This window comes from Streptomyces sp. NPDC018263 (assembly GCF_055562575.1).
Window position 1 is genome coordinate 1 of sequence record NZ_JBVHFA010000004.1, and the last position, 112,314, is coordinate 112,314.

A 112,314-nucleotide genomic window follows, 5' to 3' on the forward strand; every position below is an offset into this window, starting at 1 on the left:
GGCGATGGTGGCCAGCGCGTCCGCGTCGTCCTGCGTCGGACAGGCCACCCGCACGATCTGGCAGCCCGACGCCGTCAGCTCCGCGATCTGCTGCAACGTCGACCCGATGTCCGAGGTACGGGTCGTGGTCATCGACTGCACCGACACGGGCGCCCCGCCCCCGACGGCCACCGGCCCCACCTGGATCTGCCGTGACACCCTGCGGGTGGCGACAGGGCGGGCCGGTACCTCGGGGACGCCCAGGGAGACGGCGCTCACGGCCTCACTCCCGATTTCCGGAGACGGTCTCGCGCATGGCCCGCAGCGACTCCTTCAGGGAGCCCATGGTGGCGAGGACCGCGGTCGGCTCGTAGCCGCAGTGCGCCATGCAGTTGGCGCAGCGCGGGTCCTTGCCCCGGCCGTACTTGTCCCAGTCGGTGTCCTCGACCAGCTCGCGATAGGTCGGCACATACCCGTCGCTCATCAGGTAGCAGGGGCGCTGCCAGCCGAACAGGGAGTAGTTCGGGATGGCCCAGGCGGTGCAGGGGAAGTCGACCTTGCCCTCGAGGAAGTCCAGGAACAGCGGCGAGTGGTTGAGCCGCCACCGCCTGCGGTTGCCGCCGGAGAACGCCTTCTTGAACAGCTCGCGGGTCTGCTCGACACCGAGGAAGTGCTCCTGGTCGGGGGCCTTCTCGTAGGCGTAGGCGGGCGAGATCATCATCTCGTCCACCTCCAGGTCGTCGTTGAGGAAGTTCAGCACCTCGACGATGGTCTGCGGGGTGTCGGTGTTGAAGAAGGTCGAGTTGGTGGTGACCCGGAAGCCGCGCTGCTTGGCCTCCTTGATCGCCGCCACCGCCTCGTCGAACACGCCCTCCTTGGCCACGGACTCGTCGTGCCGCTCGCGCAGCCCGTCGATGTGCACCGCGAACGCGAAGTACGGGGACGGGGTGAACTTGTCCATCTTCTTGCGCAGCAGCATGGCGTTGGTGCACAGGAAGACGTATTTGCGCCTGGCGACGAGCTGACGCACGATCTCGTCGATCTGCGGGTGCATCAGCGGCTCACCGCCGGCGATGGACACCATCGGCGCACCGGACTCCAGCACCGCGCCGACCGCCTGGGCGACCGGCATGCGCTGCTTGAGCACGCCGGCCGGGTGCTGGATCTTCCCGCAGCCCTCGCACTTCAGATTGCAGGCGAACAGCGGTTCCAGCTCGACGATCAGCGGGAACTTGTCCCGCCTGCGGAGCTTCTGTTCGGCCAGGTATGTAGCGACCTTGATGGACTGACGCAACGGCATGGCCATCTGGCTCACCTCCGGGGGAGCGGCAAGGAACGGTGCCATTCGAAAAACGCGGGAAGGACGGAACGAAGGACGCGGAAGGCCGATATTCCACCGCGTACCGTTCCGATCCGGACAAGTTCATGTTCAGGAGCGTCCACGACCACCCGTACGGCCGCAACCGGGCGGTCGCCCGTGCCGACGGCGGTGCGCAGGGTGGCCGCCGATTCCATGTCGACCGCGATCGCGCCGGTCGCCAGCAGATCCGAGCGCTCCGGACCCCGCACCACGTGGTCGGAGCCGGTCAGGGGGCCGGTGTGGACGGCGCGGCCGGGTGCGGCGCGCCTCAGCTCCTTCACCAGCAGGTCGGTGCCCACGCAGGGGACGGTCCCCCGGTGGTCACGGGTCTCCTCGGCGACCACCAGGTCGCCGGGGTGCATGCCCGGTGCCAGCCCGGCGCAGAAGCCGGTGGCCAGCACGGCGGTGCCCGCCGTCCCCGGCCCGGCGAGCCATTCGGCGACGGACCGTTCCGCCGCCCTGGGGCCCATGCCGGTACGCAGGACGGTGAACCGCCCCCCGGCCCCGCCGCGGTCGCCGGTGCGCAGGGCGAGGTGCTCGATGCCGAGCGCGCAGACGATCAGCAGCGGTGCCGGGGCGGGCCGGGATCTCATTCAGCTCCCTCCGGCCACGGCGCGGACGCCTCTGCGGGCGGCCAGGGGCGCCTTGTCGAAGGGGTCGCCGTGCAGGTACCGGCCGAGCGCGGTGAGCGGGAACACCTGCCGGTAGAGGTGGTAGTTGATGGAGAAGTCCCAGGGGAAGCCGGTGCCGGTGAAGTACGGCTCGTCCCAGGAGCCGTCGTCCCGCTGGGTGTCGGCCAGCCAGCGCACCCCGCGCCGGACGGCCTCGGAGTCCCGCTCCCCCGCCGCGAGCAGCGCCATCAGCGCCCAGGCGGTCTGGGAGGCGGTGGAGGTGCCGCGGCCGCTCCACTCCTTGACGTACTTGTAGGAGCGCAGGTCCTCGCCCCAGCCGCCGTCGTCGTTCTGCGCCCGCTGGAGCCAGTGCACGGCACGGCGGATCGCCGGGTGGGAGGCGGGCATTCCGGCCGCGGTCAGGGCGGGCACCACCGAGCCGGTGCCGTACACGTAGTTGACGCCCCAGCGGCCGAACCAGGAGCCGTCCGCCTCCTGTTCGGCGAGCAGCCAGGCGATGCCGCGCCGGGTGCGCGGATCGTGGGCGAGCCCCTCGGCCGCCATCATCTCCACGACGTGCGCGGTGACATCGGCGGACGGCGGGTCGATGACCTCGCCGAAGTCGCAGAACGGCAGCCGGTTGGGGAACGGGCTGGTGTTGTCGACGTCGAAGGCGCCCCAGGCGCCGTTCTTCGACTGCATCCCGAAGTTCCAGCGCACCGCGCGCGCGATCGCGCCGTCCACCCGGTCGGGTTCGGGGTGGCGGACCCGGCGCAGCGCGAGGGCGACCTCGGCGGTGTCGTCGATGTCGGGGTAGTTGTCGTTGTGGAACTCGAACGCCCAGCCGCCCGGCGGGAGTTGGGGGCGTTTGACGGACCAGTCGCCGGGGCGGCGGATCTCCTCGGCCAGCATCCAGTCGGCCGCCTTGAGCAACTGCGGGTGATCGGCGGGGACTCCGGCGTCGGCCAGCGCGATGACGGCGAGGCAGGTGTCCCACACCGGGGACTGGCATGCCTCGATCATCCGGGACCCGTCCTCGCGCCAGACGGCGAACCGGTCCAGCGACTCCAACCCCGCCCGCATCACCGGGTGTTCGAGGTCGTAGCCGAGCAGGTGCAGTGCGATGACCGAGTACACGGCCGGCGGCTGGATGCCGCCCCAGCAGCCGTCGTTCTCCTGGCGTTCGACGATCCAGCGGGCGGCGGCGTTCATCGCGGCCCGGCGCACCCGGCGCGGCACCGCCCCGCGCAGCCGGTGCACCACCCGGTCGAGCCGCTCGAAGGCGCCGTCCCAACTGGCCAGCGGAGCCAGGGGCTTGGGCGGATTGGGCTGGGCCGGGTCGGTGTGCAGCTCGTCGAGCGGGAAGGGCGCGGGACGCACCGGGCGCTTGGCCGAGACGATGGTCAACGGCACGATGGTCTGCCGGGCCCAGCAGCCGAAGTCGTAGATGTTGAGCGGCAGCCAGGTGGGGAACCAGATGAGTTCCGGGGGGAGTTCGGGCAGGTCCTCCCACTTCCACCAGCCGAACAGGGCGAGCCAGATCCGGGTGAAGACGCGGGCGGCGGCGATACCGCCCCGCTCGCGCACCCAGGCCGAGGCACGCGCCATGTGCGGGGCGTCCGGCGCGTCACCGGCCAGCCGCAGCGCGACGTACGCCTCGACGGTGGCGGACAGGTCGCCGGGACCGCCGTAGAAGGTGGCCCAGGCGCCGTCCTCGCGCTGCTCGCCCCGGATGAACAGGGCGGCGGCGCGGGTGGTCGCCTCGTCGCGGATGCCGAGGAACTGGCGCAGCAGGAGGTCCTCGGCGTCCATGGTGACGTTGGTCTCCAGGTCGCCCTTCCACCAGCCCTCGGGGTCCTGCCGGGCCAGCAGGAACTCGGTGGCGCGCGCGGCGGCGCGTTCGGCGGCCTCGGGTACCCCGGCCGCCAGGGGGTCGGTGCTGTCGGTGTCGCTGGCCGCGGCAGCGCGGGGCGGGATGGTGGCCCCGGTGCTTCCGTCGGTCGTCGCTGTCATGGCTTCCCCTTTGTGCAGTCGTTCGAGTCGTGCTGCTGTGGGTCCGCCGTCGGCCGGTGTGCCGCTGATCGCGTCGCACCGGCCGGCGACTACGCGAGGGTTATTCGGCCGATAGTGATCATCTCTTCCTGACGACGACGAAGTCGGCGAGCGCCGTGAAGGCGTCCCGCACCCGGTCGGGCATGTCGACGGCGTGCAGGGCCTCGATGGCGACGGTGTGCTGGCGCCGCGCCTCGTCCGCCGTCCACTCACGGCCGCCCGCCTCCTCGATGAGGGCGGCGCGGGCCGCGAACTCCTCCTCGGAGAACGCGGCGAAGTCGCTGCTCTTGGCGTCGGCGGCGAGGATCTCGCCGAGCCGCTCGGAGGCGGGGCCCCCGGCGGCCAGGGCCGCCACCACGGGCAGGGACTTCTTGCGCTGGCGCAGGTCGCTCCAGGTCTGCTTGCCGGTGGACTCCGGGTCGCCCCAGATCCCGAGGAGGTCGTCGACGGCCTGGAAGGCCAGGCCGAGGTGGTAGCCGTAGCGCTCCAGCGCGTCGGCGGTGCGGTCGTCGGCGCCGCCGAGGACCGCACCGATGGAGGAGGCGCAGGCCAGCAGGGCGCCGGTCTTGTTGCCCTCCATCTCCAGGCACTCCTCGACGCTGACGCGGTCGCGGTGCTCGTAGGAGATGTCCTGGGCCTGGCCGTCGATCAGGGCGCGGGTGGCGGTGGTGAGCCGGCGGGTGGCGCGGCCGGCCTCGACGGTGCCCAGCTCCAGCAGGACCTCGTTGCCGAGGGCGAACAGGGCGTCGCCGACGAGGATGGCCTGGGCGGGGCCGTGCACCTTCCAGACGGTGTCGCGGTGGCGGCGCTGCTCGTCGCCGTCCATCAGGTCGTCGTGCAGCAGCGAAAAGTTGTGCACCAGCTCGACGGCGACCGCGCCCGGCACGCCCACCTCGGGGGCGGCGCCGGTGACCTCGGCGGAGAGCACGGCGAGGGCGGGGCGCACGGCCTTGCCGCCGTCACCGGCGGCCGGCTTCCCGGCGGCGTCGATCCAGCCGAAGTGGTAGGCGGCGACGGTGTCCATGGGGGGCGCCAGCCGGTCGACGGCGGCGCGCAGCACCGGGGTGGCCAGGGTCCGGCCGCGCTCCAGCAGTGCGGTCACGTCCACGGCGTCGGCGGCTGTCGAGGCCGGGGGCGGCACAGTGGGCACAGTCTCTCCTCTTGTTGCGGTACCGGGGGTGCGGGGCCCCTCCGGGCTGTGCTGATCGAGCATCAGGCCGCCTCCTCGAACTGGAAGAGGTGACGGGGGCGGGGCCGGCCCAGGGCGCCCAGCGCGGCGTCGGCCGCGCTCACGCCGCTGCGGACCGCGCTCTCCATGGTCGCGGGCCAGCCGGTGGCGGTCCACGCGCCGGCCAGGTACAGGCCGGGAGCCTTGGTGCGGGCGCCGGGGCGCAGCCGCCCGACGCCGGGGGTGGGGGCGAACGTCGCGGTGCGCTCGCGGGTGACGAAGAAGTCCCGTACCCGCGCGGTGCGGGCGCCGGGGATCAGCCGTTCGAGCTCGGGCAGGTAGCGCTCGCGCAGGTCGGCGACGGGGGCGTCGATGTCGTCGTGGGCGGCCGACTGGGACAGCGCCAGGTACTGGCCCTCGCGCAGCCCGGAGGCGGCGGTGCGGTCGAACACCCACTGCACGGGCGTGCCGAGCGCGGTGAGGAAGGGCCGGGCGAGCACCGGACGGTCGTACACCACGTGCACGTTGAGGATCGGCGCGGTGCCGATGCGCAGCAGCCGGCCGGGGTCGTCGAGCGCGCCGTCGGGGAGCAGGCCGTGGGTCTCGCGCTGGGGTACGGCGAGGACGACGGCGTCGGTGTCGATCGTCTCGCCGGGGAGCGAGACGTTCCAGCGTCCGTCCGTGTTCTGCGAGAGGGAGGTGACGCGTGCGCGGAGTTCGGTACGGACGCCCGCGGAGTCGAGCGCCTTGCGGGCCAGCCGGTCGTGCAGGTCGCCCAGCGGAACGTGCGCCCAGCCGATGTCGGCCGCGCCGGGCTCGGACAGCAGACCGGTCTTGAACACCATCGCGGCGAGTCCGAGCGAGGCGTCGCCCGCGACCGCGTTGAGCGTGGCGACCCCGACGAGGTCCCACAGCGCCTCGACGGCGCGCGGCGACTGGCCGTGCCGGGCCAGCCAGGAGCCGAAGTCCTGGTCGTCCAGCGCCGGGTCGGTGGGGTCGAGCCCCTTGAGCGCGAGCGCGGCCCGCCCCACGGACGCGCGCTCGGCGAGCGAGAGGTGCGGGTACGCGGCCAGGCTCCGCCCCAGGTGCAGCGGTACGGGCAGCGGGTCGCGCCGCAGCCGGCCGAGCCGCCGCCCCTCGGGCTTGTCGACGTCGACCACGGGTACGTCGAGCCGGTTCTGCAGCGGGGCCAGCGCGGTGCCCTCGATCCGGTCGAGGAACCAGCGGTAGGCGGTGCAGCAGCGCAGGTAGACGTGCTGGCCGTTGTCCACGGTCAGGTCGCCGCGCTGGAAGGAGAAGGCGAGCCCGCCGAGCCGGGGCCTGCCTTCGAGCAGGGTGACGCGTACGCCCGCGTCGGCGAGCGCGAGGGCCGCGGTGACGCCGGCGAGTCCGCCGCCGACCACGACGGCGTCCCGGCCGGTGGAGCCGGTGTGCGCCCGTGCCGGGCGTGGGGCCTCACTCATTTACGCGTCCTTCCGTGCGTGCCGCGCGTGCTGGTCGAACCGTGCACGTACGGCCGTCGCAGTCAGGGACGCCACGCCGCGGGCGGGGGTTGCCCGCGGCGCCCGGGCCGCCGGAGCCGCCTCCTGGGCCTCCGCCGTCATCAGGCGCGCCCCCTGAGCGTGTGCCGCGAGACGTGCCTGGTGTCGAAGCCGGACAGGCCGCGCACGGCGACGTACGCCTTCTCGCGGCCGGGCAGCGAGACGCGGCCGCGCAGCACGGCCTCCGGGTCGCGCTCGATGCGCTCGAGCAGGCGGCGGTAGATCCCGGCCATGGCGGCGACACAGGCGCCGCTGCGGCGGTCCAGCATGGGCAGCAGCCGGTAGCCCTCGGCGAACAGGGCGCGGGCGCGGCGGACCTCGAAGTGGACGAGGCCCGCGAAGTCGGAGCCCTCGGGCGGGGTGGGCCCGGCGAACCCGGCCGAGCAGCCGAACTTGGCCAGGTCGTCGGCGGGCAGGTAGATCCGGCCACCCTCGGCGTCCTCGCGCACGTCGCGCAGGATGTTGGTGAGCTGGAGGGCGAGCCCCAGCGTGTCGGCGTACTCGGGGGCGCGCTCGACGCCGCGTGCGCCGGGTTCGGTGCCGAAGATGCCCAGGGAGAGGCGTCCGATGGCGCCGGCCACGCAGCGGCAGTAGACCTTGAGGTCGTCCCAGGTCTCGTAGGTCGCGCCGCGCAGGTCCATCTGGACGCCGTCGATCAGCTCGTCCAGGCCGCCGAGCGGGATCGGGAAGACCCCGGCGGCGTGGGCGAGGGCGACGGCCACCGGGTCGGTGTCGTCCTCCTGGACCGCGCCCGCCTGGACCCGGCCGAGCAGCGCCCGGGTGTCCTCCAGGCGCTCCACCTTCACCGCGGCCGGCAGCTCGCCGTCGCCGATGTCGTCCACGCGCCGCGAGAAGGCGTAGAGCGCCGACATGGCGCGGCGCTCGGGCGTCGGCAGCAGCCGGATGCCGTAGGCGAAGTTGCGGGCCTGCTGGCCGGTGACCGTCTCGCAGTAGCGATAGGCGGCGAGTACCGGTGCGGACACGGCTTGCGAAGCCTCCACTGCCCGGATCACCCCTCTCCTCGCAGGGTCGTGCCCGCCTCACGCAGCAACTGGAGCTTGCCGGGCTTGGGCGGGCCGGGAAGTACGTCGAAATCGGCGGCGGCGATCGCCCGGACCGCCGCCTTTCCTCCCGCCACGAACCCCGCGAGCAGCAGCTTCAGCCTGCCGTGGACGCTACCCACGAGGGGGGCGCCTTCACTCAGCAGATCGTGTGCGCGTCGGGCTTCGAACGCGACCAGGGCGCGTACGGACGCGCCGGCGCTCGGGACGGCGAGGTCGCTCTCCTGGACATGGAAACGCTTCATGTCCTGGGCGGGCAGGTAGATGCGGTCGCGGCCGAGGTCCTCGGCGACGTCCTGGAGGTGCTCGACGATCTGGAGCCCGGTGCACACCGCGTCGGAGCGGCGGATGCGCTCGGGGGTCGCGGTGCCGGTGACGGCGAGCACCAGGCGGCCGATCGGGTTGGCGGAGAGTTCGCAGTAGGCGCGCAGGTCGTCGTAGGTCTCGTAGCGGGTGACGAGCTGGTCCTGGCGGTTGGCGGCGATCAGGCCGAGGAAGGGCTCGGGGGTGAGGCCGCGGCGGCGCACGGTGGGCTGGAGGCGGCGCAGCAGGGGGTGGTGCGGGGTGCCGTCGAAGACGCGGCGGAGGTCGGCCTCGAAGGCGTCGAGCAGGGTGAGCCGGTCGCCGGCCCGCTCCGGGGGGACGCCGAGGGCGCGGGCGTCGGCGCCGCCGGGGGCCAGGTCGCCGTCACCGATGTCGTCGACCAGGCGGGCGAAGCCGTAGACGGCCATGAGGTCGGTGCGCCAGGCACGGGGCAGGAAGAAGGGGGCCACGGGGAAGTTCTCGCGCGCGGCCTTGTCCAGCGTGGCGCGTTCCAGTGCCGTCGCCGTGTCGGTTCCCGTCACTGCGCGCTGCCCGGTGCAAGGACGGCGCGGCTCGCGGTGAGCTGGGGAGTTTCCGTAGCCATTGCCGTCACATCTCCCGTTCTACACTGCCGACCCGATACACACTATTTCGGACACGCCGCCGACCCTCCGGGGGGCGTCCCGGCGGAGGGTGTCGCGCATTATCGCCCCGATTGCCGGTTTCCGGCACCGGTACAGCTTACGTTGTACAACGCGACAGGGTCCCCCGGGGTGTCCGGCGCATCACAACAACACACCGATGGACGCCAAGATTCCTACGCACCACCGGAGTTGACGCATCCTTTGCAGACGCCGGGCCCCGCCGGAGGAACGTCCGGCAGGGCCCTGACGGGATGCGGGCTACTTGCCCGTGAACTTCTCGTACTCCTTGAGGACCTCTTCGGTGGGCCCGTCCATACGGAGTTCGCCGCGTTCCAGCCACAGCACGCGGTCGCAGGTGTCGCGGATGGACTTGTTGTTGTGGCTCACCAGGAAGACCGTGCCGGCCTCCTTGCGCAGTTCCCGGATGCGCTCCTCGGAGCGCTTCTGGAAGGCGCGGTCGCCGGTGGCCAGCGCCTCGTCGATCATGAGGACGTCGTGGTCCTTGGCTGCGGCGATGGAGAACCGCAGCCGGGCCGCCATGCCCGAGGAGTATGTGCGCATCGGCAGGGTGATGAAGTCGCCCTTCTCGTTGATCCCGGAGAAGTCGACGATGCCCTGGTAGCGCTCCTTGATCTGCTCGCGGGACATCCCCATGGCGAGACCGCCCAGGATGACGTTGCGCTCGCCGGTCAGGTCGCTCATCAGCGCCGCGTTGACGCCCAGCAGCGAGGGCTGGCCGTCGGTGTAGACCTTGCCCTTCTCCGCCGGGAGCAGGCCGGCGATGGCCCGCAGCAGGGTGGACTTGCCGGAGCCGTTGGAGCCGATCAGGCCGATGGCCTCGCCCCGGTAGGCGGTGAAGGACACCCCGCGCACGGCGTGCACCTTGCGCACCCCGCGCTGCTCGCCGCGCTTGATGATGCGGCTCAGGGCGGCGGTGGCGCTGCCCTTGCCGGTCTTGGCGCCGTTGACCCGGTAGACGATGTGCAGCTCGTCCGCGATGACGGTGGGCCGGCGGTCGCCGGTGTTCTGCTCAGCCACGGCCGTACCGCTCCTCAGCCTTCCAGAAGTACACGAAGCCGCCGCAGAAGACGACCACGGCCCAGCCCAGGGCGAGGGCCCACACGTGCGGGGGCAGGTTGGAGGCGCCGTAGTCGTCGATCAGGGCGTAGCGCATCAGGTCCATGTAGACGGCCGCCGGGTTGGCCTGGAGCACCCGGACGATCCACTCGGGCTCGCCCGCCAGCATGTTGTTGATGGAGAACATCACGCCGGACGCGTACATCCACGTCCGCAGCACGAACGGCATCAACTGGGCGAGGTCCGGCGTCTTGGCTCCCATGCGGGCCACGATCATCGCGAGCCCGGTGTTGAAGAAGAACTGGAGCACCAGCACCGGGAGGATCAGCAGCCAGGACAGCCGCGGATAGTTGCCGAACCCGATCGTCACCAGGAACACGACGATCATCGAGAACAGCAGTTGCTGGAGCTGCTGGAGGGAGAACGAGATCGGCAGCGCGGCGCGCGGGAAGTGCAGGGCGCGCACCAGGCCGAGGTTGCCGGAGATCGCGCGGACGCCCGACATCAGCGAGCTCTGCGTGAAGGTGAACACGAACACGCCGGTGACCAGGAACGGCACGTAGGTGTCGTGCGACATGCCCCGGCTGGCCTTGAGGATCAGGCCGAAGATCGCGTAGTACACGGCCGCGTTCAGCAGCGGGGTGGCCACCTGCCAGAGCTGGCCCAGCTTGGCCTGGCTGTACTGGGCCGTCAGCTTCGCCTGGGAGAAGGCGAGGATGAAGTGGCGGCGGCTCCAGAGCTGCCGGACGTACTCGACGAGCGAGGGGCGGGCACCGCTCACCGCGAGCCCGTACTTGGCGGCGAGGTCTGCCGCCGGCAGGCTCTCGTCGGGCGACGGGGCCGCGGTCACCGCGACACCGCCGTCATGGGTTCTCTCACTCACAGGGGAAACTTTCGTCTTCGAGTACGTCGTCTGCTGCGCCTGCGCGGGGCCGCCTGCCCGCCCCACCCGAGCTTCTCAGATCACCGGGGGACGGCCCAGCCGGGTCAGCCGCCACACCGTACGCCAGCGCATCGGGCGGCGGGGGCCGCAGGGGGTGGACCAGCCCTCCTTGAAGCCGCCGAACCACGCCTTGAGCGCCGGTCCGGAGGGGCGGCGGGCCAGCGTGAGCAGCAGCCAGACGCCAAGGTAGACCGGGACGAGCGGCAGCGGAAGGTTGCGCCGGGCCAGCCAGACGCGGTTCCGGGCCACCATGCGGTGGTACACCGCGTGCCGCGAGGGGGCGGTCGTCGGGTGGTACAGCACCATGTCCGACCGGTAGTCGATCATCCAGCCGGCGTCCAGCGCACGCCAGGCGAGGTCGGTCTCCTCGTGGGCGTAGAAGAACTCGTCCGGCAGCCCGCCGACCTCGCCGAGCACCTTGGTGCGCACCGCGTTGGCGCCGCCGAGGAAGGTGGTCACGCGGGAGGAGCGCATCGGGTCCGAGGCGCGCAGCCGGGGCACGTGCCGGCGCTGGGTCTCGCCGGTCTCCGGGTCCGCGATGCGGAAGCTGATGATGCCCAGCTCCGGGTCCGCGGCGAACGCGGCCCGGCACAGCTCGGCGGTGTCCTGCCGGGCGAGCAGGCCGTCGTCGTCCAGGAACAGCAGGATGTCGACGTCGCTGCCGCCGGGGCCGAACGCCTCGATGCCGACGTTGCGGCCGCCGGGGATGCCGAGGTTCTCCGGCAGCTCGACGGTGCGTACGCCCTCGGGCACGTCGGGCACGGGCGAGCCGTTGCCGACGACGACCACCGAGACCCTGTCGCCGTCCTGCTTGGCGACGGAGTCGATGAGCGCCCGCAGCTCCTCGGGGCGGTTGCCCATGGTGATGATGACCGCGCCGACCTTCATGCCGTTCACCTCAGCCTGCTCGACGCGAGAATGGACACCAGGTGCAGCAGGGTCTGGAGCAGCGCGATGCCCGCCAGCACGGCGGTGCCGAGCCGGGTGAAGAACAGGTCGCCGCGCACCTGGTCCACGATGGCCAGCACCAGGATCAGCAGCGACGCCTCGATACCGAGGATCAGCCGGTGGAACTTGAGCGCGGCGGCGGCACGCCGGGCGAGCGCCATACCGGAGGAACGCGGCTCGGCGGCCGACTCCTGCACCGGAGGCAGCCCGGTCTGGTGCCGGGCGACCCCGACGAGGTCGGTCTCCGCCTTGATCAGGATCGCGCCGAGCGCGGCCAGCGTGCCGAGGAACGCCCACAGCCAGTCGATACGGCCGCTGCCGAACAGGTCGGCGGCGCGCAGCCCGAGGCCGACCAGCACGGCCGCGTCGGTCAGATAGGCGCCGACCCGGTCGAGGTAGACCCCGCCCAGCGAGTACTGCTTGCGCCAGCGGGCGATCTCGCCGTCGACGCAGTCCAGCAGCAGATAGAGCTGGGTGGCGACGATGCCGAGCACGGCGCCCGTGATCCCCGGCACCAGCAGGGCCGGGGCCGCGAGCACACCGCAGACGGTCATCAGGTACGTGAGCTGGTTGGGCGTGATCCTGGTGTTCACCAGGTAGCGGTCGATGCGCAGGGACACCTCGCGCATGTAGAGGCGTCCCGCCCAGTGCTCACCGCTGCGCCGGTCCTTCACCCCCGCGGGGTGGACGACCGGACGGAGTTCAGCTACCGATGGCCTTGACATAGTCGGCGTAGATGTCCTTGATCTGGTCAGTCTTGAGGTCGAGGTGTTCGAGGATCGTGTAGCGGCCGGGCCGGGTCTCCGGGGCGAACTCCACGACGCGGACGAATTCGTCCGCGGTGAAGCCGATGTCCTCGGCCCGCACTGGCAGCCCGTGGCGGCGCAGTACGCCGGCCATGTGCACCGACTCGTCGTGCGCCCCGCGCAGGTACATGGCGAAGGCGGCGCCGAGGCCGCACTGCTCGCCGTGGCTGGCGGCGCGCTGCGGGAAGAGCAGGTCGAAGGCGTGGTTGATCTCGTGGCAGGCGCCCGAGCACGGCCGCGAGTCGCCGGAGACCGACATGGCGATGCCGGACAGCACCAGCGCCTCGGCGAGGACCTGGAGGAAGTCGTTGTCCTCGATCCCGCCGGGGTGCCGGAGCACCGCCTCGCCCGCCTGGCGGGCCATGGCGGCGGCGAGACCGTCGATCTTCTCGCCGTTGACCCGGTTGGCCAGCTCCCAGTCCGCGATGGCGGACACGTTGGACACCGCGTCGCCGATGCCCGCGCGCACGAAGCGCGCCGGGGCGGCCCGGACGACGTCCAGGTCGATCAGGACGGCGATCGGGTTGGGCACCCCGTAGGAGCCCCGGCCCGCGTCGTTGTCCAGAGTGGCGACCGGCGAGCACAGGCCGTCGTGCGCGAGGTTCGTCGGCACGGCGACCAGCGGCAGGCCGACCCGCGCGGCGGCGTACTTGGCACAGTCGATGATCTTGCCGCCGCCGAGGCCGACCAGCGCGTCGAAGTGCCCGGCGCGGATGTCGTCCGCGAGGCGCACGGCGTCGTCGAGCGTGCCGCCGCCGACCTCGTACCAGGTCGCGCCCGGCAACTGGGGGGCGACCCGCTCGCGCAGCCGGGCGCCGGAGCCGCCGCTGACGGCGACGGCGAGGCGGCCGGAGTGCGAGATGCGCTCGTCGGCGAGCACGGTGGCCAGGTCGGCGAGGGCACCCGGGCGGATGTCCACGACGACCGGCGAGGGGATGAGCCTCGTCAGTACTGGCACGCGATCTTCCGTCCCTTGGCGAGGTCGTCGTGGTTGTCGATCTCGACCCAGGAGACGTCACCGATGGGCTGGACGTCGATCTTGAAGCCGCGGTTGACCAGCTCCTGGTAGCCGTCCTCGTAGTAGAGCTGCGGGTCGCGCTCGAAGGTCGCCTTGAGAGCGTCCGCGAGGTCGGCGGCGGCGTCGCCCTCGATGAGGGTCACGCCGATGTACTCACCCGTGGCCTCGGCGGGGTCCATCAGCTTGGTGATCCGCTGGACGCCCTTGTCGGGGTCCACGACGACCTTCATCTCCTCGTCCGCCAGGGACTTCACGGTGTCCAGCGCGAGGATGATCTTCTTGCCGTCGCCGCGGGCGGCCAGCAGGGTCTTCTCGACCGAGACCGGGTGCACGGTGTCGCCGTTGGCGAGGATCACGCCGTCCTTCAGCGCGTCCCGGCCGCACCACAGGGAGTAGGCGTTGTTCCACTCCTCGGCCTTGTCGTTGTCGATCAGCGTGATCTTCAGGCCGTACTTCGCCTCAAGAGCCGCCTGGCGCTCGTACACGGCCTCCTTGCGGTAGCCGACGATGACACCGACCTCGGTGAGACCCACCTCGGCGAAGTTGCCGAGGGTGAGGTCGAGAACGGTGAGCGACTCTTCGTCGCCCTCCGGGCCGACCGGCACCAGGGCCTTGGGCAGGGTGTCGGTGTAGGGGCGCAGACGCCGTCCGGCGCCGGCCGCCAGCACGAGGCCGATCATGCGGTTTCTCCTTCGTCGTGGACGGCGGGCGCCCCAGCGGACACCCAGAAGCGGATGCTCTCCACGAGCACCAGCAGAGCGACGCACACGGCGATGACCGTGAGCGCGACGGTGAACTGGGAGGCGGTCAGCAGCGCGGCAAGCACGGTGACGAGCAGCGTGCGCCCCTCCTGCCCCCCGATGGCGCGCACCAGCCAGGCCGGCGGCGCTCCGGCGTCGCCGCGGATGCGGTACACCGTGTCGTAGTGATGGTAGGCGACCGCCGCGACCAGCCCGAACGCCGCCGGGAGGGCGCTGTGGACATCGGCGCGGGCGGCCAGCGCGAGCACCGTGCCGTACTCGGCGGCGCGGAAGAACGGCGGGACGAGCCAGTCCAGCGAGCCCTTGAGCGGGCGGGCGGTGGCGAGCGCCGAGGTGAGGACGTAGACGAGCGCGCCCACGACCGGCAGCCAGCTTCCGAAGCCGGTCAGCGCCGAGCAGGCGACCACGGCGGCGCCGCCGAGAAGGGCGGCGGCCGGGACGGCGAGGCCGGGCAGGCCGCGCTTGAGCACGCGCGCCAGGGCCCCGGCGAGCGGCCCGGTGTCCGCGAGGTCGGCGAGCGCCCGGGCGGCCCGGTCCGTGCGCTTGGCCTTGCGGGTCAGCGAGCGCAGCACCCGCCCGGCCGTCGTGTACGTCGCGGCGAGGGCGCAGCCGATCAGCAGCACGTAGAAGGTGATGCGCGGGGTGGTGACCGCGGTGAGGACCGCGATCATGGCCCAGCGTTCGCCGATGGGCAGGACGATCATCCGGCGGACCCAGACCGTCCAGCCGACGCTGTCCAGCTTGTCGGAGAGGGCGGCGGTGGGGCTGGTGTTGGCGGTGGCGTCGTGGTTGGCCTCGTTGAAGGAGAAGTCCACGACGTGCCGGCAGGTCTGGAGGATCATCGCGCCGAGCGCGAGGGCCCATACGTCGTCGCCGCCCCGGGCCGCGCCGAGCGCGAGTCCCGCGTAGTAGGCGTACTCCTTGGCCCGGTCGAAGGTGGCGTCGAGCCAGGCGCCGAGGGTGGAGTACTGGAGCGAGTAGCGGGCGAGCTGGCCGTCGGTGCAGTCCAGTACGAAGGAGGCGATGAGCAGCACGCCGGCCGCGACGAAGCCGGGGCGGGTGCCGGTGGCCGCGCAGCCCGCCGCTATCAGCGCGGTGAGCAGGGAGGCGGTGGTGACCTGGTTCGGGGTGAGGCCCCGGCGGGCGCACCAGCGCGCGAGGTAGCGCGAGTAGGGGCTGATGCAGAAGGTGGTGAAGAAGCCGTCGCGGGACTTCACCGCCGACTTCAGGCGTACGTCCTCCTCGTCGACGGCGAGGACGGCCTGCCGGGCCTCGTTGCGGGCCTGCGGGTCGGCGGGGACGGCGGCGACCAGGCTGCCCAGCTCGGGGCGGTGCACCGGGGTGCCGTCGGCGTCCAGGGCGGTGACCAGGCGGTCGGGCAGGCTGTCGAGGGCGACGGCGGTGCCGCCGCCGGTCTCGTCCGGCGTCTGGTCCTGACCCTCCAGGGCCCGGCTCAGCGTCTGCCGGGCGGCGCCCTGGGCGGTGACGGCGCCGGGGACGGCGGCGAGCGGGAAGCGGGGGTCGGTCAGGCCCAGGCGCAGGGCGTGCGGGTGGCCGACGAAGCGGGCGTCGACCAGGGCCACGCGCCCGTCGGCGGGGGCGGCCGCGATCAGCGTCCGGGCCTCGGCGGTGTCCGCGGCCATGCGCACGTCGAAGCCGAGGGACCGCAGATCGCCTTCGAGGGACGATCCGGGGACCGGCTGACCGGTGACGATGGCGGTCGGCAACCGAATTCACTCCCTGGGTCCGGCACGTCGGCGCCGGTCTGCTGCGTGATTGGGGGCGCCCCTCGCCTGCGGCTCGCCGGGGCGGCATGTCGGCAGAGGCTATCGGATGGTCCGGTGCGCCCGTTCACCGGGCGTTCAGGCCCGGTCCACCGGGGCCGCGCCCGCCTGTGCCGCGATCATCATCGGGGATCGGGGGGCCGCCCCACAAACCGCGCCCCGGCGGGCGGCACACGATCCGGACATCGGGGACGCCGGGCGGGGCGCCGCGTAGGGTCTGCGGGCATGACGTGGTTGATCACCGGCGGAGCCGGATACATCGGGGCCCACGTGGCGCGGGCCATGCACGGCGCGGGGGAGAACGTGGTCGTCCTGGACGACCTGTCGGCGGCGGTGCCCGAGCGCCTGCCGGGGGGCGTGCCGCTGGTCGAGGGCTCGACGCTGGACGGGGATCTGCTGAAGCGGGTGTTCGCCGAGCACGGGGTGACCGGTGTGGTGCATCTCGCGGCGCGCAAGCAGGTCGGGGAGTCGGTGGCGGAGCCCGTCCGCTACTACCGGGAGAACATCGGCGGCCTGGCGACCCTGCTGGACACCGTCGCGGACGCGGGCGTACGGCGGCTGGTCTTCTCCTCCTCGGCGGCCGTGTACGGCAACCCGGACGTGGACCTGATCACCGAGGACACCCCGTGCGCCCCGGTGAACCCCTACGGCGAGACCAAGCTGGCCGGTGAGTGGCTGGTCCGCGCGGCCGGGCAGGCCCACGGCATCTCCACGGTGTGCCTGCGCTACTTCAACGTGGCGGGCGCGGCCGCGCCGGAGCTGGCGGACACCGGGGTGTTCAACATCGTCCCGATGGTCTTCGACCGGCTGACCCGTGACGAGGCGCCCCGGATCTTCGGCGCCGACTACCCGACGCCGGACGGCACCTGTGTCCGTGACTACATCCATGTGTCCGACCTCGCCGAGGCGCACCTCGCGGCGGCCAGGCGGCTCTCCGAGGGCTCGCCGGCCGGTGATCTGACGCTGAACGTCGGCCGGGGCGAGGGGGTGTCGGTGCGCGAGCTGATCACGCTGATCGGCGAGGTCACCGGGGACCGGCGGGAGCCGGTGATCGAGGACCGGCGTCCGGGTGACGCGCCCCGCGCGGTCGCCTCCGCCGAGCGGGCGGCGGCCGAACTGGGCTGGCGGGCCCGGCTCGGCGTGCCGGAGATGGTCGCCTCGGCGTGGGCGGGCTGGCAGCGCCACCACGGCCTGTGAGGGCTGCCGTACGGCTCTGACCTGCGCATCGTTTACGCAGGTCAGAGCATATGACAACGGTGTTCAGTGCCGCGTTGCCCAGGGCCCGCGAGGCGTAGTTCACTGTGAGCCGGTGCGTTCGTTTCGCGAGCCGGCGCGCGGCGCTGAAGGGCGGTCTTCTCATGGGGGCAGGGCACGACCACGGGCACGCGCACAGCCATGTGCCGTCCACGGGTACGGCCGCGGCCGCGTACCGGGGCAGGCTGCGCGCGGCGCTGGGCATCACGCTCACCATCATGGTGGTCGAGATCGTCGGCGGTCTGGTCGCGGACTCCCTGGCGCTGATCGCGGACGCCGCCCACATGGCCACCGACGCGGTGGGCCTGGTCATGGCGCTGCTGGCGATCCACTTCGCGTCCCGGCCGCCGAGCACCAACCGCACCTTCGGCTTCGCCCGCGCCGAGATCCTGGCCGCCCTCGCGAACTGTGTGCTGCTGCTCGGGGTGGGCGGCTATGTACTGATCGAGGCGGTGGAGCGGTTCCTGCGGCCGGCCGAGACCCACGGCGGGCTGATGGTGGTGTTCGGCGCGATCGGCCTGGTGGCGAACTCCGTCTCGCTCCTGCTGCTGATGCGCGGGCAGAAGGAGAGCCTCAATGTGCGGGGCGCCTTCCTGGAGGTCGCCGCGGACGCGCTGGGCTCGGTCGCGGTGATCATCTCGGCCGCGGTGATCCTGGCCACCGGCTGGCAGACCGCCGACCCGATCGCCTCGCTGCTCATCGGTCTGATGATCGTGCCGCGGACGCTGCGGCTGCTGCGCGAGACGCTGGACGTGCTGCTGGAGGCGGCGCCCAAGGACGTCGACATGACCGAGGTACGGGCACACATCCTGGCGCTGGACGGTGTGGAGGACGTACATGACCTCCACGCCTGGACGATCACCTCGGGCATGCCTGTGCTCTCCGCACATGTGGTGGTGAGCACGGATGTGCTGAACGCCATCGGCCACGAGAAGATGCTGCACGAGCTGCAGGGCTGTCTGGGCGACCACTTCGACGTGGAGCACTGCACCTTCCAGTTGGAGCCCGGCGGCCACGCGGAGCACGAGGCCCGGCTCTGTCACTGAGGGACTCGTACGGGTTACGGACATGCGGACGTGCCGGGAAGTGCCGGGAGTGCCGGTTTCGTACGGCAGACTTGGACCTGCGAAGACCGACGCGAAGGATGGGTATGCCGATCACACCAGCCACCGAGACGCACAGCTCGTCGAACGGCACCGCGGAGCCGATCTTGCTGGAACTCGTGGACGAGAACGGCGTGACGACCGGCACCGCGGAGAAGCTGGCCGCCCACCAGCCGCCGGGGCAGCTCCACCGGGCGTTCTCGGTGTTCCTCTTCGACGAGCGGGGCCGGCTGCTGCTCCAGCAGCGGGCGCTCGGCAAGTACCACTCCCCCGGTGTCTGGTCCAACACGTGCTGCGGTCACCCCTACCCCGGTGAGGCGCCGTTCGCGGCGGCGGCCCGGCGTACGCACGAGGAGCTGGGGGTCTCGCCCTCGCTGCTGGCCCAGGCGGGCACCGTGCGCTACAACCACCCGGACCCGGCGTCGGGCCTGGTGGAGCAGGAGTACAACCACCTCTTCGTCGGCCTGGTGCAGCAGACCCTGGCGCCGGACCCGGAGGAGGTCGGCGGGACCGCCTTCGTGACGGCGGCCGAGCTGGCGGAGCGGCACGCGCGCGAGCCGTTCTCCGCGTGGTTCATGACGGTGCTGGACGCGGCGCGTCCGGCGATCAAGGAGCTGACGGGGTCGTCCGCGGGCTGGTAGGCCCGCGGACCCTCATCTGTACAGCGCGGGTTTGAGCGGCAGGGCGGCCCAGATCACCTTGCCGCCGCTCGCCGTGTGCTCCACGTCGACCGCGCCGCCCGCCTCGCGCGCCACCTCGCGCACCAGCAGCAGGCCCCGGCCGCCGGTCTGGCCGTGGTCGGCCTCCAGCGCGGTCGGCCGGTAGGGGTGGTTGTCCTCCACCGAGACCCGGACCCACTCGGCGCCGACGGCCACCTCGACCCCGAGCATCGGGGAGAGCAGCGCGGCGTGCTTGACCGCGTTCGTGACCAGCTCGGAGACGATCAGCAGCAGTCCGTCCACCACTTCGTCCGCGACCGGTACGCCCTGGCGCGTCAGCAGATCCCGTACGGCGTGCCGCGCCTGCGGGACCGAGGCGTCCACGGCGGGGGCGGTGAACCGCCACACTCCTTCGTACGGCAGGGTTTCGGGCGGGCGCTCGGCGCCCTCCGCGGGGCGCGGCACACCCCCGCGCCCGTGGTTGTCCATCGTCCGGTCGCCACCCTCGCGCTCGATTGTCACCACACGTCGAGTGTTGGTAACAACGAGGTCCACCCCGGAGGACTGAACACAAGTCAGCGAGTATCGAACGATTCCGACCGCTTCCGTACGGTGCGGTCGCGCGGATGACGGTATCTGTCGCCCCGACGTCCGGTACGAGAACTATTCAGGTTGTACGGACCCGTCGCCCATCATGCCGACCACGCGGCGACCCCCGTAGCCTGCGGCGATCAGGCCGCCGCCGTGTAGACCAGGCCGACGATCCCGGCGACCACCAGGACCACCCCGAGCACCGCGAGCCAACTGAAGCCCCGGCCCAGGCCCTTCCCGGTGGTGCGAGCCAACTCACCGGGCCGTCCCCGGCACCCGCCCGGTCGGCGTCGATAGCATCCGCCGCATGGAGCCCGAGCTGTCGCACGCCGTCGCCGACCGCGTAGCCACCGTCGTCATCCGCCACCCGGCCAAGCGCAACGCCATGACGGCCGCGATGTGGCGCGCGCTGCCCCCGCTGCTGGCCGGGCTGGCCGCCGACCCCGAGGTGCGCGCGCTGGTGCTCACCGGGGAAGGCGGGACCTTCTGCGCGGGCGCGGACATCTCCACGCTGCGGGGTTCGCCCGCCGAGGCGCAGGGTCTCGCGGTGGCCGCCGAGGAGGCGCTGGCGGCGTTCCCCAAGCCGACGCTCGCCGCGATCCGGGGTCACTGCGTCGGCGGCGGGTCCCAGCTCGCGGCCGCCTGCGACCTCCGGCTGGCGGAGGAGGGCGCGCTGTTCGGGGTGACCCCGGCGCGGCTCGGCATCGTCTACCCCGCCTCCTCCACCCGCCGTCTGGTGTCCCTGGTCGGCCCGGCCACCGCCAAGTACCTGCTCTTCTCGGCCGAGCTGATCGGCACCGACCGCGCGCTGCGCACCGGCCTGGTGGACGAGGTGCTCCCGGAGGGCGAGCTGGACAAGCGCGTCGCCGCCCTCACCGCCACCCTGGCCACCCGCTCCCTCCTCACCCAGGCCGCCGCCAAGGAGTACGCCGACGGCCGCACCGACCGCGACCCCCACTGGACCGCCCAGGCCCTCGCCTGCCCCGACACGGAAGAGGGCGTGACCGCCTTCCTGGAGCGCCGGGAACCCCGGTTCACCTGGAGCGTGCCCACAACCGGGTGAACCGGCCGGGGCGTGTTGGGCCGCGCATGGGGTACCCGGTGCGGACCGGGCAAACCGCCGGGTGGATTGGAGTTCTCTCATGTTCCGTGCCATCGCCGATGTGCTGCGCCAGATAGGCGGGGCGATCGCCACCGTCGTCACCCTGCCGTTCCGGGCGCTCGCCCGGCTGTTCGGCGGAGCGTCCAGCGGGCGGGCCTGACGCGGGGCGCCCGGTGCGCCCTGTCGTCCGCATCCCGGTGCCACCTGCCACAATTGCCGCGCAACGTCAGGCGTCAGAAGGCGGTACGGGATCGTGACGACACCCCTCACAGGGTCCATCGAAGGCAGGATCGCCGGGGAACTCGGCGTACGGGAGCGGCAGGTGAAGGCCGCGGTGGAACTGCTGGACGGCGGTTCCACGGTGCCCTTCATCGCCCGCTACCGCAAGGAGGCGACGGAGCTCCTGGACGACGCGCAGCTTCGCAGTATCGAGGAGAGGCTGCGGTATCTGCGCGAGCTGGAGGACCGCCGGAGCGCGATCCTGGAGTCGGTGCGCGAGCAGGGCAAGCTCACTCCCGAGCTGGAGGAGCGCATCCGGGGCGCCGAGACCAAGGCGCGCCTGGAGGACATCTACCTGCCGTACAAGCCGAAGCGGCGCACCAAGGCGCAGATCGCGCGGGAGGCCGGTCTGGAGCCGCTGGCCGAGGGGCTGTTGAGCGATCCGTCGGTGGAACCGGCGGCCGCCGCGGCCGCGTTCGTGGACGCGGACAAGGGTGTCGCGGACACGCAGGCAGCCCTGGACGGCGCGCGGGCGATCCTGACGGAGCGGTTCTCCGAGGACGCCGACCTGATCGGCGAGCTGCGCGAACGGATGTGGACGCGCGGCCGGCTGGCCGCCAAGGTGCGGGAGGGCAAGGAGGAGGCGGGCGCCAAGTTCGCCGACTACTTCGACTTCACCGAGCCGTTCACCGCGCTCCCCTCGCACCGGATTCTGGCGATGCTGCGCGGCGAGAAGGAGGAGGTCCTCGATCTCGTCCTGGAGCCGGAGGAGCCCACGGAGGCCGGCCGGTCTTCCTACGAGGGCATCATCGCGAACAGGTTCGGCATCGCGGACCGGGGCCGTCCCGGTGACAAGTGGCTCGCCGACACGGTCCGCTGGGCCTGGCGCACCCGCGTCCTGGTCCACCTCGGCATCGACCTGAGGCTGCGGCTGCGTACGGCCGCCGAGGACGAGGCGGTCGACGTGTTCGCCGCCAACCTGCGCGACCTGCTGCTGGCCGCCCCGGCCGGCACCCGTGCCACGCTGGGCCTGGACCCCGGTTTCCGCACCGGGGTGAAGGTGGCCGTGGTCGACGCGACCGGCAAGGCCGTCGCCACCGATGTGATCTACCCGCACGTGCCCGCCAACAAGTGGGACGAGGCGATCGCCAGGCTGGCCCGGCTGGCCAAGGAGCACGCGGTCGACCTGGTCGCCATCGGCAACGGCACCGCCTCCCGCGAGACGGACAAGCTGGCGACCGAACTCATCGCCAAACACCCGGAGTTGAACCTCACCAAGGTGATGGTGTCCGAGGCGGGCGCTTCGGTGTACTCGGCGTCGGAGTACGCCTCCCGTGAACTGCCCGGCATGGACGTGTCGTTGCGCGGCGCCGTCTCCATCGCCCGGCGGCTCCAGGACCCGCTGGCCGAGCTGGTGAAGATCGACCCCAAGTCGATCGGCGTCGGCCAGTACCAGCACGACCTCTCCGAGGTGAAGCTGTCCCGCTCGCTGGACGCGGTGGTCGAGGACTGTGTGAACGGCGTCGGTGTGGACGTCAACACCGCGTCCGTGCCGCTGCTTTCGCGGGTGTCCGGCATCTCCGCGACGCTGGCCGAGAACATCGTGACGCACCGCGACGAGAACGGCCCGTTCACCTCGCGCACGGAACTGAAGAAGGTGCCCCGGCTGGGCCCGAAGGCGTACGAGCAGTGTGCGGGCTTCCTGCGCATCCGGGGCGGCAGCGACCCGCTGGACTCCTCCAGCGTGCACCCGGAGTCGTACCCGGTGGTGCGGCGGATGGTGAAGACGACGGGGCAGGAGGTGGCCTCGCTGGTCGGCAACACCGGGGTGCTGCGCTCGCTGCGGGCCGCCGACTTCGTGGACGACACCTTCGGTCTGCCGACGGTGTCCGACATCCTGAAGGAGCTGGAGAAGCCGGGCCGCGACCCGCGTCCGGCGTTCAGGACGGCCACCTTCAAGGAGGGCGTGGAGAAGCTCTCCGACCTCTCCGCGGGGATGGTGCTGGAGGGCGTGGTGACGAACGTGGCCGCCTTCGGCGCGTTCGTGGACATCGGCGTGCACCAGGACGGTCTGGTGCACGTGTCCGCGATGTCGAAGACGTTCGTCAAGGACCCTCGGGACGTCACCAAGCCGGGTGACATCGTCAAGGTGAAGGTCCTGGACGTGGACATCCCGCGCAAGCGGATCGCGCTGACGCTGCGGCTGGACGACGAGGCGGCCCCGCAGGAGCGCGGCCCCCGGCAGCAGCGGGGCGGCGGCGCGCGTCCGCCCCAGCAGCGGCAGGGCCAGGGCGGTCAAGGCCAGGGCCAGGGCCAGGGCCAGCGTCAGGGCGGTGGCGGTCAGGGCCGTGGGAACGGCGGCGGCAAGGACCGGGGCGGCCGTCCCGCCCCCGCCCCGGCCAACAGCGCCATGGCGGACGCGCTGCGCCGCGCCGGTCTGGTCGACCCGAAGAAGGGCCGCCGCTGACCTCTGCCCCGCCCCCGGCCCGGCCTCGACGCCGGGCCAGGGGCGGGGTTCAGCGTTCGGTCACGTGGCCGTCCGCGACCTCCAGGCGGCGGGTCACCTTGATGGCGTCCAGCATGCGGCGGTCGTGGGTGACCAGCAGGAGCGTGCCCTCGTAGGCGTCGAGCGCCGACTCCAACTGCTCGATGGCGGGCAGGTCGAGGTGGTTGGTCGGCTCGTCCAGCACCAGCAGGTTGACGCCCCGTCCCTGGAGCAGGGCGAGGGCGGCGCGGGTGCGCTCGCCGGGCGAGAGGGACGCGGCCGGACGCAGTACGTGGTCGGACTTGAGGCCGAACTTGGCCAGCAGGGTGCGTACCTCGACCGGCTCGGTGTCGGGCACGGCCGCCTGGAAGGCGTCGAGCAGTGACTCGGAGCCGTGGAACAGCTTGCGGGCCTGGTCGACCTCGCCGACCAGCACCCCGGAGCCCAGCGTGGCGTCGCCGGAGTCCAGCGGGACCCGGCCGAGCAGCGCGCCGAGCAGGGTGGACTTGCCCGCGCCGTTGGCCCCGGTGACCGCGATCCGGTCGGCCCAGTCGATCTGGAGCGAGACCGGCCCGAAGGTGAAGTCACCGCGCCGGACCTCGGCGTCCCGGAGCGTGGCCACCACGGCGCCGGAGCGCGGGGCGGCGGCGATCTCCATGCGCAGCTCCCACTCCTTGCGCGGCTCCTCCACCACGTCCAGGCGCTCGATCATCCGCTGGGTCTGCCGGGCCTTGGCGGCCTGCTTCTCGCTGGCCTCGCTGCGGAACTTGCGGCCGATCTTGTCGTTGTCGTTGCCCGCCTTGCGCCGGGCGTTCTTCACGCCCTTGTCCATCCAGGAGCGCTGCGTCTGCGCCCGGTCCTGGAGGGCGGCGCGCTTGTCGGCGTACTCCTCGTAGTCGTCGCGGGCGTGCCTGCGGGCCACGTCCCGCTCCTCCAGGTAGGCCGCGTAGCCGCCGCCGTAGAGGTTGATCTGCTGCTGGGCCAGGTCGAGTTCGAGGACCTTGGTGACGGTGCGGGTGAGGAACTCGCGGTCGTGGCTGACGACGACGGTGCCCGCGCGCAGCCCTGCGACGAAGCGTTCCAGCCGCTCCAGGCCGTCGAGGTCGAGGTCGTTGGTGGGCTCGTCCAGCAGGAAGACGTCGTAGCGGGACAGCAGCAGGGAGGCGAGTCCGGCGCGGGCCGCCTGGCCGCCGGACAGGGAGGTCATGGGCCGGTCCAGGCCGACGGCGAGGCCGAGGGTGCCGGTCACGTCCTGGGCGCGTTCCTCCAGGTCGGCGCCGCCCAGGTTCAGCCAGCGGTCCAGCGCGGTGGCGTACGCGTCGTCGGCGCCGGGCAAGCCGTCGACCAGGGCCTGGGTGGCCTCGTCCATGGTGCGCTGGGCCTCGGCGACGCCGGTGCGGCGGGCCAGGAACTCGCCCACGGTCTCGCCCTCCTTACGCTCGGGCTCCTGCGGGAGGTGGCCGACGGTCGCGGTCGGCGGGGAGAGCCGCAGCTCGCCCTCCTCGGGCGGGGTGAGCCCGGCGAGGATCTTGAGGAGGGTGGACTTGCCCGCGCCGTTGGCACCGACCAGCCCGATCACGTCTCCGGGCGCGACGACGAGGTCGAGCCCGGTGAAGAGGGAGCGGTCGCCGTGGCCGGCGGCGAGGTTCTTGGCGACGAGGGTGGCAGTCATCAGGACGCCGATTTTAGTCGCGGGCCGACGCGCCCCGGACCGCTGCCACCAGCACCTCGCCCGAGGTGCGGGCCACGAGGTACGCCTCGCCCCGGACCGTCCTCGGGTCCAGCGGCAGCCGGTGGCGGCCGGGGCCGAGGGCGGCGTCCAGCACGGTACGGACGTGGGTGCGGCGGAGCCGGTCGAGGCGGTACGCGGTGAGCTGCACGCGGCCCGGCGCGGTCACGTCGATCTCGGCGGCGTACGGGGTCGCGGTCAGCGCGGCGAGGCGGCGGCGCTCGTCCGGGGCCCGGTCGAGGGCCTGCTGGAGCTGGGCGACGAGGATCGGGACGACCGGGGCCGGGTCGTCCACGAGGACGGTGCCGGTGCGCTCGAACACCTCGCGCAGGGCGGCGCGTTGGGTCTCGGAGAGGACCAAAGCGGCTCCGTAGGAGCTGAGTTCCCCGGCGGGGACGTCGGTGGCGTCCGGGGTGATGTCGGCGCCGATGCCGATCCCGCGCAGGGCGGCCGCGAGCTTGGCGAGGAGGCCGGCGCGGGGGCCGATGAGCAGTACCCGGCACGGCGGGGCGGCGGTGGTGCCGTCCAACAGGGCGGTGAGGGCGGCGCGGTAGGCGGGGCCGTGGAAGTGGAAGGGGCCGGTGCCGTGGTAGCCGTCGCGGTCGAGGTCGACGTGCTCGCCGGTCTGCCAGGCGAAGTCCCGCCAGCGGTAGTCGTCGCCGTCCCGCTCGATGACGACGGTGACGGCGCCGCACCCGAGGTCGGCGCACTCCGGGCAGCCGTAGAGCACGAACCGGCCGCCGGGCAGCGGGGGTTCGTCCTCCAGCAGCAGGGCGCGCACCTGGGCGTCGAGGACGGCGGGCGGGAGGTCGGAGGCGAGCGGCGACACGGCGTCGAGGTCGGCGAGCCGGAAGAGCAGCGGGCTGCCGTCGACGACGAAGTCCACGAAGTCGCGGTGGACCTGGTGGCCGCCGTCGGCGAGCACGGCGCCGACGCGGGTCGCCGGTTCCAGACCGAAGGTGGCGTAGACGGGTGACATGAGATGAGTATTCCCACGTACGGCCCGGGCAGCGGTCCGCACAGGCGCTCGCTTCCCGGCCGCCGCCTGCGGGAGCGGCCCCGGCCGGCGGCGGACGAACGCACGGCCGAGGGCGTACGGGCCGTACGGCGGCTTACCTCTCCGACTCGCCCCACTCCCCGACGGCCACCTCGTCCCCCACCGACACCTTGCCGGGGCGCAGTACGGCGAACTTCGCCCCGAAGACGACCCCACCACGGGCGGCGCGCCGGTATACGGCGAGGGTGCGCAGGGGCTCGGGGCCCGAGCGGGCGGCGGTCTCCTGGTCGACCATGGTGACGGCGCAGCGGACGGCGAGCTTGGTGTAGCCGAGTTCGGCCGAGCCGAGGGCGAGGTGGTGGGCGCGGTCCTCGGTGTGGGGCTCGGGCCAGCCGTCGACGACGATGTTGGGGCGGAAGCGGTTCATCGGCAGCGGGCCCTCACCGCGTTCGGCGAGCTTCTCGTTCAGCAGGTCGAGCGTGGCGCGGGACAGGATGTGCACGGCGGAACTGTCGGCGTACCCGGAGGTGCCCGGTGTCCTGCCGTCGGTCACCCGGTCGTGGTCGGGCGGTACGCGGACCAGCCGGCTGGGCGCGCCGAGCACGGAGGACAGCCAGTCGGCCACCGTGTCGCCCTGGTCGATCCCCCGGTAGGCGCCGCCGAACAGTTCGACGGGCCGGGCGGGGCCGGACGCGTCCACGTCGATGGCCAGCGTCCCGAAGTCCGGTGCTTCCAGGGTGAGTCGGGTGCCGTCGTGTGTGACTCCGGGCTGGATCAGGATCAGCCGTGGGTCGCGCCGCTGGGTACGGAAGACCCCCTCCTCGCTCACGACCATGAAGCTGCGGTCGTGCGCGAGTCCGGCGGGCGTCAGCCGCGCCTGGTCGACGGGGACGCCGGCGCAGCCCTTGACGGGGTAGTACGTCAGCTCGGTGACGACTGGCATGAGCACTCCGACCGACCGGCGACCTGGGCGAGGGTGCCATCGTCGCACCCCCGCCCGGGCCGGTGTCTACCCGGCGCGGCAGCCGTCGCCGTGGCCCGTGAGGCAGCGCGGGGTGCCGACGACGGTGAGAGCGCGCTCGGTGAGCGGTGCGGTGGTGGCGCGGTCCAGGGCGGCCGGGCCGCCGGTGAGCGGGAGCCGGGCGGTGGTGCGGGCCAGGTCGAGGGTGAGGGCGGGGCGGCCGGCGGGCGGTTCGATGAGGTCCTTGTCGGTGCCCGCCACGACCAGCGCCAGCCGGTGGCCCTCGGGCACGACATGGTCGGTGGCGGCGAGGTCGAGCGTCATCGTGTAGGCGCGGCCGGGGGTCAGCGGGACGCCCTTGGTGAGCGAGGCGTGGTGGCCGAGGTCGGCCCAGCCCCGGCTGACGACGGTGGCTCCCACGTCGGCCGTCTTGGCCGCGGTGGCCTTGAAGCAGGCGCTGTCCCCGGCCGTGCTCGCGCCGTAGCAGGTGCGCCCGGTGAGGGTGGTGATGCCCTCGCCGCCGTCGGCGTAGTCGCGGATGGTGTCCGGGCCCAGGTCGACCAGGACGGCGGAGAGGTGGGCGCTGCTGGTGCTCGGGGTGGCGGTGACGGTCACGCGGGAGGAGCCGGAGATGCGCAGCGGGCCGGTGAGGGCCGGGGTGAGGAAGGCCGCCTTGTCGGGCGTGGACCTGGTGAGGTCGGCCGCCCAGTCGGTCTCGCTCCGGCTCGGGTCGTCGGTGAACGTCTCGGTGCCGGTGGCGCGGCGCAGGCCCAGGGTGCCGACGCCGGGGGTGGTGCCACGGGCCGGGTGGAGCGTGGTGGTCCGGGTGCCGCGCGGGGGCCAGACGGCGGAGGTGGTCCACTGGTCGGGGTGGCGCTCGATGTCGGCCATGGGCTCGCGGTCGATGCCGTTGTCGTAGCCGAGGAGTTCGTGGTCGAACCAGCGGTGCAGGGTGTCGACCCAGGCGCCGCGCCGGAAGTCGAAGGGGTCGACGTGGCCGGTCTGGGAGAGCCAGATCTTGCGCTCGACGCCGTGCTTCGCCAGCGCGTCCCACCACTGGCCGACGTGCTTGGTGCGGACGTTGAGGTCCTGCATGCCGTGCACCAGGAACACGCTGGCGCGGACCTTGCCCGCGTCCTTCACGTAGTCCCGCTCGGTCCACAGCCGGGTCCAGTCGCCGGAGTCGGGGCTGCCGTCGGCGAGTTCCTTCTGCACGGCGGCGCAGTGGGCCTGTGCGTCGTCGCTCTGCACGTACCCCGCGAGTTCGTCGGGGCCCCCGTCGTAGAGCTGGGCGCCCTGGGCGAAGTAGTAGTCGTACCAGGAGGAGATGCCGCTGATCGGGACGATGGTCTTCAGGTTCCTGACGCCGGTGGCGGCGACGCCGTTGGCGATGGTGGCGTCCCAGCTCTTGCCGATCATGCCGGTGGCGCCGTCGGTCCAGCTCGCCTTGACCTGCGTACCGCCGGTGCGGCTGGTGTAGGCGCGGGCCCGGCCGCCGAGCCAGTCCACGACGGCCTTGGCGGAGCCGATGTCGGAGCGGCCGCCGACGTCCACGCAGCCGTCGCTGCGGTTGGTGCCGGCGAGGTCGACGCCGACGAAGGCGTAGCCGCGAGGAACGAAGAAATTGTCGTAGAAAAGAGGCATTTGCACGACGTGACCCTGCGCGTCGTACGTCTTGCGCTGGCTCTCGTTGCCTCGGCCGCAGCAGGAGTAGTAGGGGCTGGCGTCCATGATGACGGGCACCTTGCGGCCCTGCCGGGCGGGTTCGGACGGGCGGACGATGTCGGCGGCGACGCGGTCGGTGCGCCCGTCGCCGTCCTCGTCCAGGCCGGTGTCCACCCAGACGGACTCGCGGACGGCGTCGGCGTACGAGTAGACGGGCCTGCTCTCGCGCGGTGCCGCCCGGGCGGCGGTCGGGGCGAGGAGGACGGCCGTCAGCGCACCGACGGCCAGGACCGCGAGCGTTCTCCAGAGCGAGCGAATCGGCATGGGCGGACGCTACTCCCGTCAACACCCGTACAGAAGAGGGCCTTTCGGCGGTCACCGGGACGCGTGACGGCTGAATGGCGATCGTGTGACAGCAGAGGTCGTGGACACGCCAGAAGCGTCCGGGACTGAATAGGCTCCGAACAGACTTCCTGTCCAGAAGACTTGGAGCTGACGTGCACCGCAGAATCATCGCGCCGGGCGCCCTGGCCGCGGCCTCCCTCCTGCTGGCGATCCCGGCGTCGGCCGCGTCGTCCGCACCCGGCGCGCCGGGCATCGGCGACCCCTACTACCCGCAGTACGGCAACGGCGGCTACGACGTCTCGCACTACGACCTGAGGCTCCAGTACCAGCCGAGGACGGACGAGCTCCAGGGCACGGCGACCATCCTGGCGAAGACCACGCAGGACCTGTCCAGCTTCGACCTGGACTTCCTGCTGGACGTCAGCGAGGTGCGGGTCAACGGCACCAGGGCCGCCTTCACCACGTCCGGCGAGCACGAGCTGGTGGTCGTCCCCAAGACCCCGCTGACCAAGGGCACGCAGGTCACCGTGGTCGTCCGCTACAGCGGGGTGCCCTCCACGAAGAGCGCGTACGGCTTCTCCACCTGGCACCGCACGCCGGACGGTGCCGTCGCGGCGGACGAGCCCGAGGCGGCCTGGTGGTGGTTCCCGAGCAACGACCATCCCAGCGACAAGGCCACCTACGACGTGTCGGTGGCGGTGCCGGACGGTACCCAGGCGATCTCCAACGGCACGCTGGCGTCGACCAGTTCGAAGCTGGGCTGGACGCGTTACAACTGGCGTCAGGACAAGCCGCAGGCGACCTATCTGGCCACTCTCGCGCTCGGCCGGTTCGACATCACCACCTCCACCTCCGAGGGCGGGGTGCCGGTGATCAACGCGTACAGCAAGGACCTCGGCGCGAACGACGGCGCGGCGCGGGCGAGCGTGGAGCGCACCGGTGAGCTGGTGGACTGGCTGAGCGGCTATTTCGGGCCGTATCCGTTCTCCTCGGCGGGCGGTTACGTCCCCAACACCACCACCGGGTACGCGCTGGAGACGCAGACCCGCGTCTTCTACAGCCCCAAGCAGTTCGCGGCCGGCTCCAACACCTCGCTGGTCGTGCACGAGCTGGCCCACCAGTGGTACGGCGACGATGTCTCGCTCAAGGGCTGGAAGGACATCTGGATCAACGAGGGCTTCGCCCGGTACGCGCAGTGGCTCTGGTCCGAGCACGAGGGCGAGGGCACCACGCGCGAGCTGGCGGACTACGTGTACGCCTCGCACCCGGCCGACGACCCGTTCTGGACCGTCAGGCCCGGTGACCCCGGCCCGGAGGCGCAGTTCGACCTCGCGGTCTACGACCGGGGCGCGCTGGCCGTGCAGGCGCTGCGCGAGGAGATCGGCGACGACGCGTTCTTCGCCGTGCTGAAGGGCTGGCCGCAGAAGCACGCCTACGGCAACGCCTCGGTGGCCGACTTCCAGAAGTACGCCGAGCAGGTGTCCGGCGAGCCGCTGGCCGCGCTCTTCGACACCTGGCTGTTCCAGCCGTCGAAGCCGGACGCACGGGACTCGGCCTCTTCTGCCCGGTCGCTGACGGCGAAGGCCGCGCAGCCGAAGTCGTGGAAGAAGATCGAGGCGACGAACGAGGTGCACGCGCACTGAGTCCCGCTGTGTCTAGGCCGTGACGGTCTCCTCCCCGAGGAGGCCGTCACGGCCTATCGCGTCCGTGCGGGTGGCGGGGACGGTGCAGGCGTAGGCGCCCGCGAGCGCGCCGTAGCGGGCGCAGCGCTCGGGCGGCTGCCCGGCGAGGCGGCCGTAGAGGAACGCGGCGGCGAAGGCGTCGCCCGCGCCGTTGGAGTCGACCACCGGGGCGGGCGGGGTCGCGGGCGGGACGTGGGTCAGTTCGCCGTCGGCCAGCAGATGGGCGCCCTCGGCGCCCGCCGTGGCGACGACCACCTGGGCCCGGCCGCGCTCGGTTATCCGGCGCATGGTGCGCTCGGGGTCGGTGAGGGCGGTGGCGGAGAGGAAGACCAGGTCGGCGGCGAGGGCGTACGGCTCGTGGTACGGGTTCTCGCCGTCCCAGTCGTGCAGGTCGGTGGAGAGCGGTACGCCGGTCTCCCTCAGCAGGGGCAGGGCCTCGGCGCAGGGCTGGGTGATGGTCACGTGGACGTGCCGGGCGGCCGTCGCGAGGGGGCGCAGCACGTCGTCCGGGAAGCGGTCGCCGGGGCGGGCGCGGCTGGTGTCGTACAGGGAGAGGCGGCGGCCGTCGGGGCCGACCAGGTTGACGGCGCGCTTGGTGCCGGAGGGCTGGGGCAGCGCGGTCAGGGCGATGCCGCGGTCCCGGTGGAGGGCCCGGACGAGGTCGCCCTCGGGGTCGTCGCCGATCAGGTCGAGGTGGTGGACGTCGAGGCCCAGCGCGGCCAGGCCCAGCGCGACGAAGTCGCCGGTCTGCCCGGCGCGGGTGTGCACGCCGGTGTCCACGGGATAGCTGTCGGCGAAGGGCAGCGGCAGCTCGGGCACGCGGACGATGGTGTCCACCCCGGCACCGCCCAGCACCAGCACGTCCGTCATGCGCCCTCCCCCAGGTCGTACACGGTCACGGGAATGCCCCGCCCCGCCAGCCGCCCGGCGACGAGCGGCTCCACAAGCGCCCACTCACCGCCCGCCAGCCCGCAGCCTATCCGGGGCATGTGCACGGAGACACCGACTCCGGCCACTCGCTCCGCGAGCCGCCCGAGCGCGGTGTCGATCGCGTCGTACCGCACCGGGACGCCCTTGCCTCGGCCCTTGATCCCGTGCTGGCCGATCATGTTGGCCACCCACAGGCGCGGGCCGACCTCCACGAGCTGGACGGCGCCCAGGCCGAAGTCGTTCGCCGCCCGCCCCCGGTACCAGGCGCGGTAGGCCGCCTCCGGCTCCGGCCAGCGCTTGGACAGCGCGGAGACGAAGCCCCTCCCCCAGCCGCCGATGTCGTTGCAGACATGGGCGATCACGCGGGCGCCCTCCGCACATGGCGCGGTGGCGTCACCCCGGATGTAGACGATCTCCTCCGACATGACGCCACCGTAAGGGCTGCCGCTGACAGTGGCTGTGACCTGCTACTTCGTGAGGTCGGTCAGCTCTCGCTCGGCGTTGGCGGTGACGCGGCGGCGGACGCCGAACCAGCCGGCGACCAGCAGGACCGCGATCAGCGGGATCAGGTACAGGGTGCGGCGGCCCACCTCGGGGTCGTTCCACATCATGCCGAGACAGACCAGCAGGAAGGCGATGGTGACGATCTCGGTGACCGGGCTGAACTTGAGCTGGAAGCGCGGCCGGGTGACCAGGCCCGCGCGGGCGCGGCGGACGAAGACCATGTGGCAGACCATGATGATCACCCAGGTGCTGATGATGCCGAGGGAGGCCACGTTCAGCACGATCTCGAACGCCTGGCTGGGCACGAGGTAGTTCAGGCCGACGCCGAGCACGCAGACCGCGCAGGTCAGCAGGATGCCGCCGTAGGGAACCTGGCTGCGGTTCATCCGGCTGGTGAACTTCGGCGCGGAACCGGCCATGGCCATCGAGCGCAGGATGCGGCCGGTGGAGTACAGGCCCGAGTTCAGCGAGGACATGGCGGCGGTCAGCACCACCAGGTTCATCACGTCGCCGGCCGCCGGGATGCCGATCTTGGACAGGACGGTCACGAACGGGCTCTGGTCGGCGGAGTACACCGAGCCGGGCAGCAGGAGGGCGAGCAGCACCACGGAGCCGACGTAGAACACGCCGACGCGCCACATGATCGAGTTCACCGCGCGCGGCACGACCTTCTCGGGCTCCGCGGTCTCACCGGCGGCGACGCCGACCAGTTCGAGGGCGGCGTACGCGAAGATCACGCCCTGCATCACGAGGACGACGGGCATCATGCCGTGCGGGAAGATCCCGCCGTGATCGGTGATGAGGCTGACGCCGGGCTGGTGACCGCCCACGTCGTGCTGGGTGGCCAGCAGGAAGATACCGATGAGCATGAAGCCCACCAGGGTGGCGACCTTGATGATCGCGAACCAGAACTCCATCTCGCCGAAGATCTTCACCGAGATCAGGTTCACGGCGAGCACCACGGCCAGCGCGACGAGTGCCAGCACCCACTGCGGTATGGACGTGAACATGCTCCAGTAATGCGTGTAGAGCGCGATCGCGGTGATGTCGGCGATGCCGGTGGTCGACCAGTTCAGGAAGTACATCCAGCCGGCGACATAGGCGCCCTTCTCACCGAGGAACTCACGCGCGTACGACACGAAGGACCCGGAGGACGGGCGGTACAGGACCAGCTCGCCCAGCGCGCGGACCACGAAGAAGGCGAAGACTCCGCAGACCAGGTAGGCCAGGGCGAGCGCGGGGCCCGCGTTGTGCAGGCGGCCGCCCGCTCCGAGGAACAGGCCGGTGCCGATGGCGCCGCCGATGGCGATCATGTTGACGTGGCGGGCCTTGAGGTCCTTGCTGTAACCGGCGTCGCCCGCGTCCGCGGGCGTCTGGGCCGCTTGCCTGGTGGCAGCGGCCGGGGCCGAGTCAACGGCGTCCTTGCTCACGGGTCGTTCCACTCTCTGGTACTCCCGGACCACGAGGGACCGGTTCCTTACAGGGCGGCCCGCCCGCACGATCGTGTCGCGGTACAGACCAAGGCAGCAGTTTCCCAGAGAGATCACCCGATATGCGGTGTTCCACGTCACAGAGCGGCACTTCTCACATGACCTTCGCGGGTTTCACACTCCTGCTGCGACAGCGATACTGCTGCGATGACGACCGAGGCCGAGGACCCCACCCTCACCATCGACGAGCTGGCCGCGCGGTCCGGCGTCACCGTGCGCACGGTGCGTTTCTACGGCACCCGCGGTCTGCTGCCGCCGCCCGAGATAGGCCCCCGCCGGGTCGGCCGGTACGGCCGTGAGCACCTGGCCCGCCTCGCGCTCATCGAGGAGCTGCGGCTCCAGGGGATGACGCTGGCGGCGATCGAGCGGTACATCAGCCGGCTCCCGGCCGACCTCACCGCCCAGGACCTCGCGGTGCACCGGGCGGTCGTCTCCTCCTGGGCCCCCGAGGCGGTGGAGACGGTCGGCCGCGCCGAGCTGGACCGCCGCGCAGGGCGCCGGCTCACCGAGGACGACGTACGGCGTCTCGCGGCCATGGACGTCCTGGTCCCCGAGGGGGACGGCTGGCGTGTGGACACCGGCATGCTGCGCCTCGCCGTCCAGCTCCTTGACCTCCCCTTCTCCCAGGAGGTCATCCTCGCCGCCCGCACCACCCTCCTCGACCACTCCCGCGCGGCGGCCCGCGAACTCTCCTCCCTCCTCCGCGACGCGGTCCCCGAACACACCCCCCAGGACGTCCGCACCCTCTCCGCCCACATGCAGCCCCTCGTCGTCCAGGCCCTCCTGACCACGTTCCAGCGGTCCTTGCGGCAGGAGGTCAGGGAGTGGCTGGGGGACGACGAGGGGCGCGGCCGGGAGGACTAGAGGGTCGTGCACGGCCGGGTGCGGATCACGCGCCCGTGGTGGAGCCGGGGCGGACGATCATCAGCACGGTGACCGTGGCCCACAGCAGGTTGAAGACGCCGGTGAGCATGGCGAGGCGGCCGGGTGCCACGGGGCTCGGCAGCGGGACGGGACCGGTCATCGAGGCCAGCGCACGGTCCTGGGCGGGCAGGATCAGCAGGGCCAGGATCGCCGCGGCCGCCGCGGTCAGCACGATCGAGGCGATCAGCCAGCCGTCGCCGAGGACACCGAGACTGCCGGCGGTGGCGAAGCCGAAGAGCGGGACGGCGACGCCGATGCCGGCGTAGACGCGGCAGATGCGGTGCAGGGTCCGCAGGGTCGTCCGGGCGGCGCCCTCGCCGTCGGCGGGGCCACCGAGGGCGCCGCGCAGCGTTGCGGGAAACATGCTCGCGGCCACGGCGACCGGCCCCACCGCGAGGAGGGCGGCCAGGACGTGCAGGGAGAGGAGCACCTTGGTCATGCCGCCTGCTCCCCGTCCGGCCGGCGCTCGCCGGTGACCTTCGAGGAGGGGAGGCGGCCGGCCCGGGAGGTCCCCCGGAGGGTGTCACCGTCGACCGTGACGTCGAACGCCAGGTTCAGCCGCAGGGGCTGGGTGACGGCCTGCTTCCAGGTGAGCCGGTCGCCGTCGAGGACGACATCGCTGAGCGGCACCTCCTCACCGGCTCCGCGGGCGACGCCCGTCAGGAGTCCGTTCCGCTCGCGGAGTTCCACCACGGCCCTGATCCGGCCGACGGGTGTGGAGACGGACAGGTGCCAGGTGCCTTCTACGGACATGCCGATGTTCCTTCTGACGGTGCGAGAGGGGGAGCGGGCGGGCCGCGTGTTCAGAGGGCGGCGGGCGCCGGCCCCTGGGCGCGCCAGACGGTGCCGCGCCGCTCGTGGGAGAACAGCTCTTCGACGGCGTGCGCGACCCGGGGACCCACCTCGCGCTCCAGCAGATACAGGCCCAGGTCGAGCCCGGAGGTGACTCCGGCGCCGGTGACCAGGTCGCCGTCGTCCACGACGCGGGCGCGGACCGCGTGGGCGCCGGTGGCGTCCAGCAGGTCGAGGCCCAGGTGATGGGTGGTCGCGTGACGCCCGTCCAGCAGACCCGCCAGGGCCAGGACGAGCGAGCCGCCGCAGACGGCGGCGACCGTGATGCCCGGATCGTCCATGGCCTGCTTGAGGAGTGCGGGGAGCCCGGTCGTCAGCGTGCGGGCCAGCACCACCGGAATCAGCTCGTCCTGCGCCCGCCCGCCGCCGCCCGCCTCGTCGTCCGGCACCTCGCCGGGTTCGCCCACGCGCCCGGAGGCGCCGGGCACCAGGAGCAGGTCCGTGCGGGCCAGGTCGACGGCGCCGGTGGCGCGCAGGGTCAGCCCTCCGGTGCCGCTGACCACCTCACGCGGCCCCTCCGCGGAGACCAGCTCGACGCTCACCGCGCCGTCCGACGCCGAGCCGCCGGCGTACAGCACCTCGTAGGGGGCGATGACGTCGAGCGGGTCGAAGCCGTCGAACAGGACGATCTGGGCGTGCATGGGGGTTCCCTCGGGTCGTTCTCCTTCGGACACCCGAAGTCAACCGGTTGCCGTCGTGATCGCCCAGTGGCACTAATGACAAGGTGCGACGGGAAAGCGCCAAGGAGAGGTACATTCCTGCCATGCACACCGTCGCCGTCCTCGCCCTGGACCGGGTGATCCCGTTCGACCTGTCGACCCCGATCGAGGTGTTCTCCCGCACCCGCCTGCCGGACGGGCGGCCCGGCTACCAGGTCCGGGTGTGCGCCGAGCGCGACGAGATCGACGCCGGAGCCTTCACCGTGCGCGCCCCCTGGGGGCTGGAGGGTCTCGACGGCGCGGACACGATCATCGTGCCGGGTGTCGCGGAACCCACCGCCCCGCTCTCCCCCGCCGTGCGGGACGCGCTGCGGTCGGCCGCGGCCGCGGGCACGCGGATCGCCTCCGTCTGCGTGGGCACCTTCCCGCTGGCCGCCACCGGTCTGCTGGACGGCCTGCGCGCCACGACCCACTGGCGTGCGGCCGCTCTCCTGGCCGCCACCCACCCGGCCGTCGACGTCGACCCGGACGTCCTGTACGTCGACAACGGCCAGTTCCTCACCTCGGCGGGCGCGGCCGCCGGCCTGGACCTGTGCCTGCACATGATCCGTCGTGACTACGGCTCGGCGGTCGCCGCCGACGCGGCCCGCCTGTCGGTGATGCCGCTGGAACGCGCGGGCGGGCAGGCCCAGTTCATCGTCCACGACCACGCACCGACCCCGCAGGGCTCCGAGTGGGAGACGCTGCTCGCCTGGCTGCGGGAGAACCTGGCCCGCGATCTCACCCTCGCCGACATCGCGGAGCGCGCGGGAACCAGCAAGCGCACCTTGATCCGCCGCTTCCGCGACCAGACCGGCACCACCCCGCTGCAATGGCTGCACCGCGCCCGCGTCCGCCAGGCGCAGCACCTGCTGGAGACCACGGCCCACTCCGTCGAACGCATCGGCCATCAGGTCGGCTTCGCCTCCGCCACCACCTTCCGCGACCGTTTCAAGCGCACCACCGGCGTCAGCCCGCAGACCTACCGGCGCACGTTCGCCTGAACGACGAGGGGCGCCCTCCGGAGGACCGGGCCCCCGGAAAGCGCCCCGCGCGGAAGACGTCAGCGCGCGTCGGTGAAGGTCTCGCCCTTCTCCGCCTTCTCCACCAGCAGCGCGGGCGGGGTGAACCGCTCCCCGTACCGCTCCGCCAGCTCGCGCGAGCGGGCCACGAAGCCCGGCAGGCCGCCTTCGTAGCCGTTGATGTACTGGAGGACGCCGCCGGTCCAGCCGGGGAAGCCGATGCCGAGGATGGAGCCGATGTTGGCGTCGGCGACGGAGGTGAGGACGCCTTCCTCCAGGAGACGGACGGTGTCGAGGGCCTCGGCGAAGAGCATGCGTTCCTGCATGTCCTCGAAGGGGATCTCGTGGCCCGGCTTGGTGAAGTGCTCGCGCAGGCCCGGCCAGAGGGCGGTGCGCCTGCCGTCCTCGTAGTCGTAGAAACCGGCGCCGCCGCTGCGGCCGGGGCGGTCGAACTGGTCGACCAGGCGGTCCACGACCTCGTCGGCCGGGTGCGGGGTCCAGGTGCCGCCCGCCTCCTCCACGGCACGGCGGGTCTCCGCGCGGATCTTGCGCGGGAGGGTCAGGGTCAGCTCGTCCATGAGGGAGAGGACCTTGGCCGGGTAGCCCGCCTGGGCCGCGGCCTGCTCCACCGACGCGGGTTCGATGCCCTCGCCGACCATCGCGACGCCCTCGTTGATGAAGTGGCCGATCACCCGCGAGGTGAAGAAGCCGCGCGAGTCGTTGACCACGATCGGCGTCTTGTTGATCTGCCGGACCAGGTCGAAGGCGCGGGCCAGCGCCTCGTCCCCGGTGCGCTCGCCCTTGATGATCTCGACCAGCGGCATCTTGTCGACCGGCGAGAAGAAGTGCAGCCCGATGAAGTCGCCCTGCCGCTCGACCCCCTCGGCCAGCGCGGTGATGGGCAGCGTGGAGGTGTTGGAGCAGAGCAGCGCGTCGGGCTCCACGACGGACTGGATCTCCTGGAACACCTTGTGCTTGAGCGCGGTGTCCTCGAAGACCGCCTCGATCACCGCGTCGCAGCCCGCGAGGTCGGCCGCGTCGGCGGTCGGGGTGATCCGGGCCAGCAGGGCGTCGGCCTTCTCCTGGGAGGTGCGGCCCTTGGCGACGGCCTTGGCGCAGAGCTTCTCGGAGTAGCCCTTGCCCTTGGCGGCCGCCGCCGGCGAGATGTCCTTCAGGACGACCTCGATGCCGGCGCGGGCGCAGGAGTAGGCGATGCCCGCGCCCATCATGCCCGCGCCGAGCACGGCCACCTTGCGGACCTTGCGCGGCTCGATGCCCTTCGGGCGGCTGACGCCGGAGTTGACGGCCTGGAGGTCGAAGAAGAACGCCTGGATCATGTTCTTCGCGGTCTGCCCGGCGGCCAGCTCCACGAAGTAGCGGGCCTCGATGACCTGCGCGGTCTCGAAGTCGACCTGGGCGCCCTCGACCGCGGCGGCGAGGATGTTGCGCGGCGCCGGGTAGGGCGCGCCGTTGGTCTGCTTGCGCAGCGAGGCCGGGAAGGCGGGCAGGTTGGCGGCGAACTTCGGGTTGGCCGGGGTCCCGCCGGGGATCTTGTAGCCGGGCTTGTCCCAGGGCTGCCGGGACTCGGGGTTGGCGTCGATGAAGGCGCGGGCCCGCGCGGTCAGCTCCTCCGGCGTCTGGACCACCTCGTGCACGAGCCCGTTGTCCAGCGCGCGGCGCGGGTTGTACTGGGTGCCCTGGAGCAGCACCTTGAGCAGCGCGTCGGTGATGCCGAGCAGCCGGACGGTACGGGCGACGCCGCCCCCGCCGGGGAGCAGGCCGAGGGTGACCTCGGGGCAGCCGATCTTGGAGCCGGGGGCGTCCAGGGCGATCCGGTGGTGGCAGGCGAGGGCGATCTCGAAGCCGCCGCCGAGGGCCGCGCCGTTGATGGCGGCGACCACGGGCACGCCGAGGGTCTCGATGCGGCGCAGGTTCCGCTTGATGGCGAGGCCGCCGTCGAAGAGGTCCTGGGCGGTGTCGGGGGTGACCCGGATCAGGTCGCGCAGGTCGCCGCCCGCGAAGAAGGTCTTCTTGGCGGAGGTGAGGATGACGCCCCGGATCGAGTCCTTCTCGGCCTCCAGCCGGTCGGTGATCACAGCGAGGGACTCGCGGAACGCCTGGTTCATGGTGTTCGCGGACTGGCCGGGGTCGTCGAGGACGAGGGTGACGACACCGGTGTCGTCCTGTTCCCAGCGGATGGTGGTGCTCTCGGTCATGGCAGTCGTCTTTCGTAGAAGTCGCTTGGTTCCGCTGGCAGTTCAGACGCGTTCGATGATCGTGGCGATGCCCATGCCGCCGCCGACGCACAGGGTGGCCAGGCCGTACCGCTTGTCCTGGCGCTCCAGTTCGTCCACGAGGGTGCCGAGGATCATCGCGCCGGTGGCGCCGAGGGGGTGGCCGAGCGCGATGGCGCCGCCGTTGACGTTGACCTTGTCCAGGGACAGGCCCATGTCCTTGACGAAGCGCAGGACGACGGCGGCGAACGCCTCGTTGATCTCGACCAGGTCGATGTCGTCGATGGTCAGCCCGGCCTTGGCGAGCGCCTTGCGGGTGGCGGGGGCGGGGCCGGTGAGCATGATGGTCGGCTCGGAGCCGGAGACGGCGGCGGAGACGATCCGGGCGCGGGGAGTGAGGCCGTACCGCTCCCCCACCTCGCGGGAGCCGATGGCGACCAGGGAGGCGCCGTCCACGATGCCGGAGGAGTTGCCCGCGTGGTGGACGTGGTCGATCTTCTCCACCCAGTGGTACTTCTGCAGCGCGACCGCGTCGAAGCCGCCGAGTTCGCCGATGTCGGCGAAGGACGGCTTGAGACCGGCGAGGGAGTCGGCGGTGGTGCCGGGGCGAGGGTGCTCGTCGTGGTCGAGGACGGTCAGGCCCGCGCGGTCCTTGACCGGGACGACCGAGCGCTCGAAGCGGCCCTCCTTCCAAGCGTTGGCGGCGCGCTCCTGGGACAGGGCCGCGTACTCGTCGACGTCGCGGCGGCTGAAGCCCTCGATGGTGGCGATGAGGTCGGCGCCGATGCCCTGCGGGACGAAGTTGGTGGCGAGGTTGGTCATCGGGTCGTTGAACCAGGCGCCGCCGTCCGAGGCCATCGGCACCCGCGACATCGACTCGACACCGCCCGCCAGCACCAGGTCCTCCCAGCCGGAACGGACCTTGGCGGCGGCCGTGTTGACGGCCTCCAGACCCGAGGCGCAGAAGCGGTTCTCCTGTACGCCGGCCACGGTGTCCGGGAGACCGGCGGCGACGGCGGCGATGCGGGCGATGTCGGAGCCCTGGTCGCCGACGGGGCCGACGACGCCGAGCACGATGTCGTCGATGGCGGCCGGGTCCAGACCGGGGAAGCGGGCGCGGATCTCGTGGATCAGGCCGACGACCAGGTCGATCGGCTTGGTGCCGTGCAGCGCGCCGTTGGCCTTGCCTCGGCCGCGCGGGGTGCGGATCGCGTCGTACACAAACGCTTCGGTGGTCACTGGTGTGCCTTTCGGGAGGGTGTCAGGCGGTGGCTTCGGGGAGGTCCCAGTCGCGGGCCACGTCCTCGGCGCCGGTGCCGGGCAGGGCGGGGCCGGTGCGGACGCGGGTGGGGGTGGCGGAGAAACGTGGGGCGGGGGCGGGCTGGACCAGCCCGTCGTGCTCGGTGAAGGTGGCGCGGGCGGCCAGGTGGGGATGGTGCGGGGCCTCGCGCAGGGTCAGTACGGGGGCCACGCAGGCGTCGGTGCCCTCGAAGCGGGACGTCCACTCGGCGCGGGTGCCGGACTTGAAGCGGGCGGCGACCCGTTCGCGCAGCTCGGGCCAGCGAGCCGGGTCGTGGTGGGCGCCGGCCAGGCCGTCGAGGTCGAGGAGGCGGAGGAACTCGGCGTAGAACCGGGGTTCCAGGGCGCCGACCGCCATATACGTGCCGTCGGCGGTCTCGTAGGTGCCGTAGTAGGGGCAGCCGCCGTCGAGGAGGTTCGCGGCGCGGCGGTCCTGCCAGGCGCCCGCGGCGAGCATGCCGTGGATCATGGCGGAGAGGTGGGCGGTGCCGTCCACGATGGCGGCGTCCACCACCTGGCCGGTGCCGGTGGCGCGGGCGTGGTGCAGGGCGGCGAGGACACCGACGACGAGGTAGAGGGAGCCGCCCGCGTAGTCCCCGAGGAGGTTGGCGGGCAGGGCCGGGGGTTCGCCGGGGCGGCCGATCATGCCGAGGGTGCCGGTGACGGCGATGTAGGAGGCGTCGTGCCCGGCGCGGTCGGCGAGCGGGCCGTCCTGGCCCCAGCCGGTCATCCGGCCGTAGACCAGGCGGGGGTTGCGGGCGTGGCAGTCGGCGGGGCCGACACCGAGGCGCTCGGCGACGCCGGGGCGGAAGCCCTCGATCAGCACGTCGGCGCGCTCGGCGAGGTCGAGCACGCGCGCGGCGCCGTCCGGGGCCTTGAGGTCGACCACGACGGAGCGCTTGTTGCGGTTGGTGACGTCGCGCGCGGGGTCGATGCCGAGGCCGGGGCCGTCGGGGCGGTCCACCCGGACCACGTCGGCGCCGAGGTCGGCCAGGAGCATCGCGGCGAAGGGGCCGGGCCCGATCCCGGCCAGCTCGACCACCCGCACCCCGCTGAGCGGTCCCTGCCCCGGCGTCGTTGCCGTCGTCATGCCGTCATGCCCCCAAGCGCGTATGACACAAACGATGTAACACCGGTGATGCTAGGAACACCGTCGACCCGGCACAAGACCTGAACGAGCGGGCGCTTAGCGAAGTGCCCCGGTGCGCCCCGATTCCCCGGGCACACCGCACGGGGCGCCCGCCGGGCCCCGCACCGCTCACGCTAGCCTCGGCCCCCGACAGTCGCGCGGGCTGCACGGCAAGGAGTGTCATGAGCAGGCTGAAATCGACGGAACGTCCCTCCGGCACGGACCGCCCCTACGACATCGTGCTGTTCGGCGCCACCGGCTTCGTCGGCACGCTGACGGCGGAGTATCTCGCCGCCCACGCTCCGAAGGGCCTGCGCTGGGCCGTCGCGGGCCGGGACCCGGGCAGGCTTGAGGCGCTGCGCGAGCGGCTGCCCGGCGGCTCGGCCATCGGAGTGCTCCGGGCCGACGTGAGCGAGCCCACCACCCTGCGGGCGCTCGCGGAACAGGCCCGCGTGGTCGCCTCGACCGTCGGCCCGTACATCACCTACGGCGAGGAACTGGTCGCCGCCTGCGCGGACAGCGGGACGGACTACCTCGACCTCACCGGCGAGCCCGAGTTCGTGGACCTGATGTTCATCCGCCACGACGCCCGCGCCCGCGAGACCGGCGCCCGGCTGGTGCACGCCTGCGGTTTCGACTCCGTACCGCACGACCTGGGCGCGTACTTCACGGTGCGGCAGTTGCCCGAGGGGGTGCCGCTGCGGGTGGACGGGTTCGTCACGGTGAACGCCGCCTTCTCCGGGGGCACGCTCGCCTCGGCGCTCAACCAGTTCGCGCGGGCCGGGAGCATGTGGGCCGCAGCCCGCGACCGGGCCCGGCACGAGCCGCGCCTGATGGGCCGCCGGGTCTCGGCCCCCACGGGCGCGCCCCGGTTCGCCGGGGAGGTCGGCGCCTGGGCGCTGCCGCTGCCCACCATCGACCCGCAGATCGTGGGCCGCTCCGCCAGGTCCCTCGACCGCTACGGCCCCGACTTCCGCTACCGGCACTACGCGGCGGTCGAGCACCTCCCGGTCGCGGCGGCGGGGCTCGCGGGTGTGGGCGTCCTCGCGGTGGCGGCCCAGCTCGCCCCCGTCCGCTCCTGGCTCTCCGGCCGGCTCCAGCCCGGCGAGGGCCCGGACGCCGAGAAGCGCGCCCGGAGCTGGTTCCGCGTCCGCTTCGTCGGCGAGGGCGGCGGACGGCGCGTGTTCACCGAGGTCACGGGCGGCGACCCGGGTTACGGGGAGACGGCGAAGATGTTCGCGGAGGCGGCCCTGTCGCTGGCGACGGACGACCTCCCGGACCGCTCCGGTCAGCTCACCCCGGCGACCGCGATGGGCGACGCGCTGCTGGAACGGCTGCGGGCGGCCGGGATCGGCTTCCGGGTGGTGGCCGAGCGGAGCGCGTGAGGGAAGTTCGGTTCTCCCGCCCGGCTTCCGCTTCCGGCGGAGCTACGGGCTGGGGCTGCGCGAGCTGTCCCGCGACGCGCCGCTGATCAAGTCGGCGTGCCGAGAGTCCGCAGCGCCCTTCGGCACAGGGAGTCCGCCCTGCGGGTCGTCTCCGGGAGGCGGTACCGCGGGGTGAGCGCGAGGGTGTGGGCGACGGCGTTCTCCAGGGACACCCGGTGCCCCACCGAGACGTACACCGGCTTGACCTCGCTCCGGGTGCGCAGGGCCGCGCCCACCTCCTCCCCGTCCTCCCCGTCCTCCGCGAGCAGCGAAGCGGTGCTCCCCCGCGCCGGGGCGAGGGCGGGGTGGGTGAAGGTGAACGGGTTCTTCGCCACGCCCATCGTGGGCAGTCCGGTCAGGACGCCCAGGTGGCTGGCGAGGCCGAAGCGGCGGGGATGGGCGAGGCCGTAGCCGTCGCAGACGACGAGACCGGGCGGACAGGGCAGCGCGTCCAGGGCCGCGAGTACGGCGGGCAGCTCGCGGAAGGCGAGCAGGCCGGGGACGTACGGAAAGGCGACCCGGCCCACGGCGGTCGACTCGGCGACGACGGCGAGGGTGGCCGCGTCCAGGACCACGGCCGCCGCCGCGACCAGGTCGCGCGCGTCGTCGTAGGCCACGTCCACGCCGGTGACATGGCCGGTGCCGGGCGGCGGGCCGGGCTCGTCGCGGACGACACGGCCGCGCAGCGCGTCCTGGACGGCGTGGGCCTCTTCCCCGGTGGCGGGCCAGTCGGCGGGAACCTGTGCGGTGATCATGGTGGCCACGAGCCTATCGGGGCGCGGGGGTAGGCTCGCGATCATGTTCGTACTGGAGCTGACGTACACCGCCCCGCTCGACGCCGTCGACGCCGCCCTGAGTGCTCATGTGTCGTGGCTGGACGAGCAGTACGACAAGGGGCTCTTCCTCGCCTCCGGCCGGAAGAACCCGCGCGACGGCGGGGTGATCCTGGCCGTCGGGGACAGCCGGGCGGAGATCGAGGCGGTCGTCGCACAGGACCCGTTCGTCACGGCCGGGGTGTGCGAGTACCGCGTCACCGAGTTCACCGCCACGAAGACGGCGCCCGAACTGACGCGGTACCGGCAGAGCGCGAGCTGACCCGGCCGCGGCTCACTTCTTCTTGTCCAGCGCGCTCCGGAGCTGCTCCTTGTTCATGTCGGAGCGGCCGTGGATGTTGCGCTGCTTGGCCTCGTTGTAGAGCTGGTCGTACGTCGGGCCCTGCGAGCCCTTCCCGGAGCGCCGGCCGCCGCGCTCCCCGGAGGACATGTCCTGCGTGGAGGTACGGCTGGCGGTCCTGGACTCACCGGTGCGGGCGCGCTCCTTGTTGACCGTGCGCGCGGCGATCTCCTCGGCGCGGTCCTGGCTCGCCCCCCGGTCCAGCTCGCTCTCCTTGATGTGCTCGTACTGCCGCTCACGCTTGGGGCTGGAACCGGCTGGCATGGTCGCTCCCTTCGTCGCCCTGCGGGCCTGCGCAGGCTGTCCGGTAGGGAAGCGAGTACCCGGATTCGGACCCGTTTCGCACCCCGGAACCGTGACCGAGGTCACTCCGCAGGGGTGTGCACGGAACGGAGGCTTCCGTCGTCTCTCCCGGTGTCGGGCCGCGCCCCGCCGAGGAGCAGTGTCCAGCCGTCCGAGGGAGCACACGCTTTGTCCACCGTGATCGAGGCAATCGTGGAGGCGCGTCTGGTCGCCGCCGCGCCCCGCATGCCGAGCATTCCCGCCGCCCTGCACTACGACCGGCGCGACCCCTACGCCGTCCGGATGACCTTCCCCGCCCCGGCCACCCTGGCGGGCGTGGAGGTGTGCTGGACCTTCTCCCGCGAGCTGCTCGCCACCGGGCTGCACGAGCCGCAGGGCCAGGGGGACGTGCGGGTGCGGCCGTACGGCTACGACCGGACCGTGCTGGAGTTCCACGCGCCGGAGGGCACGGCCGTGGTGCATGTGCGCTCCGGGGAGATCCGGCGCTTTCTGCGGGCGGCCGGTGAGCTGGTCCCGGTGGGCCTGGAGCACCTTCAGCTCGACCTGGACCAAGGGCTGGCCGAGCTGATGCGGGACTCCGGCTGACCGGCTCCCGCGTTAATCGCGTTGACAGGCTTCGAGGCCGTTCGTAGCGTGTACAGCAGTTCTGTTGCCGTCGATAGGAGAAGGACGTTGCTCGTCTGAGGTCATGAGACATCGCGTTCACACCGGTGAGGTGTGCGTGGCGTTCGACCTCGGCGTACGAGCCGTCCCTCAGGCACAGGGCCCCTTTTTCTCGGCCCTCCGGGCCCAGTGTTCCCAGGTCCAGTGCCTCAAGGCTTCCGGTTTCCGCCCCGCGGTGTCTCGTCAGCTCCCCCGACCAGACCGCACCCGGCACCCGTGAGGCCCGTATGTCATCACCCGCGTCTTCTCTCTCCGCCACCTCCCTGACCTTCGCCTGGCCGGACGGCACCCCCGTCCTGGACGGCCTCGACATCTCCTTCGGCCCCGGCCGCACCGGGCTGGTCGGCGCCAACGGCTCGGGCAAGTCCACCCTGCTGAAGCTGCTCTCCGGCGCGCTCGTCCCGGCCGACGGCACGATCAGGGTGTCCGGCGAGATCGGCCTGCTCCCGCAGAACGTCACCCTGGACACCGCCCTCCGCGTCGACGAGGCCCTCGGTATCGCCGCCAAGCGGGCCGCGCTGCACGCCATCGAGGCGGGCGACGCCGCCGAGGAACACTTCGAGACTCTCGACGAGGACTGGGACGTGGAGGAACGCGCCCTGGTCACCCTCGGCGAACTCGGCCTCGGCCACATCGGCCTGGACCGCACGGTCGGCGAGGTCTCCGGCGGCGAGTCGGTGCTGCTCCGGCTGGCCGCGCTGCTGCTGCGCCGCCCCGACGTGCTGCTGCTGGACGAGCCCACCAACAACCTCGACCTGTACGCCCGCCGCCGCCTGTACGCGGCCGTGGCCTCCTGGCCCGGCGTCCTCGTCGTGGTCAGCCACGACCGTGAACTCCTGGACCTGGTCGACCAGATCGCCGACCTCCGCGCGGGCGAGGTCGCCTGGTACGGCGGCAACTACTCCGCCTACGAGGAGGCCCTCGCCGTCGAGCAGGAGGCCGCCGAGCGCACGGTGCGCGCGGCGGAGGCCGACGTCCGCAAACAGCGCCGGGAACTCACCGACGCCCATATGAAGCTGGCCCGCCGCAAGCGGTACGGCCAGAAGATGTACGACTCCAAGCGCGAGCCGAAGATCGTCATGGGCGCCCGCAAACGCGCCGCCCAGGAGTCCGCGGGCAAGCACCGCATCATGCACGAGGAACGGCTCGCGGAGGCCAGGGAGCGGCTGGACGAGGCGGTGGAGGCGGTCCGGGACGACGACGAGATCCGCGTCGACCTGCCGTACACCGCCGTGCCGCCGGGCCGGCAGGTGCTTACGCTGGAGAAGCTGGAGACGGTCCACGGGCCGCGCGTGCCCGGCCTGTTGGACCTGCGGGGGCCGGAGCGGATCGCGCTCGTCGGGCGCAACGGGGCCGGGAAGACGACCCTGTTGCGGACCATCGCCGGTGAGCTGTCCCCGGTCACCGGTCTTGCCGAGGCCCATGTGCCCCTGCGTTTCCTGCCCCAGCGGCTGGACGTGCTGGACGAGGGGGCGACGGTCGCGGAGAACGTGGCCCGGTTCGCGCCGGGCGCCACCCCCAACCGGGTCCGCGCCCGTCTGGCCCGCTTCCTGTTCCGGGGCAAGCGGGCCGACCAGTTGGCCGGCACCCTCTCCGGCGGCGAACGCTTCCGGGCCGCGCTGGCCGCGCTCCTGCTGGCCGAGCCGGCCCCGCAGTTGCTGCTGCTGGACGAGCCGACCAACAACCTGGACATGGCGAGCGTGCGCCAGTTGACCTCGGCGCTGGAGTCGTACGAGGGCGCGCTGATCGTCGCCGGGCACGACTTGCCGTTCCTGGACTCGATCGGCATCACCCGCTGGCTGCTGGTGGCCGACGGGGAGTTGCGGGACGCGACGCGGGAGGAGATCGGTTAGGCGAGGCGCCTGACCTGGCCGGGTTCCTTACGCCAGCCTTAACCTACGGCTTCGTAACCTACGGACACGTAGGCTACGAAGCCGTAGGTTCATGGCGCCGCCCGGATGGGTGGTATGTCCCTGAACCTCCCTTTTTCTGCTCGGCCGTTTTTTGGAGTACCCCCGTGACGATCACCTCCCCTCACCTCGGCAGCCCGTCCGCCTGGACCGACGCGCGGCTGCTGTTCGCACTGGAAGAAGTGGTCGAGAACGAGCTGAACCGGCACCTGAAGGTCGCCAAGGACTGGATGCCGCACGAGTACGTGCCGTGGAGCGACGGCCGCAACTTCCCCGGTCTCTTCGAGGACGGCGAGGCGTGGGGCAAGGAGCAGTCGAAGGTCACCGAGATCGGCCGGGTCGCGCTGGTCGTCAACCTGCTGACCGAGGACAACCTGCCGAGCTACCACCACGAGATCGCCTCGCTCTTCGGGCGGGACGGCGCGTGGGGCACGTGGGTGCACCGCTGGACCGCCGAGGAGGGCCGGCACGGCATCGTCATGCGCGACTACCTGCTCGCCTCGCGCGCGGTCGACCCGGACGCGCTGGAGCGGTTCCGGATGTCGCACATGAGCGAGGGCTTCGAGTCCGACAACCGGCACTCGATGCTGCACTCGGTCGCCTACGTGGCCTTCCAGGAGCTGGCCACCCGGATCTCGCACCGCAACACCGGCCACCAGTCGGGCGACCCGGTCTGCGACCGCATGCTGGCCCGCATCGCCACCGACGAGAACCTGCACATGGTCTTCTACCGGAACCTGCTGAAGGCCGCGTTCGAGCTCGCGCCCGACCTGACCATGCAGGCCGTCCGGGACGTCGTGGTGGACTTCCGCATGCCTGGCCACGGCATCCCCGGCTTCGAGCGCGCGGCCGCGCAGATGGCCATAGGGGAGGTCTACAACCTCCGTATCCACCACGACGACGTGCTCCAGCCGGTGCTGCGCTTCCTGAAGGTCATGGAGATCGACGGCCTCGGCCCGGAGGGCCTCAAGGCCCAGGAGGAGCTGGGCGTGTACATGGGCGGACTGGACTCCGAGGCGGCCAAGTTCGACGAGCGGCTCGCCGCCCGCAAGGCGCGCATGGCGGCGCGGGCGGCCGGCTGACCGCAGGCTCTACGGGCCGTGTCTCAGCGGTCCGTGTCTCAGCGGGCCGTGCGCCGCAGGGCGAGCCGCTCCCGTTCGGAGAGGCCGCCCCAGACGCCGAAGCGTTCGTCGTGGGCGAGGGCGTAGTCGAGGCAGGCGGGGCGGATCTCGCACAGGGCGCAGATCCGTTTGGCCTCGCGCACCGAACTGCCGGGCTCGGGGAAGAAGAAGTCCGCCCCCGTCTGCGCGCACAGGGCCTGGCCCTGCCAGGCGGAATCGGCCGGTGTGATCGTCTCGATGTGCATGGCCAGAATCGTGCCGGGCGGCGAAAAACGTTTGATCAACGCCGTGTCAACAAGCGTCGCGTGGGCCGTCCCGATGATCCTCCGGGCGGACACGCCCGCGCACGGCGGCGCGCGGGGCGATCCTGTCCGCCCGGTGCCAGACTCGTCGGTGCCAAGGACGGCCGGTACCCGAGGAGGGCGCGCATGCTCACCACCCGTTTCCCCGACGGCGCTCCGAACTGGATCGACCTGGGCTCCCCCGATCTGGAGGCGAGCCTCGCCTTCTACGGCGGCCTCTTCGGCTGGCAGCCCGCGCCCGCGGGGCCGGAGACGGGCGGCTACGTCCTCCTCCAGCTCGACGGCAGGACGGTCGCCGGGGCGATGGCCCTGGACCCGGAGCGCGGCCGGGCGGGCTGGACGGTGTACTTCCGCTGCGCGGACGCCCTGGGCACCGCCGAGGCCGCCGGGGTGGCCCACGGCACGGTGGTGTTCTGGCCGACGGAGCTGCTGGGACTCGGCCGGGTGGCGGGCCTGAAGGACCGGGCCGGGGCCGCGTTCCGCGTCTGGCAGCCGGACCCGGTCGAGGGCCTGGACGCGGCGACCGAGCCGGGCGCGCTCTGCTGGGTCGAGCTGCACACCCCCGACGTGGCGGCCGCCGCCGCCTTCTACCACCGGGTCCTCGGCGTGGAGACCTTCGGCGTCGACTTCCCCGGCGGTGGCTACACCTCGCTCTACCCCGGCGGCGCCGACGAGAACGCCATGTTCGGCGGCATCGTCCCCACCTTCGAGGGCCCCGCCGGCACCGCCCCCGCCTGGCTCCCCTACTTCGGCACGGCCGACACCGACGCCGTGGTGGCCCGCGCGGAGGAACTGGGCGGCTCGGTCCGCCTGCCCGCGACCAGCGTCCCGGGCGTGGGCCGTCTGGCCCGCCTCGCCGACCCGCACGGGTACGAGTTCGCGGTGATCAAGGGCGACCCGGCGCAGGAAGCCTAGGCGGACGCCCGGCGGACGATCGTGGTCGGCAGGATGACGCCCCCGGCCTGTCCGCCGCCCAGCAGGAGGCGGGCCATGATGCGCCCCATCTCCTCTATGTCCTGGCGGACCGTGGTGAGCGGGGGGTCGGTCTGTTCGGCCACCGGGGCCATGTCGTCGAAGCCGATCACCGCGACGTCCTCGGGGACGCGGCGGCCGTGTGCGCGCAGGACGCGCAGCGCGCCGAGGGCGGTGAGGTCGTTGGCGGCGAAGACGGCGTCGACGTCGGGGCGGCGGGCGAGGAGTTCGCGCATGGCGTGTTCGCCGCCGGCCGGGGTGAAGTCGCTCTCCACGACCAGCTCGGGGTCCGCGTCGCCCATCACGTCCCGGTAGCCCTCCAGCCGGTCCACGGCGGAGGTCTGATCCAGGGCGCCGGTGATGTGCGCGATCCGGGTCCGGCCGAGGCCGGCCAGGTGCCGTACCGCGTCGCGGGCGCCGCCCCGGTTGTCGCTGTCGACGTACACCGCGCCGCCGGTCTCCCCGTCGTCCCAGTCGGGGCGGCCGCCGAAGACCGTGCGGACGCCCGCGTCGCGGATCAGGCCCGGCAGCGGGTCGTCGAGGTGGAGGGAGAAGACCAGGGCGCCGTCGACATGGCCGCCGGCGAGGTAGCGGGCGACGCGGGCGTGGTCGTCGCGGCCCTCGGTGAGCAGCAGGACCAACTGGTTGTCGTGGGCGGTGAGTTCCTTGCTGATGCCGCGCAACTGGGCGGCGAAGAAGGGGTCGGCGAAGACGCGGGTGCCGGGTTCGGCGATGACGACCGCGACGGCGTCGTGCCGCTTGGTGACCAGGCTGCGGGCGGCCTGGTTGGGGACGTAACCGAGTTCGTCGACCGCTTGGCGGACGCGGGTGACGAGCGAGTCGCGTACGCCGTCGCCGCCGTTGACGACCCGCGAGACGGTGGCGCGGGACACCCCCGCCCGCGCGGCCACTGCCTCCAGCGTGGGACGCGACACTGCCTCGGTCACTCGGTGCTCCTCATCGGCGGCTGCGATCAGGATAGCCGCGGGGCCCGGCGCCCTTGGGGGCTCAGGACGGGGCCTGGTCCTTGCGGGCCCGGCTCGGCTGCACCCGCTTGGGTTCGCCCGGCATCTTCGGATACTCCGGCGGGTACGGCAGGTCGCCCAGGCCGTGGTCGGCCTCGTCGCGGCGGGCCAGGTCGAGGAGGCTGTCGAGGGAGTAGCGGTGATCGTCCATGTCGGCGTGCACGTCGCCGAGTTCGGCGAACCGGCGTGGCATGGTGACGATGTCGAAGTCCCGCGGCCGGGCGTCGGCGACCTCGTCCCAGCGCAGCGGCGCGGAGACGGTGGCGTCGGGCAGCGGGCGCACGGAGTAGGCGGAGGCGATGGTGCGGTCTCTCGCGGTCTGGTTGTAGTCCAGGAAAATACGCTCGCCCCGCTCCTCCTTCCACCACTTCACCGTCACGTGCTCCGGCATCCGGCGGGCCAGTTCCCGGCCGACGGCGATGGCCGCGCGCCGCACCTGGGTGAAGGTCCAGCGGGGCTCAATGGGCACGAAGACGTGCAGGCCGCGCCCGCCGGAGGTCTTGGGCCAGCCGCGCAGTCCGCCGAACTCCTCCAGGATCGCCCGGAGTTCGAAGGCGGCACGGACCGCGTCCTCATAACCGGTGCCGGGCTGCGGGTCGAGGTCGAGGCGGAGTTCGTCGGGGTGGTCGACGTCGTCGCGGCGGACCGGCCAGGGGTGGAAGGTGAGCGTGCCGTACTGGGCGGCCCACACCGCGGCCGCCTCCTCGGTGGGGCACATCTCGTCGGCGCTGCGGCCGCTGGGGAAGGTGATGTGGGCGGTGGGAATCCAGGACGGCATGTTCTTCGGCGCGCGCTTCTGGTAGAACCACTCCCCCTCAAGACCCTCCGGGTAGCGCTGGAGGGTGGTGGGGCGGTCCCGCAGGGCACGCAGCACGCCGGGGCCGACCGCCGCGTAGTACTGGGCGATGTCGAGCTTGGTGTAGCCGTGCGCGGGGAAGAACACCCGCTCCGGGTGGGTCAGCCGTACGGTCCGGCCGCCCACCTGAAGTTCCACCGCATCGCCCATGCGGCCACCGTAGGCGTACCCCGCGCGGCCCGCACACCGGGCGGCGGCGGGTGGGGGCGCGCAGAATCGGCGTATGGACCTGCCGGTGATGCCGCCCGTGAAGCCGATGCTCGCCAAGGCGGTGGCGAAGATCCCGCCGGGCATGCACTACGAGGCGAAGTGGGACGGCTTCCGGGCGATCGTGTTCCGCGACGGCGACGAGGTCGAGCTGGGCAGCCGTACCGGCAAGCCGCTGACCAGGTACTTCCCCGAACTGGTGGCGGCGCTGAAGGAACGGTTGCCGGCGCGGTGCGTGGTGGACGGGGAGATCGTGATCGCGCGGGACGGCCATCTGGACTTCGACGCGCTGACCGAGCGCATCCATCCGGCGGACTCGCGGGTACGGACGCTGGCCGAGCGGACCCCGGCGTCCTTCGTCGCCTTCGACCTGCTGGCGCTGGACGACCACTCCCTGCTGGACGTCCCCCTGACCGACCGGCGGGCGCTGCTGGACCGGGCGCTGGCCGGGGTGAGCCCGCCGGTGCATCTGGCGCCCGCGACGACGGACGTGGAGGAGGCGCGCCGCTGGTTCGAGCAGTACGAGGGCGCCGGTCTGGACGGGGTGGTGGCCAAGCCGCTGACGGTGCCGTACCTCCAGGACGAGCGGGCCATGTTCAAGGTCAAGCACGAGCGGACGGCGGACGTGGTGGTCGCCGGGTACCGCCTGCACAAGAGCGGCCCGGTGGTGGGCTCGCTGCTGCTCGGGCTGTACGACGCCGAGGGCGCGCTCCAGCACGTGGGCGTCGCGGCGGCGTTCACGATGAAGCGGCGCGCGGAGCTGGTGGAGGAGCTGGCGCCGCTCAGGATGGACGACGTCGGCGGGCATCCGTGGGCGCGCTGGGCGGAGGAGGCGGCACACGAGACGGCCCGGCTGCCGGGGGCGCCGAGCCGCTGGTCGGGCAAGAAGGACCTGTCCTGGGTGCCGCTGCGCCCGGAGAAGGTCGCGGAGGTGGCGTACGACCACATGGAGAACGGCCGCCGCTTCCGGCACACCGCCCGCTTCCGCCGCTGGCGCCCGGACCGCACCCCGGAGAGCTGTACGTTCGCCCAGTTGGAGGAGCCGGTGCGCTACGACCTGGCGGAGATCCTGGGGGGTGCGCCGGAGGCGTGAGCCGGGTTCAGCCGCCGAGGTGCTCCAGCGCTCCGCTCGCGCGGGCCACGAGTCCGTCGGCGCCGCACGCCTGGGCCAGGTCGAGACCTCGGGTGAGCTCGGTACGGGAGCGGGCGAGGATGCCGTGTTCGACGCGGGCGGCGGCGTGCTCGTACTGGCAGGGCGACGCCTCCAGATAGGCGACGGCCTTGGCGGCGAGGCGTTCCGCGCGGGGGCCGGTCTCCAGGGCGGCGGCGCAGCGCAGGGCTTCTCCTATGGCGGTGTCGGTGCCGAACCGCTCGGCCTGGCGGCGGGCGTCGGTCAGGAGCGCGCGGGCCCGTTCCGGGTCGTGCGGGGCGAGGGCGCGGGCCAGGTCGACGGCCCAGGGCGCGAGCACCGGGTTGTGGCCGCCCCGCGAGGCGGCGGCCTTCTCGGCGGCCTCCAGTTCGTTGATGCCCTCCTCGGTGCGGCCCACGGCGAGCAGCAGCCGTCCGCGTACGGAACGGATGTCGGGCAGCACGATGGTGGACGGGTAGGGCGGGGCGAAGCCGTACTGCTCGGCGACGCTCCACGCCTGGGCGACATGGCCGCGGGCGAGCAGGATGTCGACGAGTCCGCAGGTCGCCGACCAGTACAGCGGCAGGCCCCGGCCGACCCGCTCGGCCAGCCGGAGCGCCTCGCGCAGCGCGGTCTCGGCGTCCTGGAGCTTGCCCTGCCTGCGGTAGGCGAGGCCGAGGTAGGCGTTGGCCAGGGAGAGGTGGCCGCCGTGCCAGCCGGCCCGGGTGTAGGCGCGCAGGGCCTCGGAGAAGAGGCTCTCGGCGCGGTCGAGCCGGTCGGTGTGGGCGTAGGCGCTGCCGAGCATCATGAGCAGCTCGACGCCCCACTCGTCGTCGGTCCAGCCGAGGCCGGGTGCGAGGCGGCCGTTGACCAGGGCGCGGTCGCACAGCTCGACCACCTGCTCGGCGTTCTCGCCGTGGGTCATGGCGTCGAAGCCGCGCAGGATCAGCAGGGCGCGCTCGGAGTTGTCGCGCCCGGTGCAGGTGGCGGCGAGTTCGGCCAGGCGCCGGGAGCGTTCCGGGGAGACGGTCTCGCCGTGCACGGCCTCCCAGGTGAACTGCACGGCCTGGAGCCGCATCCGCACCGGGCCCGGCGCGTGCCGGTTGGCCTCGGCCTCCACGGTGCGGACGGCCTCCTCCAACTGGTCGTTGTGCAGCAGGGCTTGGGAGAGCCGGATGGAGGCGTCCACGCGCTGGGCGCTGTCGAGTCCGGGGACGGCCAGCGCGTCCCGCAGGTGCTCGATGGTGAGCGCGGGTGCCGACAGCAGCCGGGCGCGGCCGAGTTCGTACAGCACCTGGGCCCGCACCTCGGGCAACGGGGGTTCTTTCAGGGCGCGTTCGAGGCAGGCGCAGGCGGCGTCGGGGGCGCCGACGGCGAGGTGTTCGCGGGCGGCCTCGCGCAGTTGCTCGACCAGGCTCTCGTCGCCCTCGGGGTGCACCTTGAGCAGATGCCGGGCGGCCTCGGCGGCGCTGCGGCCGGTCTCGGTGACGATGTTCGCGGCGATGCCGTGCATGGCGGTGCGCATCGCGTCCGTGATGGAGTCGTAGACGGCGGAGGCGATCAGCGGGTGCACGAACTCCAGCGTGACGTCCTGGGGTTGGGGTGCGCCCGGGTCGGGGGCGACCTCGGCGAGGATACGGGCGCCGCAGAGCAGTTCGGCGCAGCGGGCGGCGGTGCCGGCGTCCAGCATGGCGAGCCGGGCGACGAGGCCGACCGGGCTGCCGGTGCCGAGGATGGCGGCCGCCCAGGCGAACTTGGTGGGCTCGACGCCGAGTTCCCGCAGCCGGCTGACGAGGCCGCCGCCGCGCGCGGAGCGGTTGAGGTCGCGCAGTTCGGCGGCGCGGTCCTCGCTGGGCTGGAGTTCGCGGTCGCGGACCTTGGCGAGGAGTTCCACGGTGTCGTAGGCGTTGCCGCCGGTGACGGCCCAGACCTCGCGGCAGAACGGGTCGTCAGCCTGCGGGCCGACGGTGGCGCGGGTGAGTCCGGCCGTGGCCTGCGGGGTGAGCGCGCTGAGGTTGCTGACCGGACGGCCCGCGGCGGCGATCTCGTCCAGCAGGCGGGCGCTCTCGCCGTGGGCCTCGCCGGGCCTGCGGGCGACCACCACGAGGACGGGCAGGTCGGCCAGGCGCTGGGCGAACGCGGCGAGCCAGCGCAGCGTCTCCAGGTCGGCCCAGTGGGCGTCGTCGACCAGGAGGACCAGCGGATAGGTCTGGGAGGCGAGGCGGCTCACCGCGTACACGAGTCCGTCGCACACGTAGCTCGGGTCGGGGCTGCCCTCGCCGGGCTCCAGGATGCCGAGGGCGGGGCCGGAGATGTCGTACCAGGAGCCGAGGTGGTCGCGGGCCTCGTCCGGGGTGAGGGTGGCGAGCGCGGGCTGGAGGAGCTGGCGCAGGACGTGGAACGGGACGGACTTGAGGGTCTCGCCCGCACGGGCCGACCAGACCACGCAGCCCCGGCGTTCGGCGATGCGGCGTATCTCGGCGAGCAGGGCGGTCTTGCCGAGTCCGGCCTCGCCGCGGAAGAGGAGGAGGCTGCCGGCGGACGTCCGGTCGGCGCACAGCAGCTCGATCGCCTCGGTGACGGTGGCGATCTCCGCTTCCCGCTCCCACAGGTAGCCCGAGGCGACCGCCTGTGGCCGCTCCTCCGTCATCCCGTTACCTCCCCAGGTAGTCCGAACGGCGTACGAAGAACGAGCGTAGCCGCCCGAACGGGCCATTGGCGCCTGCTCCGGGCAGGTCTTGCCCCGCCGGGTGAGCCGGGCCCCGGCCCGGCTGACGAACACCCCTCCCGACCGGCCGGTTTGTGCCCCGGAGTGCGTCAACTCTGTTTTGCGCAGCACTTATTGACCGGGAATCGGATAAACCTGTGAATCGGTACGGGTCTTCGGGGCGGCCCGTCGGCGGGTGCTCTCATCCGGCTTTCACCGACTCCTCATACGGTATGCCCATGACGCAGGTGACTCCTCCCGGCTGGTATCCCGACCCCGGACAGACGCACGACGCACCGCCCACCGAGCGCTGGTGGGACGGCAACGCCTGGACGGCCCAGGTCCGTCCGGCCGGGACGGCCCAGGCCGCTCCGCCGCCCGCTTATCCGCTGCCCGCCCATCCCCCGTACGCCCACGCCGGGTACTCCGCGCACCCCCCGGCCGGGAACCGGCGCGGGGTGCGCACCGGCATAGCCGTCGCGGCGGCGGCCGCGGTGCTGGCGTGCGTCGGGGTCGGGGTGTACGCGCTGGCCAAGGACCCCGGCGGGGGCGACCGCGCCGACTCGCGCCCCCGGCAGGGGCAGGAGCGCCGCCAGGAGGGGCCGGGCGACCCGCGGGAGTCGCCGTCCCCCGACCGGTCGGCCGCGCCGAAGGTGCGCGGCGGCGGGACGCTGCCGGACCCGGTGAACGGGATCAGCCTGCCGGTGCCCGAGGGCTGGACCGGCCAGGCGTTCGCCATCGGCGCGCAGGTGACCTCGGACAAGTCCTACAAGTGTCCCGGCGACACCTCCAAGAACTGCACGGCGGGCGGCGCGTACTCGGCGCCGGCCCGCGCGCTGGGCACGCGCGGTGACACCGCCGAGGCGGTCGCCAAGGCCGATGTCGCGGCCAACGCCGAGGAGTCGTACGGCGGGAACTCCTACGGCGGCATCACCTCGCACCAGGTGCTGGCGTCGCGGGCGGTGACGGTGGCCGGGCAGAAGGGGTACCTGGTGCGCTGGAAGGCGGTCACCAAGGAGGGCGCCGACGGTTATGTGGAGTCGGCCGCGTTCCCCGCGCCCGCCGATCCGAGCCGCATGCTGGTGGTGCGCTTCGGGCTGGACGTGGGGCAGTCCACGGGGGTGATGGACGAGATACTCAAGGGCATCAAGGTGTCGTCCGGCGGGGGCCCCGGCCAGGACATCTGAGCCCGGCCCCCTTCAGCAGTCCGCAGAAGTCCGCAGAAGAAGTCCGGGCCGGGCGGAATCCCCCTCCGCTCAAGGGGAACCCCGCCCGGCCTGGGCGTGCGCCGCCCCCGTCCCCACGGTGCGGCGCGTCCAGGTCACCGTTCAGTCATCCCGTGAACGGCGGCCTGGGGTCTGTACCGGCCTGGCCGGCCGGGTTCTTCGTCAAGCCGAGCGCGGGAAGCACGACGGCCTCCACCAACCCGACCAGGTAGTCGGCGTCGGCATACTGCCCGCACAGCACGGGGCGCACGCGCAGGACGCCGAACATCATCGCCGGTACGTACTCCAGCGCGGGGTGGCCCGCCGGGACCTCACCCCGCGCCACGCCCCGCTCCAGCATCTCCTGGAGCGCGGCGATCTCCGGGTGCACCAGCGCCTCGCGCAGCGCGTCGGCCAGTTCCCGGTCGTCGGTGACGGCGTGCCCCAGGGCCTGGAGCAGCCGGGTGTCCTTGCCCGACCAGTCCCCCGCGGCCCGCGCGGCCTGCAGCAGGTCCTGGGCGAGCGAGCCGGTGTCGACCCCGGCGAACCGCACCCGCCGGTTGGCGCGCAGCGCGGCCGCCACGAACTGGGGCTTGGTCTTCCACTGCCGGTAGAGCGTGGATTTGCTGCACCGGGTGGTGGCGGCGACGCCCTCCATCGTGACGGACTCGTAGCCGCAGCGGCGGATCTGGTCGAGTACGGCGTCGAAGAACTCCTGCTCGCGCTCGGGCGTGAGCTTGGAGCGGCGCGAGGCGACGACCGTCTCCGGTTCGTCCGCGGCCTGCGACGACGTCATACCTGGCTTCCCCTCACTCGTCCCCGGCGTGTGCTGCCCGATCCCAGTGTGTCGCACTGTACCGATACGCCAGTGTACCGGTACTCGACCGTATCGGTACACTGGCGTATCGGTACGGAAACGTATCGCTGAGTTCGGAAGCCGTCCGGACCCAGCACGCACCACCGTCAGTGAAGGGGGCCGGGGGATGAACGCCCGATCCGAGCCCGCCGGGGCGGAACCGGCCTCAACGGTCCGGCCACCGCTTCTGCGGGAGTTCCTGCTCGTCGCGGGGCTCTTCTTGGTCTACAAGCTCGGACGGCGAATCGCCGTCGGCCACACCTCGGACGCCTTCCGCGACGCCCACCGGGTCTGGCACCTGGAGCGCGCCGTCCATCTGCCGTCCGAGGCGGACGTCCAGTCGGCGCTGCTGCACGGCGACACCCTGGTCCACCTGGCGAACACCTACTACGCCACCGTCCACTTCCCGGCCACCGTCGCCTTCCTGGTCTGGCTGTATCTGCGCCGCCCCGCCCACTACGTCTGGGCCCGCCGGGTCCTGGCGCTGGTGACGAGCGCGGCGCTGGTGCTGACCTTCACCTTCCCGCTGGCCCCGCCCAGAATGCTGAGCGGCACCGGTCTGCTGGACACGGCCCGGATATACGGGCCCTCGGTGTACGGGCCGCCCGCCAGCGACCACCTCTCCAACCAGTTCGCCGCGATGCCCTCGCTGCACTTCGGCTGGGCGCTGATGGTGGCCGTCGGCCTGATCGCCGCCACCCGGTCCCGCTGGCGCTGGCTGTGGCTGCTGCACCCGCTGGTCACCCTGACGGTGATCGTGGGCACCGCGAACCACTACTGGCTGGACTCGATCGTGGCGACGGCCCTGCTGGTCACCGCGCTGGCCCTGATCCCCTCCCCGCACCGCACGGCGGGACCGGGGAGCGCGGGTCCCGCCCGGTTCCGGCTCCTCCCGCAGGACACCGCGCTCGCGGGGCCGGCCCGATGAGCGGCGCGCTGCTGGTCGCCGTCGGCCTGTCCCTGATCTCGGCGGTCGCCTACGCCTCCGCGGCCGTCGCGCAGGAGCGCCTCGCCTCCCGGAACCTGGGCGCGGGCCTGCTGCGGATGCTGAGCACCGGCGCCTGGTGGTCGGCGGTCGGCCTGAACGCGGGCGCCGCCCTGCTGCACGTCGTCGCCCTGCGGTACGGCCCGCTCACCGTGGTCCAGCCGCTCGGCGCCCTGACCCTGGTCGCGGCGGTGCCGCTCGGCGCGCGGGCGGCCGGACGCCGGGTCACCGCCCTGGAGTGGCGCGGTACGGCGCTGACGCTGCTCGGTCTCGGCGCGCTGCTGATGGCGGCCTCCGGTCCGGCGCCCGAGCGGGCGCTGAGCCTGCCCTCGGCGCTGGCGGTCGCCGCGACGACCATCGCCGTGATCGGCACCCTGAGCCGTCCCGGCACCCGGCCGGGCCTGAGGCACGCGACCGCGTCCGGGTTCGCCTCGGGTGTCGCCTCCGCGCTCACCCAGACCGCGACGGTGGCGGCCACCGACGGCACCGGACCGGCGCTGAGCCCGCTGGTGATCGTGGTCGCGGTGCTCGTGGCCGCGTTCGCCACCGGCGGGCTGCTGCTGTCGCAGACGGCCTATCGGGGCGGCCTCGGCGCCCCGCTCGCGGTGGTCACCCTGGCCAACCCGCTGGCGGCCTCGGTCATCGGCCTGACCCTGCTCGGCCAGGGCCTCAACGGCGGTGCCGTCGGCATCCTGCTGGCCCTCGCCGGGGCGGGCCTGGCGGCCCGGGGCGTGGTCCTGCTGGCCCGCGCGACCCCGGCCACCGCACCCGTACCGCCGCCCGCGCCGGGACCGGACGACGAGGAGCACCCGGTGGCGGCGGTGCTGGCACTGGAACCGGGCACGGCGACCCGGGAGCCGAGGCTGACCCGGCGGCGGTCGAGGCCACGGCGGCTGACACGGCTGTAGACGTGACGAAAGGGCGGCCGGCGCGTGACGCGCCGGCCGCCCTCTTCGCTCATGTACGGTCCCGTCAGCCCAGGCCGCGCGAGTCCTGCTTCAGCGCGGTGTCCACGGTGAGCGCCGTCGCCACGACGAGGCTCCGCAGCGGCTCGGACAGCGGGCGGTGGATCTGGAGGACGTAGTTGTCCGCCGTGGTGAACAGCGTCTTGGCCAGACCTTCCCAGGTCTTGGTGATCCGGGCGATCTCGGTGCCCTCGTGGTCCACGATGGCGAAGTTCCAGGCCCGCCAGTTCTCCGCCTTGATCGCGCCGACCTGACGGCCGTCCACGTTCATGGCGAAGTTGATCTTCCCGATCATGTTCTGCTGGGCGATCTCACCGACCGGCGAGCCGTCCGGACGGGCCACCAGGACCCGCGACTTGAAGATCTTCGCGGGGCGGGTGAGCAGCAACTGCGGCTGCCCCTGGGTGTCCCGGATCTCCAGGCGGTGCGTGAGGAACTGGTCCCAGCTCGATACGAAGCGCAGGATCTTGCGGAGCACGCCCTGCCCGACCTCGACCACCGCACCGAGGTCACGGCCGTTCTGGTCCATGACCTTGTACTCGTTGGTCAGCTCGATGAGCTTGGCCTTCTGGTTCACCACGAGCACGGGCTCGGTGAACAGGGTCCCGCTGGAAGAAACGTTCGATTGCGTGGTCACCGGGGCACCTTATCGTGGCTTGAACCGTACCTGACCAACTTTTTCGCGTCAGGGCGTCTGGTACGCCTCCACCTCGCTGAACTGGCCCGCAGGCCAGCCGGTGTTGGCGGTGACGGTCAGGCGGAGGTGGCGGAGGGTGGTGCCGGTGGGGAGGGAGACGGTGACGGTGTTGCCGGTGGCCGGATCGAAGCGGTAGCCCTGGGCGGCGGACAGGGTGGTGAAGGCCGAGCCGTCGGTGCTGCCCTGGACGGCGATGGTCTGGGTGCGGGCGCCCCAGGCCGAGGACGGGGGCAGTTTGAGGACGACGCGGCGGACCGGGTAGGCGGAGCCGAGGTCGGAGGTCCAGGACTGCGGGAAGGCGTTGTTGGCCGACTCCCAGTAGGTGTTGGCGTCGCCGTCGGCCGCCTTGCCGGGGGTGTAGACGTCCTGGGAGCCGGTCGCGGTGGCCGGGCGGCCCTTGACCAGGTTGCGGCCCGGGTCCGGCTCGGGGTTGCCCTGGCCGGGCTGGGGCCAGGTCGAGCAGTCCGCCCAGGTACTGCTCCAGCCGGAGTTGCCCCCGCCGTCGGTGAGCGCGAAGGAGCCGGAGTTCGCCGGGTAGGGGCAGTTGTAGATCCCGGCGACGCCCACCTGGGTGGCGGTGACGTTCCTGAGGGTGGCCGCGCCCTGCGCCTCGGCCTGCACGACCACGGTCCCGGTGTTCTTCACCGTCGCGCCGGTCACGTTGACGTTGCGTACCGGGTAGCCCTGGCCGCCGCCGGAGACGAACTCGAAGGCGGAGTAGGGGCTGTCGGTGATCGTGGTGTCGGTGATGTTGACCGTGGCGTTGATGGCGCTGTCGTAGGAGTCGACGCGCAGCGCGCCCATCGGGTGGTTCCAGTTGGGGTTCAGGGCGCCGGTGCGGACCAGGGTGTTCCCCGAGACCGTGATGGTGCCGGCCAGCGGGGAGAAGGGGTCGAGGAACTTCTGGTTGGAGATGGCGATACCGCTGCCGAGGGCGTTGGTGTCGGACACCAGGTTGTTCTTCACCGAGATGTCGGTGCCGCCGTAGATGGCGATGCCGTTGGCGAGGTTGGGCTGCGAGATGGTGTTGTTCTCGAAGCTGGAATTGCTGTCCGGGGCGTAAAGGGACCACATGGCGAGGGAGTCGTCACCCTGGTTGCGCAGGAAGTTGTTGCTGACGCGCACCCCTCGGGCGTTGCCGTTGAGGTTGAGGCCGTCCGCGGTGGTGTCGAGGATGCGGTTGTTCTCCACGACCAGGTTGTCGTTGTTCCCCAACAGCCACAGGCCGACCTTCATGTGCTGGACCCACATGCCGGACACCGACGAGTTGGGGCCGAGCGAGCCGTTGACGAAGTTGTCCGGGCTGGAGTCGACGCGCTCGGTGACCTCGCCGACGACCGCGAAGTCCCGCAGGTGGACGTTGCCGGAGGAGCTGGACTGGTCGATGAAGCGGGAGGTGTGCACGACCGAGTACCAGTGGCCGGCGCCGCGCAGCGTCACGTTCTGCACCCCGCTGAGCGAGGACGTGATCCGGTAGTCGCCCGGCGGAATCCACACCGTGCCGCCCTGCGCGGCCGCGATGGCGTCGCGGAACGCCTGGGTGGAGTCCCCGCCGCCGCTCGGGTCGGCGCCCTTGGAGACGACGGACACCGAACCCGCGGGCTGGGTGGCGGCGGCCGCGGCCTGCTCGAAGTCGGCCACGTCGAGAGTGACTTGGGTGCCGGTGGACTCGAAGGCGACCTTGTCGCCCGCCTGGACGTTCTGGCCGAGCAGCAGGCGGGCGTTGTCGAAGAAGTGGTGGTTCTTCGAGCCCGGTATCCAACTGGTGTCGATGTAGCTGTACTTGGAGGTGACGGGAAGCGTCTTGGCGATCCGGGTGCCGTTGACGTAGACGGCGAGCGAGCCGGACTGGCCGTCCGGGACGCTGTAGGCGACGTTCACGGCGTTGGCCGCGCGCGGCACGGTGAACTCCACGCGCTGACCGGAGTTGAGGCGTACGGCCTGTCGTCCGGACGCCTCGGAGGCGAGGCTGCCCTGGGTGTAGTCGGGGCCGACCTTGGTGCCCGTGGTGGTGGCGGACTCGGCCTCGACGGAGGTGAACGGCAGGGTGGCGCCGGAGGCGGCCTGCGCGGCCGGGGCCACGGCGACCGTCATGCCCGCGGCGAGGGCGACGACGGCGCCCAGGGCCGGCAGGCTCCGGAGGTGTCTGGCGGTGCTGCTGCGATGCATGTGCTGATCCCTTCAGGGTGGGGGTGCCGGGGATAGCAGGTGCGCGGGCGGTTCAGGCGCGCAGCCAGACCGCCGTGTCCTGCGGCAGTCGGCCGGACTCGTCCAGGGGGCCGCTGCTGAGCAGGAGTTCGGAGTGCGCGGGGAGATCGGCGGGCGCGGCGGCGAGGTTCACCACGCACAGGGCGCCGTCCGCACGGGCGAAGGCGAGGACGCCCTCGGGGGCGGGGAGCCAGGTCAGCGGGCCCTCGCCGAACGCCGGCCGGGCGGCGATGGCCTCGCGGTACAGGGTGAGCATGGAGTCCGGGTCGCCTTCCTGCCGGTCGGCCGCGTACGCCGCCCAGCCCGCCGGCAGCGGCAGCCACGGCTCCTCGCGCGAGCCGAAGCCCGCGTAGGGGGCGTCGGCGGACCAGGGCAGCGGGACCCGGCAGCCGTCGCGGCCGGGGTCGGTGCCGCCGGAGCGGTGGTGCATCGGGTCCTCGATCCGGTCCACCGGGATGTCCGCCTCGGGCAGGCCCAGCTCCTCCCCCTGGTAGAGGTAGACCGAGCCGGGCAGGGCGAGGGAGAGCAGGGCGGCGGCGCGGGCGCGGCGGGTGCCGAGCGCGAGGTCGGTGGGGGTGCCGAACGCCTTGGCGGCGAAGTCGAAGCCGGTGTCGGCGCGGCCGTAGCGGGTGACGGTGCGGGTGATGTCGTGGTTGCACAGCACCCAGGTGGCGGGGGCGCCCACGGGCGCGTGCTCGGCGAGGGTGGAGTCGATGGCGGCGCGCAGCCGGTCCGCGTTCCAGGGGCAGGACAGGAAGGCGAAGTTGAAGGCGGTGTGCAGTTCGTCGGGGCGCAGGTAGCGGGCGAAGCGCTCGGCGTCGGGGAGCCAGACCTCGCCGACGAACACCCCGTCGTACTCGTCGGCGACCGCGCGCCAGGAGCGGTAGACGTCGTGGAGTTCGTCGCGGTCGACGAAGGGGTGCGGGTCGGGGGCGCCGGCGAGGTCGGGCAGGCCGGGGTCCTTGGCGAGCAGGGCGGCGGAGTCGATGCGGACGCCCGCGACCCCGCGTTCGAACCAGAAGCGCAGGATGTCCTCGTGCTCGCGGCGCACGGCCGGGTGGGCCCAGTTGAGGTCGGGCTGCTCGGGGGTGAACAGGTGCAGGTACCAGTCGCCGTCCGGCAGCCGGGTCCACACCGGTTCGGTGGAGCCGACGAACTGCGACGGCCAGTCGTTGGGCGGGAGTTCGCCGTGCGCCCCGCGTCCGGGGCGGAAGTGGAACAGCTCGCGCTCGGGGCTGCCGGGGCCGGCGGCGAGCGCGGCCCGGAACCAGGGGTGCTGGTCGGAGACGTGGTTGGGCACGATGTCGACGATGGTGCGGATGCCCAGCTCACGCGCCTCGGCGATGAGCTTCTCGGCCTCGGCGAGGGTGCCGAAGGCGGGGTCGACGGTGCGGTAGTCGGCGACGTCGTAGCCGCCGTCCTTCATCGGGGACAGGTACCAGGGGTTGAACCACAGGGCGTCCACGCCGAGTTCGGCGAGGTAGGGCAGTCGGGCGCGGACCCCGGCGAGGTCTCCGGTGCCGTCGCCGTCGCCGTCCGCGAAGCTGCGTACGTACACCTGGTAGATGACGGCCGAGCGCCACCAGTCGGCCTGCCTGCGGGCATGGGTGGGCTGTGCCACGGTGCGTGCCCTTTCTGTCGAGGTGTGTCGAGGGGGCCGGGTCAGCCCTTGGTGCTGCCCGCGCTGATGCCGGCGATGATGTGCCGCTGGAACACGAGGAAGAGCGCCACCATGGGGATGCTGGCGATCACCATGGCCGCGACGAGCACGGTGAGCTGGATGTTCTGCGACAACTGGACGAGTGCCACACTGATCGGCTGCTTGTCGGTGTCGGAGAAGACCATCAGCGGCCAGAGGAAGTCCTGCCAGACGGCGACCAGCGCGAAGATGGAGACCACGCCGAGCACCGGCCGGGACATGGGCAGTACGACCGACCACAGGGTGCGCAGCTTCCCCGCGCCGTCGATCTCGGCCGCCTCCAGCACGTCGCGGGGCAACTGGTCGAAGAACCGCTTGAGCAGGTACAGGTTGAAGGCGTTGGCGACGGCCGGCAGCCAGATGCCCAGCGGGTCGTTGAGCAGACTGGTGTGGATCAGCGGCAGGTCGGCCGCGGTCAGGTACTTCGGTACGACGAGCGCCTGCGCCGGGACCATCAGGGTGGCGAGGATGCCGCCGAGGACCACGCCTTTGAAGGCGGGCTTCAGCTTGGACAGCGCGTAGGCGGCGGCCGTGCAGAACACGAGCTGGAAGGCCCAGGCACCGGCCGCCTGCACCACGGTGTTCCAGAGGTGCCGCGGGAGCTGCATCAGGTCCCAGGCGTCGGTGTATCCGTCCAGGTGCCAGTGCTCGGGGACCAGGGTGGGCGGGGTACGGGCGATCTCGTCCGGGGACTTCATCGCGCCGGACGCCATCCAGTACACGGGGAACAGGAAGGCGACCGTGAAGAGGACGACGACGCCCCCGAACACCGTCCAGTACAGGGCCTTTCCGCGCGGGCGGGCGAGGGTGGCCGGGGAGACGAGGGTACGCGTGCTCATGCGCCCTCCTCGGTACGGGTGTTCATGCGTCCCCCTCGCTGCGGGTGAGCCGGAGGTAGAGGGCGGAGAAGGCGCCGAGCAGCACCAGCAGCATGACGCTGAGGGCGCAGGCCCCGCCGAAGTCGTTGTAGAGGAAGGCGTACTTGTAGATCAGGTAGAGCACAGTCACGGTCGCGCTCTCCGGGCCGCCGCCGGTGATCACGAAGGGTTCGGTGAACACCTGCATGGTGGCGATGATCTGAAGGAGCATCAGCATGAGGATCACGAACCGGGTCTGCGGGATCGTGACGTGCCGTATGCGCTGGAGCAGACTCGCGCCGTCGAGTTCGGCGGCCTCGTACAGCTCGCCGGGGATGGACTGGAGGGCGGCGAGGTAGATGAGGACGGTACCGCCGAGGTTGGCCCACGTGGCCACGACGACCAGGGAGATCAGTGCGGTGTCGGTGCCGTTGGACCAGTTCGAGGTGGGCAGGTGCAGCGCGCGCAGGGTCTCGTTGGCGAGACCGGCGCCGGGGTCGTAGAACCACTTCCACAGCAGGGCGCTGACCACCGGCGGGATCATCACCGGGAGGTAGACCACGACCCGGAAGAACGCCTTGGCGTGCCGGAGTTCGTTGAGGACGAGGGCGAGCACGAAGGGCACGGCGAAGCCCAGGAGGAGGGCGAGCAGGGTGAAGGTGAGGGTGTTGCGCCAGGCCGCGCCGAACTCCGGATCGTGCAGGACCCGGCGGAAGTTGGCGGTGCCGACCCATTCGGGCGAGGAGCCGGGGGTGTAGCGCTGGAAGGCGATGACGACGGCGCGGATCGCCGGGTACCAGGAGAACAGAGCGAAGCAGACCAGGCCGCCGAGGAGGAAGCCGTAGGCGCGGACCTGGTCGGCCAGCGCCCGGCGGCCCCGGCCGCCGCCTGCCGGGGAGGGCGGCGGGGCCAGGGGGGCGGCGGTCGCGGGGGGCCGCTCGACCGTCTTGGTCATGGTGGTCAGCCCCGCGCCAGGATGCTGTCGATCTTGCCGTCGGCGTCCTTGAGGAGCTGGTCGACGTCCGCGTCCTTCTTGGTGAGGACGGCGGAGACGACGCCGTCGAGCACCGAGTAGATCTGCTGGGCGTGCGGCGGCTCGATCTTCATGTCGAGGCTCTGGTTGCCGTCCAGGAACGACTGGTAGTTCTCCACCGGGACATTGGCGTTGGCCTTCTTGACCTGCTGGTCCTTGGCGTCGGCGGCGCCGGTGAACAGACGCGGCTCGGGCAGGCCGACGGGGGCGTCGTTCTTCTTGGCGCGGGCGTAGTCGCCGAGGAAGCCGTCTCCGGGGGTGAGGAACATGTGGTCGAGCCACTTGAGGCCGGCGCGGATCTGGGCGGGGCTGGCCTTCTTGTTGAACATGTAGCCGTCGCCGCCGATGAGCGTGCCCTTGCCGCCGGGCATCGGGGCGAGCGCGAGGTCCTTGTACGAGCCGCCCTTCTCCTTGACGAGGATCGGGATGTTGTCCGGCGCCGAGAGGTACATGCCGAGCTTGCCCGAACCCATCATCTGCTGGGCGTCGTTGATGACGAGGAGCTGCTTGCTGCCCATGGAGTCGTCCGCCCAGCGCATGTCGTGCAGGTTCTCCAGCACGGCGTGGCCCTCGGGGGTGTCGACGGTGGCCTTCTTGCCGTCGGCGCTGACGACGTCGCCGCCCTGGGAGTACAGCTCGGCGGTGAAGTGCCAGCCGCCCTGGTTCTGGGCGCTGTAGTCGGCGTATCCCACGGTGCCGTTGCCGAGTTGGGCGATCCTCTTGGCGGCGGCGCGGACCTCGTCCCAGGTGGCCGGGGGCTTGTCGGGGTCGAGGCCGGCCTTCTCGAACAGGGCGCGGTTGTAGATCAGCCCCATGGAGTAGCCGGTGCGCGGGATGCCGTAGACCTTGCCGTCGACGGTGTAGATGTCCCGGAGCTGCTTCTGGATGCTGTCGTAGCTCTTCAGTTCCTTGACGTACGGGGTGAGGTCGGCGGCCTGGTGGATGTCGACCACATGCCGGGCGTCGGTGAAGTAGGTGTAGAACACGTCCTCCATCTGGCCGCCGGCGAGCTTGGCGTCGAAGGTCTTGGGGTCCTGGCAGGGGAACGCGTCGTGGGCGACCACATCGATGTCCGGGTGGGCCTTCTCGAAGGAGGCGATGTCCTCCTCGAAGAACCGGCGGTCGACCTTGGCGCTCCTGGGCGGCTCGCAGTTGACGGTGATGCGGGTCTTGCCGCCCGCCGAGCTGTCGTCGTCCGAGCCGCAGGCTGCTGCGGTGAGGGCGAGGGAGGAACAGACGCCGATCGCGGCGACGGTGCGGCGGAACCCGGTGCTTCTCATCGGTGGACCCCTCAAGGCAGGAGCGGTGGGCGCCGCACACTCAAGCACCGACGACACCGTGCCGCAAGATGTCGCGCAGAATCTGTAATTATTTGACAGCCGGACGGTTCCCCGGAGCGCTCAGTCGCGCGGCGCTTGCGCGGTGGAGCCCCGGACCACCAGTTCGGGCTCGAACAGCAGCTCCTCCGCGGGCACGGAGGTGCCGCCGATCTGCGCGTTCAGCAGCTCCACGGCGGCGCGGCCCATGGCCTCGATGGGCTGGCGGACGGTGGTGAGCGGGGGCTCGGTGCAGTTCATGAACGCCGAGTCGTCGTAGCCGACCACGGAGATGCGGCCCGGCACGTCAAGTCCCTTGCGCCGGGCTGCCCTCACCGCGCCCAGGGCGAGCGGGTCGCTGGCGCAGACGATGCCGGTGACGCCCCGGTCGATGAGCCGGGAGGCGGCGGCGTGGCCGCCCTCGATGGAGAAGATGGCACGCGCCACATGGGCGTCCGGCAGGTCGCCCGCCAGCGCGCGGGCGGCGGCGAGCTTGCGGGCGGAGGGCACGTGGTCGCCGGGGCCGAGGACCAGGCCGATGCGCTCGTGGCCGAGGGAGGCGAGGTGGCGCCACGCCTGCTCGACGGCGACCGTGTCGTCGCAGGAGACGGCGGGGAAGCCAAGATGCTCTATGGCCGCGTTGACCAGCACCACCGGGATGCTGCGGTCCGCGAGGCGGCGGTAGTGGTCGTGCGGGGCGTCGGCCTGCGCGTACAGCCCGCCGGCGAAGACGACGCCGGAGACCTGCTGCTGGAGGAGGAGTTCGACGTAGTCGGCCTCCGAGACGCCGCCCTTGGTCTGGGTGCACAGCACGGGGGTGAGCCCGAGCTGGGCGAGCGCGCCGCCGATGACCTCGGCGAACGCCGGGAAGATGGGGTTCTGGAGTTCCGGCAGGACCAGGCCGACCAGGCGGGCGCGCTCCCCGCGCAACTGGGTGGGGCGCTCGTAGCCCAGGACGTCCAGGGCGGTGAGGACCGACTGCCGGGTGGCGTCGGAGACTCCGGGCTTGCCGTTGAGCACCCGGCTGACGGTGGCCTCGCTGACCCCGACCTTCTTCGCCACTTCCGCAAGTCGTCGCGTCATGCGCGCAAGGGTAGCGCAAGTTACGCAAGCAGCTTGCGTAACGGTCACGGGGTGCGGATGACCCGGCGCCGTCGATGACCTGAACACCGACGGGGCCGGGCCGGGTCTAAGGGGTGGGGACGACCATCAGGTGGGCGCGCCGGACCGCGGCGGACGGCTGCCGGGGGATCATCGTCAGGCGCCGGTGACCCAGGTCCCGCAGCAGGGGCGGGGTCTCGTCCACGACCCGGCACTCGGCGGTACCCCGGCGCGGGTCGGGGTGGTGCAGCAGGCGTACGGAGCCGTCGAGCCGGGCCGCGCTCTCGCCGACCGCGTGAATCCAGTGCGGCAGCCCCTGCCGGTAGGCGGCCTCCATGATCGGGTCGTGGCCCACGTCCCGGCGTATCGCCTGGAGTTCGTGGTCGTGGCCGTACCCCTCCATCGCGGCCTTGAGCTGGGCCAGCATCGGCAGGCACCAGCCCGGCTCGTGCTCACCGAGCACCCGGCCGGCGTCGGGGTGGAAGAGGACGAAGCGCAGGAAGTTGTCGCCGGGCATCGCGGTGGGATGGTGCCGGACCTCACCGAAGAGGGCGGCGAAGGCGTCGTTGGCCAGAATGACGTTCCAGCGGTGGTCGACGACGAGCGAGGGGAACGGGGCGGCCTCCACCACGGCGGCGTAGTCGTCCAGATACTCCCGCGCCTCACCGCTCTCGGGGACGGACCGGGATACCGGCCGCCGCCCTCCCGCCTGATGTGCCATCGGGTGGTCACCCCTCTTGCCTTGGCCGCCTGCACGCGGCGCTGCGATCCTGCTGCTCCGACGCGAGCCGTGTCAACTATCGTGGCATTTCATGCCTGTTGACGGCTGAAATTCGCCACAGTTGTGGCGAGACCTGGATGCGAGTTCGAACCACGGGCTACTCTCCGGGATGTTCACGGCGGCCGGGGGTGACAAGCGCACCCGATCTCGCGCGGCCGCCCAGAGACGTAGGAGTTCTGTCGGTGACGGATGGCTACGAGAATCCGGGCGCCACGGCGACCGCTCAGCTTCCGGCCGTCGTCGCCCGCGTCACCGCGCTCGCCGACCGGCTAGGCGTCCCGCACCCCGAGGTGTTCGACATCGCCCGGCTCTCGGTCGGCAGCGGGGTCCCCGAGCCCGTGGTCAAGGCGCTGCTGGCCGGCCGCCCGGCCGGTGAACCGGATGTGCAGGCCCGCTTTCTGCAACGCCTGGACCTGCTGCGCCGCACCCGGCTCAAGCCCGGCGGGCGCAGATACACCCAGCAGGAGATCGCGGACGGCGCGGGCATGTCCCGGCAGCAGGCGGGCGCCCTGATCAACGGCGACCGGCGCCCCACGATGGAGCACTGCGACGCGCTCCAGCGGTTCTTCCACGTGCACGCCGGGTTCCTCACGGCGGAGGACCCCGAGGCGCTGGCCGGCGTCCTCCAGCACATCGAGCAGGAGCTGCTCCAGAAACTGGCGGACCGGGAGCGGGCCGCCTCCGGGACGGCGCAGGACCCGCTGGAGCGGCTGCTCCAGGACCACGGGGTGCGCGGGATCGCCTGGCGGGCCGCCCAGCTCCCCACCGACCAGCACCGCGACAAGGTCGCGGAGTGGCTGGACATGCTGCTGGAGAGCGTCCGGCAGCCGGGGTCGTGAGCGGGATGGGGTCCAAGAACATCGCCAAGGTCATGCGGCGGCTGTGCGCCGAACTGGTCGGACAGTTGGACCGGCGGCCCGCGCCGGTGCCGCCCGAGGAGCTGTACCGCTCGCTGTGCTCGGCGATGAGCCGCAGGCGCGGCCGCCCGGTGCACTTCCGTACGTCGGTCTTCCCGCCCGGTACGGCCAGCGGGCTGTGGCTGGACATGAACGACCGGGATCTGGTCGTGGTGGAGGAACGCACCGCGCCCGACCATCAGTTGGTGATTCTCGGCCACGAGCTGTGGCACATGCAGACCGACCACGCCGCCCACCGGGTCGACGGCCTCGGCATGGGTGTGGCCACCCGGCTGCTGACGGACGACACCGACCGGGAGGCACTGCGGGCGGCCGTGCACCGGGTCGCCGCGCGCACCCGGTTCGACCAGGACGAGGAGCGGGACGCGGAGACCTTCGGCCTGCTGCTGGCCAGCAAGTGCCGTACGCGGATGCGGGGTTCGTCGCTGAGCGGCCCGGTGCGCCGGGACGACGTGGCGGGCCGGATCGGTACGTCGCTGGGGTATCCGGGGCCGCAGGGCTGAGGCTCGGAGAACCGCCCGGACGCCGTGCCCTGCGCCGTACGGGCGACCCCGGGCGGGCCGGAGCCGACGCGTTGTCAGTGGTGGGCGGCAAGCTGGAACCCTGCGTGCCGCGAGGGGCGGTGCGCGGCGCCAGCGTGCGTGAACCGTGCCGCCGACCGGGGAGCCGACCGATGCCGACCGCCGTACTGACCGACCGTGAGCGCACCGCCGTCCAGGCGTATCTCCGGCTGCTGCACACCGTGCGGGCCACCCTGGACGGCCCGCCGGACGCGGCCCCGGCCATGGTGCCGCCGACCGTGCTGGCGGAGGCCGAACAGGCGCTGGCCACAGCGGGTCTCGCGGGGAACGAGGACGAATTCTTCGAGCTGCTGCGCGCCTGGTGCCCGTAGGCCCAGGGGTCAGGGGGTCAGGGGGTCAGGGCGCCGGTACGGTCACCGTCGTGAGGACCAGTCCGTCGCCGGTGAGCCAGTGGCCGTCGAACCCGGTCAGGCGGGCGCCGCCCACCAGAGGGCCCGGTACGAGGAGCCGGGCGTGGAAGGTGCCCCGGTCGGTGTGCGTGGGGACCAGCTCGATGTCGGCCTCGGAGAAGTCCAGCCAGGCGCGGGTCAGCGGGAACCACGCCTTGTACACGGACTCCTTGGCGCTGAACAGCAGCCGGTCGAAGTGCACTGCGGGCCGGACCGCCGCCAGCGCCCGCTGCCGGTCCCGTTCGGCGGGCAGGGAGACGGAGTCGAGGACGCCCTCGGGCAGCGGTTCGTGCGTCTCGGCGTCGATGCCGAGCGAGGCCAGGTCACCCGTGCGGGCCAGGGCCGCGCACCGGTAGCCGTCGCAGTGGGTCATGCTGCCCAGCAGGCCCTCCGGCCAGACGGGCGCGCCGCGCTCGCCGGTCGGCACGGGGGCGGGCGTCCGGCCGAGCTTCTCCATCGCGCGCCGGGCGCAGACCCGGGCGGAGGTGAATTCGAGGCGCCGTTTGGCGACCGCGCGGGCCACCAGGGCCCGTTCCCCGGGGAAGAGCGCGGTGTCCGGGTCGTCGTCGGGAACGCCGTACGACTCCACGGCGACCACCGTCTCCGGCAGCAGCTCCTCGATCACCGGGTACCCGACCTCCCACGACAGTGCGGCGCGGCACCACGACAGCACATCGCCGGGAGACGGGCAAGAGCGGGCCGTTCCGCGGGGCCGACGCGCCCGGCCGATCCGTAACACGCGCGTTGCACGAACCACTCCGCGCAGGCCGTATGATCGCCCCATCACTCGCCGCCCAACACCCCTTTTCTCAGGGCGGTTTGGTGACCCTTCCTTCCTCCTGTCCGGGCGCGGACCGCTGAGTCCTGCCCGAAAACCCCCGAAAGGCGGCCCCGCATGGTCTCTCGCGTACGCGTCTGGCTCAACCGCACGTACGCGGAGAACGTGTTCTTCATGGATCAGCTCCGGAGGAACCCGAGCGACCGCGCCGTGGAGATCCACGCGACGCACGGCGACCCGGACTCCCCCGTGCTGGCCGCCGCCGACACCGCCGCGCTGGAGCCGGAGGGGCTGTCCCCGGCGGGGTACGTCGAGTACGCGCTCGACCAGTGCGCCCGGCGTGGCATCGATGTCTTCGTGCCCCGGCTGCACCAGGCGGCGATCGTGGCGCACCGCGCCGACTTCGCCGCGGCGGGTACGGCCCTGCTGGCGCCGACACCGGAGGCGGTGGCGGTGTTCGAGGACAAGGTGACCGCGTACGAGGCGGTCCGCTCGGTGGGCGTGCCGGTGCCGCCGTGGTTCCGGGCCCGCACGGCGGACGAACTCCTGGCCGCAGTAGCAGAGTTGGAGGAGGCTGGGCACCGGGCGTGCTTCAAGCCCGCCTCCGGTGCGGGCGGGGTCGGCTTCCGGATGATCACCCGCTCGCCCTTCTCGATGGCGCACCTGAGCGGCTTCCCGAGCCCGTACGTGCCGCTCGACCTGGCCGTGTCGGCGCTGCGGGAGGCCGAGGAACCGGTGGACCTGCTGGTGATGCCGCGGCTGGAGCAGCCGGAGGTGTCGGTGGACTGCCTGACCGGCACGGACAACCGGGTCCGGCTGATGGTGGGCCGCACCAAGAACGGCCGGCGTCGCGGCTTCACGCTGGACGAGCGCTGGCTGGAGCCGGCCCGGCTGATCGCGGAGGGCTTCGGGCTGCACTACCTGTCCAACATCCAGTTCCGCATGCTGGGCGACCGGCCGGTGCTGCTGGACGTCAACACCCGTGCGGCGGGCGGGCTGCACCAGCTCTCGCTGTGCGGGGTCAACGCCCCCTGGGCCGCTGTGCAGTTGGCGCTCGGGGAGGACCCCGGCCGGGTGGAGCCGCCGTTCCTCGGCCAGGACTACGCGGTGGTCTCCGGGCCCCGCCCGCTGGGCTCGTCGACGCTCACCGAGCAGGAGCCCGAGGAGGCGGAGCTGCGGCTGCCCGCGCCCGCGGCGCCGCTCGCCGCTCCGGCCGCCGCCGGAGCCGGAGCGGCGCTGCCGCTGTAGCACCCCGTCGCCATCCCGGTATGGACCAATCCCGTGCTGTCCCTTGACAGTTGGATTGGTCCATACCACTTTGGGGGGCGCACTCTCCGCAGGCTCGTTCCGCACTTCCCGCACTCCGGTGCACTCCCGAACACCCCCATACCATCAGGGAGATCACGTGCGACACCTTCTCGGGCGTCCCAGACGCCGGCTTCTCGCCCTGGTCGGCACCGCCGCCCTGGCCCTCGGCGGGGCCGTCGCCCTGCCGGGCACCGCCGAGGCGGCCAACGTGCTGACCAACCCCGGCTTCGAGTCGGGCGGCCTGTCCCCGTGGACCTGTTCCGGCAACCTCGGCTCGGTCGTCTCCTCCCCGGTGCACAGCGGCTCCAAGGCGCTTCAGGGCGCGGTGAGTTCGAGCGACACCGCGCAGTGCGCGCAGACCGTCGCCGTGAAGCCGAACACCGCGTACACCCTCACCGGCTGGGTCCGCGGCTCGTACGTCTACCTCGGGGTGGACGGCGGCGCCTCCACCTGGACCTCCTCCCCCTCGGCGTACAGCCGGCTCACCGTCTCCTTCACCACCGGCGCCTCGCAGACCAGCGCGACCGTGTACGTGCACGGCTGGTACGCGCAGGGCTCCTACCAGGCCGACGACATCAGCCTGGACGGGCCGGGCGGTGGCGGGGGTGACACCCAGGCGCCGAGCACGCCGAGCGGACTGACCTCGACCGGCAAGACCTCGGGCAGCGTCTCGCTGAAGTGGAACGCGGCCACCGACAACGTGGGCGTCACCGCGTACGACATCTACAGCGGCTCCAACCAGGTGCTCAGCGTCTCCGGGACGACGGCCACGGTCAGCGGGCTCTCGCCGAGCACCGCGTACACCTTCACCGTGAAGGCGCGGGACGCGGCCGGGAACACCTCCGGCGCCTCCAACGCGGTCTCGGTGACGACCAGCGCGGGCTCGGGCGGCGGCAGCTTCAAGCAGGCCGCGCCGTATCTGTACGAGGGCTGGGGCGACCCGCCGAACCCGGCGACGGTGATGAACGCGACCGGGGTGAAGTGGTTCACCATGGCGTTCGTGCTGGACTCCGGCGGCTGCAACCCGTCGTGGGACGGCAGCAGGCCGCTGACCGGCGGCGTGGACCAGACCGCGATCAACCAGATCCGCTCGGCGGGCGGTGACATCGTGCCGTCGTTCGGCGGCTGGCAGGGCAGCAAGCTCGGCGCCAACTGCTCCTCGGCGAGCGCGCTGGCGGGCGCGATCCAGAAGGTGATCGACGCCTACGCGCTGAAATCGATCGACATGGACATCGAGAACACGGACGAGTTCGAGAACGAGGCCGTGCAGGCGAAGATCCTCACGGCGCTGAAGACGGTCAAGGCGAACAACCCCGGCCTGAAGACCATCGTCACCTTCGGCACCACGACCACCGGCCCGACCTACTACGGCAACCGGCTCATCGAGCAGGCCAAGTCGATCGGCGCCGACATCGACGTGTTCACGATCATGCCGTTCGACTTCGGCGGCGGCTCGGACATGTACGGCAACACGGTGAACGCGGCCGAGGGTCTGAAGACCAAGCTGAAGTCGACCTTCGGCTGGGACGACGCCACCGCGTACTCCCACATCGGCATCTCCGGCATGAACGGTCTCTCCGACCAGCAGGAGAACACCACCCCGGAGATCTGGACCCAGATCCGCGACTGGAGCAACTCGCACCACATCGCCCGGCTCGCCTACTGGGCGGTCAACCGGGACCGGCCGTGCGCCGGCGGGGGTGTGGTGAGCAACTGCTCCGGCATCAACCAGAGCAACTGGCAGTTCACCTCGATCACGGCCGGCTTCACCGGCTGAGCCTCGTACGACCCGCGCGAGGGGCCGCTCGGCGGAGCGGCCCCTCAACCGTGTTCACTTCAGATACGCCAGTTCCGGGTGGGCGGCGGTGTAACCGTCCACCAGCCGCCGGGCCACGTTGACCGAGTCAACAAGCGGATGCAGGGCGAACGCCTTCACAGCCGTTTCCCGCGAACCCGACTCGGCGGCGGCCAGCACCTCGCGCTCGACCGCCTTGACCGAGCAGACCAGACCGGTGGCGTGCGTCGGCAGCGGGTCGGTGGCCAGCGGGTGCGCGCCGTCCGCGCCGACCAGGCAGGGCACCTCGATCACCGCGTCCGCGTCCAGCGCCGTGAGCGTCGAGCGGTTGCGGACGTTGAGGATCAGGGTGGTGCGCTCGTCGCGGGCGACGGCCCGCATCAGCGCGAGCGCCACCTGCTCGTACCCGCCCGACAGATCCTCCTCCTCGCGCTCCCCGGCGCCGGCGCTCTCCCGGTTCTCCGCCATGTACGTCGCCTCGCGCTCGGCGCGGGTGTCCTCCCAGGCCCGCAGGGCGGACCCGCCGGGGCGCAGCGCGTCGCTGTAGAACCGGGACTGCTGGTCGCGCAGGAAGGCGCCGCGGGTCGACTCGGCCTCCTGGTAGGCGCGTACGGTCTCGCGGTTGAAGTAGTAGTAGTGCAGGTACTCGTTGGGGATCGCGCCGAGCGAGCGCAGCCAGTCCGGGCCGAAGAGCCGCCCCTCCTCGAAGGAGCCGAGCCGGTCCGGGTCGGCCAGCAGGCGGGGCAGTTCGTCGCGCCCGGCGACGCGCAGGCCGCGTACCCAGCCGAGGTGGTTGAGGCCGACGTAGTCGACGAACGCCTCGCGCGGGTCGGCGCCGAGGGCGCGGGCCACGCGGCGGCCGAGGCCGACCGGGGAGTCGCAGATGCCGATGACCCGGTCGCCGAGGTACCGGGACATGGCCTCGGTGACCAGCCCGGCCGGGTTGGTGAAGTTGATGACCCACGCGTCGGGCGCGAGCCGGGCCACCCGCCGGGCGATGTCAACGGCGACGGGCACGGTCCGCAGCCCGTACGCGATGCCGCCCGCGCCCACGGTCTCCTGGCCGAGCACCCCCTCGGCCAGCGCCACCCGCTCGTCCTCGGCCCGCCCCCGCAGCCCGCCGACCCGGATCGCGGAGAACACGAAGTCGGCCCCGCGCAGCGCGTCGTCCAGATCGGTGGTCGCCCGCACGACGGGCGCCTCCGCGACCCCCTCCGCCTGCTCGGCCAGCACCCGCGTCACCGCGTCCAGCCGCCCGGCGTCGACGTCCTGCAGGACGACCTCGGTCACCCGCCCCGCACCCCGGTCCCCCAGCAGCGCCCCGTACACGAGCGGCACCCGGAACCCGCCGCCCCCCAGAATCGCCAGCCTCATGTCTCACCCTTTCCGGCACGCGTGGTCCGATCATGGCACGCGGGGCCGGGCGGCCGGCCGGTTGCCGTGATCCACGCGAACACTCCCCCACCGGGGTGAAGAACGCTAACCTCGCGCTGATGACGGTCAGACGACACGCGCTGCTCATCGGCGTGGGTGAAACTCCGGACGCCCAGCGGAGGTTCGCCTCCCTCACGGACGTGGTGACGAAGGATCTCGACGCCATGGCCAAGCAGTTGACCGCGTCCGGGTACGGCGTGACGACGCTCCGCCCCGGCGGGGAACGCGCCGTGGACAAGGGCGCCATCACCTCCGCGCTGGAGGCGGCCGCCCGGCGGGACTGCGATCTGCTGCTGGTGTACTTCACCGGACACGGCGTCCATCTGGACGGCCGGGACTATCTGGTGCCCGCCAGTGCCCTCGCGCCCGAGCCGGGCGGGCAGTGGACCGACGGCCGGCGCGAGTCACTGCTGCCGCTGGACGTCTCCCGCTATCTGACCGGGTGCCGGGCCGGGTCCGTCGTCCTCGTCGTGGACGCCTGCCGGGACGGGCAGCCCGAGGAGGACGGGGCCGGCTTCGGCGCGGCCACCGTGCACGCCCCCTCCCGGCGGCTGGCCCTGCTCGTCGGCTGCGCCAAGGGCCAGCGGTGCCACTACGGCCCGGAGGGCAGCCACTTCACCCGTGCGCTGGCCGAGGCCCTGAACCCGCTGACCCCGGAGCGCACCGTGGAGGCGGTGTTCCACCGCGCCCAGGCCCGCACCACCGCCCTGGCCCACCGGCACGGCGGTCACCGGCAGACGCCGGTGGTCGCCCCGGCCCCGCACGACGAGGGCCTGTCGGGCTTCCCGGAGCTGTGCGACGGCACGGACATCCCGCTGCGCTGGTCCGAGGCCGTGCGGAAGGCGGGCATCTGGACCGCGCCGGTGGGCGAGGGCGGCCCGGATTCCGCGATGCGCGACCGGATCGCCGAGTTCGCGCACCGGTGCGCCGCCTCCGTGCTCCGGGACAGCACCCGCTTCACGGACCCCTGGCAGGACTCCGGGCTCCCCGAGCGCGTACTGCGCCGGGTCGTCCCCGCGCTGCTGCCGCCCGGCCAGGACTGGTCACCGCTGGAGAAGGGGCTGCTGGCGGGGCTGCCGTTCCTGCGGGAGGCGATGTGGGCGCACAAGCTGAGCCGCCTGGCGGAGACGGACCCCTGGAACCTGGAGCAGGACACCCAGGACACCCAGGACACTGAGGGCGCCAAGGGCGCCACCCCGATGATGCGTGCCGAGCTGCGCAACATCCACGAGAGCCACCCGCAGCTCCTGCGCAAGGCGCGCGGGCACCACCGGCGCGGCGAGGACGAGGAGTACCGGGCGCTCGCCGCCTGGCTGGCGCACCGCTGGGTGGCGGAGCAGATGGTCGAGGAGCCCGATCCGGGCGGGGTGGAACTCGCCGAGCACCTGGCCACGGCCCTGCTGGGCCCCGAGCTGGCGCACAAGGCCGAGCAGCTCCGCTGGCACCTGGTGGCCGCGGTGCGCTTCCTCGCCAACGACCCGCTGGACTCCGCCCAGTACAACGACCTGCTGGGCAGCTCGCCGACCACCCTGACGACGAGCGAGGGCCCCGGTGCGGTGCGCTGGTGGGGCCTGCTCGGGCAGCTACGCCTCGCCGGGCTGCTCGCCGCCGACGTACGGCTGTTCCCCGATGTGCTTCCCGACCATGTGGGCGTAGCGGACCCCATCGTGCCCGGCGATGTGGTGCACGACCTCCAGCAGGAGCTGGAGTGGACCCGCGAGGACGACGGGCTGCACCTCAACATGGTGTGTCGCCACCCCGCTCTGCACGAAAGCCTGGTGGACGTCACACACCGCGCCGACGAGGTGCTGCGGGCCCTGGCCTCGGCACGGCATCGGCAGCCCGGCGACCTGCTCACGGGGCTGCCCGGCCGGATCACCGCCCGCGATCTCCAGGCCGCGCGGCAGCAGAACTCCGAGGACCGCGTCTACAGCGTCCCACTGCTCCGCTTCACCCTGGCGCAGGACGAGATCCGCGAACTCCTCATGGGCCACCAGTTGTACGGGGACCGCTCGCTGGCGGTGCGGGAGCTGTATCAGAACGCCGCCGACGCCTGCCGGTACCGGGCGATGCGCTGGGAGTACCTCGACCGCTGCGACCGCGAGCCGTATCCGTGGCGGGGCGAGATCCGGATCACCCAGGGCCGGGAGACCACGGCGGACGGACGGCCCGGCCGGGCCTTCATCGAGTGCCGGGACAACGGCGTCGGGATGAGCCGGTCCGTGCTGGAGCACACCTTCAGCCGGGCCGGCCGCCGCTTCTCCCAGACCCGCGCCTTCCGCCAGGAGCAGGCGCGCTGGCTGGCGGAGGACCCGGAGCTGCGGCTCTACCCGTACAGCCGGTTCGGGATCGGTGTGCTCAGCTACTTCATGATCGCCGACGAGGTCTCCCTGGTGACCCGCGAGGTCCGCGCGAACGGCACGACGGCCGGGCAGGCGCTGGTCGTCGACATCTCCAGCAGCAGCGGCCTGTTCCGCATCCGCCCCTACAGCGACAACGCCCCGGACCCCATGCGCGAGGGCGGCACCCGGGTCCGGCTGATGCTCAGCGAGCCCGAGGCGGAGGACGAGGCGCTCTCCGTCCTCAAGGTGATGAACCATCAGGTACGGCTCAGCGAGTACCGGTTGACGCTGGAGGAGGACGGCCGCGAACCACTCGTCCGCGAGCCCCACCGGCTGCACCACCCCGCCTCGGAGGACGACCCCGTCCCGGCCGAGCCGCTGAACGCGCGCGGTCCGGTCTGGTGGGTGTCGGGCAACGGCGCGGTGCTCTCGGACGGCATCGTCACCTCCGCCACGCCCTTCGGCTACGTCATCAACCTGTCCGGCCCCCACGTCCCAAAGCTCAGCGTCAACCGCAACAGCATGCTGGAGTGGGACCGCGAGTGGGCCGGGGAGCAGGTGCGCGTGGCCGCCGACGACCTGCCGGGCTGGGAGGGGCTCGACCTGGAGTGGCTGTGGCAGTTGGAGAACCAGGACATGGGGCTGGCGAGGGCGGTCGCGGAACGGCTCGCGGGCAGGGGGCTGACGCTGCCCGTGTTCCGGGCGGCCGAGTACCAGCGGCCTCCGGTGGCGCTCGACGCGGTGGGGTGGTTCCCGGGCGACCGGGCGCTGCTTCCACGGCGCGTCGAGGACGGCATGAGCAGTATGAACCAGTTCGCCACCGCATGGCGCAGGGCAGTGCTGCGGGACCAGGGAGCGGTGCCCGCCACGCATCCGGAGGTGGACGACGCTCCGCTGCCCAGGGACCTGGGCGGGCACCCCGTGCCCCGGCCCGGCGACAACGCGCTGCTGGACAACGCGGCCGGCTCGGTCCGCAATCTCGTGGTGTACGCCTTGCGCAGCAAGCAGACCGTGGCACACGTGCTGCGCGGCCTGCGCCGGTTCGCTCTGCTGACGCCCGAGCTGCGCGTCCCGGCGGTCCCGCCCGACGGCACCACCGCGCTGGACTTCGTCCCCGAGCCGGCCGACGTCGATCTCATCGACTGGATGACCGACTGGGCCGAGCCCGGCAGGTCCGAACGCCAGCCCGCTCTCGGGGCTCTGCTCTCCATCTCGGCGGCCAGGCGATCGCCCGTCGAGACCCTGCTGAAGCGCGCCTCCCGCTACCGGGCCCTCGGCCTGGTGGTCCCCCGGGTCCCCGTGTCGCTGCTGCGCCACCGTGCCACGGTGCGGGACGCCGAGCTGCTGGCGGGCTGGACGGAACACCGGCACGACTACTCCGACCGGGGGCTGCCCGCCGAGGTGCTGCCCGTGCACATCGCCCGCCTCGCCGACCGGCTCGGTACGACGAGCGCCGATGTGCTGGAGCAGTTGCGGAAGTGGGAGCGCCACGGGTACCGGCTGCCCGCCGAGGATCAGTTGCTCCCGGCCGCGCCCAGCGACAAGCAGTGGGAATTCTTCCGCGCCTTCTGGGAGCCGGAGAACGGAACGCCCGACCCGAGCCTGCAGTCCCTGCTGGCACTGGCGGCGAGCCGGGAGACCACGGTCGAGGAGGTGCTGCGTTCCGTCGGCGGTCTCGCCGGTCCGTCCGCCGGGCTGCTGCCCGAACTCCCGGAGCAGACCGACACGTTGCCCGCGCTCGTCCGTGCCGACCTGAAGCTGCTCACCGTCGACGGGGACAACGGAGCGACTCTGCCCACCCGTTCGGTGCCACTGGACCTGCTGGCGCTGTGCTACGCGCCCGGAGGCGCGTTCCGCGGGCTCGGCTCGGATCAGGACTTCGAGCCGTGGGACCGCTTCGTCGAGCGCGTACGACGGCTTGCCATGTTCGGCATGGAGGTGCCCGAGGACCTGGAGCCGCTGCGCTACTGGGTCGATCTCTCCCCGCGCGACCGCATGGCCGTTCTCATCGGCAGCCTGGACCGGACCGTGCCCTGGACGGCGGCGACGCTGGTCTACACGGCGGGCGCTCTGGGAGAGTCGCTCGGGGACAGCCTGGAGCGGCTCGCCAGGCACGCGCCCCACCTCGGCAAGCAGCCGCCCGCCCTGCCTGCGGAAGCTCTGGCACTCGCCCCCGCCGAAGCCGACTCCGAACTGCTCACCGACATCGTCCAGCTCGACAGCGCCGACAACATCCGGGCCGACTGGATCACTCTGAGCCCGCTCCACATCGCCCAGTACGCGCTCCGCTCCCTCCTGCCCATCGGCGAGGTACTGGACCGTCTCGCGCCCTACCGTGTACTCGGCGCCCCGGTACCGGAGTTGACCGAGAAGGAGCGGCAGGTCGTCCAGCAGATCAAGCCGGATCGGTACGAGGTCCTCGCCCTCTCCGAGGGCATGACCGGCCAGGAGCCCCGCCAGTCCCCCACCCTCGCCCCCTTCGAGATCGTCGCCGTGGCCGCCCGCGCCGGCCGCGAGGTCCGCGAGGTGTACGACCGCCTCCGCCGCTACGAACCCCTCGGCATCGTGGTCGACGCCCCCGAGGCCCCCGACGAACTCCCGCTCTGGCAGGACCTGATCCTGCTGAGCGAGGGCCTCAACGGCCGAGCCCCCGCGGTCTCCGGCACCGTGCCACCGGAGCGAATCACCGCCCTGGCACGCGAACTCGACACCGACACCGACTGGGTGACGGACCGACTCGCTCTGTACGCAGCGATGTTCGGCCTGCGCGTCCCGAAGGACGGCGACGCACCCCGGCCCGAGGAGGAGCCCGCCTCATGACCGCGCACGACCTCGACCTGCCCTACGCCCAACTCGACCTCGGCGTGAGAGACGAGAGCGAGTTCCACCTCTCCTCGGTGTCGAGCACGGTCACCGTGACCGGCCCCTGCCCCCGCTGCCACGGGACCAGCACGACGGACTTCCCGCTCGGTGTCGTCGGTTCGAAGGGCATGCCGTGGAAGCGGGACAAGTCGCTGACCCCGGAGCAGCGTTCGGCGGTGGTCACGGACGAAGTGCTGTACTGCGAGTGCGGGTTCGGCCACCCCGAGATGCCGGACGGTGCCCTCCTCGTGGGCTGCGGAGCGTACTGGCGGCTCAAGCCCGCCTCGAGGAGCGGGACATGAGCGCGGGCACGGACCGCCGGTGGGCGGAGCTGGCCCGCGAGCTGGAGTTCAGCCAGCTCGACGTGCTGCGCAAGCAGGCCGAGGGCTGGCGCAACGGCCTGCTGGGCCTGACCGCGCTGGTCACGGTCGTCACGGCGCTGAAGGGCCGCGACGACCTGTCCGCCCTGGAGGCGCCCTGGCGGACGGTGGCCGTATGGCTGCTGGTCGGGGCCTTCCTGCTGCTCCTGGGCGGCTCACTGTGCGCGGTGCGCGCCTCCTTCGGCAGGCCCGGCGAGCGGGTCAGGCTGGGCGGGCAGGCGCTGCGCGCGTGGACGCTGAAGGAGATCGGCCGGGTACGGCGGGCCGTGTACGTCAGCGCGGTCGCGCTGACCCTCGGGGTGGCCCTGGTCGTCGGCGCGCTGTTCGTCTCCTGGACGAAGACGGAGGAACCGGCGGCCGGTCTGGTCAAGGTGACCACCCCGGCCGGGACGCTCTGCGGTGAGCTGGTGTCGTACCAGCCGGACAAGGTCACGCTGATCCGCACCTCGGGCGGCACCGAGCGGCAGGTCGTCGTGCGCGGGGCGGAGGTCCGGAAGATCACCCCGGCCAAGTCCTGCTGAGCAGGTGATCCGCACCGGCAAGCCCGCCTTCAGCCAGTGAACTCCCGCCCTGGGTAAGGACTTTCCCTGCTTCAACCCTTGACGCCCGCAGATGCGGGGAGCACATTGTGCGCACCCTGAGAGCGCTCTCAAGCGCCTCGCAGGGCCCCCGCACCTCATCCCGTACCCCGGAAGGCACCCCCATGAGTGAAACCTCCGGTACCTCCCCGGCCGGCGGCAGACGCCGGCGTTCCGTCCGGCGGGCGCTGGCCGCCGCCCTCGGCACGATGGGGCTCGCCGCCGCGGCCGCGATGGCCGGTGTCGCGCCCGCCGACGCGTCGGCCCCGGCGCCGCCGTCCGGCTGGAGCCAGGTGTTCCTGGACGACTTCAACGGCTCGGCGGGCTCCGGCGTCAACACCGCCAACTGGCAGTACGACATCGGCACTTCGTATCCGGGCGGCGCCGCCAACTGGGGCACCGGCGAGGTCGAGACGATGACCAACAGCACCAGCAACGTCGCGCTCGACGGCAACGGCAACCTGCTGATCACCCCGCGCCGCGACTCCTCCGGCCGCTGGACCTCGGGCCGTATCGAGACCAACCGCACCGACTTCCAGCCCCCGGCGGGCGGCAAGCTGCGGGTGCAGGCGCGCATCCAGATGCCGAACGTCACGGGCGCGGCGGCCAAGGGCTACTGGCCGGCGTTCTGGATGCTGGGCTCGCCGTTCCGGGGCAACTACTGGAACTGGCCCGGTGTCGGTGAGCTGGACATCATGGAGAACGTCCAGGGCCTGAACACCGTCTGGTCGACGTTCCACTGCGGCACCAACCCGGGCGGCCCGTGCAACGAGACCACGGGTGTCGGCAACTCGACGGCCTGCCCCGGCAGTTCGTGCCAGTCCGCGTTCCACACCTACGCGATGGAGTGGGACCGCTCGACCTCCGTCGAGGAGATCCGCTTCTACGTCGACGGGGTCAACCTGCACACCGTGCGGGCGAACCAGTTCGACGCGACGACCTGGAACAACGCCACGAACCACGGCTACTTCCTCATCCTCAACGTGGCGATGGGCGGCGGCTTCCCGGGCGCCTTCGGCGGCGGCCCCTACGCCGACACCGAGCCCGGCCACCCGATGGCCGTGGACTACGTCCAGGTGCTCCAGTCCGGCGGCGGAGGCGGCACCACTCCCCCGCCGTCCGGCAACCGCGACGCCTACGGCACCATCCAGGCCGAGTCCTACGACGGCCAGTCCGGCGTGAACACCGAGACGACCACGGACTCCGGCGGCGGCCAGAACCTCAGCCATCTCGCGAACGGTGACTGGGCGCAGTACAAGGGCGTCAACTTCGGCTCCTCGCCCGCCACCCAGTTCAAGGCCCGCGTGGCCAGCGGGGCGGCCTCCGGCGTGGGCGGACTGGTGGAGGTACGGCTCGACAGCCGCTCCAACGCGCCCGTCGGCAGCTTCGCCCTCTCGGGCACCGGGGGCTGGCAGACCTGGCAGACCATCCCGGCCAACATCAGCGGGGTCACCGGGACCCACGACGTCTATCTGACCTTCAGCAGCGGCCAGTCGGCCGACTTCGTGAACGTGAACTGGTTCAGCTTCGCGCACTGAGCGAAGGGGGCGGCGCCGGGCTCACAAGCTCCGGCGCCGCCGGCCGTCAGTAGCCCCAGCGGTTGCGGCTGCCGTCGCTGCGGCAGTGGATCAGCCGGCCGTTGCCCGCGTGGGTGGAGGCGCCGACGTCCGAACTGCGGCAGAACTGGCCCGCGTTGTAGCAGTTCCCGGCGTTCGACGTGATCTCGCAGGTGGTGCCGACACTGCCCCCGGTAGAGCCACCGGTCGAGGACCCGGCCGAGGAGGACCCCCCGGAGGACCCCGAAGACCCACCGCTACTACTGTCCGCCGCGACCGGCGGCGTGTAGTCCGGGTCGTTGGTCCTGTCCTTGTACGTCCCCGTCGCCGCCGGGCACCCGCCCTTGGTCAGCCACAGCGTGACATCGCGGTCGCCGACGACCTTCGTCCCGGCGTCCGGCGACTGGAAGCACACCTTCCAGTCGTCGTGCTCACCGGCGACCCGCTCGTCCTTGTAGGACGCCTTGACGGAGATCTCACCCTTCGTCACCCCGCTGACCGCCGTGGCGGCGGCCGAGTACGTACGGCCGATCACCCCCGGCATCGACGGCCACGGGATCGGGCGGCCGTCCGCCTTGGGACACGGCGCCCCGGACGCGACGGCGCCGAAGTCGACACTGTCCCGGCCGTACTTCTCGAAGCACACCGTCCAGTCGTCCGCCGGGGACGCGTCCTTCTGGCTCGCGTCGTGCGCGGTGACGCGGTAGCCGTGCTCCTTCGCCGCTTCGGTCGCGTCGGCGACCGTGCTGTCCACCTGGCTCTCCAGCAGGGCCGGCGTCGCCGTGACGGTCGCGGTGACCGTCACCGTCGGGCGCGGCTTGACGGCGGCCGCCGCCTTCTCGTCGTCCCCGCCGCCGCATCCGGTGACGAGGGCGCATATCAGCAGCCCGGCGCCGACACCCTTGAGCCATGCCTTGCGCGCACCCCGAACCGGCGCCTGCGCTTCTCCCGGACGATCCATGAGTCCCCCCTGTGCTCTCCCACACTGTGCGTGTGCGAGACCCGTGAAGAACCCGAGAAGTTGCCTTCACAACCGAAGCGAGACCGGAACGTGACACCGAGGTGCGGACGGGGCGTCAGCGCAGCTCCGCCCGGAACCCGACCGGCGTGACCCCGGTGTGCAGATGGAAGAACTTGGAGAAGTTCGCCGCGTCCGGGAAGCCGATCGCCGCGCCGACGCGGCCGATGGGCATGTCGGTGTGGGCGAGGAGGCGTTTGGCCTCCAGGATGACGCGTTTGTCGATGAAGCCCTTGGGGGTCTCACCGGTAGCGGCGCGCACCGCGCGGACGAGGGTGCGGCGGGAGTAACCGAGCGCGTCCGCATAGGCGTTGACGCTGTGGTTGGTGGGGAAGCCGCGCTCGACGGCGTCCCGGAACAGGGTGAAGGTGGTGTCCGTCTGGCTCCGGTTGGCCTCGGCGGAGCTGGCCGCGAGGTGGGCGAGGCGGAGCAGGAACGCGGTGAGGCTGTGCCGCAGGACGGCCGTGTGCAGGCTGATCGGCAGGGTCGCCGTGTCCTCGTACTCGCGGCCGAGCTGGGCGAGGGAGTCCCGCAGCGCGGCACGCTGGGCCGGGTCGGGGTGCAGCAGCGGGGGCAGGTCGTAGCGGTACAGGCCGGTCGCCTCGACGGTGGAGCGGGGCAGGAAACCGGGCTGCATGGTCAGCACGGTGCCCCGGTACCGGCTGGTGCGGGAGAAGCGGTGCACCTGGCCGGGGCGAATCCAGAGCACGTCACCCGCACCGGCCTCGTACTCGGCGAAGTCGATCATGTGCCGTACCGGTCCGTCGGTGAACAGCATCACCACGTGGAAGTCGATGCGGTGGACCCGGTCCAGCGGGGCATCCGCATGCCAGGTGCGGTCCTCGCCCATGGCGCCGACCTGCATGCCGACACCGCCCACGGCCAGCTCGGCCGGGAAGGGGAAGGTCCTGATCCCGTCACCGTCCGTGTCGCGACCCACACCTTGAGGCGATCTGTCCGCCATGTTCGATTTGCCGTTCCTATCAAGCGATCGGTGTCCCAGATTCACCACAGGCTGACACACCCCGACCTTTCCGCGAAAAAGTCAGACTTTTAAGTTTGAACGCGTTTGATCAGCATCCCTGCTTCTGAAGAGGACTTCTTGAAGATGAGCACGCAGACACCCGAGAGCTTCGAGTGGACCGATCTCGACCGCCGCGCCGTCGACACGGCCCGGCTTCTCGCGGCCGATGCGGTGCAGAAGGTCGGCAACGGCCACCCCGGCACCGCGATGAGCCTCGCGCCTGCCGCGTACACGATCTTTCAGAAGGTGATGAAGCACGACCCGGCCGACCCCGAGTGGACCGGCCGTGACCGCTTCGTACTCTCCCCCGGTCACACCTCGCTGACGCTCTACACCCAGCTCTTCCTCGCCGGGTACGAGCTGGAGCTGGACGACCTCAAGGCGTTCCGCACCCAGGGCTCCAAGACCCCCGGCCACCCCGAGTACGGGCACACCGCCGGTGTGGAGACCACCACCGGCCCGCTCGGCCAGGGTGCCGCCAACGCGGTGGGCATGGCGATGGCCGCCCGCTACGAGCGCGGTCTCTTCGACCCGGAGGCCCCCGAGGGCACCTCCCCCTTCGACCACACCATCTGGGCGATCGTCTCCGACGGCGACCTGGAGGAGGGCGTCTCCGCCGAGGCGTCCTCGCTCGCCGGCCACCAGAAGCTCGGCAACCTCGTCTTCCTCTACGACGACAACCACATCTCCATCGAGGGCGACACCGAGACCGCCTTCTCCGAGGACGTCCTCAAGCGGTACGAGGCGTACGGCTGGCACACCCAGCGCATCGAGCCCACCGCCGAAGGCGACGTGGACGTCCCCGCGCTGTACGCCGCGCTGGAGGCCGCCAAGGCCGAGACCGGCCGCCCCTCCATCATCGCCATGCGCACGATCATCGCGTGGCCCGCGCCGACCGCGCAGAACACCGAGGCGTCCCACGGCTCCGCCCTGGGCGACGAGGAGATCGCGGCCACCAAGCGCGTCCTCGGCTTCGACCCGGAGCAGACCTTCGAGGTCTCCGACGAGGTCCTGCGCCACGCCCGCCGCGCCCTGGACCGGGGTGCCGAGGCGCACGCCGCCTGGGACAAGAAGATCGCCGAGTGGCGCACCGCCCAGCCCGAGCGCGCCGAGCTGTTCGACCGTGTCTCCAAGGGCGAGCTGCCCGAGGGCTGGCAGGACGCGCTCCCGGTGTTCGAGGAGGGCAAGTCCGTCGCCACCCGTGCCGCGTCCGGCAAGGTCCTCCAGGCGCTCGGTCCGGTGCTGCCCGAGCTGTGGGGCGGCTCGGCCGACCTCGCCGGCTCCAACAACACCACGATCGACAAGACCAGCTCCTTCCTGCCCGAGGGCAACCCGCTGCCCGAGGCGAACCCGTACGGCCGTACCGTCCACTTCGGTATCCGTGAGTTCTCCATGGCCGCGGAGATGAACGGCATCGCGCTGCACGGCAACACCCGCATCTACGGTGGCACCTTCCTGGTGTTCTCCGACTACATGCGCAACGCCGTCCGTATGTCGGCCCTGATGCAGCTCCCGGTCACCTATGTGTGGACCCACGACTCCATCGGTCTCGGTGAGGACGGCCCGACCCACCAGCCGGTCGAGCACCTGGCCTCGCTGCGCGCGATCCCGGGCCTGAACGTGGTCCGCCCGGCGGACGCCAACGAGACCTCCATCGCCTGGGCCGAGATCCTGAAGCGGCACGCCACCGACCCGGCCCCGCACGGTCTCGCCCTCACCCGTCAGGGCGTACCGACGTACGCTCCGAACGAGGACGCGGCCAAGGGCGGCTACGTCCTCGCCGACTCCTCGACCGAGGTCCCGGAGGTGATCATCATGGCGACCGGCTCCGAGGTCCAGCTCGCCATGGCCGCCCGTGACGCCCTGGAGGCCGAGGGCACCGGCACGCGCGTGGTGTCCATGCCGTGCGTGGAGTGGTTCGACCAGCAGCCGGCCGCCTACCGGGAGAGCGTCCTGCCGGCCGCCGTGAAGGCGCGTGTCGCCGTCGAGGCGGGCATCGGCCTGACCTGGTACCGCTATGTGGGTGACGCGGGCCGCATCGTCTCCCTGGAGCACTTCGGCGCCTCCGCCGACGCGAACGCCCTGTTCGCCGAGTACGGCTTCACCCCCGAGAACGTCGCCGCGGCCGCCCGCGCCTCGCTGGCCGCCGCGCGCGCCTGATCCCCCGCGACACAGAATTACGCGACGAAGAAAGATGAGCACTGTGACTGAAGCAATCAGCACCCCCGGAGCCCTCAAGCGTCTCGCCGACGAGGGCGTGTCGGTGTGGCTGGACGACCTGTCGCGCAAGCGGATCACCTCGGGCGACCTGGCCGCCCTCGTGACGGACGGCGGCGTCGTCGGCGTCACCACCAACCCGTCGATCTTCCAGGCCGCCATCGGCTCCGGCGAGGGTTACGAGGAGCAGCTCACCGACCTCGCGGTGCGCGGTGTCACGGTCGACGAGGCCGTGCGCATGATGACCACCGCCGACGTGCGCGACGCGGCCGACGTGCTGCGCGGGGTGTACGACGCCTCCGAGGGCCGCGACGGCCGGGTCTCCATCGAGGTCGACCCTCGTCTGGCCCACAACACCCTCGCCACGGTGGCCGAGGCCAAGCAGCTCTTCTGGCTGGTCGACCGCCCCAACGTGATGATCAAGATCCCGGCCACCGAGGCGGGCCTCCCGGCGATCACCGAGGTCATCGGCCTGGGCATCAGCGTCAACGTGACCCTGATCTTCTCCCTGGAGCGCTACCGCGCCGTCATGGACGCCTACCTGGCGGGCCTTGAGAAGGCCAAGGAGCGCGGCCTGGACCTGTCGAAGATCCACTCGGTGGCGTCCTTCTTCGTGTCCCGCGTGGACTCCGAGATCGACAAGCGTCTCACCGCGATCGGCACCGACGAGGCCCTCGGCCTGAAGGGCCGCGCCGCCCTCGCCAACGCCCGTCTGGCCTACGAGGCTTACGAGGATGTCTTCTCCTCCGCCCGCTGGCAGGCGCTCACCGGTACCGGCGCCAACAAGCAGCGCCCGCTGTGGGCCTCCACCGGGGTGAAGGACCCCGCGTACAAGGACACCCTGTACGTGGACGAGCTGGTCGCCCCGGGCACCGTCAACACCATGCCCGAGGGCACGCTCAAGGCCACCGCCGACCACGGTGACATCACCGGCGACACGGTGACCGGCCGCTACGAGCAGGCCCGCGCCGACCTCGCCGCCGTGGAGAAGCTGGGCATCTCCTACGACGAGGTCGTCCAGCAGCTCGAGGACGAGGCCGTCGCCAAGTTCGAGGCGGCCTGGCTGGAGCTGCTGGGCGCCGTGACGGAGTCGCTGAAGAGCACCCTGACGAGCACCCTGACGAGCAAGGGAGTGGACGCGTAATGACGAGCAAGTCAGGCGAGCCGAAGGCGGCGGCCCCCGCCAAGGCCGAGGCCGAGCCGAAGGCCGAGCCCGAGGCGGAGCCGAAGCCGGCCGCCGCCGAGGCGGAGCCCAAGGCGCGCAGGACGCGGACCAAGGCGAAGCCCGCCGCGGTCCGCGAGGCCGAGGAGATCCAGGTCCCGGTCACTCCGGCCGCCGAGTGGGACAACCCGCTGCGCGACCCCCAGGACCGCCGGCTGCCCCGTATCGCGGGGCCGTCGGGCCTGGTGATCTTCGGCGTCACGGGTGACCTGTCGCGCAAGAAGCTGATGCCGGCCGTCTACGACCTCGCCAACCGCGGCCTGCTGCCGCCGGGCTTCTCCCTGGTGGGCTTCGCCCGCCGCGACTGGGAGGACCAGGACTTCGCGCAGGTCGTCCACGACGCGGTCAAGGAGCACGCCCGCACGCCGTTCCGCGAGGAGGTCTGGCAGCAGCTCGCCGAGGGCATGCGCTTCATCCCCGGCGACTTCGACGACGACACCGCCTTCGACCAGCTCAAGGAGGCCGTCGACGAGCTGGACGCCTCCCGAGGCACCGGCGGCAACTTCGCGTACTACCTCTCGGTGCCGCCGAAGTTCTTCCCCAAGGTCGTCCGGCAGCTCAAGAAGCACGGCCTGGCGGACGCCCCCGAGGGCTCCTGGCGCCGCGCGGTCATCGAGAAGCCGTTCGGGCACGACCTGGAGAGCGCGCACGAGCTGAACAAGGTCGTGCACGAGGTGTTCGAGCCGGACCAGGTGTTCCGGATCGACCACTACCTGGGCAAGGAGACCGTCCAGAACATCATGGCGCTCCGCTTCGCCAACCAGATGTACGAGCCCATCTGGAACCGCTCCTACGTGGACCACGTGCAGATCACGATGGCCGAGGACATCGGCATCGGCGGCCGCGCGGGCTACTACGACGGCATCGGCGCCGCCCGTGACGTGATCCAGAACCACCTGCTCCAGCTCATGGCGCTCACCGCCATGGAGGAGCCGATCGCCTTCGACGCGGACTCGCTGCTCACCGAGAAGCTGAAGGTCCTGAAGTCGGTCCGCCTCCCGGACGAGCTGGGCGAGCACACCGTGCGCGGTCAGTACGCGGCCGGCTGGCAGGGCGGCGAGAAGGTCGTCGGCTACCTCGACGAGGACGGCATCGACCCCAAGTCGAAGACCGACACCTACGCGGCCATCAAGCTGGAGATCGACAACCGCCGCTGGGCGGGCGTGCCGTTCTACCTGCGCACCGGCAAGCGGCTGGGCCGCCGGGTCACCGAGATCGCGGTGGTCTTCAAGCGCGCCCCGCACTCGCCGTTCGACTCCACCGCCACGGAGGAGCTGGGCCAGAACGCGATCGTCATCCGCGTCCAGCCGGACGAGGGCATGACGGTCCGCTTCGGCTCCAAGGTGCCCGGCACCTCGATGGAGATCCGGGACGTGTCGATGGACTTCGCCTACGGCGAGTCCTTCACCGAGTCCAGCCCCGAGGCGTACGAGCGGCTCATCCTCGATGTGCTGCTCGGCGACGCCAACCTGTTCCCGCGCACCCAGGAAGTGGAAGAGTCCTGGAAGATCCTCGATCCGATCGAGCGCTACTGGAACGAGCACGGCACTCCGGCGCAGTACGCGTCCGGAAGCTGGGGACCCGAGGAAGCGGACGAGATGCTCGCACGAGACGGACGGAGCTGGCGCAGGCCATGAAGATCGACCTGACCGACACCACGGCAAGCAAGATCAACAAGGCGTTGGTGGAGGGCCGCCGCGCCATCGGCACCCCGGCCGTGGGCATGGTCCTGACGATGGTCATCGTCACGGACGAGGAGAACGCCTACGACGCCATCAAGGCGGCCGAGGAAGCCTCGCACGAGCACCCCTCGCGCACCCTGGTCGTCATCAAGCGCCACGCCCGCCTGCGCGACCGCACCACCTCCCGGCTCGACGCCGAGGTCCGGGTCGGCTCCGAGGCCGGCGCCGGTGAGACGGTCGTGCTGCGCACCTACGGCGAGGTGTCCGACCACGCGGGTTCCGTGGTGCTGCCGCTGCTGCTGCCCGACGCCCCCGTGGTCGTCTGGTGGCCGGTGGACGCCCCCGAGGCCCCCGCGAAGGACTCCCTGGGCGCGCTCGCCCAGCGCCGGATCACCGACCTGTACGCGGTGGACAACCCGCTGGAGGTGCTGGAGACCCGTGCCCGCACCTACGCGCCGGGCGACACCGACCTGGCCTGGACCCGGCTCACCCCGTGGCGCTCGATGCTCGCGGCCGCGCTGGACCAGGCGCGGGTCAAGGTGACCTCGGCCGCCGTGGAGGCGGAGGAGGACAACCCCAGCGCCGAGCTGCTCGCGCGCTGGCTGGAGGCCCGTCTGCACGTCAAGGTGGACCGGGTGGTCTCCGAGGGCCCGGTGGTCACCGCCGTGCGCCTCGGCACCGACGAGGGCGAGATCGTCATCGACCGCCCCGAGGGCCCCCTCGCCACGCTGACCCTGCCGGGCCAGCCGCCGCGCACCCTGGCCCTGAAGGTCCGCCCGACCTCGGAGCTGATCGCCGAGGAACTGCGCCGCCTCGACGCGGACGAGATGTACGCCATCGCCCTGACCGGCGAGGCACCCAAGGAGAACGCCTGATGTCCGGCACATCGTCAGACACCCCCAAGCTCACCCGGCGCCCCGAGTGGACGGCCCTGGCCGACCACCGCGCCGGCGGTCAGCCGCATCTGCGCGAGCTGTTCGCCGCCGACCCCGGCCGGGCCGAGCGCTACGTCGTCCGCGTGGGCGACCTGCACATCGACTACAGCAAGCACCAGGTCTCCGACGAGACCCTGGCCCTGCTCCAGGAACTCGCCGTCGCCACCGATGTGTTCGGGCAGCGGGACGCGATGTTCCGTGGGGAGCGGATCAACACGACCGAGGACCGTGCGGTGCTGCACACGGCGCTGCGCGCTCCCCGTGACGCGGTGATCGAGGTCGACGGCGAGAACGTGGTCCCGGCCGTGCACGCGGTGCTGGACAAGATGAGCGGCTTCGCCGACCGGGTGCGTTCCGGTGAGTGGACGGGGCACACCGGCAAGCGGATCAAGAACGTCGTCAACATCGGTATCGGCGGCTCCGACCTGGGTCCGGCGATGGCGTTCGAGGCGCTGCGCCCCTTCACCGAGCGTGGCCTGACCGTGCGCTTCGTGTCGAACGTGGACGGTGCGGATCTGCACGAGGCGTTGCGGGATCTGGACCCGGCGGAGACGTTGTTCATCGTGGCGTCCAAGACGTTCACGACGATCGAGACGATCACCAACGCGACGTCGGCCCGTACGTGGCTGCTGGACGCGCTGGGTGACGACAAGGCCGTGGCCAAGCACTTCGTGGCGCTCTCCACGAACGCGGAGAAGGTCACCGGGTTCGGTATCGACGCGGACAACATGTTCGAGTTCTGGGACTGGGTCGGGGGCCGGTACTCCTTCGACTCGGCGATCGGGCTGTCGCTGATGATCGCGATCGGTCCGGAGCGGTTCCGGGAGCTGCTGGACGGTTTCCACACCGTGGACGAGCACTTCCGTACGGCTCCGGCGGAGGAGAACGCGCCGCTGCTGCTGGGCCTGTTGGGCATCTGGTACGGGAACTTCTTCGACGCGCAGTCGCACGCGGTGCTGCCGTACAGCCACTATCTGTCGAAGTTCACGGCGTATTTGCAGCAGTTGGACATGGAGTCCAACGGCAAGTCCGTGCAGAGGGACGGCACGCCGGTGGAGTGGCAGACCGGGCCCGTGGTGTGGGGCACGCCGGGTACCAACGGGCAGCACGCGTACTACCAGTTGATCCATCAGGGTACGAAGCTGATCCCGGCGGACTTCATCGGGTTCGCGCGTCCGGTGGACGAGCTGAGCGAGGAACTCAAGGCCCAGCACGACCTGTTGATGGCCAACTTCTTCGCGCAGACCCAGGCCCTCGCCTTCGGCAAGACCGAGGAAGAGGTCCGCGAGGAGGGCGTCGCCGAGGCGCAGGTGCCCCACCGCACCTTCCGCGGCAACCACCCCACCACCACGATCCTGGCCCCCGAGCTGACCCCCTCCGTACTCGGCCAGCTCATCGCCCTCTATGAGCACAAGGTGTTCGTGCAGGGCGCGGTCTGGAACATCGACTCCTTCGACCAGTGGGGCGTCGAGCTGGGCAAGGTGCTCGCCAAGCGCATCGAACCCGCCCTCACCGAAGGCGCCGAGGTGCCCGGCCTCGACCCCTCCACCACGGCCCTCGTCGCCGCCTACCGCTCCCTCAAGGAAGTGAACTGACATGCAGCTCGGACTCATCGGCCTCGGCAAGATGGGCGGCAACATGCGCGAGCGCATCCGCCGCGCGGGCCACCAGGTCATCGGCTACGACCGCAACCCGGAACTGACCGACGCCAAGGACCTCGCCGAACTGGTCGAGAAGCTGGACGCGCCGCGCACCATCTGGGTCATGGTCCCGGCCGGCACCGCCACCCAGGTCGTCATCGACGAGCTGAAGGACCTGCTCTCCCCCGGCGACATCGTCGTGGACGGCGGCAACTCCCGCTGGACGGACGACGAGAAGCACGCCGCCGAGCTGGCCATCAAGGGCATCGGCTTCGTGGACGCGGGCGTCTCCGGCGGTGTCTGGGGCCTGGAGAACGGCTACGCCCTGATGGTCGGCGGTGACAAGGAGAACGTCGACCGCCTGAAGCCCATCTTCGACGCCCTCAAGCCCGACGGCCCCTACGGCTACGTCCACGCGGGCCGGGTCGGCGCCGGGCACTTCTCCAAGATGGTCCACAACGGCATCGAGTACGCCATGATGCAGGCGTACGCCGAGGGCTGGGAGCTGCTGGAGAAGGCGAACTCCGTGGACAACGTCCGGGAGATCTTCCGCTCCTGGCAGGAGGGCACGGTCATCCGCTCCTGGCTGCTCGACCTCGCGGTCAACGCGCTGGACGACGACGAGCACCTGGACGACCTGCGCGGCTACGCCGAGGACTCCGGCGAGGGCCGGTGGACCGTCGAGGCCGCCATCGACAACGCGGTGCCGCTCCCGGCCATCACCGCCTCGCTGTTCGCGCGGTTCGCCTCCCGTCAGGACGACTCGCCGCAGATGAAGATGATCGCCGCGCTGCGCAACCAGTTCGGCGGCCACGCAGTCGAGAAGAAGGGCTGACCCGCCGTGGGGGACCTGCTGCTGGTCCGCCACGGCGAGACGGAGTGGAGCAGGTCGGGCCAGCACACGAGCTGGACCGACCTGCCCCTCACCGGGCACGGCGAGGAGCAGGCGCGTTCGCTGACCCCGCTCCTCGCCGGCCGGAGCTTCGCCCTCACCCTGACCAGCCCCCTCGACCGGGCCCGGCGCACCGCCGAACTCGCGGGCGTGACCGGCGCCGAGCCGGAGCCGGACCTGCGCGAGTGGGACTACGGCGGCTACGAGGGCATCACCACCGTCGACATCCACCGCACCCGGCCCGACTGGGACCTGTGGACCGACGGCGCGGTGCCCGGCCCCGAGGGGCATCCCGGCGAGTCGCCCGAGCAGATCGGGGCGCGCGTCGACCGGGTGCTGGCCCGCGCGGAGAAGGCGCTCGACGCGGACAACGGTGATGTGCTGCTCGTCGCGCACGGCCACGTACTGCGGGTGCTGACGGCCCGCAGGCTGGGCCTCGCGCCCAGTGAGGGACGGCTGTTCCAGTTGGCCACCGGCACGGTGAGCCGGCTCTCCACCGAGCACGGGCGCCCCGTGATCGCGGAGTGGAACCGGCTGCCCTGAGGCGTTCGCGGTTCCGTCGGGCGGGGCTTCTAGAATCACCGGGAGACCGGTAGAGCCCCGCCCGACGGCCGGAAGGAACGCGATGACGAGCGTCGACGAACCGGTACACCCCGAGAGGCGGTTACCGGACGCCGCCCGCACCCGGTCCGACATCCTCGACGCGGCCACCCGCGAGTTCGCCCGCGCCGGTTACGACGGCGCCCGCGTGGAGGAGATAGCGGCCCGCACCCGCACCACCAAGCGGATGATCTACTACTACTTCGGCGGCAAGAAGCAGCTCTTCGCGGCCGTGCTGGAGCGGGCCTACGGCGCGCTGCACGAGGTCGAGGAACTGCTGGACCTGGAGCACCCGGACCTGGACCACCTGGACCCGGCCGCCGCCGTCCGCCGCCTGGCCGAGGTCACCTTCGACCACCACGAACGCCACCCGGACCTGGTCCGGCTGGTCGGCATCGAGAACATCCACGGCGGCGAACACCTGGCCGCCGCCCGCCGGTTCGGCCGCATCGACTCCCCCGGCCTGGACACACTCCGCCGCGTGCTGGACGCCGGGCGGGAGCAGGGGGTGTTCAAGGCCGAGGCGGACGCGGTCGACCTGCACGCGATGATCAGCGCGTTCTGCTTCTACCGGGTCGCCGGCCGCCACACCTTCGGCGCCCTCTTCGACCGCGACCTCGCCGCCCCCGCCCGCCGTGAGCACTACCGCACGATGCTCGCCGACATGGTGCTGGCCTATCTGACCCGCTAACGCTTGGGCACGCCGTACGCCCGGTCGACGTGCAGCCGGACCACCAGGCGCTTGTCGCGGACCATGGACGCGCGGTAGTCGTCCCAGTCGTCGTGCTCGCCCAGCACCTCGCGGTAGAGCCGCACCAGCTCCTCCACCGTCTCGTCGTGCGGGTCGGCGGCCACCGGGGACAGCTCGGCGGTGCCCTCGGCGACGGTGTACGCCCAGCGGTCGCCGCTGGTGACGTAGTACGAGGCGCGGGGGTCGCGGCGCAGGTTGCGGGTCTTGGCGCGGTCGTCGGTGACCGAGATCCGGACGATCCGCTCGTCCGGGTCGTAGGCGTGGACCACGTTGGACATCTGGGGGCGGCCGTCACGCTTGAGCGTGACGAGCACCCCGCCATGCCCTTCGGAGAGCAGCGCCAGCAGTGCGTCCTGCGTCGTGTCCTGAGTCATATCCACGTCAACGGCCGGGGGCACGACCGGATTCCCCGCCATTCGGTAGACACTGTCTACCGACGACTGGTAGACAGTGTCTATGACTACTCCTGACGCCGGCCTCCGTGACCGTCTGGTGGACGCCGGAGTGGCGCTGGTCGCCGCCGAGGGCGCCCAGGCGCTCACCCTGCGCGAGATCGCCCGCCGCGCGGGCGTCTCCCATGGGGCGCCGCGCCGCTACTTCCCCACCCATCTGGAGCTGCTCTCCGCCATCGCGCGGCGCGGCTTCACCGACCTCGGCGCCCGGGCGCGGGCGAGCCTCGCCGCGGCGGACGAGGGCCCGCGCGAGCAGGTGGCGGCGCTGGCGCGCACATATCTGCGGTTCGCCCTCGACAACCCCGGAATGTACGGGCTGATGTTCCGTCACGACGTGCTGGAAAGCGGCCATCTGGGGCTTCGGGACACCAGCCTGCCCCTCTTCGGGCTGCTGGTGGAGTGCGTCGGCCGGGCCCGCCCGGACCTGGACGCCCGCCGGGTGACGGGCGCCCTGTGGGCCAACCTCCACGGGCTGGCCCAGCTCTGGCGCTGGGGGAGCCTGCAACTGGCCACCGGTGAGCAGGACTTCGTCCCGCTCCTGGAGGCGTGCCTCACCGCGCACCTGGGCCCGGAGGACCACACGTGAACCGTCGGCTCACGCTGGCGTCAAGCGTGGCCGGTGCGGTGCTGGTGGCACTGGACGGCACGGTGCTCACGGTTGCCCAGCCGTCCCTGCAACGCTCGTTGGGCGCGTCCTTCGCCGAGGTGCAGTGGACCAGCACCGCCTATCTGGTCGCCGTGGCAAGCCTGTTGGTGTTCGCGGGGCGCCTCGGAGACCGGTACGGGCAGCGCCGGATGTTCGCCCTCGGGATGCTGGGCTTCGGCGCCGCGTCGGCGGGTATCGCGCTCGCGCCGGACATCGGGTGGGTCATCGGGCTCCGGGTCGCGCAGGGCGTGTGCGGGGCGCTGCTCCAGCCCGCCACGCTGGGCATGCTGCGGCTGGCGTATCCGCCGGACCGGCTCGCCATGCCGCTGGCGGTGCGGACCAGCGCGATCGGGCTGGCGGCGGCCGCGGGCCCGCTGCTCGGCGGGGCGCTGGTGGGCGGGCCGGGCTGGCGGGCGGTGTTCCTGCTCGGAGTGGTTCCGGCGCTGGTGTTCGGCGGGGCCGCGCTGGTGAGCGGGGCGCGTACTTCGGTTGCCGCCCCACCGTCCGGAAGGCCCGCGCTGGAGCTGCCCGGCGCGCTGCTGCTCGCGCTGACGCTGGCCTGCCTGGTGCACAGCCTGGTCGCCTCCGGAGCGGTCCGGGCGGCCGGGCTTGCCGTAGCCGCACTGGCGGGCCTCGCGTTCGTACGGCGGGAGCGGCGCGCGGCGGACCCGCTGCTGCCGCCCGGCGTGATCGGTTCGGCACCGGTCGCGGCCGCGCTGGGCCTCCTGGTCGCCGTGTCGGCCGCGTTGTTCGGCACACTCTTCGTCGAAACGTACGTATTGCAGCGGGACTTGGGCCTCGATCCGTTCCAGAGCGCCCTCCGCGGTGTGCCGTTGGCGGTGCTGATGGTGGCCTCGGCGCCCTGCTGCCCGGTGCTGCTGCGGCGGGTGGGTGCGCGGTGGACGGTGGGTGCGGCCACGGCGTTGCCGGCGCTGGGCGGGCTCGTGCTGTCGCGGGCCACGGGCACGGTCGCCCTGGGCTGCGGGTTCGCGCTCCTGGGGGCCGGATTCGGCGCGGTGATGGTGGCGGCCACCCATGTCGTCGTACGGCAGGCGGCGGTGTCGGCGGCTGGGGTGGCGGGGGGTCTCCAGCAGACGGCGCTCAATGTCGGGCCGGTCCTGGGGGTCGCGGCGGCCAGCGCGCTGATGGGGACGGGGGCGCGCAGCGCGCTGCTCGTGCTCGCGGCCGTCGCGGTCCTGGCCCTGCCGCTCGCCGCCCTGTTGCCCGGGCGCGGAGTCGACTCGCTCACAAGATCGGCTGTGGACGGGGTACTTGACGGTGATCATGCGCCACGATGAGCGCTGAGGCCGGCCCGGCAGCACGGGGGTCCGGCAGGACCGGAGGAGAGCCATGGCACAGCTTCGACAGGAAGTCGCCCCGCAGGACGTGGGGCTGGACGCGAAGGCGCTGGACCGTCTCGACCAGCACGCGGCCGGTCTCGTGGACGACGGCCGGCTGCCGGGCTTCCTGATGTCGGTGGCCCGTGGCGGCAAGGTCGCCCATCTGACCACCTACGGCCACCGCGATCTCGCGGCCGGGCTGCCGGTGGAGACCGACACCCTGTGGCGGATCTACTCGATGACCAAGCCGGTGACGGCGGTCGCGGTGCTGATGCTGGTCGAGGAGGGTCTGCTCGCCCTGGACGACCCGATCGACCGCTACCTCACCGAGTTCGCGGGCCCCCGTGTGTACGTGAGCGGTGCGGGGGACGACGTACGCACCCGCCCGGCCGCCGGACCGATCCGCGTCCGGCACCTGCTCACCCACACGGCGGGCCTGACCTTCGCCTTCTACCACGACCACCCGGTGGACGCCCTCTACCGCGCGGCCGGGCTGGAGTCCTCCGTACCGTCCGGCGCGGACCTCGCCGAGACCATCGCCCTGTACGCGTCCCTGCCCCTCCAGTTCGAGCCGGGCACCCAGTGGAACTACTCGGTCGCCACCAATGTGCTGGGCCGCCTCATCGAGGTCGTCTCGGGCCGCCCGCTGGACGCGTTCTTCGCCGAGCGCGTCCTCGGCCCGCTCGGCATGACCGACACCGGCTTCCACCTCACCCCCGAACAGCAGCCCCGGCTCGCCGAGTTGTACGGGGAGACCGAGGACGGCGGCATCACCCCGGTCCCCGGCCTGCCGCTGCGCGGACGCCCCCGGTTCCTGTCGGCGAGCGGCGGGCTCGTCTCCAGCGCGGGCGACTACCACCGCTTCATGGAGCTGCTGCGCCGGGGCGGCGAACTCGACGGCGTCCGGCTGCTCTCCCCCGCCACGCTCGCCCTGATGACCCGCAACCAGCTCCCCGGCGACGCCGGCTTGCGCGAGTTCGGCGCCCCCGCCCACCAGGAGCGCGCCAACGACGGGCTGGGCTTCGGCTTCAACGTCTCCGTCGTCACCGACCCCACCCGCACCCTGGCCCCCTCCGCGCCCGGCACCTTCGGCTGGACCGGCGTGGCGACCACCGCCTTCTGGGTGGCCCCGGCGCTGGACCTGACCGTGCAATTCATGACCCAGGTACGCCCCCGCACCCTGAAGGTCTTCCCCGACCTGCGCCGCCTGGTGCACGAGGCGGTGACTGCGCCGAAGGGATGAGCGGACGCCGGGCTCGCGCGGAACCGGGCATGCCTGCTGTACCCCCTGCGGGCCTCCCTCGGACTGCGCCGGGCCACCGTCGGAACTACGCTTCTGCGCGGAGAGGTTGCCGTAAAAAGCGAGAAGTCCGGCCGTGAATCCGGCCGGACTTCTCGCATGGGAAGGTGGGGCTCAGTGGCCGTGGGCCACCGCGTCCAGGTGGGGCAGGTGGTGGTCCAGGCGTTCGCGCTTGGTGCGCAGATACGTGATGTTGTTCTCGCTCGGTTCGATCAGCAGCGGCACCTGCTCGGCGACGTCGATGCCGTGCTTCGTCAACGCCTCCCGCTTGCGCGGGTTGTTGGACATCAGCCGGACCGAGCGCACCTTCAGGTCGTGCAGCATCTCCGCCGCCACCCGGTAGTCGCGGGCGTCCACCGGCAGACCGAGCGCGAGGTTCGCCTCGACCGTGTCCAGGCCCTCCGCCTGGAGCGCCATCGCCCGCAGCTTGGCCAGCAGACCGATGCCCCGGCCCTCGTGGCCCCTCAGATACAGGACGACACCGCTGCCCTCGGCGACCACCGCGCGCATCGCGGCCGCCAACTGCTCGCCGCACTCGCAGTGCTGGGAGCCGAAGGCGTCACCGGTCAGGCACTCCGAGTGCAGCCGCACCAGGACGTTGTCGGTCCCGATGTCCCCGTGCACCAGGGCGACCTGCTCGTCGCCCCGGTCGTGGTCGAGGTAACCGATCGCCTGGAACTGCCCGTACGCGGTGGGCAGCGGGGTGTTCACGACGCGTTCCGTGCCCGAACGACGCGGGTTCTTCCCGCCGAAGGCGCCGATGTTTTCTGTCATGATCTGATTCCTAAGCAGAGACGAAAGGCCGTGGGAAACATGAGTGGTTCGGGCGCGCGACCGGCGGCCTACGGGGTGATGCCCGCGGACACCACCGAGGACGTACGGGCGCGGGGGGCGGGCGTGTCACGTCAGGTCGCCGTCCTTCCCGTGGGGAGCTTCGAACAGCACGGCCCCTACCTCCCGTTGGCGACCGACACGCTGGTGGCCTGCGCCGTGGCACGGGAGATCGCCGCCGCGTACCCGGTGCACCTCCTTCCCCCGGTGACCCTCGCGTGCTCGCACGAGCACGCGGCCTGGCCGGGGACGGTCAGTATCTCCTCCGTTACCCTGCATGCGGTCGTACGTGACATCGCGGACTCGTTGCGCCGCTCGGGCGTGGAGTCGCTCGTGGTGGTCAACGGGCACGGCGGGAACTATGTGCTGGGCAACGTCGTGCAGGAGGCGTCCGCGCGGGGCGAGCGGATGGCGCTGTACCCGGCGGCCGAGGACTGGGAGGAGGCGCGGCAGCGGGCGGGTGTGGAGACCTCGCTGCTCACCGACATGCACGCCGGGGAGATCGAGGCGTCCATCCTGCTGCACGCTCATCCCGAGTTCCTCCGCCCTGGCCACGAGTCGGCCGATTTCACCGCCGACGACCGCCGTCATCTGCTCACCACGGGTATGTCCGCCTACACCGAATCGGGCGTCATCGGCCGCCCGACCCTGGCCTCGGCGGAGAAGGGGAAGGGCCTGCTGGCCGGCCTGGTGGAGAACTTCGAGCCGTACTTCCGGCTGCTGACCGCGCCGGCGGAGCCCACCGCGCCGCGCGGGTAGCCGCGCAGGGCGCCGGCCCAGCGGGCGACGAGGACGACGGCGCCGGGCAGCGCGGCGACGAAGCTGAGCACGCCGTACACCACGGCGACGGCGACACCGCTGCTCGCGCCGAGTCCGGCGGCGGCGAACGCCCAGGCGGTGACGCCCTCGCGGGGTCCGAAGCCGCCGACGTTGAGCGGCAGTCCCATGGCGACAAGGGCGAGCACCGCGAGCGGCAGCAGCACCGCGACGGACGCCCCGCTGCCCGCGATGCGGGCGGCGACGACGAACATGCCGAGGTGTCCGGCGAGGACGACCACCGAGGACAGCGCGACCCCCGGCCCGCTCTCCCGCGACAGCAGCCCCCGCCGCGCCTCCCGCAGCAGCCCGCTCCCCGGCAGCGCATCGGGACGCTTCCCGGGTGCCCGGTTCATACGGACGGCGAGGACGACCGCGAGCGCGCCCGCCCCGGCGAGCGCCACCGGCACCGCGACGGTCCGCAGGTCGTCGCGGACCGGGGACGGCAGGGTGAGCAGCAGCGCGGCCCCGCAGACGGCGAGCGCGAGTTGCCCGGCGACCCGCTCCAGCACGACCGCCTTGACGGCGCGCCGGATGTCCCCGGCGCTCTGTCCGTGCCGTACCGCCCGGTGCACGTCGCCGAGGACGCCGCCGGGAAGCGCCGCGTTGAGGAACAGCGCCCGGTAGTAGTCGGCGACGGCGGGCCCGAGCGGCAGCCGGATGCCGAGGCCGCGTGCGGTCAACTGCCAGCGCCAGGCGCTGAACACGGTGGTGACGGCGCCGATGCCGAGTGCCGCGAGCACGGTGGCCGTGTCGATCCGGCGCAGCCCGTCGACCAGGGGGCCGGTGCCGAGACGCCACAGCAGTACGCCGAGGATGGCGACGCCGACGGCCGTGCCGGCGTGGGTGCGCAGCCGGCGGCCCGCGGTGACGTCTCCCTCGGAGGTGCCGGGCGGCCGGGCCGGCTCCGGAAGGTCGGTGTCGCCGGCCTCCGCGACCGCCTCGCCCGTCCGCCCGTGCATCACGCCTCCACCGGCCGGGGCAGGGCCAGCAGGTCGCTGTGGTGCACCACGACCTCCAGCTCGCCCGCCTCGCACGCGGCCAGCCGGTCGCGCAGATAGTCCTCGGCGGGCGTCCGCAGGGCGGGCCGCTCCTCGACGGCCGCGCCGACCCAGCCCCGCAGCCACTGCGCGGTGAGCGCCGCGTGCTCCGGGCCGAGCCGCCAGGGGCTCGGGTGCACGCGTACCGTCGCGCCGTGCTCGGCGAACGCGTCGCCCGCCACCGTGGCCGCGTCCGGGCCGAGCAGGCCGCCCCGGCGCTGGTGGGCGTTGAACGCCTCGGCCAGGTCGGCGTCCAGCGGGTCGGGGGACGCGAACTCCACGTGTCCGGCGACCGACAGGGTGAGCAGGGCGGGGCTGCCCGCGCCCGCGCAGGCGGCAGCCAGGGTCTCGACCTCGGGCCGGGTGAGCACGTCCAGCAGCGCGGACGCCGTCACCAGCGAGGCGCCGGACAGCGCGTCCGGGGTGAGCCGGGCGACGTCGCCGCGCCGGGTCTCGACGGTGACCCGGCTGCCGTCGGCGGCGACGCGCGGGGAGGCGACGGCCGCGAAGTGCAGCAGGTACGGGTCCCGGTCGTGCAGCACCCAGTGCTGGGCGCCGTCCAGCCGGGCGGCCAGCCAGCGGCCCATCGAACCGGTGCCGCAGCCCAGGTCGTGGATGACGAACCCGCCCTCCCGCGGCGGGAGTTCGGCCAGCCGCTTGCCCAGCGGCTCCAGCAGGCCCAGCGCCCGCGCGTCCGCGTCGGCGGGTTCGCGGAGCTGGAGCCACTCGGGGGCGTACCGGGGCGCCTCGTCGGGCTCCCCCTCGCGCAGCCGTACGGTGGCCCGCTCGCCGGGGCGGCCGACGGGGCCGGCACCGGCGATGACCTCGGAGGGGCCGGTGGGCCCGGTGCCGTCGTTCACCCGGTGCTCCTCGGTGGTGGCGTCGGTCATGCGGCCCTCCTGGGGGCGCCGGGGAGCCTGCCGAGGACCCCGGCGAGGCTGCGGGCGGTGGCGGCCCAGCCGCCGAGCGCGCTGCGCCTGCCGCGCGCGGCGGCCTTGAGGCGGCGGCGCACGTCGGGCTCGCCGAACCAGCCGCGCAGTTCGGCGGCGATGGCGGCGGGGTCCTCCGGCGGGACGAGGATGCCGGGCACACCGCCGTCGGGGGCGCGGCCGACCGCCTCGGGCAGCCCGCCCACGTCGGTGGCGATGACCGGGATGCCGCGGGCGAGGGCCTCGGTGACCGCCATGCCGTAGGTCTCGGCGTAGGAGGTGAGCACCATGAGGTCGGCGGCGGCGTAACTGGCGTCGAGGTCGGCGCCGGTGCGGGGGCCGGTCAGACGCAGCCGGTCGGCGAGGCCGTACCGGTCGATCTGGGCGCGCAGCGTGGCCACGTACTCGGGGTCGGTGCCGAGGCCCCCGACCAGCGAGCAGGTCCAGGGCAGGTCCCGTACGGCCGCGAGAGCCTCGACCAGGCGGTGCTGGCCCTTGCGCGGGGTGACGGCGGCGACGCACACCAGGTGGGAGATGCCGTCGGTACCGGGCGCCAGCGGCGCGATGTCGGCGCCGGGGGCGGCGAGGTGGACCCGGTCGGGGGCGAGACCGTGGTGGGCGACGAGTCGGCGTACGGCCCAGTCGCTGGTGGCGATGGTGGCGGGCACGGCCCGCAGTACGGCGCGTTCGCGGGCGTCGAGGTCGGCGGCGACGGCCGGGTCCAGACCGGTCTCGTCGCCGAGGGGGAGGTGGACGAGGACGGCGATCCGGAGGCGTTCGGCCTCGGGGACGACGATCTCGGGTACTCCACAGGCGACCAGGCCGTCCAGCAGGACCACGGTGTCGTCGGGCATCTGGGCGAGGGTGCGGGCGAGCGACTCGCGGGCGTCGGCGTCGGGGTCCGGCCAGGCGCCGGGGGCGGCGTGCCGGACGACCTGCCAGCCGAAGCCGGGGAGGTCCAGGCAGACCCGGCGGTCGTAGGCGTTGCCGCCGCTGGGCGCGGCCGGGTCGTCGACGCCGCCCGGCATGACGAAGTGCACGGTGCGCAGCGACATGGGGATGATCCCGAAGTTCTCGGTGTGCCGGGAGTTCTTGGCGTTCTCGGCCTTGGTGGCGAGGGGCTGTGCGGGCACGTAGGCGAGACGGGCCCGGTCCACGGTCAGATCGCTCACAGGTCACGCTCGTAACTCGCCCAGGCGATGTGCGACTCGTGCAGGGTCACCGAGAGCGCGGACAGGCCCTTGGCGCCCTCGCCGAGCGCGCCCTTGGCGATGCGCTCGGCGAGCCGGTCGGCGACGACCTTGGCCAGGAACTCGGTGGAGGTGTTGACCCCGGCGAACTCGGGGTTCTCGTCCAGGTTGCGGTAGTTCAACTCGGCTGTGATGGAGCCGAGTTCGCGCGTGGCGAGGCCGATGTCGACCACGATGTTGTCCTCGTCCAACTGCTCACGGCGGAAGGTTGCGTCCACCAGGAACGTGGCGCCGTGCAGGCGCTGCGCGGGTCCGAACACGTCGCCGCGGAAGCTGTGGGCGATCATGATGTGATCGCGGACGGTGATGCTGAACAACGGACGACCCTCCAGGTGCGGCGCGTCTGGTCCCCCGGAGGTTCCCGTCCGGGGGTTGCCGAGTAGTACGGCTCTTCGGTTCCCCGTGTTCAGCCCTCTCTCACTCTTTTCTCAGGTCAGGCCGGGTCGGGGTAGCGGATGCGGTGGCACAGCGCGGGGATCTCGCCGCTCGTCAGGCGGGGCATCAGCTCCGGGAGTTCGTCGAAACCGCTCTCTCCGGTGATGAGCGCGTCCAGCGCCGGGTCGGCGAGCAGGTCCAGGGCGAGGGCCATCCGCTCGGCGTAGCCCCGGCCGGGGCGGGCGGCCGGGGAAACGGTGCCGACCTGGCTGGCGCGGAGGGTGAGCCGGCGGGAGTGGAAGGCTTCGCCGAGCGGCAGGGTGACGCGCCGGTCGCCGTACCAGCTCAGCTCCACGACGGTGCCCTCGGGGGCGAGGAGTTCCAGGGCGCGGGTGAGGCCCTGTTCGGTGGCGCTGGCGTGGATGACGAGGTCGCGCTCGCCGGCGGCCTCCTCGGGGCCGGCGAAGTCGACGCCGAGGGCCTTGGCGGTCTCGGCGCGGGCGGGATCGGCGTCGACGAGCTGGAGCCGGATGCCGGGGTAGCGGGCGAGCAGGGCGGCGACCGAACAGCCGACCATGCCGCCGCCGACCACGGTGATCCGGTCACCGAGCTGCGGGGCCGCGTCCCACAGGGCGTTCACGGCGGTCTCCACGGTCCCGGCGAGCACGGCACGCGCGGCGGGCACCCGATCGGGTACGACGGTCACGGCGCTCACCGGAACGACGTAACGGCTCTGGTGCGGGTGGAGGCAGAAGACCGTACGGCCGATCAGCTCATCGGGGCCCCGCTCGACCACGCCGACGCTCAGATAGCCGTACTTCACCGGGGCCGGGAAGTCGCCCTCCTGGAACGGCGCCCGCATCACGTCGTGTTGGCTCACCGGGACGCCGCCGCGGAACACCAGGGTCTCGGTGCCGCGGCTGACCCCGGAGTACAGGGCGCGCACCAGCACCTCGTCCGCACCGGGCTCCGGGAGGGTGACGTCGCGCAGCTCGCCATGGCCCGGTGAGCTGAGCCAGAACGCGCGGGCGGCGGGGTTCATCGGCATCCTCCTGAACGATCGGGAACTTGCTCACGTACCGAGAAGGGCACAGGCCGCGCACAGTACGCGGCCTTGATCGACTCTGTCACTCGGCCGGAGGATGTGCGGTGGCCCTGAACAATACGTATGACGCGAGGCTCCAGCAGGAGACGGCCGTGGGAGCGGGCGTACAGATCCTGCTGCTCGCCCTGCTCGGCACGGCCATCGGCATGGGGGTGGCCGGCTGGCTCTCGGGGCTCGCCTTCGCGTTCGCCACCTGGGCGGTGCTCTCGCGCGCCCTGCACCGCTCCGCGCTGCGCTCCTTCGGCCCGGCCAACCGGGTCACCCTCGGCCGGGCCACCCTGGTCGGCGGGGTCACCGCGCTGGTCGCGGACTCCTTCCAGAGCGCCCCACCGGTCACCCTCCTCGTCGGCCTGACGGCCGTCGCCCTCCTCCTGGACGGCGTCGACGGCAAGGTGGCCCGCCGCACCGGCACCTCCAGCGCGCTCGGCGCCCGCTTCGACATGGAGGTGGACGCGTTCCTCATCCTGGTCCTGAGCGTCTACGTGGCCACCCTCCTCGGCCCCTGGGTGCTCCTCATCGGCGCGATGCGCTACGCCTTCGTCGCCGCCGCCCGCTTCGCCCCCTGGCTCAACGCCCCCCTCCCCCCGTCCTTCGCCCGCAAGACGGTCGCCGCGGTCCAGGGAATAGCCCTCCTCACCGCCGGCTCCTCCCTCCTCCCCCACCCGGCGGAACTCACCGTGACCGTCCTGGCCCTGGCCTCCCTGACCTGGTCCTTCGGCCGGGACGTGCTGTGGCTGTGGCAGCACGCCCGAGCGACCGCGGTCCCCCCGGAGCCGCTGCCCCAGGAGGCATCGCCTGCCCAGCCCCAGGTGCTGGAGCTTGAGCTGGCGGTGCGCTGACCTCAGGGCACCCTGGCGACGCCGACGTAGAACCCACTTCGCTCCTGCGCCGGAGCCGGTTCCTCCTGGTACCACTCCGTGGCGAACACCAGGCCCGGTGGGACCAGTTCGAGGCCGGTGAAGAAGGGTTCCACCTCGGTGAGGGTGCGCATACGGAGGGGGATGGTGCCCTTCTTGTAGGCGTCCTCCACCTGTTGCCGGAGGTCGGGGTGCTGGTCGGCGGTGCCGTGGGAGAGGACCAGATAGCTGCCGGATGGAAGGGCGTCGAGCAGGGTGCGGGTAAGGACGTAGGGGTCCTCGGAGTCGGGGAGGAAGTGCATGAGGGCGATCAGCGAGAGGGCGACGGGGCGGTCGAAGTCGAGGCGTTCGCGGGCGTGGGCGAGGATCTCCTCGGGCCGGCGTACGTCGGCGTGGATGTAGTCGGTGGCGCCCTCGGGGGTGCTGACCAGCAGGGCCTCCGCGTGGCGCAGCACGATCGGGTCGTTGTCGACATAGACGACGCGGGACTCCGGCCGGATCGCCTGGACGATCTGGTGCAGGTTCGGCTCGGTCGGGATGCCGGTGCCGATGTCGAGGTACTGGTCGATGCCCCGCGCCGCCAGCCACGCGGAGGCGCGGTGCATGAACTCCCGGTTGCGGGCGGCGCTGCGCCGCGACTGCTCGGGCAGCGTCTCCCCTATCCGCTGGTCGACCGGGTAGTTGTCCTTCCCGCCCAGCAGCCAGTCGTAGACGCGGGCGGGATGGGGCTTGCTGGTGTCGATCTGCACGGCACACTCCTCCGGCGCGGGAACACGTAACTGGCTTGCGCCGAAAGGGTATCCGCCGATCGGCTACCGCTTCTGCTCCACGCGCACCCAGTCCACCTCCGCCTGCACTCCCCCGCCGGCGATCCGGTCCACGCTGGACTGCGGCAGCCCCCAGTACGGGGAGGTGACCTGGTTCCACCCGGCCGGGTAGGCGCCGCCCAGGGCCAGGTTCAGGATGACGTACTGGTTGTGGTCGAACACCCACTGCCCACGCGTCGATTCCAGCTTGTTGCGGGTGGTCTCCTGCACCAGGCGGTCGTCGACGTAGAACCGCATCGCGGTCGGCGTCCACTCCACGGCGTAGGTGTGCCACTGGTCGGCGCGGCCGCCGTTCGGGTAGGTCTGGCGGGCGCCGATGTTGCCGTCGGCGGAGTAACCGGGGCCGTGCAGCGCGGAGCTGGTCCAGTCGCCGTAGCCGATGTTCTCCATGATGTCGGTCTCGCCGGACGCGGGCCAGGAGACGGACGGGTCGTCCACGTTGCTGCCGAGCAGCCAGAAGGCGGGCCAGAAGCCGTCGCCGACCGGCAGCTTCATCCGGGCGCTGACCTTGCCGTAGCTGAAGTCGAACTTGGTGTTGGTGTCGATCCGGCCGGAGGTGAAGTCGTAGGTCCCGCCGCCCGCCTTGGTGCAGCCCTTGCAGTACTTGGCCCGGAGGATCAACTCGCCATTCTCCGTACGGATGTTGTCGGTCGAGTCGACGTACGCCTGGGATTCCCCGTTGACCGACCCCATCTCGGAACCGGTGCGCACCACTCGCCACTTGGCGCGGTCGAGTGCCGTGCCGGTGAAGTCGTCGAAGAACGTGGTCCGGTAGGTGCCGGACTGCTCGCCGGGCAGCGCCGGGTACGCGGCCGAGGCGCTGCCGCCGGTGCCCCAGACCTGGAACTCGTAGAGCGAGTAGCCGAATTGGGCGGTGTAGGGCGCCGGGTTGTAGAAGGAGCGGCGCTCCTTGCCGAGCATGCGGACGTAGCGCCCGGTGGCCGGGGTCGGCAGGGTGACCGTGTCGTGCAGTCCGGCCGCGTCGCCGGGCGCCTGGACGTTGGCGCGGCGGGCCGAGACCTCGGCGGCGGACGGCTGGTACACGGTGCGCCAGGTGCGGTTGTCGTCGGAGACCTGGAGGAGGTAGTCGACGGCGTAGGCCGACTCCCAGTACAGGTCGACGGAGGAGATCGTGGACGTCGCGCCGAGGTCGACCGACACCCACCGGTCGGCGTTCCAGTCGCTGGACCAACGGGTGCTGTCGCCCTTGAGGCCCGCGGGCCAGCCGCCGTCGGTGACGAACGCCGGTGAATTGCCCGCGTGTTGGTAGAGGTTGGAGTACGCGGGGTGGTTGAGCGCGAGGTTGGTGCGGGTGGTGGAGGCGGCCGCGGGCTCACCGCCGTAGACCTTGAAGGAGTAGAGCGAGTACCCATACGGCGTGGCCCGTTCGAGGCCGCGCATCCGGACGTAGCGGCCGGTGACCTCCTGCGGGTAGGTGTGCGCGGTGACGGAGCCGCCGGTGCCCGCGGTCTCGGTGTAGAACGGCGTCCAGTCGGTGCCGTTGCGGGAGACCTCCAGCACATATCTCTTGCCGTACGCGGCCTCCCAGTCGAGGACGACGCGGTCGACGCGGATCGTGCTGCCGAGGTCGACGCGAATCCAGGCGTCGTCGGCGAAGTTGCTGGACCAGCGGGTGCTGCCGTTGCCGTCGAAGGCGAGCGCGGCGGCGGTGCCCGCGTTCTCGCTTCCGGAGGCGGTGACGGCGGCGGGGTCGGCGGCGTAGGCGGTGGCCGCGCGGTCGGTGTCCCAGGTGGCGGCCGCGGCGGCCGGTGCGGCGGTGGCGGGGGCCGTGAGGGCCGTGGTCCCGGCGAGCAGGGCGACGGCGGCGAGTGCGCTGAGCAGGGTGCGGGGGGTGCGTGACGGCATGCGGCTCTCCTCGGGAGGATCTGTCGGCGGTACGGGGGCCTGGACAGTGCGGTGCCTGGTGCGTGTCACATGGAAGATGGGGGCGGGCACGCCGGGCGCGCCCGCCCCGGGGGCTCAGGCCGCGCGGCGCCCGAGCCTGCGGTGGGTGTCGATGATCTCCGCGTACCGGCGCCCACTGGCCTTGATGGTGCGGGCCTGGGTCGCGTAGTCGACGTGGAAGAGGCCGAAGCGCTTGTCGTAGCCGTACGCCCACTCGAAGTTGTCCATCAGGGACCAGGCGAAGTAGCCGGCGAGCGGGGCGCCCTTGGCGGCGGCGGAGGCGCAGGCGGCGAGGTGGCTCTCCAGGTAGGCGCGGCGCTCGGGGTCGTCGACGGTGCCGTCCGGGCCGACCCGGTCGGGGAAGGACGAGCCGTTCTCGGTGACGTAGATCTTGCGGGCGCCGTATTCGTCGGTGAGGCGCAGCAGCAGGGTCTCGATGCCGCTCGCGTCGATCTCCCAGTCCATCCCGGTACGCGGCACGCCCTCCCGGCGCACCGAACGGGCGTACGGAGCGGGCCCGTCGGGGTCGTCGGCGACATGGGCCGGCATGTAGTAGTTCAGGCCCAGCCAGTCCAGCGGGGTGGCGATGGTCTCCAAGTCACCCGGCCTTTGCGGGAGTTCGACGCCGTACACCTCGACCATGTCGGCGGGGAAGCCGCGGCCGTGCACCGGGTCGAGCCACCAGCGGTTGACGTGGCCGTCCTGGCGGTGCGCGGCGGCCAGGTCCTCGGGGCTGTCGGTGGCGGCGTGCACGGTGGAGAGGTTGGTGACGATGCCGACCTCGGCGCCGGGCGCGGCGGCGCGGATCGCCTGCGTGGCGAGGCCGTGGCCGAGGAGCAGATGGCAGGAGGCGCGGACGGCCGCGGTGAGGTCGGTGAGGCCGGGGGCCATCTTGCCTTCGAGGTGGCCGATCCAGGCGGAGCAGAGCGGCTCGTTGAGGGTGGCCCAGTGGGTGACGCGGTCGCCGAGGCGCTCGGCGACGGTGGAGGCGTAGGCGGCGAAGTGCTCGGCGGTGTCCCGCTCCGGCCAGCCGCCCCGGTCCTGGAGCACCTGCGGCAGGTCCCAGTGGTAGAGGGTGACGGAGGGGGTGATGCCCGCCTCCAGCAGGGCGTCGGTCAACTCGTCGTAGAAGGCGAGCCCCTTGGCGTTGACCGGGCCGTCGCCGCCGGGCAGCACGCGCGGCCAGGCGACGGACAACCGGTACATGTCCACGCCCAGTCGGCGCATCAGACCGAGGTCGTCGCGCCAGCGGTGGTAGTGGTCGCAGGCGATGTCGCCGTTGTCGCCGCCGTCGATCTTGCCGGGGGTGTGCGAGAAGGTGTCCCAGATCGACGGTGAGCGGCCGTCCTCGGTGACGGCGCCCTCGATCTGGTACGCCGAAGTGGCCGTGCCCCAGCGGAAGTCGGGCGGGAGGGCGGCGAGGTCGATGGGCTCGGACATGGAAGTCCCTTCGAGGTGCGGGGAGTCGGTCACTTGACGGCGCCCGCCGTCAGTCCGGTGACGAGATAGCGCTGGAGCAGCAGGAACCCGGCGACCACGGGGACGCTCACCACGAGCGAGGCGGCCATGATCTGGTTCCAGTAGACGTCGTAGAGGGTGGAGTAGCCCTGGAGCCCGACGGCGAGGGTGCGGGTGGTGTCGTTGGTCATCACGGACGCGAAGAGGACTTCTCCCCAGGCGGTCATGAAGGCGTAGACGGCGACGGCGACGATGCCGGGCACCGCGGCCGGCACGACCACCCGGAACAGCGCGCCGAGCGGCCCGCAGCCGTCCACCAGGGCCGCCTCGTCGAGGTCGCGCGGCACCGAGTCGAAGTACCCGATCAGCATCCAGATGGAGAACGGCAGCGAGAAGGTCAGATACGTGAGGATCAGCCCGCCGCGCGAGCCGAACAGGGCGATCCCGGTGGCGTTGCCGATGTTGATGTAGATCAGGAACAGCGGGAGCAGGAAGAGGATGCCGGGGAACATCTGGGTGGACAGCACGGTGACCGTGAAGACGCGCTTGCCCCGGAAGTCGTAGCGGCTGACCGCGTAGGCCGCGAAGACGGCGATGACGACCGAGCAGACCGTGGCCGAGCCCGCGACGATCAGCGAGTTCACGAAGTACCGGGCGAGCGGCACCGTGGACCAGATGTCGATGTACGGCCGGATCGTCAACTGGCTGGGAATCCAGCGGAACTTGTCGGTGACGTCGGCGAGCGGCTTGAGCGAGCTGGAGACCATCACATAGACGGGCAGCAGCACGAAGCCGGTGAGCAGGGTGAGGAAGATCCGGCGGGACCACAGGAACGAACGGGGCGGCGCCATGGGCGA

General features: G+C 72.2%; 98 protein-coding genes and 2 pseudogenes. 41 read left to right on the top strand and 59 right to left on the bottom strand.

Annotated features, from left to right (window positions below; all coding sequences use genetic code 11):
- The 15 genes from ACZ3HQ_RS12460 to ACZ3HQ_RS12530 form a co-directional block, all read right to left on the bottom strand.
- The coding region (locus tag ACZ3HQ_RS12460) for a flavodoxin-dependent (E)-4-hydroxy-3-methylbut-2-enyl-diphosphate synthase (RefSeq protein WP_467510032.1) at positions 1-258 on the bottom strand (258 nt) is incomplete at its 3' end.
- Between the two features lie 4 nt (positions 259-262).
- Positions 263-1,285, bottom strand: coding sequence for an adenosyl-hopene transferase HpnH (gene hpnH, locus ACZ3HQ_RS12465; RefSeq protein ID WP_467510034.1), 1,023 nt, complete (start codon positions 1,283-1,285; stop codon positions 263-265).
- Between the two features lie 5 nt (positions 1,286-1,290).
- The gene (locus ACZ3HQ_RS12470; protein WP_467510036.1) at positions 1,291-1,932 is read right to left on the bottom strand and encodes a phosphorylase family protein; all 642 of its coding nucleotides are present in this window, start codon (positions 1,930-1,932) and stop codon (positions 1,291-1,293) included.
- Entirely contained in the window at positions 1,933-3,963 is a 2,031-nt protein-coding gene (gene shc, locus ACZ3HQ_RS12475; RefSeq protein ID WP_467510038.1) for a squalene--hopene cyclase, read from the bottom strand.
- A 118-nt stretch (positions 3,964-4,081) separates the two neighbouring features.
- Positions 4,082-5,215: a polyprenyl synthetase family protein gene (locus tag ACZ3HQ_RS12480; protein WP_467510040.1), complete on the bottom strand. Its 1,134-nt coding sequence runs from the start codon at positions 5,213-5,215 to the stop codon at positions 4,082-4,084.
- Complete coding sequence (gene hpnE / locus ACZ3HQ_RS12485; RefSeq protein WP_467510042.1) at positions 5,215-6,633, bottom strand: hydroxysqualene dehydroxylase HpnE; 1,419 nt, start codon at positions 6,631-6,633, stop codon at positions 5,215-5,217. The genes ACZ3HQ_RS12480 and hpnE overlap by 1 nt, the downstream gene beginning before the upstream one ends.
- Before the next feature lie 140 nt (positions 6,634-6,773).
- Complete coding sequence (hpnD, locus tag ACZ3HQ_RS12490) at positions 6,774-7,724, bottom strand: presqualene diphosphate synthase HpnD (RefSeq protein WP_467510044.1); 951 nt, start codon at positions 7,722-7,724, stop codon at positions 6,774-6,776.
- Positions 7,721-8,617: a squalene synthase HpnC gene (hpnC, locus tag ACZ3HQ_RS12495; RefSeq protein ID WP_467510046.1), complete on the bottom strand. Its 897-nt coding sequence runs from the start codon at positions 8,615-8,617 to the stop codon at positions 7,721-7,723. Before hpnC ends, hpnD begins: the two co-directional genes overlap by 4 nt.
- A 360-nt stretch (positions 8,618-8,977) precedes the next feature.
- Positions 8,978-9,757 (bottom strand): ABC transporter ATP-binding protein, encoded by a 780-nt coding sequence (locus ACZ3HQ_RS12500; RefSeq protein WP_467510048.1) that lies wholly within the window; start codon positions 9,755-9,757, stop codon positions 8,978-8,980.
- Entirely contained in the window at positions 9,750-10,679 is a 930-nt protein-coding gene (locus ACZ3HQ_RS12505; protein ID WP_467510050.1) for an ABC transporter permease, read from the bottom strand. The genes ACZ3HQ_RS12500 and ACZ3HQ_RS12505 overlap by 8 nt, the downstream gene beginning before the upstream one ends.
- Before the next feature lie 75 nt (positions 10,680-10,754).
- Positions 10,755-11,627, bottom strand: a complete 873-nt coding sequence (locus ACZ3HQ_RS12510; protein ID WP_467510052.1) for a glycosyltransferase family 2 protein — start codon at positions 11,625-11,627, stop codon at positions 10,755-10,757.
- A gap of 5 nt (positions 11,628-11,632) precedes the next feature.
- Positions 11,633-12,412 (bottom strand): CDP-alcohol phosphatidyltransferase family protein, encoded by a 780-nt coding sequence (locus ACZ3HQ_RS12515; protein ID WP_078858671.1) that lies wholly within the window; start codon positions 12,410-12,412, stop codon positions 11,633-11,635.
- Positions 12,390-13,451, bottom strand: coding sequence for an iron-containing alcohol dehydrogenase family protein (locus ACZ3HQ_RS12520; protein WP_467510054.1), 1,062 nt, complete (start codon positions 13,449-13,451; stop codon positions 12,390-12,392). Before ACZ3HQ_RS12520 ends, ACZ3HQ_RS12515 begins: the two co-directional genes overlap by 23 nt.
- Positions 13,439-14,191, bottom strand: a complete 753-nt coding sequence (locus tag ACZ3HQ_RS12525; RefSeq protein ID WP_467510056.1) for a phosphocholine cytidylyltransferase family protein — start codon at positions 14,189-14,191, stop codon at positions 13,439-13,441. The genes ACZ3HQ_RS12520 and ACZ3HQ_RS12525 overlap by 13 nt, the downstream gene beginning before the upstream one ends.
- Entirely contained in the window at positions 14,188-15,999 is a 1,812-nt protein-coding gene (locus tag ACZ3HQ_RS12530) for a DUF5941 domain-containing protein (RefSeq protein WP_467510058.1), read from the bottom strand. The genes ACZ3HQ_RS12525 and ACZ3HQ_RS12530 overlap by 4 nt, the downstream gene beginning before the upstream one ends.
- Positions 16,000-16,281: 282 nt before the next feature.
- Here ACZ3HQ_RS12530 and galE point away from each other — a divergent pair, with 282 nt between their 5' ends.
- From galE to idi, 3 genes are all read left to right on the top strand, one after another.
- Positions 16,282-17,253, top strand: coding sequence for a UDP-glucose 4-epimerase GalE (gene galE / locus ACZ3HQ_RS12535; RefSeq protein ID WP_467510060.1), 972 nt, complete (start codon positions 16,282-16,284; stop codon positions 17,251-17,253).
- A 161-nt stretch (positions 17,254-17,414) separates the two neighbouring features.
- Positions 17,415-18,356, top strand: coding sequence for a cation diffusion facilitator family transporter (locus ACZ3HQ_RS12540; protein ID WP_467510062.1), 942 nt, complete (start codon positions 17,415-17,417; stop codon positions 18,354-18,356).
- A 104-nt stretch (positions 18,357-18,460) separates the two neighbouring features.
- On the top strand, positions 18,461-19,054 hold the full coding sequence (gene idi / locus ACZ3HQ_RS12545) for an isopentenyl-diphosphate Delta-isomerase (RefSeq protein ID WP_467510064.1): 594 nt from the start codon (positions 18,461-18,463) through the stop codon (positions 19,052-19,054).
- 12 nt (positions 19,055-19,066) lie between these two features.
- Here the strand turns inward: idi and ACZ3HQ_RS12550 are convergent, their stop codons facing one another.
- Complete coding sequence (locus tag ACZ3HQ_RS12550) at positions 19,067-19,561, bottom strand: ATP-binding protein (RefSeq protein WP_467511045.1); 495 nt, start codon at positions 19,559-19,561, stop codon at positions 19,067-19,069.
- Positions 19,562-19,970: 409 nt separating this feature from the next.
- On the opposite strand from ACZ3HQ_RS12550, the gene ACZ3HQ_RS12555 reads away from it, so the two are divergent.
- The 3 genes from ACZ3HQ_RS12555 to ACZ3HQ_RS12565 all read left to right on the top strand — a co-directional run bounded on the left by ACZ3HQ_RS12555 (position 19,971) and on the right by ACZ3HQ_RS12565 (position 23,451).
- A complete protein-coding gene (locus ACZ3HQ_RS12555) occupies positions 19,971-20,726 on the top strand; it encodes an enoyl-CoA hydratase/isomerase family protein (RefSeq protein ID WP_467510066.1) in 756 nt (251 codons plus the stop codon).
- Between the two features lie 79 nt (positions 20,727-20,805).
- Positions 20,806-20,925 carry an LPFR motif small protein gene (locus ACZ3HQ_RS12560; protein WP_254641675.1) on the top strand — a complete coding sequence of 40 codons (120 nt, stop codon included), beginning with the start codon at positions 20,806-20,808 and terminating at the stop codon, positions 20,923-20,925.
- Positions 20,926-21,018: 93 nt separating this feature from the next.
- Complete coding sequence (locus ACZ3HQ_RS12565) at positions 21,019-23,451, top strand: Tex family protein (protein WP_467510068.1); 2,433 nt, start codon at positions 21,019-21,021, stop codon at positions 23,449-23,451.
- A gap of 49 nt (positions 23,452-23,500) precedes the next feature.
- Here the strand turns inward: ACZ3HQ_RS12565 and ACZ3HQ_RS12570 are convergent, their stop codons facing one another.
- The 4 genes from ACZ3HQ_RS12570 to ACZ3HQ_RS12585 all read right to left on the bottom strand — a co-directional run bounded on the left by ACZ3HQ_RS12570 (position 23,501) and on the right by ACZ3HQ_RS12585 (position 29,145).
- The gene (locus ACZ3HQ_RS12570; protein WP_467510070.1) at positions 23,501-25,141 is read right to left on the bottom strand and encodes an ABC-F family ATP-binding cassette domain-containing protein; all 1,641 of its coding nucleotides are present in this window, start codon (positions 25,139-25,141) and stop codon (positions 23,501-23,503) included.
- 13 nt (positions 25,142-25,154) lie between these two features.
- Positions 25,155-26,177: an oxidoreductase gene (locus ACZ3HQ_RS12575; RefSeq protein ID WP_467510072.1), complete on the bottom strand. Its 1,023-nt coding sequence runs from the start codon at positions 26,175-26,177 to the stop codon at positions 25,155-25,157.
- 133 nt (positions 26,178-26,310) lie between these two features.
- Positions 26,311-27,138 carry an MOSC domain-containing protein gene (locus tag ACZ3HQ_RS12580; protein WP_467510074.1) on the bottom strand — a complete coding sequence of 276 codons (828 nt, stop codon included), beginning with the start codon at positions 27,136-27,138 and terminating at the stop codon, positions 26,311-26,313.
- Between the two features lie 66 nt (positions 27,139-27,204).
- Positions 27,205-29,145, bottom strand: coding sequence for a Xaa-Pro dipeptidyl-peptidase (locus ACZ3HQ_RS12585; protein ID WP_467510076.1), 1,941 nt, complete (start codon positions 29,143-29,145; stop codon positions 27,205-27,207).
- A gap of 173 nt (positions 29,146-29,318) precedes the next feature.
- Here ACZ3HQ_RS12585 and ACZ3HQ_RS12590 point away from each other — a divergent pair, with 173 nt between their 5' ends.
- Positions 29,319-30,809 (top strand): M1 family metallopeptidase, encoded by a 1,491-nt coding sequence (locus ACZ3HQ_RS12590; RefSeq protein ID WP_467510078.1) that lies wholly within the window; start codon positions 29,319-29,321, stop codon positions 30,807-30,809.
- Positions 30,810-30,821: 12 nt separating this feature from the next.
- Here the strand turns inward: ACZ3HQ_RS12590 and ACZ3HQ_RS12595 are convergent, their stop codons facing one another.
- The 3 genes from ACZ3HQ_RS12595 to ACZ3HQ_RS12605 are packed head-to-tail and all read right to left on the bottom strand — an operon-like array spanning position 30,822 to position 33,712.
- Entirely contained in the window at positions 30,822-31,718 is an 897-nt protein-coding gene (locus tag ACZ3HQ_RS12595) for a PfkB family carbohydrate kinase (protein WP_467510080.1), read from the bottom strand.
- Positions 31,715-32,203, bottom strand: coding sequence for a macro domain-containing protein (locus ACZ3HQ_RS12600; protein ID WP_467510082.1), 489 nt, complete (start codon positions 32,201-32,203; stop codon positions 31,715-31,717). The genes ACZ3HQ_RS12595 and ACZ3HQ_RS12600 overlap by 4 nt, the downstream gene beginning before the upstream one ends.
- 42 nt (positions 32,204-32,245) lie before the next feature.
- Positions 32,246-33,712 carry an amino acid permease gene (locus ACZ3HQ_RS12605; protein WP_467510084.1) on the bottom strand — a complete coding sequence of 489 codons (1,467 nt, stop codon included), beginning with the start codon at positions 33,710-33,712 and terminating at the stop codon, positions 32,246-32,248.
- Between the two features lie 207 nt (positions 33,713-33,919).
- On the opposite strand from ACZ3HQ_RS12605, the gene ACZ3HQ_RS12610 reads away from it, so the two are divergent.
- Positions 33,920-34,636: a MerR family transcriptional regulator gene (locus ACZ3HQ_RS12610; protein ID WP_467510086.1), complete on the top strand. Its 717-nt coding sequence runs from the start codon at positions 33,920-33,922 to the stop codon at positions 34,634-34,636.
- Positions 34,637-34,661: 25 nt separating this feature from the next.
- Here ACZ3HQ_RS12610 and ACZ3HQ_RS12615 read toward each other — a convergent pair whose 3' ends face one another.
- The 3 genes from ACZ3HQ_RS12615 to ACZ3HQ_RS12625 are packed head-to-tail and all read right to left on the bottom strand — an operon-like array spanning position 34,662 to position 36,189.
- Entirely contained in the window at positions 34,662-35,135 is a 474-nt protein-coding gene (locus tag ACZ3HQ_RS12615) for a hypothetical protein (RefSeq protein ID WP_467510088.1), read from the bottom strand.
- On the bottom strand, positions 35,132-35,449 hold the full coding sequence (locus tag ACZ3HQ_RS12620) for a hypothetical protein (protein ID WP_467510090.1): 318 nt from the start codon (positions 35,447-35,449) through the stop codon (positions 35,132-35,134). Before ACZ3HQ_RS12620 ends, ACZ3HQ_RS12615 begins: the two co-directional genes overlap by 4 nt.
- 50 nt (positions 35,450-35,499) lie before the next feature.
- A complete protein-coding gene (locus tag ACZ3HQ_RS12625) occupies positions 35,500-36,189 on the bottom strand; it encodes a DJ-1/PfpI family protein (protein WP_467510092.1) in 690 nt (229 codons plus the stop codon).
- Positions 36,190-36,311: 122 nt separating this feature from the next.
- On the opposite strand from ACZ3HQ_RS12625, the gene ACZ3HQ_RS12630 reads away from it, so the two are divergent.
- The gene (locus tag ACZ3HQ_RS12630; protein WP_467510093.1) at positions 36,312-37,250 is read left to right on the top strand and encodes a GlxA family transcriptional regulator; all 939 of its coding nucleotides are present in this window, start codon (positions 36,312-36,314) and stop codon (positions 37,248-37,250) included.
- Between the two features lie 59 nt (positions 37,251-37,309).
- On the opposite strand, the gene ACZ3HQ_RS12635 is transcribed toward ACZ3HQ_RS12630, so the two are convergent.
- From ACZ3HQ_RS12635 to ACZ3HQ_RS12645, 3 genes are read right to left on the bottom strand one after another with little or no spacing between them, the layout of a single operon-like run.
- Positions 37,310-39,484, bottom strand: a complete 2,175-nt coding sequence (locus ACZ3HQ_RS12635) for a 3-hydroxyacyl-CoA dehydrogenase NAD-binding domain-containing protein (protein ID WP_467510095.1) — start codon at positions 39,482-39,484, stop codon at positions 37,310-37,312.
- Positions 39,485-39,526: 42 nt separating this feature from the next.
- Complete coding sequence (locus ACZ3HQ_RS12640; protein WP_130329048.1) at positions 39,527-40,741, bottom strand: acetyl-CoA C-acetyltransferase; 1,215 nt, start codon at positions 40,739-40,741, stop codon at positions 39,527-39,529.
- 22 nt (positions 40,742-40,763) lie between these two features.
- On the bottom strand, positions 40,764-41,891 hold the full coding sequence (locus ACZ3HQ_RS12645; protein ID WP_467510097.1) for a CaiB/BaiF CoA transferase family protein: 1,128 nt from the start codon (positions 41,889-41,891) through the stop codon (positions 40,764-40,766).
- A gap of 221 nt (positions 41,892-42,112) precedes the next feature.
- Between ACZ3HQ_RS12645 and ACZ3HQ_RS12650 the strand changes: the two genes are divergently transcribed.
- A complete protein-coding gene (locus ACZ3HQ_RS12650) occupies positions 42,113-43,315 on the top strand; it encodes a saccharopine dehydrogenase family protein (RefSeq protein WP_467510099.1) in 1,203 nt (400 codons plus the stop codon).
- 86 nt (positions 43,316-43,401) lie between these two features.
- Here ACZ3HQ_RS12650 and ACZ3HQ_RS12655 read toward each other — a convergent pair whose 3' ends face one another.
- Positions 43,402-44,109 carry an endonuclease V gene (locus ACZ3HQ_RS12655; RefSeq protein ID WP_467510101.1) on the bottom strand — a complete coding sequence of 236 codons (708 nt, stop codon included), beginning with the start codon at positions 44,107-44,109 and terminating at the stop codon, positions 43,402-43,404.
- A 43-nt stretch (positions 44,110-44,152) separates the two neighbouring features.
- Between ACZ3HQ_RS12655 and ACZ3HQ_RS12660 the strand changes: the two genes are divergently transcribed.
- Entirely contained in the window at positions 44,153-44,449 is a 297-nt protein-coding gene (locus ACZ3HQ_RS12660) for a YciI family protein (RefSeq protein WP_467510103.1), read from the top strand.
- Between the two features lie 12 nt (positions 44,450-44,461).
- Here ACZ3HQ_RS12660 and ACZ3HQ_RS12665 read toward each other — a convergent pair whose 3' ends face one another.
- Positions 44,462-44,791 (bottom strand): plasmid stabilization protein, encoded by a 330-nt coding sequence (locus ACZ3HQ_RS12665; RefSeq protein ID WP_467510105.1) that lies wholly within the window; start codon positions 44,789-44,791, stop codon positions 44,462-44,464.
- 207 nt (positions 44,792-44,998) lie between these two features.
- Between ACZ3HQ_RS12665 and ssgD the strand changes: the two genes are divergently transcribed.
- The 3 genes from ssgD (at position 44,999) to ACZ3HQ_RS12680 (ending at position 48,485) form a co-directional block, all read left to right on the top strand.
- Positions 44,999-45,415 carry a spore wall synthesis regulator SsgD gene (ssgD, locus tag ACZ3HQ_RS12670; protein WP_467510107.1) on the top strand — a complete coding sequence of 139 codons (417 nt, stop codon included), beginning with the start codon at positions 44,999-45,001 and terminating at the stop codon, positions 45,413-45,415.
- A 305-nt stretch (positions 45,416-45,720) separates the two neighbouring features.
- The gene (locus ACZ3HQ_RS12675) at positions 45,721-47,346 is read left to right on the top strand and encodes an ABC-F family ATP-binding cassette domain-containing protein (RefSeq protein WP_467510109.1); all 1,626 of its coding nucleotides are present in this window, start codon (positions 45,721-45,723) and stop codon (positions 47,344-47,346) included.
- A gap of 164 nt (positions 47,347-47,510) precedes the next feature.
- Complete coding sequence (locus ACZ3HQ_RS12680; protein WP_467510111.1) at positions 47,511-48,485, top strand: acyl-ACP desaturase; 975 nt, start codon at positions 47,511-47,513, stop codon at positions 48,483-48,485.
- Positions 48,486-48,523: 38 nt separating this feature from the next.
- Here ACZ3HQ_RS12680 and ACZ3HQ_RS12685 read toward each other — a convergent pair whose 3' ends face one another.
- Positions 48,524-48,769, bottom strand: a complete 246-nt coding sequence (locus ACZ3HQ_RS12685; protein WP_135793865.1) for a WhiB family transcriptional regulator — start codon at positions 48,767-48,769, stop codon at positions 48,524-48,526.
- Positions 48,770-48,952: 183 nt separating this feature from the next.
- On the opposite strand from ACZ3HQ_RS12685, the gene ACZ3HQ_RS12690 reads away from it, so the two are divergent.
- The gene (locus tag ACZ3HQ_RS12690) at positions 48,953-49,741 is read left to right on the top strand and encodes a VOC family protein (RefSeq protein WP_467510113.1); all 789 of its coding nucleotides are present in this window, start codon (positions 48,953-48,955) and stop codon (positions 49,739-49,741) included.
- Here the strand turns inward: ACZ3HQ_RS12690 and ACZ3HQ_RS12695 are convergent.
- A complete protein-coding gene (locus ACZ3HQ_RS12695) occupies positions 49,738-50,745 on the bottom strand; it encodes a LacI family DNA-binding transcriptional regulator (protein ID WP_467510115.1) in 1,008 nt (335 codons plus the stop codon). The genes ACZ3HQ_RS12690 and ACZ3HQ_RS12695 overlap by 4 nt on opposite strands.
- A gap of 61 nt (positions 50,746-50,806) precedes the next feature.
- Positions 50,807-51,829 (bottom strand): non-homologous end-joining DNA ligase, encoded by a 1,023-nt coding sequence (gene ligD, locus ACZ3HQ_RS12700; RefSeq protein ID WP_467510117.1) that lies wholly within the window; start codon positions 51,827-51,829, stop codon positions 50,807-50,809.
- Positions 51,830-51,902: 73 nt separating this feature from the next.
- On the opposite strand from ligD, the gene ACZ3HQ_RS12705 reads away from it, so the two are divergent.
- Positions 51,903-52,979: an ATP-dependent DNA ligase gene (locus tag ACZ3HQ_RS12705; RefSeq protein ID WP_467510119.1), complete on the top strand. Its 1,077-nt coding sequence runs from the start codon at positions 51,903-51,905 to the stop codon at positions 52,977-52,979.
- A gap of 7 nt (positions 52,980-52,986) precedes the next feature.
- Here the strand turns inward: ACZ3HQ_RS12705 and ACZ3HQ_RS12710 are convergent, their stop codons facing one another.
- Entirely contained in the window at positions 52,987-55,665 is a 2,679-nt protein-coding gene (locus ACZ3HQ_RS12710; protein WP_467510121.1) for an ATP-binding protein, read from the bottom strand.
- 296 nt (positions 55,666-55,961) lie between these two features.
- On the opposite strand from ACZ3HQ_RS12710, the gene ACZ3HQ_RS12715 reads away from it, so the two are divergent.
- Entirely contained in the window at positions 55,962-56,909 is a 948-nt protein-coding gene (locus ACZ3HQ_RS12715) for a DUF2510 domain-containing protein (protein ID WP_467510123.1), read from the top strand.
- Between the two features lie 145 nt (positions 56,910-57,054).
- On the opposite strand, the gene ACZ3HQ_RS12720 is transcribed toward ACZ3HQ_RS12715, so the two are convergent.
- Complete coding sequence (locus ACZ3HQ_RS12720) at positions 57,055-57,723, bottom strand: TetR/AcrR family transcriptional regulator (protein WP_467510125.1); 669 nt, start codon at positions 57,721-57,723, stop codon at positions 57,055-57,057.
- A 187-nt stretch (positions 57,724-57,910) separates the two neighbouring features.
- Here ACZ3HQ_RS12720 and ACZ3HQ_RS12725 point away from each other — a divergent pair, with 187 nt between their 5' ends.
- Entirely contained in the window at positions 57,911-58,711 is an 801-nt protein-coding gene (locus ACZ3HQ_RS12725) for a phosphatase PAP2 family protein (protein ID WP_467510127.1), read from the top strand.
- Positions 58,708-59,676 (top strand): DMT family protein, encoded by a 969-nt coding sequence (locus ACZ3HQ_RS12730; RefSeq protein ID WP_467510129.1) that lies wholly within the window; start codon positions 58,708-58,710, stop codon positions 59,674-59,676. The genes ACZ3HQ_RS12725 and ACZ3HQ_RS12730 overlap by 4 nt, the downstream gene beginning before the upstream one ends.
- 64 nt (positions 59,677-59,740) lie before the next feature.
- Here the strand turns inward: ACZ3HQ_RS12730 and ACZ3HQ_RS12735 are convergent.
- The 8 genes and pseudogenes from ACZ3HQ_RS12735 to ACZ3HQ_RS12770 form a co-directional block, all read right to left on the bottom strand.
- A pseudogene (locus ACZ3HQ_RS12735) lies at positions 59,741-60,340 on the bottom strand (LURP-one-related/scramblase family protein); the annotation flags it as partial.
- 78 nt (positions 60,341-60,418) lie between these two features.
- A complete protein-coding gene (locus ACZ3HQ_RS12740; protein WP_467510131.1) occupies positions 60,419-62,599 on the bottom strand; it encodes a discoidin domain-containing protein in 2,181 nt (726 codons plus the stop codon).
- A gap of 52 nt (positions 62,600-62,651) precedes the next feature.
- Positions 62,652-64,259, bottom strand: a complete 1,608-nt coding sequence (locus tag ACZ3HQ_RS12745) for a glycoside hydrolase family 13 protein (RefSeq protein ID WP_467510133.1) — start codon at positions 64,257-64,259, stop codon at positions 62,652-62,654.
- A 41-nt stretch (positions 64,260-64,300) separates the two neighbouring features.
- The gene (locus ACZ3HQ_RS12750) at positions 64,301-65,176 is read right to left on the bottom strand and encodes a carbohydrate ABC transporter permease (RefSeq protein ID WP_467510135.1); all 876 of its coding nucleotides are present in this window, start codon (positions 65,174-65,176) and stop codon (positions 64,301-64,303) included.
- A gap of 22 nt (positions 65,177-65,198) precedes the next feature.
- Positions 65,199-66,149: a carbohydrate ABC transporter permease gene (locus ACZ3HQ_RS12755; RefSeq protein WP_467510137.1), complete on the bottom strand. Its 951-nt coding sequence runs from the start codon at positions 66,147-66,149 to the stop codon at positions 65,199-65,201.
- Positions 66,150-66,154: 5 nt separating this feature from the next.
- Complete coding sequence (locus ACZ3HQ_RS12760; RefSeq protein WP_467510139.1) at positions 66,155-67,507, bottom strand: ABC transporter substrate-binding protein; 1,353 nt, start codon at positions 67,505-67,507, stop codon at positions 66,155-66,157.
- A gap of 120 nt (positions 67,508-67,627) precedes the next feature.
- Positions 67,628-68,626, bottom strand: coding sequence for a LacI family DNA-binding transcriptional regulator (locus ACZ3HQ_RS12765; protein WP_467510141.1), 999 nt, complete (start codon positions 68,624-68,626; stop codon positions 67,628-67,630).
- A gap of 106 nt (positions 68,627-68,732) precedes the next feature.
- Positions 68,733-69,365 carry an MmyB family transcriptional regulator gene (locus tag ACZ3HQ_RS12770; RefSeq protein WP_467510143.1) on the bottom strand — a complete coding sequence of 211 codons (633 nt, stop codon included), beginning with the start codon at positions 69,363-69,365 and terminating at the stop codon, positions 68,733-68,735.
- A gap of 242 nt (positions 69,366-69,607) precedes the next feature.
- On the opposite strand from ACZ3HQ_RS12770, the gene ACZ3HQ_RS12775 reads away from it, so the two are divergent.
- From ACZ3HQ_RS12775 to ACZ3HQ_RS12785, 3 genes are all read left to right on the top strand, one after another.
- On the top strand, positions 69,608-70,264 hold the full coding sequence (locus ACZ3HQ_RS12775) for a helix-turn-helix domain-containing protein (protein ID WP_467510145.1): 657 nt from the start codon (positions 69,608-69,610) through the stop codon (positions 70,262-70,264).
- 32 nt (positions 70,265-70,296) lie between these two features.
- The gene (locus ACZ3HQ_RS12780; RefSeq protein WP_467511047.1) at positions 70,297-70,845 is read left to right on the top strand and encodes a toxin-antitoxin system, toxin component; all 549 of its coding nucleotides are present in this window, start codon (positions 70,297-70,299) and stop codon (positions 70,843-70,845) included.
- A gap of 170 nt (positions 70,846-71,015) precedes the next feature.
- On the top strand, positions 71,016-71,234 hold the full coding sequence (locus ACZ3HQ_RS12785) for a hypothetical protein (protein ID WP_467510147.1): 219 nt from the start codon (positions 71,016-71,018) through the stop codon (positions 71,232-71,234).
- Positions 71,235-71,259: 25 nt separating this feature from the next.
- Here ACZ3HQ_RS12785 and ACZ3HQ_RS12790 read toward each other — a convergent pair whose 3' ends face one another.
- Positions 71,260-71,937, bottom strand: a complete 678-nt coding sequence (locus ACZ3HQ_RS12790; protein WP_467510149.1) for a 4'-phosphopantetheinyl transferase family protein — start codon at positions 71,935-71,937, stop codon at positions 71,260-71,262.
- A gap of 270 nt (positions 71,938-72,207) precedes the next feature.
- Here ACZ3HQ_RS12790 and ACZ3HQ_RS12795 point away from each other — a divergent pair, with 270 nt between their 5' ends.
- Positions 72,208-73,338, top strand: a complete 1,131-nt coding sequence (locus ACZ3HQ_RS12795) for an ATP-grasp domain-containing protein (protein ID WP_467510151.1) — start codon at positions 72,208-72,210, stop codon at positions 73,336-73,338.
- A gap of 157 nt (positions 73,339-73,495) precedes the next feature.
- The gene (locus tag ACZ3HQ_RS12800; protein ID WP_467510153.1) at positions 73,496-75,175 is read left to right on the top strand and encodes a carbohydrate binding domain-containing protein; all 1,680 of its coding nucleotides are present in this window, start codon (positions 73,496-73,498) and stop codon (positions 75,173-75,175) included.
- 54 nt (positions 75,176-75,229) lie between these two features.
- Here the strand turns inward: ACZ3HQ_RS12800 and ACZ3HQ_RS12805 are convergent, their stop codons facing one another.
- The gene (locus tag ACZ3HQ_RS12805; RefSeq protein ID WP_467510155.1) at positions 75,230-76,567 is read right to left on the bottom strand and encodes a 6-phospho-beta-glucosidase; all 1,338 of its coding nucleotides are present in this window, start codon (positions 76,565-76,567) and stop codon (positions 75,230-75,232) included.
- Positions 76,568-76,686: 119 nt separating this feature from the next.
- On the opposite strand from ACZ3HQ_RS12805, the gene ACZ3HQ_RS12810 reads away from it, so the two are divergent.
- The 4 genes from ACZ3HQ_RS12810 (at position 76,687) to ACZ3HQ_RS12825 (ending at position 84,327) form a co-directional block, all read left to right on the top strand.
- On the top strand, positions 76,687-81,789 hold the full coding sequence (locus ACZ3HQ_RS12810) for a wHTH domain-containing protein (protein WP_467510157.1): 5,103 nt from the start codon (positions 76,687-76,689) through the stop codon (positions 81,787-81,789).
- On the top strand, positions 81,786-82,133 hold the full coding sequence (locus ACZ3HQ_RS12815) for a hypothetical protein (protein WP_467510159.1): 348 nt from the start codon (positions 81,786-81,788) through the stop codon (positions 82,131-82,133). Before ACZ3HQ_RS12810 ends, ACZ3HQ_RS12815 begins: the two co-directional genes overlap by 4 nt.
- A complete protein-coding gene (locus ACZ3HQ_RS12820; protein ID WP_467510161.1) occupies positions 82,130-82,732 on the top strand; it encodes a hypothetical protein in 603 nt (200 codons plus the stop codon). The genes ACZ3HQ_RS12815 and ACZ3HQ_RS12820 overlap by 4 nt, the downstream gene beginning before the upstream one ends.
- A 182-nt stretch (positions 82,733-82,914) precedes the next feature.
- Positions 82,915-84,327, top strand: a complete 1,413-nt coding sequence (locus ACZ3HQ_RS12825) for a glycoside hydrolase family 16 protein (protein ID WP_467510163.1) — start codon at positions 82,915-82,917, stop codon at positions 84,325-84,327.
- A gap of 46 nt (positions 84,328-84,373) precedes the next feature.
- On the opposite strand, the gene ACZ3HQ_RS12830 is transcribed toward ACZ3HQ_RS12825, so the two are convergent.
- Positions 84,374-85,306, bottom strand: a complete 933-nt coding sequence (locus ACZ3HQ_RS12830; RefSeq protein WP_467510165.1) for a PASTA domain-containing protein — start codon at positions 85,304-85,306, stop codon at positions 84,374-84,376.
- A gap of 115 nt (positions 85,307-85,421) precedes the next feature.
- Entirely contained in the window at positions 85,422-86,327 is a 906-nt protein-coding gene (locus ACZ3HQ_RS12835; protein WP_467510167.1) for a helix-turn-helix domain-containing protein, read from the bottom strand.
- 144 nt (positions 86,328-86,471) lie between these two features.
- On the opposite strand from ACZ3HQ_RS12835, the gene tkt reads away from it, so the two are divergent.
- The 8 genes from tkt to ACZ3HQ_RS12875 all read left to right on the top strand — a co-directional run bounded on the left by tkt (position 86,472) and on the right by ACZ3HQ_RS12875 (position 96,266).
- Positions 86,472-88,547, top strand: a complete 2,076-nt coding sequence (gene tkt, locus ACZ3HQ_RS12840) for a transketolase (protein WP_467510169.1) — start codon at positions 86,472-86,474, stop codon at positions 88,545-88,547.
- A 34-nt stretch (positions 88,548-88,581) separates the two neighbouring features.
- The gene (tal, locus tag ACZ3HQ_RS12845) at positions 88,582-89,748 is read left to right on the top strand and encodes a transaldolase (RefSeq protein ID WP_467510171.1); all 1,167 of its coding nucleotides are present in this window, start codon (positions 88,582-88,584) and stop codon (positions 89,746-89,748) included.
- Positions 89,748-91,463 (top strand): glucose-6-phosphate dehydrogenase, encoded by a 1,716-nt coding sequence (gene zwf, locus ACZ3HQ_RS12850; protein WP_467510173.1) that lies wholly within the window; start codon positions 89,748-89,750, stop codon positions 91,461-91,463. Before tal ends, zwf begins: the two co-directional genes overlap by 1 nt.
- Positions 91,460-92,383, top strand: coding sequence for a glucose-6-phosphate dehydrogenase assembly protein OpcA (gene opcA, locus ACZ3HQ_RS12855; RefSeq protein ID WP_467510175.1), 924 nt, complete (start codon positions 91,460-91,462; stop codon positions 92,381-92,383). The genes zwf and opcA overlap by 4 nt, the downstream gene beginning before the upstream one ends.
- Positions 92,383-94,038, top strand: a complete 1,656-nt coding sequence (pgi, locus tag ACZ3HQ_RS12860) for a glucose-6-phosphate isomerase (RefSeq protein WP_467510177.1) — start codon at positions 92,383-92,385, stop codon at positions 94,036-94,038. Before opcA ends, pgi begins: the two co-directional genes overlap by 1 nt.
- Before the next feature lies 1 nt (position 94,039).
- Positions 94,040-94,918, top strand: coding sequence for a phosphogluconate dehydrogenase (NAD(+)-dependent, decarboxylating) (gnd, locus tag ACZ3HQ_RS12865; RefSeq protein ID WP_467510179.1), 879 nt, complete (start codon positions 94,040-94,042; stop codon positions 94,916-94,918).
- 6 nt (positions 94,919-94,924) lie between these two features.
- Positions 94,925-95,518 carry a histidine phosphatase family protein gene (locus ACZ3HQ_RS12870; protein WP_467510181.1) on the top strand — a complete coding sequence of 198 codons (594 nt, stop codon included), beginning with the start codon at positions 94,925-94,927 and terminating at the stop codon, positions 95,516-95,518.
- An 82-nt stretch (positions 95,519-95,600) separates the two neighbouring features.
- Entirely contained in the window at positions 95,601-96,266 is a 666-nt protein-coding gene (locus ACZ3HQ_RS12875; protein ID WP_467510183.1) for a TetR family transcriptional regulator, read from the top strand.
- Here ACZ3HQ_RS12875 and ACZ3HQ_RS12880 read toward each other — a convergent pair.
- Positions 96,263-96,700, bottom strand: coding sequence for a PPOX class F420-dependent oxidoreductase (locus ACZ3HQ_RS12880; RefSeq protein ID WP_467510185.1), 438 nt, complete (start codon positions 96,698-96,700; stop codon positions 96,263-96,265). The two genes, ACZ3HQ_RS12875 and ACZ3HQ_RS12880, sit on opposite strands and share 4 nt — an antisense overlap.
- A gap of 82 nt (positions 96,701-96,782) precedes the next feature.
- On the opposite strand from ACZ3HQ_RS12880, the gene ACZ3HQ_RS12885 reads away from it, so the two are divergent.
- From ACZ3HQ_RS12885 to ACZ3HQ_RS12895, 3 genes are read left to right on the top strand one after another with little or no spacing between them, the layout of a single operon-like run.
- A complete protein-coding gene (locus ACZ3HQ_RS12885; protein WP_467510187.1) occupies positions 96,783-97,364 on the top strand; it encodes a TetR/AcrR family transcriptional regulator in 582 nt (193 codons plus the stop codon).
- Positions 97,361-98,722, top strand: a complete 1,362-nt coding sequence (locus tag ACZ3HQ_RS12890) for an MFS transporter (RefSeq protein WP_467510189.1) — start codon at positions 97,361-97,363, stop codon at positions 98,720-98,722. Before ACZ3HQ_RS12885 ends, ACZ3HQ_RS12890 begins: the two co-directional genes overlap by 4 nt.
- 52 nt (positions 98,723-98,774) lie before the next feature.
- Complete coding sequence (locus tag ACZ3HQ_RS12895) at positions 98,775-100,007, top strand: serine hydrolase domain-containing protein (protein WP_467510191.1); 1,233 nt, start codon at positions 98,775-98,777, stop codon at positions 100,005-100,007.
- Positions 100,008-100,178: 171 nt separating this feature from the next.
- On the opposite strand, the gene ribA is transcribed toward ACZ3HQ_RS12895, so the two are convergent.
- Positions 100,179-100,838 carry a GTP cyclohydrolase II gene (ribA, locus tag ACZ3HQ_RS12900; protein ID WP_467510193.1) on the bottom strand — a complete coding sequence of 220 codons (660 nt, stop codon included), beginning with the start codon at positions 100,836-100,838 and terminating at the stop codon, positions 100,179-100,181.
- Between the two features lie 39 nt (positions 100,839-100,877).
- Between ribA and ACZ3HQ_RS12905 the strand changes: the two genes are divergently transcribed.
- Positions 100,878-101,654, top strand: a complete 777-nt coding sequence (locus ACZ3HQ_RS12905) for a creatininase family protein (protein ID WP_467510195.1) — start codon at positions 100,878-100,880, stop codon at positions 101,652-101,654.
- A gap of 104 nt (positions 101,655-101,758) precedes the next feature.
- Here ACZ3HQ_RS12905 and ACZ3HQ_RS12910 read toward each other — a convergent pair.
- From ACZ3HQ_RS12910 to ACZ3HQ_RS12930, 5 genes and pseudogenes are all read right to left on the bottom strand, one after another.
- Positions 101,759-102,673 (bottom strand): annotated as a pseudogene (locus ACZ3HQ_RS12910) (lysylphosphatidylglycerol synthase transmembrane domain-containing protein); the annotation flags it as partial.
- Positions 102,673-103,641, bottom strand: a complete 969-nt coding sequence (locus tag ACZ3HQ_RS12915) for a class I SAM-dependent methyltransferase (protein WP_467510197.1) — start codon at positions 103,639-103,641, stop codon at positions 102,673-102,675. The gene ACZ3HQ_RS12915 and the pseudogene ACZ3HQ_RS12910, both read right to left, overlap by 1 nt.
- Positions 103,638-104,852 carry a glycosyltransferase family 4 protein gene (locus ACZ3HQ_RS12920; RefSeq protein ID WP_467510199.1) on the bottom strand — a complete coding sequence of 405 codons (1,215 nt, stop codon included), beginning with the start codon at positions 104,850-104,852 and terminating at the stop codon, positions 103,638-103,640. Before ACZ3HQ_RS12920 ends, ACZ3HQ_RS12915 begins: the two co-directional genes overlap by 4 nt.
- Positions 104,849-105,247 carry a 6-pyruvoyl trahydropterin synthase family protein gene (locus ACZ3HQ_RS12925; protein WP_467510201.1) on the bottom strand — a complete coding sequence of 133 codons (399 nt, stop codon included), beginning with the start codon at positions 105,245-105,247 and terminating at the stop codon, positions 104,849-104,851. The genes ACZ3HQ_RS12920 and ACZ3HQ_RS12925 overlap by 4 nt, the downstream gene beginning before the upstream one ends.
- A 116-nt stretch (positions 105,248-105,363) precedes the next feature.
- A complete protein-coding gene (locus tag ACZ3HQ_RS12930) occupies positions 105,364-106,347 on the bottom strand; it encodes a zinc-dependent alcohol dehydrogenase (RefSeq protein ID WP_467510203.1) in 984 nt (327 codons plus the stop codon).
- A 107-nt stretch (positions 106,348-106,454) separates the two neighbouring features.
- On the opposite strand from ACZ3HQ_RS12930, the gene ACZ3HQ_RS12935 reads away from it, so the two are divergent.
- The gene (locus ACZ3HQ_RS12935; protein ID WP_467510205.1) at positions 106,455-107,249 is read left to right on the top strand and encodes a CDP-alcohol phosphatidyltransferase family protein; all 795 of its coding nucleotides are present in this window, start codon (positions 106,455-106,457) and stop codon (positions 107,247-107,249) included.
- Positions 107,250-107,251: 2 nt separating this feature from the next.
- Here the strand turns inward: ACZ3HQ_RS12935 and ACZ3HQ_RS12940 are convergent, their stop codons facing one another.
- The 4 genes from ACZ3HQ_RS12940 to ACZ3HQ_RS12955 form a co-directional block, all read right to left on the bottom strand.
- Positions 107,252-108,016 carry an SAM-dependent methyltransferase gene (locus ACZ3HQ_RS12940; RefSeq protein WP_467510207.1) on the bottom strand — a complete coding sequence of 255 codons (765 nt, stop codon included), beginning with the start codon at positions 108,014-108,016 and terminating at the stop codon, positions 107,252-107,254.
- A gap of 63 nt (positions 108,017-108,079) precedes the next feature.
- Positions 108,080-109,960 (bottom strand): discoidin domain-containing protein, encoded by a 1,881-nt coding sequence (locus ACZ3HQ_RS12945; protein ID WP_467510209.1) that lies wholly within the window; start codon positions 109,958-109,960, stop codon positions 108,080-108,082.
- A gap of 114 nt (positions 109,961-110,074) precedes the next feature.
- Positions 110,075-111,439 carry a GH1 family beta-glucosidase gene (locus tag ACZ3HQ_RS12950; protein WP_467510211.1) on the bottom strand — a complete coding sequence of 455 codons (1,365 nt, stop codon included), beginning with the start codon at positions 111,437-111,439 and terminating at the stop codon, positions 110,075-110,077.
- A 29-nt stretch (positions 111,440-111,468) separates the two neighbouring features.
- Positions 111,469-112,308, bottom strand: coding sequence for a carbohydrate ABC transporter permease (locus ACZ3HQ_RS12955; RefSeq protein ID WP_393601731.1), 840 nt, complete (start codon positions 112,306-112,308; stop codon positions 111,469-111,471).
- Positions 112,309-112,314: the final 6 nt, after the last annotated feature.

Coding starts and splice junctions, on each gene's coding strand:
- hpnH (WP_467510034.1), bottom strand. CDS start 1,285: ATGGCCATGCCGTTGCGTCAGTCCATCAAGGTCGCTACATACCTGGCC.
- ACZ3HQ_RS12470 (WP_467510036.1), bottom strand. CDS start 1,932: ATGAGATCCCGGCCCGCCCCGGCACCGCTGCTGATCGTCTGCGCGCTC.
- shc (WP_467510038.1), bottom strand. CDS start 3,963: ATGACAGCGACGACCGACGGAAGCACCGGGGCCACCATCCCGCCCCGC.
- ACZ3HQ_RS12480 (WP_467510040.1), bottom strand. CDS start 5,215: ATGCTCGATCAGCACAGCCCGGAGGGGCCCCGCACCCCCGGTACCGCA.
- hpnE (WP_467510042.1), bottom strand. CDS start 6,633: ATGAGTGAGGCCCCACGCCCGGCACGGGCGCACACCGGCTCCACCGGC.
- ACZ3HQ_RS12510 (WP_467510052.1), bottom strand. CDS start 11,627: ATGAAGGTCGGCGCGGTCATCATCACCATGGGCAACCGCCCCGAGGAG.
- ACZ3HQ_RS12515 (WP_078858671.1), bottom strand. CDS start 12,412: ATGTCAAGGCCATCGGTAGCTGAACTCCGTCCGGTCGTCCACCCCGCG.
- ACZ3HQ_RS12525 (WP_467510056.1), bottom strand. CDS start 14,191: ATGATCGGCCTCGTGCTGGCGGCCGGCGCCGGACGGCGTCTGCGCCCC.
- galE (WP_467510060.1), top strand. CDS start 16,282: ATGACGTGGTTGATCACCGGCGGAGCCGGATACATCGGGGCCCACGTG.
- ACZ3HQ_RS12540 (WP_467510062.1), top strand. CDS start 17,415: ATGGGGGCAGGGCACGACCACGGGCACGCGCACAGCCATGTGCCGTCC.
- idi (WP_467510064.1), top strand. CDS start 18,461: ATGCCGATCACACCAGCCACCGAGACGCACAGCTCGTCGAACGGCACC.
- ACZ3HQ_RS12550 (WP_467511045.1), bottom strand. CDS start 19,561: ATGGACAACCACGGGCGCGGGGGTGTGCCGCGCCCCGCGGAGGGCGCC.
- ACZ3HQ_RS12555 (WP_467510066.1), top strand. CDS start 19,971: ATGGAGCCCGAGCTGTCGCACGCCGTCGCCGACCGCGTAGCCACCGTC.
- ACZ3HQ_RS12560 (WP_254641675.1), top strand. CDS start 20,806: ATGTTCCGTGCCATCGCCGATGTGCTGCGCCAGATAGGCGGGGCGATC.
- ACZ3HQ_RS12570 (WP_467510070.1), bottom strand. CDS start 25,141: ATGACTGCCACCCTCGTCGCCAAGAACCTCGCCGCCGGCCACGGCGAC.
- ACZ3HQ_RS12575 (WP_467510072.1), bottom strand. CDS start 26,177: ATGTCACCCGTCTACGCCACCTTCGGTCTGGAACCGGCGACCCGCGTC.
- ACZ3HQ_RS12580 (WP_467510074.1), bottom strand. CDS start 27,138: ATGCCAGTCGTCACCGAGCTGACGTACTACCCCGTCAAGGGCTGCGCC.
- ACZ3HQ_RS12585 (WP_467510076.1), bottom strand. CDS start 29,145: ATGCCGATTCGCTCGCTCTGGAGAACGCTCGCGGTCCTGGCCGTCGGT.
- ACZ3HQ_RS12595 (WP_467510080.1), bottom strand. CDS start 31,718: ATGACGGACGTGCTGGTGCTGGGCGGTGCCGGGGTGGACACCATCGTC.
- ACZ3HQ_RS12600 (WP_467510082.1), bottom strand. CDS start 32,203: ATGTCGGAGGAGATCGTCTACATCCGGGGTGACGCCACCGCGCCATGT.
- ACZ3HQ_RS12610 (WP_467510086.1), top strand. CDS start 33,920: ATGACGACCGAGGCCGAGGACCCCACCCTCACCATCGACGAGCTGGCC.
- ACZ3HQ_RS12615 (WP_467510088.1), bottom strand. CDS start 35,135: ATGACCAAGGTGCTCCTCTCCCTGCACGTCCTGGCCGCCCTCCTCGCG.
- ACZ3HQ_RS12620 (WP_467510090.1), bottom strand. CDS start 35,449: ATGTCCGTAGAAGGCACCTGGCACCTGTCCGTCTCCACACCCGTCGGC.
- ACZ3HQ_RS12625 (WP_467510092.1), bottom strand. CDS start 36,189: ATGCACGCCCAGATCGTCCTGTTCGACGGCTTCGACCCGCTCGACGTC.
- ACZ3HQ_RS12630 (WP_467510093.1), top strand. CDS start 36,312: ATGCACACCGTCGCCGTCCTCGCCCTGGACCGGGTGATCCCGTTCGAC.
- ACZ3HQ_RS12635 (WP_467510095.1), bottom strand. CDS start 39,484: ATGACCGAGAGCACCACCATCCGCTGGGAACAGGACGACACCGGTGTC.
- ACZ3HQ_RS12645 (WP_467510097.1), bottom strand. CDS start 41,891: ATGACGACGGCAACGACGCCGGGGCAGGGACCGCTCAGCGGGGTGCGG.
- ACZ3HQ_RS12650 (WP_467510099.1), top strand. CDS start 42,113: ATGAGCAGGCTGAAATCGACGGAACGTCCCTCCGGCACGGACCGCCCC.
- ACZ3HQ_RS12655 (WP_467510101.1), bottom strand. CDS start 44,109: ATGATCACCGCACAGGTTCCCGCCGACTGGCCCGCCACCGGGGAAGAG.
- ACZ3HQ_RS12660 (WP_467510103.1), top strand. CDS start 44,153: ATGTTCGTACTGGAGCTGACGTACACCGCCCCGCTCGACGCCGTCGAC.
- ACZ3HQ_RS12665 (WP_467510105.1), bottom strand. CDS start 44,791: ATGCCAGCCGGTTCCAGCCCCAAGCGTGAGCGGCAGTACGAGCACATC.
- ACZ3HQ_RS12675 (WP_467510109.1), top strand. CDS start 45,721: ATGTCATCACCCGCGTCTTCTCTCTCCGCCACCTCCCTGACCTTCGCC.
- ACZ3HQ_RS12685 (WP_135793865.1), bottom strand. CDS start 48,769: ATGCACATCGAGACGATCACACCGGCCGATTCCGCCTGGCAGGGCCAG.
- ACZ3HQ_RS12690 (WP_467510113.1), top strand. CDS start 48,953: ATGCTCACCACCCGTTTCCCCGACGGCGCTCCGAACTGGATCGACCTG.
- ligD (WP_467510117.1), bottom strand. CDS start 51,829: ATGGGCGATGCGGTGGAACTTCAGGTGGGCGGCCGGACCGTACGGCTG.
- ACZ3HQ_RS12705 (WP_467510119.1), top strand. CDS start 51,903: ATGGACCTGCCGGTGATGCCGCCCGTGAAGCCGATGCTCGCCAAGGCG.
- ACZ3HQ_RS12710 (WP_467510121.1), bottom strand. CDS start 55,665: ATGACGGAGGAGCGGCCACAGGCGGTCGCCTCGGGCTACCTGTGGGAG.
- ACZ3HQ_RS12715 (WP_467510123.1), top strand. CDS start 55,962: ATGACGCAGGTGACTCCTCCCGGCTGGTATCCCGACCCCGGACAGACG.
- ACZ3HQ_RS12720 (WP_467510125.1), bottom strand. CDS start 57,723: ATGACGTCGTCGCAGGCCGCGGACGAACCGGAGACGGTCGTCGCCTCG.
- ACZ3HQ_RS12725 (WP_467510127.1), top strand. CDS start 57,911: ATGAACGCCCGATCCGAGCCCGCCGGGGCGGAACCGGCCTCAACGGTC.
- ACZ3HQ_RS12730 (WP_467510129.1), top strand. CDS start 58,708: ATGAGCGGCGCGCTGCTGGTCGCCGTCGGCCTGTCCCTGATCTCGGCG.
- ACZ3HQ_RS12740 (WP_467510131.1), bottom strand. CDS start 62,599: ATGCATCGCAGCAGCACCGCCAGACACCTCCGGAGCCTGCCGGCCCTG.
- ACZ3HQ_RS12750 (WP_467510135.1), bottom strand. CDS start 65,176: ATGAGCACGCGTACCCTCGTCTCCCCGGCCACCCTCGCCCGCCCGCGC.
- ACZ3HQ_RS12755 (WP_467510137.1), bottom strand. CDS start 66,149: ATGACCAAGACGGTCGAGCGGCCCCCCGCGACCGCCGCCCCCCTGGCC.
- ACZ3HQ_RS12760 (WP_467510139.1), bottom strand. CDS start 67,507: ATGAGAAGCACCGGGTTCCGCCGCACCGTCGCCGCGATCGGCGTCTGT.
- ACZ3HQ_RS12765 (WP_467510141.1), bottom strand. CDS start 68,626: ATGACGCGACGACTTGCGGAAGTGGCGAAGAAGGTCGGGGTCAGCGAG.
- ACZ3HQ_RS12770 (WP_467510143.1), bottom strand. CDS start 69,365: ATGGCACATCAGGCGGGAGGGCGGCGGCCGGTATCCCGGTCCGTCCCC.
- ACZ3HQ_RS12780 (WP_467511047.1), top strand. CDS start 70,297: ATGCGGCGGCTGTGCGCCGAACTGGTCGGACAGTTGGACCGGCGGCCC.
- ACZ3HQ_RS12785 (WP_467510147.1), top strand. CDS start 71,016: ATGCCGACCGCCGTACTGACCGACCGTGAGCGCACCGCCGTCCAGGCG.
- ACZ3HQ_RS12795 (WP_467510151.1), top strand. CDS start 72,208: ATGGTCTCTCGCGTACGCGTCTGGCTCAACCGCACGTACGCGGAGAAC.
- ACZ3HQ_RS12805 (WP_467510155.1), bottom strand. CDS start 76,567: ATGAGGCTGGCGATTCTGGGGGGCGGCGGGTTCCGGGTGCCGCTCGTG.
- ACZ3HQ_RS12810 (WP_467510157.1), top strand. CDS start 76,687: ATGACGGTCAGACGACACGCGCTGCTCATCGGCGTGGGTGAAACTCCG.
- ACZ3HQ_RS12815 (WP_467510159.1), top strand. CDS start 81,786: ATGACCGCGCACGACCTCGACCTGCCCTACGCCCAACTCGACCTCGGC.
- ACZ3HQ_RS12820 (WP_467510161.1), top strand. CDS start 82,130: ATGAGCGCGGGCACGGACCGCCGGTGGGCGGAGCTGGCCCGCGAGCTG.
- ACZ3HQ_RS12825 (WP_467510163.1), top strand. CDS start 82,915: ATGAGTGAAACCTCCGGTACCTCCCCGGCCGGCGGCAGACGCCGGCGT.
- ACZ3HQ_RS12830 (WP_467510165.1), bottom strand. CDS start 85,306: ATGGATCGTCCGGGAGAAGCGCAGGCGCCGGTTCGGGGTGCGCGCAAG.
- ACZ3HQ_RS12835 (WP_467510167.1), bottom strand. CDS start 86,327: ATGGCGGACAGATCGCCTCAAGGTGTGGGTCGCGACACGGACGGTGAC.
- tkt (WP_467510169.1), top strand. CDS start 86,472: ATGAGCACGCAGACACCCGAGAGCTTCGAGTGGACCGATCTCGACCGC.
- tal (WP_467510171.1), top strand. CDS start 88,582: ATGAGCACTGTGACTGAAGCAATCAGCACCCCCGGAGCCCTCAAGCGT.
- zwf (WP_467510173.1), top strand. CDS start 89,748: ATGACGAGCAAGTCAGGCGAGCCGAAGGCGGCGGCCCCCGCCAAGGCC.
- opcA (WP_467510175.1), top strand. CDS start 91,460: ATGAAGATCGACCTGACCGACACCACGGCAAGCAAGATCAACAAGGCG.
- pgi (WP_467510177.1), top strand. CDS start 92,383: ATGTCCGGCACATCGTCAGACACCCCCAAGCTCACCCGGCGCCCCGAG.
- gnd (WP_467510179.1), top strand. CDS start 94,040: ATGCAGCTCGGACTCATCGGCCTCGGCAAGATGGGCGGCAACATGCGC.
- ACZ3HQ_RS12875 (WP_467510183.1), top strand. CDS start 95,601: ATGACGAGCGTCGACGAACCGGTACACCCCGAGAGGCGGTTACCGGAC.
- ACZ3HQ_RS12880 (WP_467510185.1), bottom strand. CDS start 96,700: ATGACTCAGGACACGACGCAGGACGCACTGCTGGCGCTGCTCTCCGAA.
- ACZ3HQ_RS12885 (WP_467510187.1), top strand. CDS start 96,783: ATGACTACTCCTGACGCCGGCCTCCGTGACCGTCTGGTGGACGCCGGA.
- ACZ3HQ_RS12895 (WP_467510191.1), top strand. CDS start 98,775: ATGGCACAGCTTCGACAGGAAGTCGCCCCGCAGGACGTGGGGCTGGAC.
- ribA (WP_467510193.1), bottom strand. CDS start 100,838: ATGACAGAAAACATCGGCGCCTTCGGCGGGAAGAACCCGCGTCGTTCG.
- ACZ3HQ_RS12905 (WP_467510195.1), top strand. CDS start 100,878: ATGAGTGGTTCGGGCGCGCGACCGGCGGCCTACGGGGTGATGCCCGCG.
- ACZ3HQ_RS12915 (WP_467510197.1), bottom strand. CDS start 103,641: ATGACCGACGCCACCACCGAGGAGCACCGGGTGAACGACGGCACCGGG.
- ACZ3HQ_RS12930 (WP_467510203.1), bottom strand. CDS start 106,347: ATGAACCCCGCCGCCCGCGCGTTCTGGCTCAGCTCACCGGGCCATGGC.
- ACZ3HQ_RS12945 (WP_467510209.1), bottom strand. CDS start 109,960: ATGCCGTCACGCACCCCCCGCACCCTGCTCAGCGCACTCGCCGCCGTC.
- ACZ3HQ_RS12950 (WP_467510211.1), bottom strand. CDS start 111,439: ATGTCCGAGCCCATCGACCTCGCCGCCCTCCCGCCCGACTTCCGCTGG.
- ACZ3HQ_RS12955 (WP_393601731.1), bottom strand. CDS start 112,308: ATGGCGCCGCCCCGTTCGTTCCTGTGGTCCCGCCGGATCTTCCTCACC.